This window comes from Stenotrophomonas sp. AS1, assembly GCF_048957655.1.
GTDB classification, from domain to species: Bacteria; Pseudomonadota; Gammaproteobacteria; order Xanthomonadales; family Xanthomonadaceae; genus Stenotrophomonas; species Stenotrophomonas bentonitica_A.
In genome coordinates this window covers 56,298-168,625 of the sequence record NZ_JARVXM010000008.1, presented here as the reverse complement: position 1 = coordinate 168,625, position 112,328 = coordinate 56,298, and the positions used below count along the sequence as shown (strand labels likewise).

The window sequence follows — 112,328 nt, the reverse complement described above, 5'->3', positions numbered from 1 at the left end:
CCCACTGATGGGTGTCCGGCACTGCTTCACCGCGCCGCAGCGGGCCGGGCAGGCCCGTACTGATCACCTCGCCCAGCGGCGCATGGGTGTAGCGCGCCAGCCACTGCAGCGAGCGCCACAGCTCGCCGGTCAGCAGCGGCGTGGTGTCGATCCACTCGATCGCCGCGCGCAGGCTGCCGGGATCCTCCACCTGGCCGATCCCGGCCACCACCCCCACCAGCTCGCGGGAGCCGAACGGCACCCGTACCCGTTGCCCGGTCATTCCCGGGTCCGGGACCGGCCCGGGCGGCGGGGCGTAGTCGAACAGTTGCGGCAGCGGCACCGGCAGGGCGACGCGCAGGGTCGAAGACGAGGAGGTCATCGGGCCAGTGTAGCGGGGCAGGTGGACCCGGATCACGCCCATTCACCGTCTCAACCAGGTGCGCGCCGAATCATAAATCCCACCTAAATATCCGACTTGATTGGAGATTCAGGCTTATCCACATCTTCTGTGGATAAGTCTGTGTGCCATTGCGTATGTGACCGCCTTGCGTCAGGAACTTCCGATGTTCTCCTCAGGTTGGTCAAAAAATAGCCAAGAAACAATGATCAATAAAAACAACAAGATAGCTGTGAAACAAAGTTGAAACAGACTTGACGTGGGCCTCACCTGCGGTTCTACCCCGGTTTTTCGTGGTGCTGTGCACAACCTTTTCCACTGGAACGCTTTGCAGACTGTGGCCGCTCACAGGAAATGAACATCCGCGCGCCGCAGCAGTGACGCAATCGCTATCATTTCCACACAATGATGGAGTTGCTATGACGGCTGCGCCCGCCCCCGTTTCCTCTACCGCAGCCGGCGCGCTGTCGGCATTTCTTCGTGGCGTTGAACGCCGGGCCCTGGTCGTGGCCGAGCTGCAGTGCGGCGACCCGACCGTGGCCGAGCAGGCCCTGGTCGCGGTCATGCGCGCCTTTGCCGGGATCGCCAGCGACCTGCCCATGGCCCAGTGGCCAGAGCGGTTCTGGTCGCTGCTGGTGCACCGCGCACCGTTGCGGGACCCGGCCGCAGGCCAGTGGCCGGTGCCGCTGGCGCATCTTGCCGGGCTGGCCCCGCCGGCACGGCTGGCGTTCGTGCTGCGGATCGGCGGTGGGCTGGATGAAGCCGCTGCCGCACAGGTCCTGGATCTGCCGATGGCCGACTACCAGCACGCCCTGGCCGATGCCTGCCCGCGCGATGCCCATGGCAATCCCGATGCCGCTGGCTGGCGCGCCCTGGCCGAGCAGGTCCAGCTGCGCATCCGGGATCTGCCCGCCAGCCGTCTGCAGCGGCTGCAGCAACCCGTGGCCGCCCCGGTCAGCCAGCCATCGGACGCAGCGTCCTGGCGCACCCCGGCCAAGTCCGATGCCCCCGCCCAGCGCCGCCCGGTCAGGCGCCAACGCGGCCGCCGTTTCCCATGGAAGGGCGTGCTGATCGTGGCCGCGACCGTCGGCGTGCTGCTGGGCGGTGCCACCTGGTGGAAACACGCCCGCCAGGCCGGCGACCCCGTGATGGATACCCCCGAAGGCGCGGTCGCCGATGCGGGCCCGGTCAAGGTCGAAGCGCTCCCGGCTGACGATCTGCCGAGCGTGGCCCCGGCTGCCTCGCCGTACGCTGCCAGCGATGCGGCGATGCTGGCCGACCCGGACCTGCCGACCGCCCGTGATGCCGATCTGTACGCCTGGTTCGCCGCCGGTGGCCCGGTCCCGGTCGACGAATCGCAGGCCCAGCCGAGCCGACCCGAACCCGCCACCGCCGGCCTGGAGACGGCTGCCGCCGATGAGTAAGCCTGCCTTCCTGCTGATCGCCCTCGGGCTCTCCAGTGCGGCCATCGCCGCCCCCAACCGGGTCGAGGTGCCGCTGGCGGTGCCCGCGCCTGCCAGTGCCACCGCCCCGGCGATCCCGGCCACGCCTGCGGCGCTGGACCCGGCCCAGCTGCGTGAACTGCGCAGCCGCTATGCCGCCTGGCAGGCCATGAGCGAGGGCGAGCGTGCCCGCGTGCGTGCCGCCGCGGCGCGCGTGGCGGCGCTGCCTCCGGCCCAACAGCAGGCGCTTCGCCAGCGCTTCGCCGAGCAGGACCAGCGCTTCCGCGACGGCTGGCTGCTTGGCCCGCAGCTCGGCCACGAGTTCACCAAACTGCAGGGCCTGTTCGGCTATCTGCCGGCCGAGCAGCGTCCCACGGCGTTGGCCGTGCTGCGCCAGCTCACGCCCTCCCAGCTGACCCAGCTCACGCTGGTGGCCCAGCGCACCCCGCCGCAGGACCGCGACCGCGTGCGCGCCGAGTTCCTGGGGGTTGCCCCCACCGCACGCGACACCTGGCTGCGCGAGCACGTGGGGCACTGACGGGTTCGTCTCCGTTTACCTGAAAGCGCGGCTTTTCCCCCGCCGCGCGCGTAAGATGGCGGGCCGCAACCCGGTGCCTGTGCCCTCCGCGCGCGACCGTAGTTGCCGTCTGTGACTCCCATGTCTACCGCTTCCTCCACGCCGCGCCTCTCCCGGGAAGTGCGCGCCACCGGCCTGCTCGCGCTGCCGCTGGTTCTGGGCCACGTCTCCACCGGCCTGATTTCCTTCGTCGACAACGTGATCGCCGGTCACCACGGCACCCACACGCTCGCCGCCGTCACCATCGGTACGGCGCTGCTGTGGCTGCCGATGCTGATCCCGATCGGCACGCTGATTTCGCTGACCGCCTCGGTGTCGCAGCTGCATGGCGCCGGCCGCGAGCGCGAGATCGGCCCGCTGTTCCGCCAGGCCCTGTGGCTGGCGCTCGGCCTGGGCCTGATCATGTTCACCTTCCTCACGGTGGTGCCGCCGCTGCTTCCCGCGTTCGGCATCGCGCCGGACATCGTGCCGGGCGCAACCGCGTTCCTGCACGCGGTGCGCTGGGGCGGGCCGGCGCTGACCCTGTACTTCTGCATGCGCTACCTCAGCGAAGGCATGCACTGGACGCTGCCGACGATGCTGCTCGGCTTCGGCGGCCTGCTGGTGCTCGCGCCGCTGGGCTATGTGCTGTGTTACGGCAAGCTCGGCTTCCCCGAGCTGGGCGCCGAAGGCCTGGGCATGGCCTCGGCGATCATGATGTGGCTGCAGGCGCTGTGCTTTGCCGGTTATCTGTGGAAGACCAAGCGGTTCGCCCACCTGCAGCTGTTTTCGCATCTCGAAGCGCCGCGCTGGTCGGCGATCTGGGACCTGCTGCGGACCGGCCTGCCGATCGGCATCACCGTGCTGATGGAAGGTGGGTTGTTCATCGTCACCGCGCTGCTGATCGGTCGCCTCGGCGCCACCGAAGCCGCCTCCCACCAGATCGCCATCAACGTCGCGCAGCTGTGCTTCATGATCCCGATGGGCGTGGCCGAGGCCACCACGGTACGGGTCGGCCATGCGGTCGGCAGCGGCAACGGGCTGGGCGTGCGTCGCGCGGCGATCGCCGGGCTGGTGATCATCCTCGGCACGCAGACGCTCTCGGCGCTGGTGCTGCTGTTTGGCCATGACGCCATCGTCGGCGTCTACACGGCCGACATGGGCGTGGCCGCACTGGCCTCGACGCTGTTGCTGTACGCGGCGGCATTCCAGTTCCCGGATGGCATCCAGGTGCTCTCGGCCGGCGCGTTGCGCGGGCTGAAGGACACCCGCGTGCCGATGTTCATCGCCATGTTCTCGTACTGGGGCCTGGGCATGCCGCTTGGCGCCGGGCTGGGGCTCGGCCTGGGCATGGGCCCGCAGGGCATGTGGCTGGGCCTCATCCTGGGCCTGACCGCCGCCGCGATCCTGATGGGCTGGCGCCTGCGCGTGAGCAGCGCCCGCGCCGGTCTCCCTTCGACACCCTGACTTGTGTCCGATGCCGGCGCGCCCGGCACCGGCTATTCTGGCACCACGGCAAGAAGCCACTCTGGAGTTACCCCCATGAACCAACCCGCGCGTCGCAATCCCGTCGCCAGCTTCTTCATCGGGCTGTGGGATGTGATGAACTTTACCCGCCGGCTGATCCTCAACCTGGTGTTCTTCGGCCTGCTGTTCCTGATCCTGATCCTGTTCATCGTCGCGATGGGCAAGAGCGCGACCTCCAAGGCCTCGCTGCAGGACCGCACGACCCTGGTGATCGCACCGGAAGGCCGGCTGGTCGAGCAGTTCAGCGCCGATCCGGTCAGCCGCGCGCTGGGCAAGGCAGTGGGTGACAAGGGCGCCGATGAGATCCAGCTGCGCGATCTGATCCGCGCGCTGGAGGCGGCAAAGACCGACAAGAAGATCGAGCGCGTGGTGCTGGAGCTGGACAAGCTGCAGCCGAGCGGCTTCGCTTCCATGCGCGAAGTGACCGTCGCGCTGCAGGAGCTGCGCGCCGCCGGCAAGCAGGTGGTGGCCTTCAGCGAGAACATGAGCCAGTCGCAGTACCTGCTCGCTTCGCAGGCCGATGAGGTCTACCTGGACCCGATGGGCGGCGTGGTGCTCGAGGGCCTGGGCCGCTACCGCCAGTATTTCCGCACCGGCCTGCAGGACAAGCTGGGCGTGGACGTGCACCTGTTCAAGGTGGGCGAGTACAAGTCGGCCGCCGAGCCGTATGTGCTCGATGCCGCCTCGCCGCAGGCCAAGGAAGCCGATCTGTTCTGGATGAACGATGTGTGGCAGCGCTACCTGGCCGACATCGCCAAGGCACGCAAGCTCGATCCGGCACAGCTGGCCGCCGGCATCGACACCATGCCCGAAGGGATCGCCGCCGCCGGTGGCGACCTGGCCAAGTTCGCCCTGCAGCAGAAGCTGGTGGACGGCCTGAAGACGCGCGAGGAAGTGGACACCCTGCTGACCGAGCGCGGCATCGCCGACGATGACGCCGACGGTGGCTACCGCAACGTCAATCTCGACGCCTACCTGAGCGTGCTGGACGGCCGTCGCTCGCCGGTGGATTCGCGTCCGCAGGTGGCGGTGATCGTGGCGTCCGGTGAAATCTCCGGTGGCGATCTGCCGGCCGGCCGCATCGGTGGCGAGTCGACCTCGGCGCTGTTGCGCGAAGCGCGCGACGACAAGGACGTGAAGGCCGTGGTGCTGCGCGTGAGCTCGCCGGGTGGTGAAGTGTTCGCCTCCGAACAGATCCGCCGCGAAGTGGTCGCGCTGAAGGAAGCCGGCAAGCCGGTGGTGGTCTCGATGGGCGACCTGGCTGCCTCGGGCGGTTACTGGATCAGCATGAACGCTGATCGCATCTACGCCGATCCCTCCACGATCACCGGTTCCATCGGCATCTTCGGCATGATCCCGAACGTGGCGCGCTCGCTGGACAAGATCGGCGTGCATACCGACGGCGTGGGCACCACCCGTTTCGCCGGTGCGTTCGACATCACCCGCCCGATGGATCCGGCCGTGGGCCAGGTGATCCAGTCGGTGATCAACAAGGGCTACGCCGATTTCACCGGCAAGGTCGCCGCCGCGCGCAACAAGCCGGTGGAAGCGGTCGATGAAGTCGCCCGCGGCCGGGTGTGGAGCGGTGCGCAGGCCAAGGAGCGCGGCCTGGTGGATGACTTCGGTGGCTTGAAGGCCGCGGTGGCCGATGCCGCCAGCCGTGCCAAGCTCGGCGAGGCCGGCAAGTTCCGCGTGCGTTACATCGAGAAGGCGGCCACGCCGTTCGCGCAGTTCCTCAGCGGCTTCGCCAGCAGCCATGCCGGTGCCTGGATGCTGGGCGAATCGGGCATGGCCCGGCTGATGCTGGCCCGTTCGATGCCGGAGCTGGACACCCAGCTGCGCTTTGTCGAAGAGGCCGCGCGTGACCCGCGCAACAACGCCGCGCCGGTCAAGACGCTGGTGTACTGCTTCTGCGGGCTGTAAGCGGCTTCAGCGGTTCTGTGTGACACCCGAACGCCCGGCCTGTGCCGGGCGTTCTGCCATCCGGCCGATGGGGTCAGGGGCTGGGCGGTGGCGCATCGCCGGTGGCGCGGTCAACCTCGGCGGCTTGAGCGTCGGCGGTCTTCTGCAACGTATCGCCCACGCCCTTGGCGCGGTCGATCGGATCGTGGATCGCATCGCGCAGTGCGGTCGCCTGTGGTTCCGGCGGTGTGTCCGGTGCCGGGGGCACCGGGCGGTTGCAGGCGCTCAGCGCGAGCATCGCGAGCAGCGGCAGGGCAGTACGGATCGTCATGGCAACCTCCCTCGGTGAGCCGGTGGCAGAGGACCAGTGTCCCACCGCCTCGCGCCCCGCGCGTGATGGCGTCCGGCGTGCCGGCCATCGCGCGTTATCCTATCCGCGCAGCACGACCGGTGCCGCATTCCATGGATTACCGCAGGAGAGGCACGTGAGCGCGCAACGTTGGCGACTGGATGGACAGACCGCATTGATCACCGGCGCCAGCGCCGGCATCGGCTTGGCGATCGCGCGCGAACTGCTGGGCTTCGGTGCGGACCTGCTGATCGTGGGCCGTGATGCCGATGCGCTGGAAATGGCGCGCGACGAGCTCGCCGATGCCTTCCCGGACCGTGAGATCCACGGCCTGGCCGCCGACGTCTCCGATGATGAAGACCGCCGCGAGATCCTGGACTGGGTGGAAGACCACAGCGATGGGCTGCACATCCTGGTCAACAACGCCGGCGGCAACATCAGCAAGCCGGCCACCGAATACACCGAGGACGAATGGCGCGGGATCTTCGAGACCAACCTGTTCTCGGCCTTCGAGCTGTCGCGCTACGCGCACCCGCTGCTGGCGCGGCATGCGGCTTCGGCCATCGTCAACGTCGGCAGCGTCTCCGGCCTGACCCACGTACGCAGCGGCGCGGTGTATGGCATGACCAAGGCCGCCATGCACCAGATGACCCGTAACCTGGCCGTGGAGTGGGCCGAGGACGGCATCCGCGTCAACGCGGTGGCGCCGTGGTACATCCGCACCCGGCGGACCTCAGGGCCGTTGTCGGATCCGGATTACTACGAGCAGGTGATCGACCGCACCCCGATGCGGCGCATCGGCGAGCCGGAAGAAGTCGCTGCCGCCGTCGGCTTCCTGTGCCTGCCGGCCTCCAGCTACGTCACCGGTGAGTGCATCGCGGTGGATGGCGGGTTCCTGCGCTACGGGTTCTGAGCCGGCCAGCGGCCGGCACTACCGATCACAGGGTGCGTGGCAGCTCACAGGGTGCGCGGCAGCATGCGGTCATGGCGCACGGTCAATCCAGTCACGACGCGGGCAAACCGGGTCACGGGACCGGGCAATCGCTGTCGGCCAGCACCGCTTCCAGGCGCGCGCGCTCGGCGGTTGCAGCGGCCTGATTCTCCGGCGCAGCAAAGCGCTCGCGGCCGCGCGCGTCGCGGAAGCGCTGCTGCCAGCTGCTGCAGCGCTGCGCATCGGCGACCGGCTCGCAGGCATCGCGGACCACTTCGCAGCTGGCCGCGTTGCCTGGTGCCTGGCTGCCACCCAGCCCGGTCAGGGCCAGCGATTCGCACCGTGACGGGGCCGGTTCGCGCTCATGCAGGTAACGAACACCTTCTGCGGAGACGCATTGGTAGATGTCCGGCAGCGGCGGCTTGGGCGGCCCTGCAGCGTCGTGCTCGGCCGCCGGCGGTTGCGGGCGCAGGGCTGCACTGTCGAGCAGGCCAGTGTCCTCATCGCCCGCCTGCGGCAGCGGTGGCATGGTGTGCGCGGTGGTGGGCACGGACGGCGCTGCCTCGGCCACGGCGGCGCCACGCACCGGCGCGCTGATCCGCTGGATGCGCTGTTCGCTGCCGGCGGGACAGGCCACGCTCTGGATGGTGAGGTTGCCGCCTGCATCGGTGCAGCGGAAGAACACCGCCTCGTCTGCCGCAGCGGGCAAGGACACGAACAGCAGGGGCAGCAGGAACCGTCGTTTCATCGCATCAGTGTAGAGCGCAGCGCGCTCAGTGGCCGCCGCAGTCCTGGTCCAGGCGCGCATCGATCCCGCGCTGCTCGCGGGTCAGCGCGTCTCGCTCGCTCTGCAGCGCACTGTTGTAGCGGCGGATCAGGTCCCAGCGCCGGTCTTTCAACCGCGAGCAGACCTCCTGCGCGGGCAGGGCATGACATTCATCGCGCACCAGCACGTTGCCCGCCGGTACCACCACGCTGTTCCCCACGCCCGGGTACGGATAGCCACCGCCTTCCCACTGCGAGCTGCCACCGCCGATGTTGATGCTGCCGCCGACCCGTGAGCCGCCGCCACTGACGGAGAGCGAGCCTCCACTGCTGCGCACCGAGCCGCTGCCCATCGGCATGATCGGTGGCAACGGCCGTGAGGGTGGATGGCTGCCCGAGGGCGGCCTCGGGCCAGGCGGATACGGCAGATAGGCCTCGGTCCAGATCGGCACCCAGCGCGGATTGCCTTCATTGCTGTCGCTGACGTAGCTGTCGCCCTCGCTGGTGGTGCATTCGTACATCGGCTGCGGCGGCTGCACGTGCACATACCGCACCTCGCGGTCCGGCGCGCGCGGTGCAGGCGTCGGCTCGGGCGCGCGGTCGCTGCGAACGACCTGCGGGGCCGGGTCGCGTGGGCGCTGCAGGTCGCGGACCTGCTGTCGGCCCTCGCGGCACGGGGCATCCTGCAGCGAGACGGCGCCGTTGCTGCCAACGCAGCGATAGATGCGTACGTTGTCGTTCTGCGCCGCAGCGGGCAGCACAGGGCCCACCAGTGCGAGCAGGGCCAACCACAGGGCAGGGCGCAGGATCATGCAGCCAGTGTGCGGGTTTGCCTGCCTGCGCGCAAAAGGCGGCTCAGCTGCGCAACACCTGGCCGCTGAGCGCATCGCGGATCGGCGTGGGCTGTGCCAGGCCACCGGTCTGGCCATCGATCAGGCCATCGAGCAGGGCCAGCAGGCGCGGGTCCAGCTCGGCACGCGTGCGTGCCGGCGGCTCGCCGGCAAGGTTGGCACTGGTGGAGACCAGTGGCCCGCCCCAGGCACGGCAGAGCGCGGCGACCAGCGGGTGGGCGCTGATCCGTACGGCGATGCCGCTGTGTTCGCCGGTGATCCAGCGCGGCGCGCGAGCGCCGGCGGGCAGGATCCAGGTATTGGCACCGGGCCAGCTGGCCAGCACCGCGCTTTGGCGGTCCAGGGGCAGGACCTCCATCCGCACCCACCCTTCCAGCTGGGCCGGATCGGCGGCGACGAGGATCATGCCTTTTTCGACCGGCCGCTGCTTGAGCTGCAGCAGCTTCATCACGGCCGCCTCGTGCGCGGGGTCGCAGCCCAGGCCCCAGACCGCTTCGGTGGGATAGGCGATCACCCCGCCCGCGCGCAGCACGGGCAGGGCAGTGTCCACAGTGAGTTCGTTCATGGAAGGCGGGCCGGATGCATGGCCCGCATTATCCTCCCGCCGTGGCGGGAGGGGTCAACCCGGCCGCAGGCAGGTTCACGTGACGTGACCTGCCCGAGGGGGTCAGGAGGCCTTTTTGACCGCCTTCTTCACCGCTTTCTTGGCCACCTTCTTGGTCGCCTTCTTCGCCGTGGCCTTCTTGGCGACCTTCTTCACCGCGGCCTTCTTGGTGGCGGTCTTCTTGGTCGCTTCACCGGCAGCGGCTTTCTTGGCCGGTGCCTTCTTGGCCACGACCTTCTTGGCGGCCTTTTTGCCGAAGCCCTTGCGCACCGGCTTGCCGGTTTCTTCCATCAGCTTCTGCACCTCGGCCAGGGTCAGCGAGGCCGGCTCGCGATCCTTCGGGATCTTGCCGTTCATCTTGCCGTCGCTGATATACGGGCCGAAGCGACCGTTCAGCACCTGGATCTCGCTGCCCTCGAATTCCTTGATGATCCGGTTGCGCGCGATCTCTTCCTTCTCTTCGATCAGGAACACGGCGCGGGCCAGGTCGATGGTGTACGGGTCGTCTTCCTTCTTCAGCGAGGCATAGGTGCTGCCGCGCTTGGCGAACGGACCGAAGCGACCGATGCCGACGCTGACGTCCTCATCCTTGTCCTGGCCGAGCGCACGCGGCATCAGGAACAGCTCCAGCGCGTCTTCCAGGGAGATGGTGTGCATCGACTGGCCGGGGCGCAGCGAGGCGAACTTGGGCTTGTCCTCGGCATCTTCGGCGGTACTGCCGATCGCCGCGTAGGGCCCGAAGCGGCCCAGGCGCACGCTGACCGGCTTGCCGGTCTTGGGGTCGGTGCCGAGCTCGCGCGCGCCACTGGCCTCGGCGCGGTCGACCGATTCGTTCTTCTCGCCGACCAGCTTGTGGAACGGTTCCCAGAAGCGCGCCATCAGCGGGATCCAGTCTTCCTCGCCACGCGACACCGCATCGAGCTCATCTTCGAGCTTGGCGGTGAAGTCGTAATCCACGTACTGGGTGAAGTGGCTGGAGAGGAACTTGGAGACCGCGCGGCCCACGTCGGACGGGCGGAAGCTGCGGCCTTCCATCTCCACGTACTTGCGGAACAGCAGGGTCTGGATGATCGAGGCGTAGGTCGAGGGGCGGCCGATGCCATATTCTTCGAGCGCCTTGACCAGCGCCGCTTCGGTGAAGCGCGGCGGCGGCTGGGTGAAGTGCTGTTCGGCCAGGATGCGCTCGAGCGGCACGCGGTCGCCGGGCTTCATCGCCGGCAGCTTGCGGCCTTCATCGTCGTCCTCGGCACTCTTGTTGTCCTTGCCTTCCTCGTACACGGCCAGGAAGCCGGGCACGACCACGGTGGTGCCGCTGGCGCGGAACACGTGCTCGCTGCCGGCCGACAGGTCCACGCTGACGGTATTGAGCGTGGCCGGGATCATCTGGCAGGCGACGGCGCGCTTCCAGATCAGCTCGTACAGCTTGCGCTCGTCGTCGGTGAGGAAGCGCGCCACCTGGGCAGGGGTGCGCAGCGCCGAGGTCGGACGCACGGCTTCGTGCGCTTCCTGGGCGTTCTTGGATTTGGTCTGGTAGGTGTTGGGCTGGTCCGGCAGCGAGGCGATGCCGAAGTCGCGCGCGATCACGTCGCGGATCTCGGCCAGCGCGTCCTGGGAGAGGTTCACCGAGTCGGTACGCATGTACGAGATCAGGCCGACCGTGCCTTCTTCCTCACCGATCGCCACGCCTTCATACAGCTTCTGCGCGACCTGCATGGTCTTGCGCGTGGTGAAGCCGAGCTTGCGCGAGGCTTCCTGCTGCAGGGTGGAGGTGGTGAACGGCGGGGCCGGGCGGCGCTTGCGCTCCTTGCTGACCACGTCGGTGACGTGCAGGGCGCCCTGGGCGGCCTGCTGGATGCGCATGCGCGCGGCCTCGGCGGTGTCGCCGTCGGTCACGGTGAACTGTTCGAACTTCTGGCCGTCCAGCTTGATCAGGCGCGCATTGAAGTGCTGGGAGGGATGCGCGCACAGCGCGTCGATGCTCCAGTACTCGCGCGCGATGAAGGCTTCGATCTCTTCTTCGCGCTCGACGATCATGCGCAGCGCCGGGCTCTGCACGCGGCCGGCGGACAGGCCGCGCTGCACCTTGCGCCACAGCACCGGGGAGAGGTTGAAACCGACCAGGTAGTCCAGCGCGCGGCGTGCCTGCTGCGCATCGACCAGGTCGCCGGCGATCTCGCGCGGGTGGCCCATCGCTTCCTTGATGGCGCGCGGGGTGATCTCGGTGAAGACCACGCGCTGCATCGGCTTGTCCTTGACCAAGCCGCGCTCGCGCAGGATTTCAGCGATGTGCCAGCTGATCGCTTCCCCCTCGCGATCCGGATCGGTCGCCAGGAAGATGTCGTCGGCGCCCTTGGCGGCCTTGACGATGGCATCGACGTGCTTTTCGTTCTTCTCGATGAGGTCGTAGCGCATCGCGAAGTTGTTGTCGGGGTCGACCGCACCTTCCTTGGGCACCAGGTCGCGCACATGCCCATACGAGGCCAGGACGGTGAAGTCCTTGCCGAGGTATTTGTTGATCGTCTTGGCCTTGGCGGGCGATTCGACGATGAGCAGGTGCTTGGGCATGGCGTCAGGATTCTATGGGCAGGGCCCCGGGGAGGGCCGCTAGGGTGGAGCAAATGGCCGCATTAGTGAAGCGGCGCGGGCGATATACATAAACCGAACGCCCGGGGGTGGGCCGGGCGTTCAGCTTTCTGCCTATTAGTGGAATCACGCCGGGCCGGCTCATGTCAAGCGGCCCGGTGTGAGGATTGCCCGGATCAGGACATCGATGCGATCACGCCGATCATGGCGATCATCACGCCGAACAGGGCCACCATGGCCAGCGCGGCGAGCACCAGGATCACGATGGTGACCGTGCCCAGGCCGCGCTGCTGCAGCTCGGGATGCTCGGTGAAGGCCCACTTGTCGACCACCAGGGTGTCGCACATCATGTCGTGCAGGGCCTGCTTGCGCTCGGTGAAGGCCGCCATGATGAAACCGATCATCAGGATCAGGCTGCTGACGATGGTCGCCAGGTAGCGGCAGAACGCGCGCAGGAAGCTGATCCGCTCGCCGTTGCCGCGCACGACCTTGATGCCGACGGCCATCTTGCCCAGCGTGGCGCCGCCGCGCGAGGCGTGGAAGCCGGCGTAGTAGCCGATGCTGATGACCATGCTGAGCAGCATCACCACCAGGGTCAGCGCGACCTGCACGCTTTCGTTGCCCGAGCCGGCACCCGTCAGGTTGATGATCATGCTCAGCGGCAGGGTGACCACGGTGAGCAGGATGTAATCGATGAAGTAGGCGGCGTAGCGTTTCCAGAACCCGGCATAGACCACGTCCTGGCCGTTGACCACCGCGGCGTTGGCGTAGCCGGTGGCCGCGGCCGGCGCGGTGTACGGCGAGTACGTGCCACCGCCGGTGCCGGGCAGCGGGGCGGTGCCGTTGTCGATGGCGGTGTAATCCCCGCGCAGGTCGATGCCGCTGCCGAGGTTGCTGGCCGCAGCGGCCAGGTTCTGCAGCTGCAGCTCTTCGACGGCCTCGGACAGGGGCGCCCACTGCGCGAACCCTTCCCGCCACACCAGCGTGGCCAGGGTGATGTCACCGCGCTGGAAGCGCTGGCGCATGTCGTCTGCGCTCAACGGACCCTGTCGGTCCTGGCCATCGGCGAAATACCACTCAGTCATTGCTTCAATCCCCTGTTGGGTGCATCCATGGACGTGTGTCCGTTGTCAGCCGCGGCATTCCTGCGGCAGGTACTTGTCATCGGGCTCGCCGCTGCATTCCCAATGATCGGCGCCGTTGTAGTCCAACCACAGCAGCTTCCCATCCAGCGCGGCGTTGCCGGGCACGGTGAGCTGGGCTTCCACGCCGCAGTGGCCGTTGTTGAAACGGCCGATCCGCACGGTGCTGATGGCACCGTCGGCATAGCCTTCGGCCGGCTGGAAGCCTTCGTCGTCGTTGACCGGGCAGCGGCCGTGCTCGCTGTGGAACCCGGCGACCGCGACCTTGATCGGGGCCAGCGTCGCCAGTGCGTCGCTGGCCTTGGATCGCGCGACGTACTCCTGGTAGACAGGCAGGGCGATCGCGGCAAGCACTGCACCGACGATCAGCACCAGCACCACGATCACGGCCGCGACAATGCCCACGATCGCGCATCCGCTCAGTGCCTTGCGGGGCGGCGGAACGGTGATGGGGGTCGGGGTGGCGGTGTGCACGGGTGCGCTGGGGGCGACCGCCGCGGCCGGCAGTGACGGCGGCACTGCGGGGCCGGGCGCTGGCGCTGCCAGCGTTTCGGCCGCCTGCGCGAGGTCCAGCCCGATCTCGGCGGCCACGGTTTCCAGCGGCTGCCACTGGGCCATGCCGTCGCGCCAGACCAGCGTATCGCGCCCGATGCGGCTGGAACGGTAGAGCGCGATCAGCTCGTCAGCAGGCAGCGGACCGCGCTGCTGACTGTTTCCTTCTGCAAAGAACCACTGGTCCACCGGCCCGCTCCTGAATGCGCAAGGCGCTCAGTGTAAGGTCAGTGAAGCGGTTCCGGCTCGTCCACGAACATCTGGGTTTCCATCCAGGCGTAGGCAGCCTCTGCCCCGGGCTGGTTGAACAGCACCATCAGCACGACCCACTTGAGGTCGTCCAGGTCCAGTTCGTCCTGGTCCAGGGCCATCGCACGGTCCAGTACCAGCTCGCGCTGGCTGGCGTCGAGAATCCCGTGCTGCTCCAGGAACATCAGGAAACCGCGGCTTTCCACGTCCAGCTTGTCCAGCTCGGGGCCATGGAAGATCCGCACCGGGCCGTTGACACGGCCTAGCACGACGGCCGGGCGCTGCTCGGCGAGCGCGTCCAGCCAATCGAAGGCTTTGTTGATCTCGGTGGGGCTGAAGCCGGCCTGGATCAGGCCGTTCTGGAGGGAGTCGCGGTCGCGGATGAGGTCCGCGTCTTCGCTGAAATAGTGTTCGAACAGGTACAGCAGGACATCCAGAATGCTCTCTTTCATTGCCCCTCGGCCTGCGTCAACGACGCTGTGGAGGTGAAGAAACTAGGGTTTTCGACAGTAGCGACCATGGGCGGCCATTACCTTTCCATCCAGTTCCATGACCAGCAGCATGGCCGACAGCTGGGCCGCCGTCAATCCGCTGCGCTGGATCAGTGAATCCATACCCGTTGGGTCGTGATCCAGGGCTTTCCACAAGCACTGGTAGTCCGGGTCGGTGTAGGAAGGGGCGCGCTCGGGCGCCGGTCGTGCCTGTTCAGTGGGGGCGTCCAATCGGGTTCGCAAGGCCCCGGCCAGGGTCTGGGCCAGGGCGGTCAGGCCGGCGGTCACCTCCGCCGGCTCCTCGACCAGCGCCGCACCCTGCCGGATCAGCCGGTGGCAGCCGCGGGCCCGTGGGTTGCGGATCGAGCCGGGCAGGGCGAACACCTCGCGGCCCGCCTCGGCGGCGCAGCGGGCCGTGATCAGGGCCCCCGAGCGCTGGGCGGCCTCGATGACCAGGGTGCCCAGGCTGAGGCCGGCGATGATGCGGTTGCGTGCGGGGAAGTGCGCCTGGCTCGCCGGCATCCCGGGCGCGTATTCGCTGACCACCGCGCCGGTGGCGGCAATCCGTTCATGCAGGGCGGCATGCCGGGGCGGGTAGGTCTGGTCCAGACCGGTGGCCACCACGGCCACGGTCATGCCCCCGGCGACCTGCAGGGCGCCCTCATGGGCCTGGGCATCGACCCCGGTCGCCAGGCCGCTGATGATCGACCAGCCATCGCCGGCCAGCGCGGTGGCGAAGGCGTGCGCGTGCTCGCGGCCGCCGGGGGAGGGCGAGCGGCTGCCGACCACCGCCACCGCCGGATGCCACAGGCGCGTCGGGTCTCCGTCCACGAACAACGCCACGGGCGGTTCCTCGATCTGGGCCAGCAGCGCCGGGTAATCCGGATCGGTGAGGGCCAGCAGGTGGTGGCGTCCGTCTGCCAGCCAGGTCAGGCCGTGGGCCAGGTAGCCTTCGTCCGGCAAGGCCAAGCGGGCGCGTTGCGCGGGGCTGCATCCGGCGGCGCGCCAGGCGCCCGGACCGGCGCGCAGCGCCGCGGCCGCGTCCGGGAACTGGCGCAGCAGGCGCAGGCGGGGCGGCAGGGCGCCTCCGGCGAGGACGACGGTGAGCAGGGCGGTGGAGGAGGCAGGGCAGCAGATGGGCATCCGCTTACCCTGAGGCGCAAACGACGACGGCGCCCTAGGGCGCCGTCGGAGGGCAGGGTAGGATTCCGCCGCGCTTACTGCTTATCGGGATGCAGTGCCGAATAGCCGACGTGGACTGGCTTCACGCCTTCCATCACCAGCGCGTAGCTGACGTTCTCGAAGGTGCGGAACACCATCGCGTGGGCGGCGTACTCGTCCGGCAGGGTGACCCGGCCGGCACCGCTGGTCAGCGAATCGTCCATCCGCGACGAGTTCGGGTAGTCCATCCGGTGGGCGACGTGGCGGCCCTGGCGCCACAGCGAGAACACGGTGCCGTTGTCGACCCCGTTGGCGCTGCCGGCGGAGATCGCGATCACATCGCGCGGACCGCCCGAGGTGAAGGTGTCGGCCACCGCCAGGACGCGCACATCCAGATCGGCGGTCTGCGGGGCGGGCACGTGCGGCACGAACTGCAGATCGTACGGGCGGGCTTCGACCGGCACCAGGCGATCACCGGCGCGCACTTCGCGGCCATCGACCTGGCCCTGCAGCACCAGCGAGGTCACCTCGACATCGCCGCTCTGCACGCGGCTCACCGTGCCGACGTTGATCTGGGCCAGTTCGTAGCCCAGCGCCTGGTGGCGCTTGCTGGGCACGATGAAGGCTTTCCAGACATTGCCGCTGCCGGGCGTGGTGTCGCCGCGGGCGTTCAGGTCTTCGGTCGGCTTGGGCAGGGCGTACTGCACGGTCGGGCGGACCACCGCGTAGCGCTGGCCGACCTGGGCGTTCTCCAGGCCCCGCACATAGGCGGTCTGCCCGGTGGTAGCACGCAGGCGGTTGTCTTCCAGGTTGACCACATACGGCAGCGACTTGACCTCGTCGACCACGCTCAGCTGCTTCAGGAACGGCTCGACCTGCTCCAGCGGAACGCCGTTGATCGGGGCCTCCTGGCGCGGGCCGGGCTGGGCCACGACGCGGTCCAGATAGGCCAGGCTGAGCACGTCACCCGGGTAGATCAGGTGTGGATTCTTGACCTGCGGGTTGGCCTGCCAGATCTCCGGCCACAGCCAGGGCTTCTGCAGGAAGCGCGCCGAGATATCCCACAGCGTGTCCCCTTTGCGCACGACATAGGTATCCGGGTGCCCGCCATTCATTTCCACGGCGGTAGCATAGGTAGCAACGGTCAGCATCGCCACGGCGACGACCGTACGAGTTCGTTCAAACATAGATGTGGTGCCTGATTCCCCAACAGGTTCGCGCACTATAGTCCAGAAACCGGGGCGCGGGGCAAGCGTTGGCGATAGAATCGCCCTGTACGCCGCTTCGACCGGCGCCCCCTACCGGTATTTGCCATGGCCCTCCTGCCCATTCTCGAATTTCCCGATCCGCGCCTGCGTACCAAGGCTGCGTTGATCGATGCCGCCGACGTGACCACGCCGGCGTTCCAGACCCTGATCGACGACATGTTCCAGACCATGTACGACGCCCCGGGCATCGGCCTGGCCGCCAGCCAGGTGGACGTGCACAAGCGCTTCATGGTGATCGATGTCAGTGAGGAGAAGGACACCCCGATGGTGTTCATCAATCCTGAAATCGTCGCCAACGAAGGCGGCCAGGTCTACCAGGAAGGCTGCCTGTCGGTGCCGGGCATCTTTGCCGACGTCACCCGCGCCAACCAGATCACCGTGCGTTACCTGGACCGCCACGGCGTGGCCCAGGAACTGACCACCGACGGCGTGCTTGCCGTGTGCGTGCAGCACGAGATGGACCACCTGGACGGCAAGCTGTTCATTGATTACCTCTCCCCGCTCAAGCGCGAGATGGTGCGCAAGAAGCTGGCCAAGCAGCGCAAGCACGTTGCCTGAGGTGAGGGCAGAGACCGCCGCGCGGGCTGACCGCGCGACGGGTCCTGTTGCGCGGCGCCGGACACCGGCGCCGTTTTACTTTCTGTTAGTGGGGTCGCCATGAAGATTGTCTTTGCCGGTACGCCGGAGTTCGCCGTGTCCTCGCTGCGTGCCGCCGCCCGCCACCATGAAGTGGTCGCGGTGTACACGCAGCCCGATCGCCCGGCCGGCCGTGGCCGTGGCCTGGCACCGTCGCCGGTCAAGCTCGAAGCGATCGCGCGCGGCATCCCGGTGTTCCAGCCGGAAAGCCTGAAGACCCCCGAAGCGCAGCAGCAGCTGCGCGATCTGGCGCCGGACCTGATGGTCGTGGTGGCCTACGGGCTGATCCTGCCCAAGGCGGTGCTGACCATCCCGACCCACGGGTGCTGGAACGTGCACGCCTCGCTGCTGCCCCGCTGGCGCGGTGCCGCGCCGATCCAGCGTGCGATCCAGGCGGGCGACGCCGAGACCGGCGTGTGCCTGATGCAGATGGAGGCGGGACTGGATACCGGCCCGGTGCTGCTCAAGCAGCACATCGCGATCGGTGCCAACGATACCGGCGGCCAGTTGCACGACCGCCTGGCCGAGCTGGGCGCGCAGGTGCTCTCCGACGGCCTGGGCCTGCTGCGCGCGGGCATCAAGCCGATCGCCCAGCCGCAGCCCGAGGCGGGCGTGACCTACGCGCACAAGCTGGACAAGGCCGAGGCCCGTCTGGACTGGGCGCAGGATGCCCACGCGCTGGCCCGTACCGTACGTGCGTTCAACCCGTGGCCGATCGCCGAGGCGATGCTGGCCGGCGAGCGTGTGCGCATCCATGGTGCGATCGCGCTGGATGACAACCAGGGCAAGGCCCCGGGTACGTTGCTGGCGGCCTCGCGCGAGGGCATCGACATCGCCTGCGGCCAGGGCGCGCTGCGCCTGCGCGTGCTGCAGCGTGAGGGCGGCAAGGCGATCACCGCCGCCGATTACCTCAACGCCCGCCGCGACCTCGGCGTGGGTGCCTGAGATGACCAACGCGCGTTCCGGCAAGCCTGCAGGCCCGTACACCGCCCACACCGCCCCCGGCGTCCCCACGCGCGTGCTGGCCGCGCGCGTCCTGGCCCAGGTGATCGGCCGTGGCCGCTCGCTGAAGGCCGAACTGGCCACCGCCCTGCCGACCCTTGACGACAGCCGCGACCGCGCGCTGCTCGAGGCGCTGTGCTTTGCCGTGCTGCGCCGCCGTGCCGCCTACGATGCCGCGCTGGCGCAGTGGATGCCGCGCCCGCTGAGCGTGCGCGAGGACGAACTGCGTGCGCTGCTGCTGGTCGGCTTCGCCCAGCTCGACGCGCTGGAGCTGCCCGCCCACGCCGCGCTCTCGGCCACGGTGGACGCCGCCCGCGCGATGGGCCGTGACCGTCAGGCCGGCATGGTCAATGCGCTGCTGCGCCGTGCCCAGCGCGAAGGCATTCCGCCGTTGCCGCCGCGCGATGCCTTCCCGCTGTGGATGGCCGAAAAGATCGAACAGGATTGGCCGGATGAGGCCGAGGCGGTGTTCAGCGCCAGCCTGCAGGCCGCGCCGCTGTGGCTGCGGGTCAACCGCCAGCACGGCAGCCGCGAGGCGATGCTGCAGCAGATGGAAGCCGCTGGCATCGCTGCCGAAGCCTCCAGCATCGGTGCCGATGCGATCCGCCTGCCGGTGCCGGTCGCGGTCACTGCGCTGCCCGGCTTCGCCGGGGGCGCGCTGTCGGTGCAGGATCTGTCTGCCCAGCAGGTGGCCGATGCCCTGGCGCCGCGCCCGGGCGCGCGCGTACTCGATGCCTGCGCCGCACCGGGCGGCAAGTCCGCGCACCTGCTCGAGCGCGATCCGACCCTGCACCTGCTGGCGTTGGACATCGATCCGCGCCGGCTCAAGCGCATCAGCGAAACGTTCGCACGCACCGGCGTGGGCCAGAACGCGAAGGTGCTGGCCGGTGACGCGACCGATCCGGCCAGCTGGTGGGATGGGCAGTTGTTCGACACCATCCTGCTCGACGCCCCGTGTTCGGCCACCGGCATCATCCGCCGGCAGCCGGACGTGCTGGTGCACCGCCGGCCGACCGACATCGACGCCCTGATCGCGCTGCAGGCACGCCTGCTGGATGCGTGCTGGACGATGCTCGCTCCCGGCGGAACCCTGCTGTATGCGACATGCTCGATCCTGCGCGATGAAAATCAGTTCCAGGTCGAAGCGTTCCTGCAGCGCACGCGTGGCGCGGGCTTCCTGCCGCTGGGTGAGGCGTATGGGCACGATTCCTGGGCCGGTCGCCAGCGCCTGCCGGGTGAGGACGGTGCTGACGGCTTCTTCTATGCGCGTCTGCTAAAGAAGGGTTGAACCGAACCCAGCTAGAATCCCGCCCCATGCTTAACCACCGCGCATCCCGAGAGTTCTGGCTGCTTGCCCTGATGGCCCTGCTCGTTCTGGGGGCCGGCCTGGGCATGCGCGATCCCTGGCCGTCCGACGAACCCCGCTTCGCGCTGGTCGCCAAGCAGATGGTGGACAGCGGCGACTGGCTGTTCCCGCACCGGGGCACCGAGCTGTATTCGGACAAGCCACCGATGCTGATGTGGTCGCAGGCTGCGCTGTATTCGCTGATCGGTGATTGGCGCGTGGCGTTCCTGCTGCCCTCGCTGCTGGCCGCGCTGGGTACTCTGGCCTGTGTCTACGACCTTGGCCGCCGGCTGTGGACGCGGCGGGTCGGTCTGTATGCCGCCTGGGCGCTGCTGTTCGCGCTGCACTTCACCTTCCAGTCCAAGAAGGCCCAGATCGACCCGCTGGTGGTGTTCTTCATCACCTTGGCCAACTACGGCCTGCTGCGCCATCTGCTCAGTGGCCCTGCGTGGCGCTGGTGGTGGCTGGGCTGGTTCGCCGCCGGGCTCGGGGTGATCACCAAGGGCGTGGGCGTGATCGCACTGCTGATGATCCTTCCGGCGGCGGTGGCCTCCGTACTCGGCTGGCCGCGGGTCAAGCTGCACTGCCGCGACTGGCGTTTCTGGCTAGGCCCGCTGGCCTTCGTGCTGGCGATCGCGCTGTGGCTGGTGCCGATGGTGGTGACCGCGCTGGGCAGTGGCTCGGCCGAGTACCGGGCCTACCTGGACGACATCCTGTTCCGGCAGACCGCCAAACGCTATGCCCAGTCCTGGGATCACCACCAGCCGTGGTGGTACTTCCTGGGCACGATGCCCTCGATGTGGATCCCCGGCTTCCTGGCGATTCCGTGGGCGATCCCGGCCTGGCGCCGGCGCCTGCAGCGGCGCGATGCGCGCTACCTGCTGCCGCTGGTGTGGTGGCTGTTGATCGTGCTGTTCTTCTCGATCCCCAACGGCAAGCGCGACGTCTACATCCTGCCGGCGCTGCCGATGTTCTGCCTGGCGCTGGCACCGCTGCTGCCGGGGCTGCTGCGCAAGCGTGCGCTCCAGTGGCTGCTGGGCGGCTTCGTGGCCCTGCTGGCGGCCGGCCTGCTCGGCATCGGCATGTCGATGCTGGTCGGGCAGCCGGGCTTCGAACGCAAACTGATCCTCGACCGTGGCATCGATACCGCGGTGACCTCCGGCCTGGGCTGGGTCGCGGTCGCACTCGGCTGCTGGGCCGTGCTCACCCTGTGCATCGCCGGCGTGCGCCGCTTCCACCTGGCCGTGGTGGCGACGCTGACCATGGCCTGGGTCGCATTCGGGCTGATCGGCTACCCGCTGTTCAACGACTCCAGTTCCGCCCGCGGCCTGATGCAGCAGGTCGGCCAGCGCATCGGTCCAGACGCCGAACTGGGCCTGGTCGCCTGGAAAGAGCAGAATCTGCTGATGGCCGACCGGGACGCCGCCACCTTCGGTTTCAACCGACGCTGGGACCGGCAGCTGGGCGATGGCGTCGCCTGGCAGGCGGCACGTCCGCAGCAGCGTTGGTTGCTGGTGCAGGAAGACGCACTGCTGGCCTGTGTGGACCGCACCAGCGCCGAGCTGGCCGGGGTCGCCAACCGCCGGCGTTGGTGGTTGGTAAGGCCCGGTGACATCCATGGCCCCTGCGTGGCCAGCGCCGAAGAGCAGGAGCGCGAACGCGCGCTGCACCGGATCGATGGCGATGAGTGAGGTCTGCACTGCTGGCGGCCTGCCCGGGCGGGAACCGCAGGACCGTGGGCGCCGGTCGCGTCCAGTGCAATCACGGGCCTGCGTGCCTGCGTGTGGCGATCGAGGTTGGCAATGACGTTTTCCCGTGGATCCGAGCCGGCCACGCCTGTTTCCCTGCCGCCGCTGCAGGGGCGTGCCGGCGTGGCGCACTGGATCGCCACCGTGGGCCTGTTCTGCATGCCCGCCCTGGTGCTGACCCTGCCGCAGAATCTGCTGCCCTACGGCATCCTTCTGCTGCTGAGCACGCTGCTGGCGCCGGACCACCTGTGGCGCGCACGTGGCCTGGCCGGGCGGCCGGTGAAAGTGCTGGCCTGGCTGGTGGTGGCCGCAATCGCCTTCGCGCTGCTCTCGATCCATCTGTTCGAGCAGGGGCTGCGCGATATCGACAACCGGTCGCGGTTCGTCGTGATCCCGTGGATCGCCTTGTGGGTGTGTGCCTTGCGGCCGGATATCCGCTGGCTGTGGGCAGGCGCCCTGGCCGGCCTGCTCGGCACGATGGTGCTGTCGATCCTGCAGGTGGCCGGGGGCGCGCCGCGTGCCGACCTGAGCACCAATGCGATCGTGCTGGCCGACATCGTGCTGGTGCTGATGGTGCTGCTGGTCTTCTGCCGGCCACACCAGCGCTGGACCTGGGTGATCGTGGGCATGGTCGCCGGCTGCGTGACCATCGTGCTCAGCGGCAGCCGCGGGGTCTGGCTGGCGCTGCTGGCGCTGCTGGTGGTGATGGCGATGAGCCTGCGCTGGCGCACCGGGCGTGCGCGCCTGGGCGTGCTGCTGGCACTGGTGGCGATCGCCGGCACCTTGACCCTGACCATCCCGAGCCTGCGCGAGCAGGTCCGCCTGACCGAGCTCAAGCACGACGTGGTGCGGATGGAGCGCGGTGACAGCGACTCCTCCGCCGGTGCGCGTGTGGAGCGGCTGCAGGTGGCCTATGAAACCTTCCTCGACCATCCCCTGACGGGGGTGGGCATCGGCCATTTCGACAGCGCCATGCAGCGCCTGCCGGTGTGCCGGGATGATCCGAGCGAGCAGCGCTGCCACCTGGGCCATGCGCACAACGATCTGGCCGAATGGGCCGCGACCCAGGGCGCCCCGGGCCTGCTGTTGCTGCTGGCGATCTATGGCGTGCCGCTGTGGGTGTTCACCGGTCTGCACCGGCGCAGCGGCGAGCAGACCTTCCGTGGCCCGGCCGCCGCCGGGATCATGGTGGTGGTGACCTATGTGCTGTGCGGGATTACCCAGTCGATGTTCGCGCACCAGATCACCGCCAGCTTCTACGTCACCATCGTCGGCCTGCTGGCCGGGTTGTCGATCGTCCAGGGCCATACCCGGCGCCTGGCGTTGGCGCGGGCCCAGGCTCAGGCTCAGGCGTCGGGCTGATTCCGCGGCGGGTCGGTGACCGGCTGCCCGTTCTGCAGCATCCACAGCATGATGGTCTTCTGGCGCACGTAGTTGGCGCGCACATAGGCGTAGGCCAGCCCGTGCCAGCCATCGCGGAAGCCGCCGCGCAGCAGCAGCCCGCGCCAGAACCGCCAGGCCGGCGCCAGGATCAGCTTGGGCAGCGTGGCGCGTTTGCCCCGCGCGAACTCGTGCTCGGCCATCATCCGCGCGTAGCGCTGGGTCTTGAGCAGTTGCTGCTCCAGCGAGCGGTAGGGGTAATGGATCAGATCACCACGCAGGGTGCCCACTGCGCCATCCACGCTGGCCGCCTCATGGATCTCGCGCTTGCCGCGCCAGCCGCCATGGCGGCGGTCGAACAGGCGCAGGACCCGGTCCGGGTAGGCATTGCCATGCTTCAGGAACTTGCCGAAATACGCGGACAACCGCGCGAAACGGTAGCCGTGGTGGCCGGTGAAGCCGGTGGCCTGCGCGCTCAGGATCGCCTCGCGCAGGGCGTCGCTGATGCGCTCGTCGGCATCCAGGCACAGCACCCAGTCGTGGGTGGCCTGCTCGACGCAGAACGCCTTCTGGCTGCGGAACCCATCGAACCGGCGCTGCAGCACCCGCGCCCCGGCCGCCGTCGCGATCGCCACCGTGGCGTCGGTCGATTGCGAGTCCACCACGACGATCTCGTCGCAGAAGGCCAATGAGGCCAGACAGTCGCCGATGCGGTCGGCTTCATTGAACGCGATAATGCAGGCCGAAATGCGAGGCCGTTCAGTGGGAGCGGTCGAGGAGGACATGATGGCCGAGTACCTGCTGTTTGCGACGGAGCGTTATGCGCTGCCCATTCTCGCCCCTCTGGCGCAGGCGTTGCACGCATCCGGTCAATCGGTGTCGGCCTGGTTCGCCGATGGCGCCGCCGGCGCATCGCTGCCCGGCGTGCCCAACGTCGGCCTGAAAGAGGCGCTGGCGCTGCGCCCACGTGCGGTGTTCAGTGCCGCCAACTGGGTGCCGCCGTTCATCGCCGGGGCCAAGGTGCAGGTGTTCCACGGTTTCAACGTGCAGAAGCGCGACAGCGCCCGTGGCCACTTCCGGGTGCGGGGACTGTTCGATCTGTACTGCACCCAGGGCCCGGCCACGACCGCCCCGTTCCGCGAGCTGGCCGCGCGCGAGGGCCACTTCGCCGTGGCCGAGACCGGCTGGCCCAAGCTCGACCCGCTGTTCCGCGATGACGGCGGCCTGAGCGCGGGATTGCGCGTGCCGGCCCAGGGCCGCCCGGTGATCCTGTTCGGTTCGACCTTCACCGAGCGCTTGAGCGCGGCGCCACACCTGTACGACCAGATCGCGGCCGACATCGCCCGCGGCGATCACTACTGGCTGCTGACCCTGCACCCCAAGTGCGCGCCGGAGCTGTTCGATCGCTACCGCGCGCTGGCTGGCCCGCATGCGCGCTTCATCGAGCCCGAACAGGTGATGGCCGCGCAGCGCGCCGCCGATGTGCTGGTCTCGGACACCTCCTCGATCGTGTCCGAGTTCATCGTGCAGCACAAACCCGTGGTCACCTTCCGCAACCGGGTGCCGCAGCCGCACATGATCGATTTCGACGACGCCACGCAGCTGCCCGCGATGCTGGCCCAGGCGTTGGATCCGGCGCCGGCGTTGATGGCCGAGATCCGGCGCTACGCCGATGCCATCCACCCGTTCCGCGATGGCTATTCCTCCGAGCGGGTGATCGCCGCGACCGAGGATTTGCTGTCCGGCGAACTCGGCACGCTCAAGCGCAAACCGTTCGGCGCGTGGACTCGCGGCCTGCAGATCCGCAAGGATCTCGGGTATTGGGGACCGGCCAAGCGCTGAAGCATCCTTGGCGATGCCGGTCGGGTTAGGGCGAGCCGGCGAGCAGCCGACAGCACCGGGATGCACCTTCTGCGTGGACGGTGTTCATCCGGTCGGTCCACGCCGTGCGTGGAGGCTCGGCTACCAGCGCAGGCGGCGCTTGGCCAACGCCCGGCCCAGCTGCTCATACACCGCGCGTGCTTCGGCCTCCGGCAGGTATTGCAGCACCAGCGGCGTGCCCATGCCCGCGCCGGCGGTATCCAGCCACACGCTGGCCGTGCCCAGCCGGCGGTCCAGCGGCGAGCGGGTCAGGCGCAGCGCCTGCAGCTTGTCCAGCTCTGCAAAGCGCCACCAGCGCTGCCACCAGCCGCCACGCACGGCCACGTAGTCGTCATCCAGGTGATAGCCGATGCGGGCCATCTGCCGGTGCGCGCGGAATGCCGACCACGGCAACCACAGCAGCAACACCGCGCCCCACGGACCGCCGTACCAGATCGCGCCCGCGCTCAGCAGCGGAACCACGCACAGCGCACCCAGGCACAGCCGCCACCAGCCGCGCCTCTGAACCGGCTGCCAGCGCGCCGGCGGCCACTGCAGGTGCGGCAGCAGATGCTGGACCAGCCCATCGCACACGGCGGGCGTCGCCAGCGGCGCGAGTTCGCGCAGGTCACGCCGCTCGCCTTCGCCGGGGTTGCCGGCCGCGATATCGATGCGCAGTTGGCGGCGCTGGAACCAGCGCTGGAGGGCCGTCTCGCGCAGCGTCCAGGCCTGGATCCGGCGCCGCGCCACGCTGGTGCGCATGCGCGTCAACAGTCCGCTGGCCACGGTCAGGCGACGCTCGTGCTCACTGAGCCGGAAACCGTAATAGCGCAGCAGCGCGAGCACCACCGAGAGCACCCGCAGCAGCACCCAGAAGCCGGCCACGGCCAGCACTGCGGCAATCGCCCAGAGCCACATGCCAGGGTGCAGGTGGCTGGCATAGCCGAAGGCCTGGCGCCCGCCTGCTTCGATCACATCGGACACGCTGCCACGCGGGAACAATTGCAGCATCGCACCCAGCACTGCCACCACCACGACCCAGCCGCGGTTGGACAACAGCCCGATGCGGATGACCTCGCCGGGGCTCAGCGCCAGCAGCACGTCCTCGGCAGGCTCGGCAAGCGCCGCCTCGCCCTCGGCCGCAGCCGGCGCTGCCTGGCCACGCTGGCGGACCAGCCGCTCCAGTGCGAGCGCCTGGTCCAGCTTGAGCACCCGCATTTCTGCCTCGGGTCGGTTGCCGCCGGCCGATTCCAGCTTCAGCTCGGCCACCCCGAACAGGCGGTGCAACGGGTTCTGGTGGACCACCACGTTGTGGATGCGGGCGAAGGGAATCTCGCGGCGATTGCGCGCGAACACGCCACTGCGCACCGTGATTGCCGTCGCCCCGATCCGGTAGCGGTAGGTGAGGTACTGCAGCACCGAGTACGCCACCAGCACCACCACGGCGATCACCGGGCCGATCGACAACCAGAACTCATCGCGGTCGCCGCGCTGGCCGAACACCACCAGTGCGATCAACGGCACCAGGCCCTGGCGCAGCTGCATCAGCAGCACGAACAGCCACGACCAGGGATGCAGCCGCTGCTCCGGCGCGGCATCAAGCGGCGGCGGAATACTCACAGGGCGTCGTCGTCCTGGTCCAGCTGGTGCGCCAGGGTATCGCGCAGGCGCTCGGCATCGGCGCTGTCCAGGCCACTGAGGGTGACCGCGCTGAAGCGGCTGCCGGCGGTATGCACGACCAGCGTGCTCAACCCGGCGCTGCGTTCGATCGGGCCACGGCGCAGATCCAGGTGCTGCACGCGCGAGGTCGGTACGCGGGTTTCGTTCTGCCAGAGCAGGTCACGGCGCAGCCCGAGCCCCTGGGCATCAAGCCGCCAATAGGTGCGGCGCTGGCGGCGGAAGGCGAGCGCGGCACCGATCAGTGCGCCCAGCAGCACCACGCCGGCCGCGCCCCACCAGCGCCCCGGCAGATCGAACACCACCCACAGCGCACCGAACGCACCGCCGATCAGCAGCGCGCCGGCGATCGCGCCACCGAAGGCGGCCAGCGAGGCCGAACGCAGCGGCAGCGGTTGCCAGTCCGGCGCGGCGGGCGACGGCGGCAGGGGCGGCGGCACGGGAGGGTCGAGGAGATCGGACAAGGCAGGGCGCTCGGCTGGAAACGGACCGGGCGCATGCGTGCAGGTGCAACCGCCCGTGGCGCAGACGGTAGCAGGTTGCCGTGGGCTATTGCGCGGCCTGGATCAGCGCATCCACATCGAGCAGGTGGCCGGCGCGTTCGGCCTTGGTGCGCAGGTACTGTTCGTTCTCGGCGGTGATGTCGCCGGTGACCGGCACGCAATCGACCACGTCGATGCCGGCATTGCGCAGGCGCTGGGCCTTGGTGGGGTTGTTGCTGAGCAGTTGCACGCGGGTCACGCCCAGGCCCTGCAGCATCGCCACGGCACTGCCGTACCGGCGCTCGTCGGCACCAAAACCAAGCTGCGCATCGGCGTCGATCGTATCCAGCCCATCGTGCTGGTAACCGTAGGCGCGCATCTTCGCGGCGATGCCGGTGCCACGACCTTCCTGGTCCAGGTACAACAGTACGCCGCCACCAAGCTCCTTGAGCTTGCGCAGGCCACGCCGCAGCTGGTCGCCACAGTCGCACTTGAGTGAGCCGAACAGGTCACCGGTCAGGCAGGAGGAGTGCACGCGCACCGGCACCACGGCGGACAGGTCCGGCGTGCCGACGATGATCGCGACCTGGTCGCGCTGGGCCACGCCACCGCGGAACACCGCAAATTCGGTCATGCCGACCTCGCGCAGCGGGACCGGCGAGCGGGCCACCAGCTCATACGCGTGCGCGGCCTGCTCGGCGCCCTGGCTCAGGTCGCACAGCGAGACCTGGGCGCAGCCGTCGAAGCGGCGGTCATCGGAGTTCAACAGCACCCCGACCATCGCCGGCAGCAGCAGGCCGAGGCGGGCAATCTCCACCGCGCCATCGTCCAGCGCTTCACCGCCGGTCCAGCCGGGCGGCATCGCGCCGGGATCGCGCAGGTAGCTGAGCGACGGCAGTGCATCGAAGTCGATGCCGGCCAGCGGCACGCGCGCGCCACGTTCGGCACTGACGCCGAGCACGCGGGCGCGGGTGGAGGTGAGGAACAGGTAGTGGCGATCTTCCGCGGCGGCGGCGAAGGCGGTGAAGCTGGTGCGGGTGCTGCTGTCCAGCGCGATGAAGGCCAGGCGCTGGCCGTGGCCATCGTCGATCACCACCGGGCGACCGGCGCGCAGTTCGGCCACCGCGCGCTCGCAGCGGATCGCGGCCGGATCGCCGAACAGGGAAGAAGCAGAAGACATGGCAGGGGCCGTGGGGGACATCGTGGTTTCCACAGTGGGGACGGATCGCGGCGATTCAATCGCGCCAAGGGCGCGACGCTGCGTCGCAGTCAGTGCGGATGGTCCTCGGTGGCGTAGGGATCGTCCTCGCCGCTCTGCGGTGGACGCAGCGTATAGCGCTTGTAGGTCCACTGATACTGCGCCGGATCGCGCCGGGCGATGCGTTCGATCCCGGCATTGAGGGCGCTGGCGGCGGTACGCGGGTCGGGATCGGCCACGGCCGGCGGGGCGGCCTCGATGTGCAGCGCGAATTCCATGTCCGGGCCGATCCGCTCGCACCAGCCGTACAGCACGGTCGCGCCGGTGCGCTCGGCCAGCCGGTTGACCAGAGTCATGGTCAGCGCTTCCACCCCGAAGAACGGCGCGAACACCCCGTCGCCGGCCTTGGGCTGCTGGTCGGGCAGGATGCCGGTGGCGCCGCCGTCCTTGAGCACCTTGAACAGCTGGCGCACGGCCGGGCCCTCGGCCCGGACCTGCTGGACGTTGTCGCCGCCACGGACCAGCTGCAGGAAGGCATCGCCCACCGCTTCATCCGGGGCCTTGTAGACGATCGCGATCGGGCCGCGCGAGGCCAGCCACTGGTTGAGCAGCTCCCAGTTGCCGTAGTGCGGGGCGGCCACGATCACGCCGTTGCCGGCAGCCAGGGCGGCGTCGTACAGCGCCTCACCGTGGCGCTCGGTGAGCCGGGCCAGGTTGCGCTCGCGCGGCTGGGTCCACAGGCGAAGGGTTTCGATCGCCTGCAGCGCGGTGGAGCGCAGCACGTTCCGGTGCAGCGCCGCGCGTTCGGTATCGCTGAGTTCGGGGTAGGCCAACTCAAGGTTGCGACGGGTGACGCGGCTCTCACGGGCGTTGAGACGGATCCACAGCCAGGCCAGCAGCGTCGCGACGGCACGCAGCCAGGACCAGGGCAGGCGGGTGAACAGGGCAGCGGCGCGGTACGCCAGGCGGGCAGTGGTGTGCGGTTTCATCGCTGCGAAGTCTAGCCGCTGGCGGCCAGCCTGTCGGCGCGCGGGCGCGTTAAGGTAGGCCGCCTTCAGTTGCGGAGCCCTGCCGATGCTTGTCCTGATCCAGCGCGTGAGCCAAGCCAGCGTCCATGTCGAGCAGGCCGTCGTGGGCCAGATCGGGTCCGGCCTGCTGGCCCTGGTGGGCATGGAGCCGGGCGACACCGAGGCCCAGATCACCCGGATGGCCGATCGCCTGCTTGGTTACCGTGTCTTTGGCGATGAGACCGGAAAAATGAACCGGTCCCTGCGCGACACCGGCGGCGGATTGCTGCTGGTCAGCCAATTCACCCTGGCGGCCGATACATCCAGCGGGATGCGGCCGGGCTTCAGTACCGCCGCGCCGCCGGCGGAGGCTGAACGCGGATTCAATCGACTGGTCGATATCTGCAGACAAAAACATGCCCCGGGGGTGGAAACCGGCCAGTTTGGTGCCCATATGGTTGTCAGCCTGGTCAACGATGGTCCCGTGACCTTCCTGCTCAGACCCTAGCCCCCGGGACCACCGCCCGGGAACGCGGGGCGCCGGGCTGGTATAATGCTAGGTTCTATTCCCTCTCCCAGCCGGTGGCGCGAGCACTACATGGCCAACGAACGTCCTGCCCAGCAAAACGACATCAAGCTTCTGATCAGCAAGGGCCTGGAACAGGGCTACCTGACCTACGCCGAAGTCAATGACCATCTGCCCGACGACATCGTCGACCCGGAGCAGATCGAAGATATCATCGGCATGATCAACGGCATGGGCATTGATGTCCATGAAGTTGCTCCCGATGCAGAAACCCTGTTGCTCAACGATGGCAACACCGGCAACCGCGAAGTCGATGACACCGCGGCCGAAGAAGCCGCCGCCGCGCTGAGCGCGCTCGACACCGAAGGTGGCCGCACCACCGACCCGGTGCGCATGTACATGCGCGAAATGGGTACCGTCGAGCTGCTGACCCGCGAAGGCGAAATCGCCATCGCCAAGCGCATCGAAGAAGGCCTGGGCCAGGTCCAGGCCGCACTCGGTACCTTCCCGGTATCGGTGGAATCGCTGCTGGCCGACTACGACGCGCACAAGGAAGGCAAGAAGCGCCTGGCCGAAGTGATCGTCGGCTTCAACGACCTGGTCGAAGAAGTCCCGGCCCCGGCCGTGGCCGAAGACACCAGCGATGAGGCTGACGAAGACGCCGATGAAGACGACGACGGCGACGACGTCGAGGAAGAGGCCGGCCCGACCGGTCCGGATCCGGAAGAAGTCGCACGCCGCATGCAGGCCCTGAGCGATGCGTACACCGCGTTCAAGAAGGCCGCGGCCAAGGGTGACCGCAAGCCGCTGGCCAAGCTGCGCGACGACATGGCCGCCGTGTTCGTGACCCTGAAGCTGCCGTTGCCGCTGACCGATGTGCTGGTCAAGCAGCTGCGCGACGTCATGGCCTCGATCAAGTCCCACGAACGCCGCGTGCTGAACCTGGCGACCGTGACCGCGCGCATGCCGCGCAAGGACTTCATCCGCTCGTGGGAAGGCAACCAGACCAACCTGGAGTGGGTGGAAGACGCACTGAAGCGCAAGCAGAAGTGGTCCTCGGCCCTGCGTGACGTGAAGGACCAGATCATTGCCGAACAGCAGGCGACGATCGACATCGAGAAGACCACCTGGCTGGAACTGGACGAGCTGAAGGAAATCAGCCGCGCCATGGCCTACGGTGAAGCGCGTGCACGCAAGGCCAAGAAGGAAATGGTCGAAGCGAACCTGCGCCTGGTCATCTCGATCGCCAAGAAGTACACCAACCGCGGCCTGCAGTTCCTCGACCTCATCCAGGAAGGCAACATCGGCCTGATGAAGGCCGTGGACAAGTTCGAATACCGCCGTGGTTACAAGTTCTCCACGTATGCGACCTGGTGGATCCGCCAGGCCATCACCCGTTCGATCGCCGATCAGGCGCGCACCATCCGTATCCCGGTGCACATGATCGAAACGATCAACAAGTTGAACCGCATTTCCCGTCAGATGCTCCAGCAGTATGGCCGCGAGGCCACGCCGGAGGAGCTGGCCAAGGAAATGGACATGCCGGAAGACAAGATCCGCAAGGTGATGAAGATCGCCAAGGAGCCGATCTCGATGGAAACCCCGATCGGCGACGACGAGGATTCCCATCTGGGCGACTTCATCGAGGACACCAACGTGGAGTCCCCGATCGAGAACACCACCAACATCAACTTGTCTGAAACCGTGCGCGACGTGCTGGCCGGCCTCACCCCGAGGGAAGCCAAGGTGCTGCGCATGCGCTTCGGCATCGACATGAACACCGACCACACCCTCGAGGAAGTCGGCAAGCAGTTCGACGTCACCCGCGAGCGCATCCGCCAGATCGAAGCCAAGGCGCTGCGCAAGCTGCGTCACCCGAGCCGCTCCGAGCAGCTGCGCAGCTTCCTGGATATCGATTGATCGATTCCAGCGCACCGCGTTGAAACCCGACAGACCCCGCGCAAGCGGGGTTTGTTTTTTGGGGCGGGTGGCGGCGCAGCGGATGGAGCGGGTGCTCGAGAGGAAGGGGGGAGCGCTGAATTGCCTCTTTAATTTCGTCGCTAATTTCGTAACGTAATTGTTGCCTTCTTCGTTTCTATGGCTGGATGATTTGATTTTAATCAACGGCTTATGGAAGGAGTGTGGTTGCGAGCCGCTGAAAATAGGCGTATAGGTTCGTAACTTAATTCGTCCCCAAACTCAGGCCATGGCCCGTCCCCGTACCGTCCAGCTCCAGACGCTGTTCGACAACCTGCCTGCCGGCGGGGTCGTATCAGCTGCCGATCTCGTCGATCGCCTGGGGGTGACCCGGACAACGTTGAGTCGTCTTGTCGCCGAGGCCGGGGACCGCGTGGTGCGACTTGGCCGCACCCGCGCCACGGCCTATGCGGTCCGCCAGCAGACCGCCGCGGGCAGCGAGTGGCCGCTGTTCCGTCTGCGCCCGGACGCCACCCTTGAAGAACTGGGCTCGGTCGTGGCACTCACGGGCGAGACCTTCCACGTGGCGACCACCGCCGCACGCCCCAATCTGACCCGTTCGCCCGACGAGACCGTCGACGGCCACTTCCCGGGGCTGCCGTGGTATCTGGATGACCTGCGCCCACAGGGCTTCCTCGGGCGCACGTTCGCGCATCGTCGCGGGCGTGACCTGGGCATCCCCGACGACCTCAATCGCTGGCAAGTGGGTGACACCCTGCAGGCGCTGGTACGTGCAGGCGGCACCGGGATCGGTGACCTCCTGCTCGGCGGCGATGCCGTGCAGATGGCGTTGCGCGCGCTCGATGCGCCTGGCGATCACGTCCTGGCCGGGCAGCGCGCACGTCGTTATCCCGAGCGCGCCGCAGCGGCACTGGAAGGCGAAGACGTCGGATCGTCGCCCGGTGGCGAGCAACCGAAGTTCACCGCCACGGTGGAGCATGAGGGAGGGCGCTATGCGGCGCTGGTGAAGTTCGCGCAGCCCACCGCAGGCGAGGCCGCCGAACGCTGGGCGGACCTGCTGGTCTGCGAGCACCTGGCCCTGCAGTGCCTGCGCGACGCGGGCGTGCCCGCAGCGGCGTCCGAGATCCTCCAGACCGACACGCATACGTTCCTGGAGGTGCAGCGCTTCGACCGCACCGTCGACGTGCTCGGCCGGCGTGGCTTCGTCTCGCTGCTGGCGCTGTCCTCGGCCTTCGTCGGTGACGTGACCGTGGACTGGGGGATGGCTGCCGACGCGCTGGTGACGCAGCGCTGGGTCGATCGCGACGCGCAGGCCGCGATGGGAAGGCTGCACGCGTTCGGCCGGCTGATCGGCAACAGCGACATGCATCAGGGCAATCTGGGTTTCCATCTGGTCGATCGCGGCCCGCTGCCGTTGGCCCCCGCGTATGACATGTTGCCGATGTCACTGGCCCCCTCGCGCACGGGGGTTCTGCGTGCCGCTACGCCACTCGGCTCCATCGCGCCGGAGCGCAGCGGCGAGCTCGCGCACCTGCACTGGGCGGCGCCGCTGGCGGTGGACTACTGGCAGCGTGTGGCGGGTTCGGCGCTGCTGCGCTCGAGCGTGCTGCGTGAGCTGGCGGTGGAAAATGCGCATCGGGTCCAGGAGATGGGCCAGCGTTTCGGTTGATGTGAGGGGTGCAGTGGAAAGCGCCTACTGGCCTCCACTACACTGTGCGGCCGCAAGGGCCTATAGCTCAACGGTTAGAGCAGAGGACTCATAATCCTTTGGTTGAAGGTTCGAATCCTTCTGGGCCCACCATCGAATCAGGCACTTAGGATCAACCGCAGTGCCCTCGGCGTCAAGCCAGCGCCGTCCGGTGACCGCTCGGTGACCGTTTAGGATCCGCTGCCATCACAGTTGGCCGCCACCTGGACCGCGTTCTCCGGGGTCCACATTGGGGCACGCCGGCGAGCGTGAATCCACCGCTGAACATCGCTCTGATACCAGCGCGTTCCGCCGCCGACTTTGTGCCTGGGTGGGAACGTGCCTTTTTCCATCTCGCGATAGATGTAGCTCTTCTTCATCCCGGTTTGGGCTTCAACCTGCTCGAGCTTCAGCAGGATCTCGGGAATGTTCTCAGCTGCGCCCATGACGAGCCTCCATTGCTTCAGATGCGAATTCCGGCAGTAGCGCGACATGGGATCCGGCACGTGCGCGCGCCAATTGGTTTGCGATCTGCATCAGGTCCAGGGTTGGATCGTTGAAGAGGGCCAGACCGATCTGGGCAGTCAGCCTCTGGCTCGCTGTTGCCGCCAGCGGAGCCGGCGTGTCAATCGTGGCGACGGCGTAAGCGCGCCAGGCATCGCGGGCGGCCTGCAGCTGCGGTTCTCCGACGAACGTGAATGTCAGCGACCAGCCGCCACCGGCGGAGTGCTCCGAACTTGTCAGCGCGGTTTCAAGTGCAGCTGCAACCGCGATCGCAGTGCGGTGCTGGTGGGCCAGCGGTGATCGGTTGTCTGTGGTGATGTGCTCGATGTTCAAGGCTATTGCTCCTTCGGGTGCATTTCGTGGATCCGGCCGTGCTGCGGCGATTGCTCAGGTATCGCCCGGCAGCAGCATCGACGGGTCGATGTTCCAGCCCGCCTCGCGCGCGGCGCGCAGGCGCAGATCGTTGGCGTCGAACTCGTCCAGCTGCAACAGGGTGATCACTCCCTCCACCTGGCGCGGAAGCAGAGGGCGGCTGCGGCCGAAGACGCGCCAAACGCTGAGCACCTTGCAGTCCCATGCGGGGGCGAGGCAGGCCAACTGCTTCCCGTGCTCGCGGCAGTACCGGCGGATCATGTCGCGCACTGTGACGTGCGCGGGGGCGGCGCCGCGCAGAGCGGCGCGTACGGATGCGGCTTTGGGTCCCGGGCTCATGGGACGTCTCCAAGTGCAAGGCTCGGCTGTCGCCGGGCGCGCGCCTCGCCGATCAGCACGCGCGCTGTGTGCTTGGCCTGGGTGATGGGATCAGCCACCGGCCACCTCCACGCGCTTGAACTCGATGACCCACACCCAGGGGTTTGCCTCCCACGCCGGCTCGCCGTAGACCTGCGCCCACAGCTGGTGGAAGGCCCACTCGGGGTGGTCGCACGGTCCGGGCAGCCAGCTGCCGCTCTCCGACTGGGAGAGGCCTTCTGCCACGGCGTCCGCCTCGGTGATTACCTGCAGCCGCTCCACGCGGACGGCTGTGATCTCCAGCACCAGGCGGCAGGCCCAGCGGGGCATGTGGATGCTGGGACGCCAGCGGTCCGGATCGCATCGATCGAATCCCTCGCGGTAGTAAGCGATCTCGCCGCCCATCGGCGACAGGGTCGTGGGCAGTCCGCCCCAAGGACCCCAGCGCACGCCGTCCGCGCGGTGCTGACCGTGCGTTTGGAAGATCGCGTGCGTCTCCCGCACCCACAGCCGGTCGCCGGGCTGGCCGAAGGGGCACAGGTCATTGCCCGGGCTGGCAACGTACTCGGGCGTGAATTGAGCCTTGCCCAGCCAGTCCAGCGCGTGGCCCTTCACCACGCGGCGGGTCTGCGTCTTCTGGCCGGCCAGAATGGCGCGCACCATCGCGCCGTTGAACAGGATGGGGCGCTCGCGCATTACACGTCCTCCCGCAGCCTGGTGCGCCGGTTACGCGGCGGCTTGACGGTGGCCAGGGTGGTGGGACGGTTGGACAGCTGCTCTTCCAAGGACCGGGGCGACGGCGTAAAGTGCGGCCGCCAATTCAGCAAATCGTCTCGATGACACCGACCCCCTCGCGCCGGATCCTCCGCGGAACTCTCTCCGGGCACACCTTCGTCGTGCTCGTTACGGAGGATGGTGTGGGGGCCTTCGACTACAGCGTCACGGTCGATGGTCAGCCGGTCCCCTCCAAGAAGGCTGGCCGAATCTCGAGCAGGGGTGATGCACTCCAGCTCGGCCTTGCCGCTGCTGAAATCCACATTGGCGCGCTGCCTCGGGGCTAGGGATTGCGCCGCAGGCAGGGTGGCATTAGCCATTGCCCACCCCCGGCGCTGCATCGCGCTGCTGGTCGGACGGGAAGCCCGCCGCCTGCTCAACCAGCAGCAGCACGCGGGCGCGGCACTGGTTGAAGCCTTGCCGCCATGCTTGTCCAAGCGTCAGGTCATCCATCTGCCCACCGATCTGTTCGCTGATCCACTCCGGCGGAACCAGCCGGTGGAGGTCGATGCCCTGCGCGGGCGGGGCATCGTAGAGCGGTTCGATGCGCGGCGGGGTGGTCAGGGAACCCACTGCATCGACGCGAGATTTACTGGTGGTTGCCTCGGGATGGCCGCCCTGATGCGACCAGTGAATCAGCCACGCGCGAGGCTCCTTCGCTCCGGGCTGGCGGGTGGATAGGTGCTGGGCAAGCGCGCATGCGAAGTCGGCGGCCAGTTCACTGCCGATGTAAGTCGCGAAGTCGTGTCGGCGCATCTCACGGGAGAAGAAGTGCGCGATGTAGCTGCGGGCGCCATCGCTGGTGCTGAGCGCACCCACCCCCTGCTGCTCTGCTAGGTGCACCGCGCGCTCCAGAGCATACATGCGGTCGTTGGGCTGGATGTAGTTCATGGCAGAATCGGCTCCATGTCGGGGAGAGCAAGATGGACGTAGCGAGGGTGGTAAGGACGTACCCGTTGGGCTGGACAGTTGCTTCGATGGGCGTGGGTGCGGCGATCGTTGTCCTGGTGCTTGGAGTGCCCGCTCTCTGGACGGCTGAGGCAGCCGGCTGGGCATCTGCAGGCGCCACGCTTGCAGCGGTTGTCGCCGCTCTCGTCACCGCACACCGCCAGCTCGGAGTCGCATTGCGCGCGGCAGAAGAGGCGAGAGAAACCGCGTTTGCGGTGCAAGCTGCGGAATGGCGTGCGCAGAAGGACGAGGATCGCCAGCAAGCGATCCGCCTCGCGCATGCCTTCGCGCGTGAGCTTTCCTACGCGAGAGGACCCCTGATCACAGCTCTGCTGGAGTGGCAACCCGACCGTTTTGCGGCTTCCCCAGTTGAAACCTATCGATTTTTTGTGGATAGAAAGCCGTTCTCGGATCTTGTCCTTCTGGAATCGTGCACAGATCGCCTGCAAGGATTCGAGGATGCCGATAGCTTCATGCTTCTGACGGTTCTTACAACCTGGCAGTTCTTCAACAGCTCGCCGGTGACCACCATCGAAGAAATTACGTCCTGTCCAATCGGACATCGCCGGGCAATCGCCGCTCCACGCGTAAGGCTTGGTCTTGAGCTCTTGGACCTGATCAATGAGGCCATCAACGCTTTGCATAGGTATTACGTGCAGCATCCCGCGATAGTTGGGACAGTCGAGCTCGATCTCTCCTCCGAAACTCAGGAGTGCATTAGGGATCTGCGAAGGCAGGTATAGGCTCATGCAGTCCTTAGCGCAGCCAGCTCGATCTCGTCCACGGTGACACCCATCCCCTGCTGCGTGGCCAGCTGCCAGCTGTGGGTCGGGAGCTATTTTTTCCGTGTGGGTCGTCATGGCTGGCTTCCCTTCTCGTGGTCTCTGATGCGGTCGATGAGGTAGGTGGCTTCCTTTCGCCATTTGTCGCGGTCCAAAGGGTTGAGGTGCTTTGCGAGGTAGTGGAGCTTTTCGAGCGGCGCGATTACCCAGGTAATCCGGAACGGCAGATCGGATCTGCGGTCGCGGAGCGGGGCGAAGGGCCTGCAGTCGGGGCCGGCGAGCCACTCGGTCTCGCCGCATTCCAGGCATTCGCCTTGGCCGTTGCTGCCGGGCGGCCACCGGTGGTCCTTGTGCTTGCCAGCGGGCGGGTGCAGGTAGAGCGCGCGGATCTGCAGGTTCCGGCGCCGGCCGTGCATCACGTCTTCCGGCTCGGCCTCCTGCCACGGTTCGTTGCTGTACACCCTCTTGCATTCGTAACGGACCGGCTTCTGCGGGCCGTACAGCTGCGTCAGGAAGGTCTGGGCCCAGGCCTGCACTACGTCGGCCGACACCGGCTCACCCGCGGCGCCTGCACGCCGCATGGCGCGGACGGTGGAGGCGACGGTCGGCGTCTCCATGCTCAGGCACCCGCGGTGCTGATGCGGAAGGAAGCAGCCAGCACGTCGAACAGCTGGCCCAACTCGCCGGTCTGCAGAGCAAAGCGCGCGTCCAGTTCTGCGCGCCGGCCGTGCTCGTCGGTGTCCGCCAGCTTGTCCAGCGCCCCATCCAAGAACTTCAGCTTCCGCACGATCACGTCGTCGCCCAGCACGAACGACAGGTTGTCCTGAAGGACCAAGGCAAGCTTGGTGACCTGCTTGCCGGCCTCCAGGTGACGGCCGATCTCATCGCTCAGTAGCTCCTGTTTCTGCAGGCGAGCCACGCTGCCTCCTTCGACGGGATCGCGCAGTTCGGCTTCTTCGCCAAGGCTCAGGCCTTCCGGCAGGGGCTCACCAGCGATCCAACCGGTCAGCACCGATCGTGGGGCCACTTCGGCGTTCAGTGGCATGGCAGGGAAGGAGCCCAGCAGGGTGCGGATATCGGAGATCACACTCTCGCCATTCCCACGGCTGCTGCTATCAACGAACACCACTCCGCGTTTCAGGTCCAGGAACACGTCGGTGCGGCCAGAGGTGACAAGGGCGCGCGGCATCAGCTCGTGCAGGAGGTCGTCCTTCATGCGCTTCCGCTCACGTCCGCTGGGCTTGCGCCCCTCGTTTTGCTCGATTTCCTCGATCTTTACCGCTAACAGGTTGTTAACCGCCGCGGCCGGCAGGATCTTCTTCTCAGTTCCGACCGTGAGCCACAGCCAGTCGCCGATACGGTGGGACAGGACGGTGGTTTCCTCCCGGCCGAACGGAGAAATGAAGCCGCGTGAGGTCATTTCCAGCGGTCCGACCGGCTTCAGCTGCATCTGAGGCAGCAGTGCATCAACTTCGGAGAAGTCGGTGGCGCTGGGAAAGCGGAACAGGATCAGATTGCGAAGGAACATGTGATCTCCAAATCAGTTCTTATCGATGGCACGGCGGCCGGTTTAAGCGGTGCTTTCGATGGAGTGCCGCGCCAGGTCAGCCCTGCGGGCAGTCGCGCCGGCCGCGCGGCCAGAGGGATGGCATGCGCTTCTGCCATCCGGCGTAGTTGACGCGGTGACCTGCCTTTATTGCGCGCTGTTGCATCTCGCCGAACTGCACGCGCAGTCCATGGAAGCGGTCGGGGTGCGCGATCAGTGCTGCCCGGTACCGCTCCAGGCGCTGCTCTGCAGTCGGCCGAACGGTGCTGGCGAACACGGCGTCATGGCCGCCGCCCAGCAGATGCAAACCGTCCATCAGCGCACCAGCCTGTGCGTGCCTGGCGCGATGCGCTCAAGGCGCTCCGCCGCATCGCGCTGAGCCTGGCCGCTGGCTTGGTGGATGCGGTACGGGTGCCGGCGCGGCCTCTTGGCGCGATCCAATGCCGCGCGCTGCTCTTGGGTCATTGCCGGTGCCGGCAGCTTGATGGCAGGCGCTCTCATTCGATGTGGTCCTCGCTCCTGGCGTGCTGGCGCAGCGCGTGGTCGACGGCCTCGCAGTCGTAGCAGACATGGTTGTTGGTCGGGTCGCATTCGCAGCGGTGGGTTGCCGGCGCTATCGGTCGCGCGAGCGGCGGGATGCCGATGCGCATGTGCTCAAAGAAGTCGTTCTCGGTCACGAGTCACCGCCCCGGGTGCGCAGCATTCGGCGCAGGCTTTTGCGCACGTCAGCGATGGCGCGGCCCGCGCTGACTCGGCGGTCCAGCACGGCGAAGGCTGCAACGTCTGCGGCAGCTGCCGCCTGATTGGGAGAGAAACCCATGCTGGTGGCTGCGGTGGCTACGGCCCTCGCTGCCCCAGCCGCGCGCACGGCGAGCGGGTAAGTGACTGTGGCGATCATGCGGCACCGCCTTGGCTGATCGTGTAGCCGCGGTTGCGGGTGGCGTTGATGCGGTAGCCGTGCTGTCCCAGCTTCTGGCGCAGGCGGCAGATGGTCACTTCCACCGTGTTCGACTTGCGGGTGTTGGCGCCGTACAACTTCTGTTCCAGCGATGCGCGGCTGATGGGAGCTTCGCCGGCATCGATGATCAGCTGCAGTACCTTGGACTCGGTGGGACTGAGGGGCAGGCGGGCGCTGCCGACCATTGCGGCACGCGGCTCAGTGCGAAGGCCGGTGATCACGGTGCCACCTCGATGAAAGCCAGGTCGTGCATCACGCATTGCGCCCGGGTCAGCACGGTAGACGTGCTCCGCTCTTCGCCATCTGCGATCGGCAGGGGGAAAACCGCATTCGCCCGGACGCATGCCGCCGGGGAGACCTGATAAGAGCCGCTCAGCACGGCATCGGCCGCGTCGAGGGCCAGCTGCCATCGTGCTGGCTGGAAGTTCTGGGTGAGGGCTTTGGCGATCCCGGGCGCGCAGTCGGGGACATGACTGGCGTCGCGGAAAGCGTTGAGGCTGGTGTTGGCCACCGTGGCGCGCAGGGCCCAGTCATCGGCGGCGGCCAGCTCGTACACAGCCAAGGCTGCGCAGATTCGGGGGCTGGTGATCACCAGCGTATCGGGGGCGTCCTCTGTGGCATCCGCTGCCGGCGCGTCACCGGGAACGGCCCAGGCTGCAACGCCCAAGACGATGAAGCAGGCGAGGGCGACAAGGCCGAGGCGGGCTGATCGCAGGTTGCTGTTGGTCAAAGGCATTGTATTTCTCTCCGTGTGCGGCAGAAGCCGGCTGCGGAGATATAAAAGCATGCTAATACGTTCAATGCAAGCACGCTTATTCAGCGGACTTCTACGCTACTACCCCAAATGGAGCCGGAGGAACGGGGATGGATTGGCGGAAAGGGCTTGTTCTATTGGCAGGTTGTGCGATGGGTACGGCGACTGCTGCTGATCAGCGTCCGAGGTTTGAACCTATTGAGACCATAGGCCTTCCTGCTAAGGTCAACCAGACGCCTGTCTTCGAATTCATGGGGATCGAGGTTGGTGGAGCGCTCGGGCCGGAGTGCCCGGTGGAGCACCTCCCCTACGCCGGCGCCGTTTACAAAACGGAAACAGCCACCACAGCCTGCTGGATGGCGAGCAACATGCGATCCGGCAGCGAAACCAATCTTCGCAATAACGCCGAATTGAGAATTGTTCCGATGAGCAACAAAAGACCGCTAGGGACGGGGGCTGTGTTTGCTTCCGTGGTTGGCGGCAAGGTTGCTGGCTTGACCGTCTCCACCGACGGCTTTGTGCATGCGCAAGAAATTTTCGAGCAGCTGAAGTTGAAGCTCGGGAAACCAACAACGGAAGACACCGTCCAGGTTGTTTCCGGTGTTGGCGCAAAATTCACCAGCCCCCGGGCTTCTTGGGATCTACCTGGCGTGCAAGTTCAGTTCAACGGAATTGTGAACGCTGTGAACACGGGGATCATCACCGTGCGCACCAATGCCGAGAAGAATCGAGAGCAAGCTCGGCGTCTGCAGGACGCGAAGTCGTTCTAGCCTCAGACTTCCTGTGCGCTACGCAGCAGCGCTAGGCCCAGTATCTTGCCGGCAACATGGAGCTGATCGGCCTCTTGGGGCGACACTACCTCGCTCAGGTACTTCCGGTTCGTGCTGATTACGTGCAGGCCATCCCGCAGCAGCTGCAAGCGCTTCACGTAGGTCAATCCGTGCAGGTTGATCAGATACAGACCATCGCCGTCGAAGTAGTCCTTGGCGACGTCCACAAACACGACGTCGCCGTTCTTGATGTCGGGATACATCGAATCCCCGCGCACGGTTACCAGTCGCACGCGATCGCCCTCCGGCACAAAGCCTAACTGCTGCCGAACCTGCCACTCTGCGATGTCGAGCTCCCGAACCACGTCCGGGTAATCCTGATTCATTGCGCCAAAGCCCCCTGAAGCCTCGCCTTCCATTACTCGGAGGCGAACATAGCCAGCAGGTGTCTCACTGATTGATATCGCGGATCCCTGGTACTCGTCCCAGCGCTCAGGCAGTTCGCCCGCAATCAACCACTCAACCCGGAAGGGCTTGTAGACACGGGCAAGCTTCACTGCCGTTTCGCCGCTGAGCGACTTCGTCTTGCCATCCTCGAGTTGATAGAGCGCGGATGCGGTTATTCCGGCGCGGCGGGCAGCATCGGCAGGTTCTGTGATTCCGCACTCAATGCGTGCGCGCTTCAGGCGGGTGGCGAGGGCAGTTGTCATGTTAGCGAGCTTATTAGTCCGTTAAGTAAGCGTGCTTGCATCTAGTATAGAAGCGTGCTTATATGGCGTTATGAATATGCCCCGGATCACCAAGGAAGAAGCGATTGCCGCCTATGACGGCAACGGCGCCGCGCTTGCGCGCGCTCTCGGCATCACCCCGTCGGCTGTGTATCAGTGGCCTGAAGGTCAGATTGACGACCTCTGGGCACTGAAGTTGCGGTTCGTATTGATGCCGGCGCATTTCCAGGCGCTCCAGCCTCCATCCGAGAACGACCCAGATGCTGACCGCATCGTCCCGGTAGAGGGGGCCTGAGCGATGCGCACTGAAGCTCGCCGCCACTCGTCGCAACCCAGTGATCTCGCTTCTGCCTTAGCTGACGGAATGCCCCCCCGGCGGCTCAGCGAGGTTGTTCTTTCCTCGGGCCTTCCACCGCAAGCCGGGTCGTCTCGCTCACCACCGCAAGCCCGCGCTGCAAGCCTGTGCGGAACAAAGCGATTTCGTTGCTGGGAAGCGATGCATGGGTGGCTGCTATCTCTGGTAGCAGTGCTTGCCACGAAGCGTGGAAGAGCTCCGGTCGAGGATTCGAAGCAATGAGCACACGGACTGCGTACTCCAACGCCTTGATGTGTCCAATTGCTGCAGCGAGCGCATCGTCGCCCCCTGACACCTGATCGCCATTTTCCATGTCGCCCTCCTTGCGGGCTGTGTTGTTCGCACATCCAGCCTAGCGCAAGGAGGGCGGCTCCAAATCCCTGAGTTCCGGTCGTCCTGTCCATGGCGACCACTTTGCATCGCCTCCCGAGGTGCGTAAATGAAGCCTGATCCTCAGTACCAAGAACCGCGATCGGCGGTGGTGTTCCGCCACACGACTGACGCTATCCGTAACAGCGGCCACACCGACACGAGCCTGGCCCAGGCAATCGCCGAGCAGTACCAGGCAGACGTGGCCCCCAGCGAGCGCAACGTCCAGTTCCACTCCGGCGATGACGCAGACAGCATCGAGCGCGCGCTGAAGGCGAACGCCCAGCTGGTTGGCCGCATCCGCAATGGCACGGTCAAGATGCCAGTAGACCTGGAAGAGTCGTGGGTACGCGCGCTGCCGCCGCAGTGGCGCGATGCCTGCTCCCGCGAGTTGGCTCAGCGCTACGGCTTCCTGGGTGCGCGCATCCCTATGATGGAACCGCATGCTGGCGTGCTGGCTGTAGCCCGTCTGTCGGTCGAGTTTGGACACACTCTGGAAGCGCTGACCAACATCCTGGCCGACGGCCGCATCTGCCCGAAGGACATCCCGGAACTGCGCCGCGCGCTGGACGAGATGGGACAGTTGGAAGCCGAGCTGGTGACCGCGAAGCGCTACGTCACCGGCCACCTGCAGGATCTGGCACCGCGCGCCGTCAGTGGTGGGCGCCAATGACTTCGGCAGTCATGGTGAGCTGGGCGATTGCCGTGGTCGGCGAGTTCGATGCCGTCGGCCGCCGTATCCCTGACAACGTCGTGCAGCTCCTGCCGATGGTGGACGTAGTGCTGTGGGCTAGAGAGCAGCCGCAGCCACTGCAGGTGGAAGTGCTCCAGTCGCAGTTCGGCCTCTCTCGCGCTACCGCATACCGATGGCTGACCGCGCTGCAGGACGTGCACGATCCTGCTGCTGCACGCCACAAGCTGCCAGACGACCGTGCGCCCTTCGCCGGCCGCCCAAAGGAGGCGCAGTTGCTGCGCGGCGCGGGGGATCGGGTGTGATCTATTTCGAGATGTACCCCGGCGACTACCTCAAGGACACAACGCGGCTGTCCCTGACCGACCACGGTGTCTACTTCAAACTGATGCTCGCCTACTACTCGGAAGAGCAGGCGCTGCCGGAAAGCTTGGCGGAGCTGTACGTCATCGCCGGTGCCATCACTTCGGGCGACAAGGCCGCAGTGAAGAAGGTGGCCGAGCGTTATTTCCCGGTGGCTGAGGATGGTCTGCGCCACAGCAAGCGCTGCGACGAACAGATCGCAACCGCTCAGGTCCGCATCGCGGAAGGCCAGGGGCGCCGGGAGGACAGGAAGAATAGCGAGGCCGAGCGGCAGGCACGCACTCGTGCCAGACGCACGATGTTGTTCGAAGACCTCCGCAATGCGGGCGTCGTGCCGGACGGCATGGCCACCATGGCGCAGCTGAAGGCGCTTCACGTCACGCATGTGACTGGCGACGAGCGCGTGACTTCCGACTGCATGTCACGCGTGACAAGTCACGCTGAGTCACGCGTGACAGGGGGTGTGATCACAGGTGTGAACACGGGTAACCAGACCCCAGACCCCATATCTACTACTCCAGATACATCACTGCACGCTCAAAGATCTCTGAGCGGTGTGACCGATGCGGGGCGTGCGTGCCTGCTGATGCGCCAGGCAGGTTGCCACTCGACCAACCCCAGTCATCCCGACCTTCTCGCCGCGCTGGCTGAAGGCGTGACCCCGGAGGAATTGGGCGACACCGCAGCCGAGGGGCTGACCCGTTCTCCGCCTGTCGCCAAGCCCTTCCCCTGGGCAATCCAGACCGCTCGAAGCCGAAAAGCCGCCGGCGCAACGCCGACGAACACCACCATCACCGGAGGCCCCAATGCAATCTCTCAGCTCGGTTCTGCCGACCACGTCGCAGAGCAGCGACGCAAATTCGAACAGCGCTCGGCAGCTGGCGGCTTTGGCGGACCAGGTAGCGACGTCATCGACGCCGACTTCGAACTCGTCCAGCACTGACCCGGATCAGCGCGCGGTGAGTGCCCTGTGGACGGTATGGGAGCGCATGGCTGGCATGTTCCCCGGGAAGTGGGTGCGCGAGAACGGCTCTTCCCCGGTGAACAACGCCGGCGGCCTGACTACCGCAGGCGAACTGTGGTTCCAGGTGCTGACCGGCATCACCCCGCGCCAGGTGGCAGACGGCCTGGCCAACTGCCTGCGCAGCGCCCTGCAGTGGCCGCCGAACCCCGGGCAGTTCCGTGCGATGTGCCTCGGCATCCCGGCCCTTGCCGAAGTTGATGGCCAGATGCGGCCCGGGCAGGCCCATAGCGGATTCACCGTACTGGTGCGGTCTAGGTTGGACCTGCACGGCTACGCCACAGCCGAGAGCGGAGCGGTGCAGCAGCGCATGCTGGCCAACGCCTACGAGCGTGCGGTGAAGCACGTCATGGACGGCGGCGCCGTACCCGCGGCGGTGGCCGCGCTGCCCGCGCCGAAGCTCGAACCGCAGGTTGTGCGCGATCGCGATGCGGCGCGCAGTGCCATGGCACAGGCCGCCGCTGAGCTGGGATTCGGAGGCATGCATGGAGCCGACTGACATCCGCGCCTACCAGCGGCAGCTGGTGCTGTTCTGCCTGGGCATCCATGGCGACAGCACTGCAGCTGAGGCGCTGGAACTGATGGGCAACGCCGCACTGGAGGCAGGCGCGCCGCGCGAGGCCATGTTGCTCACCACGGCTGCCGCGGCCGGGCTGTTGCGAGAGCTGGACCGCGAGGGGCTTGTTCGTCGCTGCGAGAACCGCGCCAGTGGCCGCGACGGTCGGCCTGTGGCCACCTGGGCAGTTACCGATTCAGGCCGCGTGGAAAGCATGCCGCTTCCGCCCTCGGGCCAGCAGCAGCTGGCCATGCCGCAGCTGGCACCGGCACCAACGCATCGCACCCGTGGTGGTCTGACCATCCAGCAGCTGATGGGCCTGCTCAACGTCGAGTTCGACTGCATGCTCGAGCAGATGGACCGCGAGCACCAGGCCACACAGCAGCGTGCGCGCCAAGAATTCGAGGCCTTCCGCCAGCGCGCGATGCGCGTGTGGGCTGCTTCAGAGGCATCCGCCTGATGGCTCCGAAGACGAAGGGGCGCCGCTCGCTGCGCTACGCCACCACCCAGGAGATGCCAGAGGGGATGCGGCGCCTGGTCGAAGCCAGTACAGCGGCTGCAGTGCCCCAACCGACCGCGGCACGTGTCTACCGGCCCCCAGCCGCCGCGCTGCCCTTGGCGAGCGGTAACGCCGCCGGCAAGGTCGCGCGCGGCAGGCCGCGCCACGTGCCGGGCGAGATGAACAAGACCGAAGAGGCCTACGCCGCACACCTGACGCTGCAGCTGGCCGCCGGCGCGATCGCATGGTTCCGCTTCGAGTCCGTGAAGCTGAAGTTGGCCGAGAAGACGCATCTGACCATCGACTTCTTCGTGATGACGGGCGCCGGCGACTTGGAGGCCCACGAGGTGAAGGGCTTCTGGGAGGAAGACGCCCGCGTGAAGGTGAAAGTCGCCGCGGCGATGTACCCGTTCCGGTTCCTGGCAGTCCAGCGCGCCCCAGGCGGCGGCTGGAAAACGGAGGTGTTCTCTTGAACGCGATGATGATTGGAGGCGCCAGCGTGCGCCGCGACGATGTGGGCAGGTTCTGCCTGAACGATCTGCACCAGGCCTCCGGCGGCGCCAAGCGGCACCAGCCCAGCGACTGGCAGCGCCTGAAGCAGACCGAGGAATTGGTGGCCGAACTGGTCAAATCCGGGGATTCCCGGGTTTACCCCGTGCACTCGGTCGCCGGCCGGTATGGCGGTAGCTACGTGGTGCGCGAGCTGGTCTACGCCTATGCGATGTGGATCAGCCCCAGCTTCAGCCTGCAGGTGATCCGCGCCTACGACGCGCTGGCGGCCGGCGCGCCCGCCCCCGACCCGATGCAGGCGTTGACCGATCCGGCGACCCTGCGCGCGCTACTGCTGTCCTACAGCGAGAAAGCCGAGATCCTTGAGGCGCGAGTGCAGTACCAGGAACCGCAGGTCCGCGCGCTGCTGCGGCTGACCCAGGCCGATGGCGCCTTCAACATCAGCACCGCGGCCAAGATGCTGCAGGTGCAGCCCCGCCAGCTGTTCGCTTGGCTGTCCGAGCACGGCTGGATCTACCGGCGCGCCGGCAGCAAGAACTGGCTGGCATACCAGACCCGTTTGCAGCAGGGCGTGCTGGTACACAAGGCATGCGTGCAGCGGACGGAAGGCGAGCAGGAGCGCGTGCACGAGCAGGTACTGGTCACCGCCAAGGGTCTGTCGCGGCTGGCCGAGAACATCGACCGGGGCCAGATGACTTGGGCGCAGGCCGACGGGGCGTCCAGGCTGCAGTTGGCTGCGGAGGCTTCCTGATGGGTGGTCTGATCGTCGCGCAGCGGCATGTGGCACCGGTGAAGCCAGGAACTGCCATGGAAGAACAGCTGCAGCTCAAAGGCATTGGCCGGCTGCTTGCCGGGTTTGGGTATCGCTACGGGTCGGAGGTCCAGCTGCACGAGGTTCTGGCCACCGTCTTGGATAGCGCGGGCCATGCGCACGTGCGCGAGTACCGGCTGGACGCCAGCAACCGTGCTGACTTCTGGCTGGATGGCCTGGTGATCGAGGTAAAGGTGGCCGGCTCGCTCGCCGATGCCCTGCGGCAGGTCGGGCGCTACATCAACCTGCCGCAGGTGCGCGGGGTGCTGCTGGTGACCACCGAACGCTGGGGCGAACGCCCGCTCGTGGCCCGGCCGGCCTGGCACGGCAAGCCCTTCAACATCATCCGCTTGAAGAGGCAGGCACTGTGATGCAAACGACCTACGGAACCCTCCTGTACAGCGCCGCCGGCAGCACTTGGCGGGTGATCTGCGAGCCGCAGGTGCGTGCGCGCATGAAGCGCGTGTTTCCCCGGGTGCGCCAGCACGCCGCTGAGCACATCGACCTGTCGGCCACACCCGAGAACAGCCGGGAGCTGCAGTGGTTCACGCAGCGCTACCCGCTCTCGATGGATGCCGACACCGAGCGCGCGCTGCAGCTGCTGGCCGCCGAGCATGTGGATATGGAGCGCAGCCTAGGCGAACTGCTGGCCGGCCGCGTGCAGATCCCGGAGTTCACCCTGGCCAAGCCGCCGCGCGAGTACCAGCGTGTGGCGGGGGCGCAGCTGTCCATCCGTGGCGGGCTGCTGCTGGCTGACGACCTTGGCCTCGGCAAGACGGTCACCGGCATCTGCCCCATGGCTGCGCCGGGCAACCTGCCGGCGGTGGTGGTGTACCCGGCGGCGCTGCCGAACCACTGGCCGGAGAAGCTGGCCGAGTTCGCGCCGCAGCTGCGCGTGCACCACATCAGGAAGGGGGCGCCGTACCCGCTCGTTCGTCAGCCGAAGCAGCGGATCAAGGATCTGTGGGACACGCTGCCGGACGTGATCCTGGTCAGCTATCACAAGCTCCGGGGCTGGGCTGAGACGCTGGGGGAGATTGCGCAGTACGTGGTGTTCGAGGAATGCCAGCAGCTGCGCAGCCCAGACAGCAGCATCCACAGCGCCTGCCGCCACTTGGCCAGCCGAGCACGACTGCGCATGGGTCTGACCGCCACCCCGATTTACAACTACGGGTGCGAATTCTTCCACGTGGTCGACCCGCTGCTGCCGGGCTGCCTGGGCACCTATGACGAGTTCCTGAGGGAATGGTGCATCGCCGCGCCGGGGGCGAAGGCCAAGCTGCAGGACGCAGAGCAGTTTGGCCAGTACCTGCGGCGGCAGGGGATCATGCTGCGCCGCACCCGCAAGGAAGTAGGGCGCGAACTCCCGGCGCTGTCGAAGATCCCGCACGAGGTGGAGGCCGACGCCAAGGCGCTGGACGCCATCACCGGCGACGCCGCTGCGCTGGCGCGGATCATCCTGCGGGCCAACGAGCAGTACCGCGGCGAGAAGATGCAGGCCGCCGGCGAATTCGACCGGCTTCTGCGGCAAGCGACGGGCGTGGCCAAGGCGCCCTATGTGGCCGAGTTCGTCAGGCTGCTGCTGGAGAGCGGCCAGAAGGTGCTGCTGTTCGGGTGGCACCGTGAGGTCTACAGCATCTGGCAGGAGAAGCTGGCCGCGTACAAGCCGGTCATGTACACCGGCAGCGAGTCGCCGAACCAGAAGCAGGCGGCGAAGGAGGCATTCATCGCCGGCGACAGTCAGGTGATGCTGATCAGCCTCCGCTCTGGTGCCGGCATAGACGGGCTGCAGCACGTGTGCAGCACTGTGGTGTTCGGCGAGTTGGACTGGTCGCCCGGCGTCCATGAGCAATGCATCGGCCGTGTGCACCGCGACGGCCAAGCCGAGCCGGTCATGGCTTACTTCCTGCTGTCCGACAGTGGCAGCGACCCGATCGTGTCGGACGTGCTCGGAGTGAAGCGCGAGCAGATCGAGGGCGTGCGTAGTCCAGGGGAACACCTGGTGGAGCGCCTGGACGTAGGCGAGAACCAGTTGCGCGCGCTGGCCCAGCAGTTCCTACAGCAGCAGGGCGCAGCCCTGGAATCAACCAACGTTACAACCATGGAGACCTCCCGATGATTCCCAAATTCCTCAGCCTGGACGAGGCCACCCACCATCTGTACCTCCAAGGAAAGGAAGGCCCCATCAGGTGCCAGGTCGACGGCAGCGTGTGGGAGGTCTGGCGGGATGGCCGGTCCCGCTGGGTCAGCAACGGCGAGGTGGGCTGATGTCGGCTGAGGTAATGCCGGTTCAGGACCTGAAGGCTTGCGGCAACTGTGGCAGTGACGATGTGCGGGTGCGTGCCCGAGGCAGTGTCGACAGTCGCCGCACAGCGCAGGTCGTCTGCGCGCGCTGTGGCGCCCGGGGGGAGTTGCACGTTGGCACTGACGCGGAGGTACTTGCCGCCCGGGCTTGGGTGCAGAAGCCATTCTCCATGCCGGCATCTCCAGCGGTCACCGCGGGTCGTGGCCGCGTGCCCGTGCCAGAGCCTACCCTGCAGCGTGACCCTCTCGAACTGATCGCCCGCATGCTGGTTGGCGGCAGCTTCCGCGAGCCGGCCGACGGAAGGGCAACCATGCCGCCGCTGACGGCTGCTGATATCGCCGGCGCAGTAGGCATGATGCGGGACTCTGTCGCCAAGCAGGTCGTGCTGGCGGTGGCACTGCGAGGGCAGGGAGTGTCTCTGTCCTCGCTGGGGCGTTCCCTGGCCAGGCGTGTAATGCGACAGATCCAGTGGCAGCGCCGCATAGGCGCAAAGCCCGCGCTGCGAATGGATGACGCAGCCGATCGATGGCGCATGCGCTTGGTGCTGCAGGACGCTGTGAACGATCTGGTGTGGCCAGAGGGGAAGGTCGCTGCGCAGGATGCGGCCAAGGCCGCGAAGATGCGGAAGGGGGAGTACTTGCGGGTGTATGGGATCGCGGCCGCGACGTTGCGTCAGGCGCTTGAAGATGGCCGGAAGGAGTTCAGCGGAAGGGTGTTCAACTAACGTGCGCTGGCCGGGCGACCGCGCTTGTTGAAACGCTGGCTGAATCAAGCAGAATGTACATAATTCCCAATGTAGAAAACATATGTCTACTGCCGCTTTGAGGTCCCGTTACGAGCAGGCGGAGTACCTGTTGAACATGCTGACATCCCGTGCAACGGGTGGAAAGGCAGACGACGTAGAGTACTCGCAACTTCGTGCGCAGTTTGTCGGGGACGCAACCCTATCGCCCTACCTTCCATCGTTTGTCCGCACCCATCGGGACCTTCACAGCTTTTGGTCATTCATCGGGGACAAGTTCAAAAGCTATCAACAACGGCGCGACTTCCTAAATAAGGAATTTACGCCTCTTCTTGACGCCCTTGAGTTTGGTCCTGAAGCCGTCAACGCTAAGGTCGGAACGACTCACCCTATCGCTTCACAGGACGCAAGTACTTCCCTCCCACCGGTCGTGGCTCGAAACAAGCGAAAGGTCTTTATAGTCCACGGTCGAGATGAGGCAGTAAAACTGGATGTGGCGCGATTTATTGAATCGCTTGGTCTGGATTCAATCATCCTTCATGAGCAGGCCAGCTCTGGAATGACCATCATCGAAAAAATTGAGCGCTACGCTAATGATGCCGATTTCGCGTTGGTTTTATACACCGCGTGTGACGAAGGGCGTGGCCACCACGAGAAGGATCTTGCTCATAGAAATCGAGCGCGTCAGAACGTTGTCTTCGAGCATGGTTATCTTATGGGTAAGCTCGGAAGAGAGAATGTGTGCGCGCTCAGGAAGGGGGATATCGAGACCCCCAATGATATTAGCGGGGTGGTCTACGTCGAGCTTGACCCCTTTGGTGGTTGGAAGGCACAAGTCAGTAACGAACTCAAGGCGTGTGGCTATGTGCTCAAATCCTGAAACGCCTCCGAAGCAACACGCGCTAGCGTGAGTTCGTTAAGCAACATTACCGCAGTCGCCGCGAAACTTACCGCATTCGCCCGATTGCGGTAAGGAACCTTACCGCAGTTGCAGCGGGAACCAGACTTAGGCCAAAGTAGCTACCGTGGGCGAGGTTCCGATCAACCCGCACTCAACGGCCGCAGGCCTGGACTCGGGAGGTCCAGTGACCTGCGGTTCGTCGTTTATGGGTGCGAAGCCCAACCATTAAACAGAGCGACGCCCCGATGCCTGCCAGCACCGGGGCGCCGCCGCAGTACACGCGTTTCAGCCGCGTGCCATTGGCCTAAGCCCTGCCGCTCTCCGGAGAGCGCGAGCAGTTTGCTTAACAAATGTCGCAACAGCTGAGACGTGAACACAAAGACCCTATTTCCTTGGCCGGGCGGTAAAACGCGCCTGGTGAAACACCTGCTGCCCCTGATCAACCAGCGTGACCACACCTGCTACGTTGAAGCCTTCGCCGGCAGTGCTGCGATGCTGTTCGAACGCTCGCCGGCGAAGATCGAGGTGCTCAATGACACGCATGGCGAGCTGGTGCGGCTGTACCGCGTTGTGGCGAACCACCTGGATGAATTCGTTCGGCACTTCCGCTGGTCCCTGACCAGTCGTGAGATGTACCGGTGGGCACAACTGCAGCACGTCGACACGCTGACCGACATCCAGCGCGCGGCCCGGTTCTACTACCTGCAGAAGCTCAGCTTTGGCGGGAAGGTGGAGGGCCAAACGCTCGGGGTGGGACCGACGGGCGTGAAGCGCATCAACCTGCTTCGGTTGGAACAGGATCTGAGCGATGCCCACATGCGGCTAAATGGCGTGGTGATCGAGCAGTTGCCCTGGCAACGATGCATTGAGAAGTACGACCGGCCCGAGACGCTGTTCTTCCTCGACCCTCCGTACTGGCAGACCACTGGCTACGGCCAAGATTTCCCGCTGGAAGAGTACGAGCAGCTGGCTGGGGTGATGAGCAAGTTGAAGGGTAGGGCGATCCTGACCATCAACGACCACCCGGCGATGCGTGGGCTGTTCGACCGATTCAGCCGCATCAGCGTCCCCATTCGATACACGGTAGGCGGCGGTGCTGGCGTGCCACGCACTGAGTTGATCTACACCACCTAACCGGGCTACTGCCCGGTATGTCTTTCGCCCGCCTCCAGACCGGATCAACGATCGCGCCTAGCCGGCAGCGAGGCGGGCTCCTTTCAGCTTCATTACCGTTGGGGTCACCATGCAACTCACTGCCAACTTCAGCCTGGCCGAGCTGACGGTCACCGACCAGAACATGCCGAACGTCCCGAACGAAGCGGAGGTCGCCAGCCTCCGTTCGTTGGCAGAGATGATCCTGCAGCCGCTCCGCGATGCGCTCGGCAAGCCTGTGCGCGTCAACTCGGCGTTTCGTTCCGAAGCAGTGAACCGAGCGGTCGGCGGCACGGCCACGAGCCAGCACCGGCTGGGGCAGGCCGCTGACATTCACGTGCCGGGTATGACCTCGGTAGAAGTGGCTAAGAAGATCGTTGCGCTGGGACTGCCATTTGACCAGCTGATCGAGGAGTTCGGCAGCTGGGTGCACGTTTCCTACGGGCCGCGGCGCCGCCGGCAGCAGCTCACGGCGGTCAAGCGCTCCGGCAAGACTGTTTACGTGCAGGGGATCCAGTGAGCGAGCCCGTGAGCACCTTCAAGACAATCGTCGGCACCTTCACCGCCGCTGTGGTGGCACCGGCGACGGCTGATGCGCTGCGCGCTGCCGAACGGATGATCCTGGGCGTACCCCAGTCCGTGCTGCTTGTGGCGATCGCTGGCGCGCTGATCGGTGTACTTCTGCTGCCGGAGAAGGACGCTGATCGGGTGGCCGCTGACGCCAGCCGTACCCGGGGACACCGCTGGTTCCAAACGGCTACGCGCCTCCTGGCGCTGGGTCTGGCCGTCATCTCCTACGCCATCGTGGCCGCCTGGCTCATTGCCGTGGCGGCGACCTGGTTCCCGTCGCTGGCCGGTGCGCCGCAGTTGCCGCTGGCCGGGCTGTCTGGCGTGGTCATCCGCCGAATGCTGCCGGGCTACCTGAAGGTGGTCGAGCGCATCACCGGCAACATCGGAGGCGAGAAGCCATGAGCGTACTGATTCGATTGGCCACATCTCTGTGGGGCCTCATCGTCGGCGCTGTCGCCGATGCGGTGGAATGGCTGCGTAAGCCTGGCAGCAAAATCAAGGTGATCTGCGCGGTGCTGGCCTTTGGCTTCATGGTCGCCGGTCTTTCCGCGTATGAGAAGGAACAGCGGATCCAGGACCTGAGCGCACAGGTGGTCAAGGTACGCGAGGACTGGAAGGCCGATGCCGCTCGTCTGCAGTCGGATGTGGATCAGCGCGATGCCCGTCTGGCCGAGGTGGCGGAGACGCTCCGGGCTGAGGCGCAGAAGCTGGAAGTCATGAAGGCCGAGAGCGCCGCCGCGCTGAACGGTTTGGCCGGCAAGATTGAGGCGGCCGAGAAAGCCGCCACCACATGGCGCGAGCGATACCAGCAGCGGCCTGACACCTGCAAGGCCGCTCTCGAGCTGCTCGATTCGGCCTGCCCGGCTCTGAAGGGGTACTGACATGCGACTCATCGTGATCGCCGCATCCGCTCTTTTGACCGCCTGCCAATCGGCGGTGCCCAAACAAAACCCTCCGGCACCGGCCGTCTTGCAGGTGCCGGTAGCTACCTATGTCCCCATCGACGCCGCGCTGATCAAACGCTGCAGCTGGGTGCGCGACGACAGGCCTTCAGCCGTGTTTGACGTGAGCAACGGCCGCAAGCGATGCCTGGAACGCTACGAGGCACAGTTCGATGCCATTGATCAGGTGCAGGGCAAGCCCGTGCCCGACAAGGGCCCATGAGTGCCTGTGCCACGCCTAGCGGCTTGACACTGCCTTTGCCCCAGTCCAGTAGGCATGTTTCACGAAATAGTTTCACGATACCTTCTGTGATGATGAAACTGAACGAAAATGGTCGATATCCACAAGATATCCACAGAAAGCTGAACAGGGCGGGGCCCCCGGGGTTATCCACAGCCACCGGGGGGAATTCGGACCCCGGTAAAAGACAGTATTTCGGCCTCTAGGGTGCTCCACCACAGGCCTCCTTTTTGGCGGATTTTCTCGGGAGAAACCGCATTTTCACGCCTGAATAGGCTGTGCATCGGGTAGGACATGGCTGACATCCACGAATTCACCAAAGGCTGGTCCGTGGCCCGGCTGGCTGATGAGTTCGGAATGGACCGCCGCACTGCCAGCAAGCGCCTGAAGGAGGCCGGCGTTCCCCCGCTGACCAAGCGGGCGGGGCACGACGTCTATCGCCTGGCCGATGCTGCCTCCGCGCTGGTGAATCCTGGCGCTGCGGCCTTCGGCGCTGAAGGTGTGGTGGATCCACGCGACCTGCCGCCGATGGAGCGGCGCGCCTTCTACCAGTCGGAGAACGAGCGCCTGAAGGTCGAATCGACCATCGGGCAGTTGGTCCCGGCCGCAGAGGTCGAGGCCGACTACGCCGAGCTGGTGAAGAAGGTCGTGCAGTTCTTCGACACGCTCCCTGATGTTCTCGAGCGAAAGGCCGGGCTCACACCAGAGCAGGTAGTCAAGGTTCAGGACGAGTGCGATCGCGTCCGCCAATCCATGTACGAGGGCATCACCGATGACGACGTACGCGACAGCGCGTAGCGTGCGCCAAGGCGTTGCCGAGATGATCCGGCCGCCGCGCCGGATCAGGGTGAGCGAAGGTGCACGGGTGCTGCAGGTGGCCAATGCCGCCGGCGCCGCCGGTTCCTGGGATCCGGACACCACGCCCTACATGGTCGAGCCGCTGGATACGACCGGCAGCCGGCATTACGAAGCAGTGGTGTTCATAGGGCCGGCACGTTCGGGCAAGACCATCTCGCTGATCGATGCGCGTCTTGCCTACCTGATCACCTGCAACCCGGCTGACGCCATGGTTGTGCAGATGTCCAAGGATGCGGCCGAGGACTACAGCAAGACCCGTATCGCCCGCAGCATCGCCGCCAGTCCGGAACTACGCTCCCGGCTGAGCCCGCGCGCCCACGACGACAACATCCTGCTGAAGTTCTTTCGGTCGGGAATGTCGCTGCGCATGGGTTGGCCTTCGGTGTCGGTCCTGTCGGGCAAGGACATCCACGACGTCCTGATGACGGACGTGGATAACTACACCGGCGACCTGTCGATCGATGAGTGCTTCGGCCTGGGCCTGAAGCGCACGCAGACCTACATGTCGGCCGGCATGGTGGTGGCCGAGTCGAGCCCGGCAACGGACTACGCCGACGGCGCCTGGAAGCCACTGCACCCGCATCAAGGCCCACCGGCCGCCGGCATCGCCGCGCTGTATGCGCGCGGTGACCGGCGGCGCTGGTACTGGCCCTGCCCTGAGTGCGGAGAGCGGTTTCAGGCAGCGCCAGGCTATGACGGATTCGCCTTGCCACCGATGGAGGAACTGCTGGAGCGGGTCGTGCTGGATGACGTGCAGAAGATGGCGCGGCACTACTCGCTGTTGCACTGTCCGCACTGCGGCGTCGGCCTGCAGCACCGGTGGAAGGATGGGATGAACCGCAGCGGTGTGTGGGCTGCGGAGGGCCAAGTCGTGCACGCCGACGGAACGGTCACCGGTGACCGGCCGGAGGCGCGCATCGCCAGCTACTGGCTCGGCGGTGTCGCCGCGTCGTACCAGTCCTGGGAATCGCTGATAGAGCGCTACCTCCATGCGCTGCGTACCTTCGCCACCACCGGTGAAGAGCGCTCGCTGAAGACAACGCACAACGTGGACGGGGCGATCAACTACGTCCCGATGGCAGCGCGGTCCGCCAGTGATCCTAACGAAATGCAGGAGCGCGCCGAGGTATGGGCGGCTGGTGCTGTGCCCGCTGGGGTGCGCTTCCTGTTGGGAGAGGTCGACGTCCAGGCCAACCGATTCGTCGTGCTGGTGCTGGGCTTCGGCATCGGCGAATCCGGGCAGCTGGAGCGCTGGGTGGTGGATTCCTTCACCCTGCGCACGTCCAAGCGCGAGGACGGCTCGGGCGGCTTCCTGCCGCTGGATCCGCCTAAGTACCTGGAAGACTGGGAGCGGCTGGTCGAGAAGGTCATCAGCCGCCGTTACCCGCTGGACGATGGCACCGGCCGCAGCATGCCGGTCCACGCGGTGGGTGTCGACTGGGGTGGCAAATCGGGCACATCGGTGCGGGCGCTGGAGTTCTGGCGTTCGCTCAAGGCCCGGAAGCTGCACGCCCGGGTCAGGTTGATCAAGGGTGATGCGCGCCGCGAAGGCGGGCTGTTCCGAGAGACCTTCCCCGACAGCAGTAAGCGCCGGGACCGCAAATCAGGGTCGAAGGGCGATGTGCCGCAGCTGCTGCTCAACGTGGACAGGCTCAAGGACACCGTAGACGCCAACGTGAAGCGGGCAGAGCCCGGCCCGGGCTACTACCACTTCCCCGACTGGCTGCCGGAAGCGTTCTACGCCGAGCTGACGGCCGAGTCGAGGACGGCAAAGGGCTGGGAGAACCTGGCCAAGCGACGAAATGAGGCGTTCGACCTGTGCGGCTATGCCGAGGGCATGGCGCTGTGGCTGAAGGTTCCGGCCATCAACTGGACCGCGCCGCCGCCATGGGCCGCGCCGTGGGACGACAACCCAGACGTGAGGGCAGATGACGTCGCGCTGGCGCCAATGCCGCGCACTCGCACCCGCCGCGTCATCCGAAGCAAGTATCTGGGACGCTGAAATGGCATTCACCAACAAGCAAGTCGAGCAACTGGAGGCTGCGATCGCGGCCGGCGTGCTGAGCGTCCGATATGCCGACCGCACCGTGACCTACCAGAGCCTGGTTGAGATGCGTCGCCTGCTGAAGCAGATGCGCGATGAGCTTAGCCAGGCCGCAGGGGCACCACGGCGTCGACGCATCGTGCGCCTCTACCAATCGGGGACCGGCAATGTCTGATACCGCCGAGAGCAGCTACCGCGCCGCCGGCAACGGCCGCCGCCTCCGCACCTTCCGGCCATCCTCGCTGGGGCCCAATGCTGCATTGCTGGGCCTGCCCACGCTGCTCGCCAGGGCGCGGCACCTTGCCCGCAATGACCCGTGGATGGTCAGTGCACTCAACAAGAGCGTGTCCAACGGCATCGCCACCGGCATCCAGGCGAAACCGATATGGGGCACGAAGGAGCACAAGAAGAAGCTCACCAAACTGTGGGAGCGCTGGGGCAAGTACGCCGATGCCGACGGCGTGCTCGGCTGGGGCGGGCTGCAGGCGCTGGCCTGGCGGGAGTGGAAGGAGGCTGGCGAGGTGTTTGCCCGCATCCGCTACCGGCGACCCGAAGACGGCTTGCCGGTGCCGCTGCAGGTGCAGCTGATCGAATCGGAGCAATGCCCGCAGTACTACAACGGCGTCGCCAGCAACGGCAACGTGATCCGGCAGGGCATCGAAGTCGATAGCATCGGTCGACGCGTGGCGTACTGGATGTACCGGGAACACCCCGGAGACATGCAGCTGACCGTCAACGGTAACGAGCTGGTTCGCGTACCGGCGGAGCAGGTGCTGCACCTGTACCGGCCGAACCGGGCAGGTGCAATGCGTGGCGTGCCGAGCTCGGCGCCGGCGCTGCTGCGCATGTTCAACCTGGACCGCCTCGATGATGCGGTGCTGGAACGGCAGGCATTGGCCAACTTGTTCGCCGGCTTCATCACCACCGATGCCAATGCGGATGGCGAAGACGGTGATGCCGTCGGGGATCTGATCACCGGTGAGGATGCCGACGGCACCGCGATCGGTGGTCTTGAGCCGGGCACGATGCAGGAGCTGCCACCCGGCCGCAAGATCACGTTCGCCGAGCCGCCCAGCGCTGGTTCGGATTATGCCGAGTTCCTGCGTGGGCACCTGCTGGCGATCTGCGCCAGCCAGGACGTGCCCTACGAGGTGCTCACCGGCGACCTGCGCAACGTCTCCGACCGCGCACTGCGCCTGATCCTCAATGAGTTCCGCCGGGTGATCGAGCAGGACCAGTGGCTCTTCATGATCCCGATGTTCTGCCAGCGGGTCCGCGACGCCTTCATCGACCAGGCGGTGCTGTCGGGTCTGCTGAAGGTGCCGCGCTATGCGGCCCTGCGCGATGACGTGACCGAAACCCTGTGGGTGCCCGAGGGCTGGCCTTGGAGCCACCCGGTGCAGGACGTCACCTCCGAACTCAAGGCGGTGCGGGCAGGCTTCAAATCGCGCAGCAAGGTGGTGCTGAGCGCCGGCGAGGATCCCGAACAGGTCGATGCCGAGCAGGCGCTGGACAACCAGCGTGCAGACGAGGCCGGGCTTCGATACGACAGTGACCCGAGGCGAACCAACGCCTCCGGTGCCCGGCAGGACGATGAACCCGGCGTTTCTGGCGCCAACAACGATGAAGGGAATGACGATGACGAGTAAGCCTGGCCTGTTGGCCCGAATGCTGGGGCGCGGCAGCCGTGCGCCCGTGGTGGCCTCGCTCGCTGCCGCGGTCCTCAATCAGCCCCTGCTGGTGCAGCCGGCCATCGGCGAAGCACTGGTTGGCGGCTATCTGGAAGGGAAGGTCACGAGCGACGACAGCGTGCTGAAGGCCGACCGCTTCGAAGTGTCCGGCCCCGATGGGCAGCCGGTGGGCGTCGCCCAGAACCTGATCGGTGTGATCAACCTGTCCGGTGCAATGGTGAACCGGCCGATGCCCGGCGCCAGCGGCCCGGGGCCGGTGAGCTATGCCGCGGTGCGCGACACCTTCGACGAACTGCTGAACGACGATGCGGTGACGTCCATCATCCTGCGGCTGGATACGCCGGGCGGTATGGCGTCGGGCTGCTTCGACCTGGTCGACCACATCTTCGAAGCGCGTGGCCGAAAGCCGGTATATGCCTTAGTCGATGACAAGGCTTACTCCGCCGGCTTCGCCCTCGCTTCGGCGTGCGACGAGATCTGGGTTAGCCGTACCAGCGGCGTGGGATCGGTCGGCGTGGTCTGCTATCACCAAGACTGGAGCGGCAACAACGCCCAGATCGGTGTGAAGGTGACCCCGCTGTTCGCAGGTGCCCGCAAGGTCGACTTCGACCCCAACTTCCCGCTCAGCGAGGAAGCACATGCTGAGGCCATGGCCGATCTGGAGGACATGCGCACGATGTTCGTGGACACCGTGGCGCGGAATCTCGGCATGGAGGCTGAGGCCGTGCGCGCCACCGAGGCGGCCTGCTACCGCGGCCAGGCGGCCGTGGCAGTGGGCTTCGCTACCCGTCTCGGCACCTGGCACGACTTGGTCGCGCACCTCGGTGCCGCCGAAGCAGCACCGCCGCCCGCGCCGGGCAATACCGAGCCGGACGACGAGCCGGAAGCAGCGGCAGCGCCTCCGGTGCCCGTGGCCGCCCCCGCACCGCCTGCAGCCGTGGTGGAGAACCCGGCAGCAGCGTTGGCAGCAGCAATCGCATCCAGTGAGCTTCCGCCGGCACTCGGGGTGGCCCTCCTGCGGCGCCCACTGCAGGAGGCCGAGCCGGCTGCCAGCGCCATCGAATATGCGACCGCCGTGCAGGACGCCTGTGCTGCGGCGCTGCGTGGCGATGACACCCTCGCAGCCAGCTTCATCGAGAAGAACACCGACCTCGACACGGTGCGTGCACAGCTGCTGTCGATGAAGGCGGAGGAAGGCCGCAGCACCCAGGTCGTCACCGCACACCCGGCTTCCATGGCCGATCAACGCGCCGCCGACAACAAGGCGAAGCTGAATCCCAATCACATCTACAAGCAACGAGGTAACTGACGATGGAAATCTCCCTGGCCGGCACCCGTACCGGCGAATTCCTGCTGTCCGAAGCGGGCGGCGAGCGCAGCCGCGAACTGATCCGTCTGCCGGCCGGGCAGGGCATGCTGTCCGCTGGCACCCTGCTCAAGGCAGACAACACCGTCGCTGCCAACGGCACCGACGCAGTGAAGGTGCTGTACGGCCCGATCGACACCGGCACCGATTCCGCGGCGCTGGCCGTCAAGGGTGCGGCGATCGCGCGCGACGCCGAAGTGTTCGGCGAAAAGCTGGTGTGGGCAAGCGGTGTCACCGCTGACCAGAAGCTGCTGGCCGCGTTGAGCCTGGCCGAATCCGGCATCATCACCCGCTGGACCCAGCAGCCGATCGCGTCGAACGCCGCCGATCACCTGGTGTTCGTGTCCGCACCGCTGACCGGCACCGCCGGTGTTGCGCTGGGCCCGATCGTGGCGCACGTGAAGGACGTCTTCGGCGCCCTGGTCACCGGCAGCACCGTCAGCGCCACCCTGGCCAAGGCCACCGGCACCGGCAACCTGGCCGGCGGCGGCGCGAAGGCAGCCGTGGGCGGCGTCATCACCTGGGATGCCGCGACGCTGAGCGCCGCCGGTGACTACACCCTCAAGGTGACGGCCACCGACCTGGACGAAGCCGTCAGCGACACCATCACCATCGCCGCCGCCGCCGCCGCCGGCGGCTGACCACAGAGCAGCGCCCCTTTCACCCGTTGACCCTTGGCCCCGCTTCGGCGGGGCCTTTTCGTATCCCCATTCGAGAGAGAAATCACCATGGATCTGCAGATTCTTCTGGCGCTGGGCGTGCTGAGCTTCGATGCCCTGAACGCCCACATCAACAACCTGCCGCGCATCTCCACCCGGCTGGCCGACATGGGCCTGTTCCAGGAACAGGGCCTTGTCGGCACCACCATCGTCAAGGTGGGTATCAACGGCACCAAGCTGGTGCTGGTCCCGAACGTCCCGCGCGGTGCTCCCGGCCAGCCCAAGGGCCTTGAGCGTGGCAAGGTGAAGCTGCTGGAAACCACCCACCTGCCGCAGAACTCGACGGTCATGGCTGACCAGCTGCTAGGTGTCTATGACCCGGCCGACCCGGAAGGCAACAACGTTGCCGCCGTGGTAAATGCGCTTCAGGTGGTGCACAAGCGCGACCTTGACTTCACCATCGAGTACCACCGCATGGGCGCGCTGCAGGGCAAGCTGCTCGACGCCGACGGCTCGATCATCATCGACTTCTACGATGAATTCGGTGTCGAGCAGACCGTTATCGCAATGGAGCTGAACAAGGACACCAGCAAGGTCCGCGCGAAATGCATGGCCGTAAAGCGCTCCATCGAGGAAAAGTTGGGCGGCATCCCGTACACCGGCATCCATGTGTTCTGCAGCGCTGGCTTCTTCGACGCACTGACCGACCACCCGGACGTGCAAAAGGCTTACGAGCGCTGGCAGGACGGTGCCGCGCTGCGCGATGACGTTCGCAAGGGCTTTGTCTTCGGCGATATCACCTTCGAAGAGCTGCAGGGCAACACCGGTGGTGAACTCGCCCTGGCGGAAGGCGAAGCAATCGCGTTCCCGCTGGGTGTGCCGGACATGTTCCTGACCCGCTTCGCCCCGGCGGACTACCTGGAAACGGTGCGCGGCATCGGCCTGCCGTACTACACCAAGACCGCCCCGATGCGCATGAACAAGGGCATCCAGCTGGAAAGCCAGTCCAACCCGCTGAACATCAACACCCGACCTGATGCGGTGATCCGCCTGAAGGCCGGCTCGAAGTAAACCAGTGGTGCCTGGCCCGCTTCGGCGGGCCGGGCAGGAGGTTGTATGGCTCAGATCAGGATCGGGGTCGATCCCGACAATGCCTTCGGGCGACAGCTGACCGAGCTGGAACAGTCCCAACTGCCCTACGCCGCATCGCAGGCCGCCAACAAGGTGGCTTACGAGATCCGCGAGCGCTGGAAGCGCCAGGCGCCGCGGGTATTCGACCGGCCGACGCCGCTAACGGTCAATGCGGCGATGTACCGCAAGGCAACCAGGGCGCAGCCTTACGCAGAAATCTTCATTCGGGACGAGGCATTCAAGGGCACGCCACCGGCGAAGTACCTTCTGGCCGAGGTGGATGGCGGCCAAAGGCGCCGGAAGGGCTTCGAGCGGCTGCTGCAAAGCCGAGGCCTGTTGTCGCCGACGCAGTTTGCGGTAATGGGGCGCGGCGCCCAGGAGAACCAGTTCGGCAACGTGCCGGCCGGCCAGGTCACCAAGATTCTGTCGCAGCTTGGCGCCCAGCGAGACCGATACCAGAACCAGACCACTGTCAGCCGGAAGCGGCGACGGGGCAGGGGCAACAACCGTGACGGCGAGTACTTCGTGATCACCAAGCGCCGCGGTTCATTGCGCCCGGGCATCTATGAGCGGATCGGGCGCGGATCCGGCGTCCGATCCATCTTCATCTTCACCAACACAGCCGCCTACACCCCGCGATACGACATCTTCGGCATGGCCGAGGACACCTGGAGGCGGTTGATGCCGTTCTTCCTGAAGCGCGAGCTGGAGAAGGCCATGGAAACCGCGAGGCCCTTGCCTTGAACCAGAGAGCTTTCATGCAGGCCCTCGACGCAATTGCGTTCGGAGCCTTCCGCGCAGCCGGCGTTGCCGATGCTGCCCACTACCACGAGCCCGGCACCTCCGCAGGGGTGCCGTGCACGGTGCTGCTGGACGAGGGCGTCGAGCAGTTCACAGCGGATGATGTGGCGCCGATCGCAACCACCATCGACCGGGTCACGCTGCAGCTGGCCGAGATCACTCCGCGCACCGGTGGCGTGGTACGAATCGACGGCACCGGCCGCCGGCTCAAGCTGGTGCAGAAGATCCGTGCCGACGAGTCGACGGCGGTGTGGGAGGTGGCCTGTGTCTGAGCCTATCCCCAGCCCTCGGCGCCAGCTGCTGGTCGCCATGGGCGCAACGCTGCAGCTGATCAGCACCAAGAACGGCTACCTGACCGATGCCGGTGTCGGGTGGACGCTGGAACCGACACCTGGCGACCAGGACACCCAGGCCGTGCTGACGGCCGTGATCGAGAAGCAGCAGCGCCCGGAGGCCCCCTCCAAGGCCACCACACACCGTCTGACGACAGTGAGCGTCATCGCCAAGGTGCCAGCCAACACGGAGGGCTACCAACAGGCGCTGGACGACCTGGTGACCGATATCGAGGCGGCCATGGACAGCCGCGAAGTGGCCCGGAACTTCCCCGATGGCATCCAGGTGCCGGTGTACGTCGGCATGGAGCCGCTGATGCCGGAGAAGGCCAGCGCCGGCTGGGTGGGCGCACTGCTCACCTACCAGTCCCACATCCCCAAGAAATAACCCGCCGCACAGCGGCAACCCAACTGGAGAGCCACCATGGCCGAAGATTACAGCTACCTGGGCAGCGGCATCGTCCTGATCCGCGAGTGGAACAGCAAAGAGCCGTTCGTGGAAGTCGGGAATGTCTCTGCGTTCGCCATCGCGCCGCAGACCAACACCATCGAACTGGCTGACAACCAGAATCCAGGCGGCGGCACGGCCAATAGCGTCGACCGCGTGACCGGCTACAACCTCAACTACACCTTCCACGACTTCAACCCGGCAAACTTCGCGCGGGCAACTCGCGGCAAGGCCACCAGCATTGCGGCTGGTACCGTTATCGATGAGCCGGTTCTGGCCGTTCCGGGCAGCTTTGTGCCCCTGTCGCGTCTGGCGAGCGAGGTGACCACGGTTAAGCCGGTAACCGGCGCCACAGCCTATGAGGCCGGCAAGGACTACCGTTTTGAGCGCGGCATGCTGTACATCCCGGCAGGCTCAACAATCGCAGCACCTTCCGCGGCCGGTACGCCGAACATCAAGGTCACCTTCAAGAACGCGGACCTGGGTCACGTTGAAGCGGCGGTCACCTCGCAGAAGTTCTACGAGATTCAGTTCTACGGCGCCAATGAAGCTCGTGGCGGAAAGATGGTCCGCGTGGCCGCGCACAAGGTCTCCGGCGGCGTGATCGAGAGCATGGGCCTGATTGGCAACGAATTCGGTGCCGGTAGCGTGCCCGGCAAGCTGCTGAAGGACAACGCGAAGGCCACCGGCCAGGACATCTCGGCATACTTCTACTGGCAGCAGGAGAAGTAAGCCGTGTCGGAACTGGACGTGATCATCCCACCGACTCGTACCGTGCGCTTTCGCGGCGAACAAGTGCAGGTAACCGCTCTTCGCCTGCTGCAGATCGGGCCCTTCATCACGGCCAGCCGCACCATCATCGCCCGGGTGGCGATGATGGCCGGCGCGGTCGATACGGCACCGGCCGCCGCCACCGGTGCCATCTTGCTGGACCTGCTCGAGCAGGACAGCGCAGAGCTTGCTGCTGCACTGGCCGTTGCTGTTGGCCGTGACGCGGAATGGATCGCCGGAGGCACCCTGGACGAAGTCGCCGACTTGCTCGAGGCAGTCGTTGGGCTCAATCGCGATTTTTTCGCCCATCGCCTGCGTCGTCTTCTGATGCAGGCCAAGCCGCAGGCGGAAGACAGTACGGACTCGGCGACGTCGTCCAGTACCTGATCGCCCGCGGCCACCGTTTGCCGGACGTAATCACATACACCCTGGCGCAGCTTCGCGGCTTCACGGAGGCCTCCGCTCGGGATGACCTCGATCGAGTCGCCCAATTCGCCGTGGCCACTCGCATGGCGATGGGTGCGGAGCCGGCGGACTGGCAGAAGTACCTGGCCGCATTGAGCGGCCAGGCCACGGCGCAGCAGAAACAAGGAACCACCACTCATGGCTGACCCTTCAGCGAATCTGCGCGTCCGTATCAGTGCGGACCTGGCTGACATCAGGCAGGGGCTGGGTGTGCTCACCCGGCAGCTGCGCGAGGTGCGTACCGAGGCGGCCCGGCCGCTGCCGGCAAAGAACAACATCACCGACCTGGGCGTCTCCGCCGGCCAGACCGCGCAGGCGATGCGTCAGCTGCCTGCGCAGTTCACCGACATCTTCACCAGTTTGCAGGGCGGCATGCCGTTCTTCACGGTGCTGGTGCAGCAGGGTGGCCAGATCAAGGACAGCTTCGGCGGCGTCGAGCCTGCACTGAAGGGAGTGTCGTCCGCGCTGCTGGGCTTGGTCACTCCCTACACCGTGGCCGCCGCTGCCGTTGGCTTGGTAGTGGTGGCTTGGTACAGCGCAGAGAAGCAGACTGAGGCGTACACCAAAGCGCTGGTGCTGTCGCGCAACGAGGCGGCTGCAACGACGCTGACGCTGGTGAACATGGCGCAGAAGACCAGCGATGCGCTGAAGGTGTCTGCGGGGGCTGGTGCGGAGGCGGCGCAGGCCGTCGGATCGAACGGGAAGATCGCCGCGCAGAACCTTCAGGCTGTTGCGAACGCCGCGGTGGCCATGAAGGAGATCACTGGACAGGCGCTGGAGGACACCATCACGCTGTATGCGAAGTTGGCTGAAGACCCGGTCAAGAATGCCCAGAAACTCAACGAGCAGGTCAACTTCATGACCGTGGCGCTCTATGAGCAGGTCAAGGCGCTGCAGGAGCAGGGGCGCAACCAGGACGCGGTGACCGTAATCACCCGCGCAGCCGCAGACGAAACCGTCATTGCGTTGGCAAAGGTCCGCGCCAGCCAGAACCCCGTGATCCGCGGCTTCAAGGACTTGTGGACGGAAGCCACAAAGGCCTGGAATGCGATGCAGGTGAATGCAGGCTTTGGTCCGCAGGCCGACCAAATGCAGAAGATGCTTGCCGACAACCGTCGTGACGTTGCCCGGCTGAGCGCTTTGGAAGCATCTAGGGATCCCATGGCCCGCAATCCGATGGTGATCTCGGCGCTCGAGAAAGACGTAAAGGAGCGGTCTGCCAAGATCAAGGCGCTGGCGACAGACCTCATTAAAGAGCGCAAGGACGCCGAGCTAAGGGCGGCAGAAGACGCGAGCGTTGACTATCTCCAACGCACCGACGCGATTATCGATTCGCAGGCCAGCAAAGAACAGAAGAAAAAAGACGAAATAGCTCGAATCAATGGTGAAGCGGAGAAGGTTCGGCGCCGAGCTGAAGCCGCGGGACTGATTGAACAGGTGAAGGCGATCGAGGAACGCCGAGCAGCAGCCGTCGTCGCGATCGAGAAGAAGTACAAGGAGAAGCCGAAAACCGGAAACGGTTCGGCCACGCGCGCTGCTGGCTTGCAAGGTTACAAGGATGACTTGGTGGCCGAGCAGGCCGAGATCACTGCTGGCACGCAGCTGCTGCGCGCGCAGTTCTCCGCGCGTGAGATCACTGCGGCTCAGTACTACGACCGCATGCGTGAGCTGGTGCAGAGGAGTACAGATGCTCAGGCTAAGTCGCTTGAGCAGCAAGTTGCATACCTGCAGAGGCAGGTGGTAGCCGGAAAGGAAGCAATTGGCGTCAACCGACAGATCGGTGAGCTGGAAGCACGTCTTACGAAGGCTCGAACCGATGGCGCCGCGGCGCTTCAGGTGCTTTCGACCGAAGAAGCTGCGGCCATGCGGGCCAGAACTAGCGTCATCGCCGCGTATGCAAATGCCCTTGATGCGAGCAACCAGGCTCTGGAGCGTCAGCTCTACACCCAGGCTCAAAAAGTCGGGATGGGGGATCGCGAGTACGAGATTCAGCAGCGCATCAACGACGCGTATGCAGATCAAGCAGACAAGTTGCGTGAGCTCCAGCTTCAGCTCAACGCAGGGCAGATTGACCAAGGGACGTTCGAGGAAGAGCGGGCAATTCTGATAGCAAAAACCCTTGACCGGCTGCAGCTGATCAAGGACGGTTATGAGGACCTGCGCCGGGCGGAAGGCAACTGGCTGTCTGGGGCAGCCGCTGCGTGGGCCAACTATCAGCAAGAGGCGAGCAACTACGCCCAGCAGATGGGCAGCGCGGTAGGCAGCGTAATCGGTGGATTCGAAGATGCCTGGGTAAAGTTCACGACCACTGGCAAGCTCAGCTTCTCCGACCTCACCAGGTCGGTACTGGCCGACCTGGCTCGAATCGCCGCCCGGCAGGCCACCATGGGCGTGGCCAATGCCTTTGCCAGCATGTGGGGCGGCGGTGTCACGGCAGCCGGAAATCAGGCCGTCACCTCCGGCACGAGCAGCATCAACAACGAGCTGTTCCAGAAAATGCGCCTGGGTGGCGGGTACTCCTCCGGTGGATACACCGGCAATGGTGCTGTGAACGAGCCTGCGGGCGTCGTACACAAGGGCGAAGTGGTCTGGTCTCAGGCTGACGTCGCCCGCGCCGGCGGCGTTGGCATCGTTGAGGCCATGCGGCAAGGCCTGCGCGGCTATGCAGACGGCGGCCCTGTCGGCGGAGGTGCGCCCTCCGGTTTCTCCGGCGGATCCATCAACGTTCGTGTGTTGAACGCGCCGGAAGGCACCACCGCATCGGCCAGCCGTAACGAGCAGGGTGGATTCGACATCGACGTTCTGCTTGGCCAGGTCGACAGCTTCATCGGTGGCCGCATCGCAGGTGGATCCGGTGCCACGTATTCGGGAATGAAAGGCCGATTCGGCCTGAAGGACAGTGTCTGATGGCTTCCCTTCCTGCCGTAGCCCGCGTGATGTTCGACGGACAAAAGCGCTCCTTTGACCCGTCCGTGTTGAGGACAGAGATGGAGCGGGGTGTGCCAAAGCAGCGCCTGCTGAACTCGCAGGTGCTCGTCAAGCAAGCCATGGTGCTGTACTTCAGCAGCATCGTGGATTGGGAGACGTTCGACACCTGGTACATGGGAGACATCAAGCGCATTGGCTGGTTCACGCTGATTCACCCGTTCACGGGCAAGCAGATCATGGCCCGGTTCGAGAACGGTGCACTGGGCGATCTGGTCCCGGATGAAAAACTGCCCGGTGACTATCGGATGGACGCGGTTGTGGAGTACTTGCGATGACGACCTTTACCGAGCGCCGGCAGCGCGTGACCGATACATCCGGAATCCTGTTGTTCCTCGAGATCTCCGCGCCGTCTCTCCCCAACCCCCTCCGCATCGTCAACGACACCCAGGACTGGACCAGCAAGGGCGTCGTCTATCTCGGCGCCCCCTTCGACTTCAAATTGCCGAACGACACCAAGGGCCAGACCCCGCGCGCGCAGCTGGTGGTGGACAACGTCGGCCGCGGTATCTCCGAAGATCTCGAGTCCATCGGTCCCAACGAGGTTCTGATGGCCAGGCTGATGGTCTCTGATCGGGCAGACCCCAACACTATCGAGCGCGACTACTTCCTGCCGGTGAGCAGCGTGACCATCACCGGAGCGACGGCATCGGCGCAGTGCGGTGTCGACTACATCATGCGGCAGCAGGCGGTGAAACTCAGGGCAAACCAGTTCACGCTCCCGGGAATATTCACGTGAAGTTGGTAGATGTGGAGCGCTACGTCGGCCTGCCCTATAGCGCCGACGACTTCGACTGCGCCGACCTGGTGATGCTCGTCCAGCGGGAGCTCTTCGGTCGTGAGGTGGTGGTGCCTGGCAGGCGCCCTCGGGGCGTGCAGGGCGCCGCCGAGCTGGGTGAGTTGTCCAAGCCCTTCGCCAAACCCCGGGAGGGTCCGCCGGTCGATGGCGACCTTGTGCTGATGATCGAAGTGCTGCAGAAACGCCCCGGCCATGCCGGGGTTTTCTTTTTCCTTGCCCATGAGGCGTGGGTGCTCCACGCCAACGAAAAGAACGGATGTGCCGTCCTGCACCGCGTCCGTGATCTGCCCGACTTTGGGCTGAGAATCGAGGGATTTTACGAATGGCTGAATTGAACGGGCTCTCTGCGTGCCCGCCGTCCCTGGTCGTCACGCCCCACCCGGTGACGCTGGAGGGCCAGCAGCGGATCGTTGCAGAGATGCTGCCGCGGGAGACGCTGGGGCATTTCCTAGCCAGGACGGTGCCTGATTACGGGAGCGATGCGTGGGAGGTACGGATCAACGGCGTCCGGGTGCCACACCAGATCATCGACAAGGTCAGGCCCAAGGGCGGCACCGTCATCGAAGTTCGAGGAACCGTCGGGCGTACGGCGCTGCTGATCGTCGCCATGGTCGCCCTGACCATCTTTACTGCAGGTGTAGGCACGGCCATGGTCGCTGCCGGTTACAGCGCTATGGCGGCCGGGATGGCGCAGGCCGCGATCTATGCGGTCGGGTCGCTGCTGATCAACAAGGTCTTGGGGCCGAAAAAGCCCAAGCAGTACGAAAGCGACGCAGCTACCGTTTATACGATCGGCTCGGCTCGCAACCAGGCGCGTCCCTATGAACCGCTGCCGCTGGTGCTAGGGAACATTCGCATTGCGCCGGACATCGCCAGCCAGCCTTATTCGTTCTACGAGGCCAACGACCAGTTCATGGCCATGGTGCTGACGCCTGGCATCAACGTGGCGCGCGTGGAGGCGATGTTCAATGGCGAGGCCCTTCTTTCGACCTTTGAAGGAGTGCAGGTCTGGCATAGCGGCTTCCCTCGCATGCCGGAAGAGAAGATCCCGCTCTACAGCAACGTCGATACTCTCGCGGGCGGAGCGCTGACGGCGGAAAAGGGCACGCCCAGCGCATGGGTTCAGCGCACGAGCTCGCCCAGCACCATCCGGTTGCAGCTCGACTTCGACTACATGCTGTTCGACACCACCAGCAAGGGAAAGCCGAAGGACAACCAAGAAACAATCCAAGTCCAGTACCGATCGGTTGGGGCTACCGACTGGCGTGTGTTCGGCAACTTCCCCCTGATCAGCCAGAGCCAGAAGCAGCAGCGGCGCACGTACGCCTTGGACGTTGAGCCCGGACAGTACGAGGTGCGCGCGCGCATTGCGGGCCGGAATACGGACGGCTCAGGGGCCACCAGCGACTTCACGTGGTCGACCCTGAAGAGCATCCAGACCGACACGGCGAGCTACGCGGGTATTCCTCGCATTGGCATTCGCATCAAGGCCACTGGCCAGCTCAACGGGAGTCCTGACGAACTGCGCTGTGTGGCCTATGCCGCGCCGATCCCGGTGTGGAAGGGCAGCCAGTGGGTCACCGAAGAAACCAGCAACCCGGGCGCCCAGATCCTTGCGTACGCGCGCGGCATTCGCGATCCAGGTGGGAACCTGATCGCGGGGTTGGGCTTGCTGGACGCCCAGATCGATATCGCGGCGCTGCAGGCATTCATGCTGCACTGCGCGGCCTCGAAGTACACCTACGACAATGTGATTCGTGACACGCGCAGCCATGACGACGTGCTGCAGGCGATCGCACTCGCAGGCTTTGGCAACGTGACCTGGGCGGCCGGTCGACTGTCGGTCGTATGGGCGGCGGATGAGCAGCCGCTGTCGGGCGTGGTCAATATGGCCACGATCAAAAAGGGGCAGTTCCAGATCGATTACACGCTGGCCAATGCGGCCGATGGCATCGAGTTCACCTACGTGGACCGTTCGGACTGGTCGAGCAAGACGCTTAGGGTGACTGCGCCAGGTGTCCAGACCATGCTGAACCCGGCCCAGGTATCGGGCGAGGGCATCACCACGGAGGAACACGCGGCCAAGATGGCGCGGTATCACTTGGCGCAGTCCCTGTACCAGTACAAGGACATCTCCTTCAGCACCGATATCGAGCACCTGAGTTACCGGCGCATGTCGGTGCTGGCGCTGCAGCACGACCTGACGCAGTGGGGCTTCGGCGGCAGGCTTGTGTCGGCCACCCGGGATGGATCCACCGTGGTGTTGACGCTGGACGATCAGGTGCGCGCGCCAGCCACGGGCAACAGCTTTATCGGGCTGCGCATTCCTGGCGAGCTGGTATATCGCGTTTTCAGGGTGGCCGCCTTCGCCGGAGAGACGGACCAGATCCGGCTGGCTGATACCTGGCCGGCTGACGCACCGCTGCCGGGCAACACTGCCGAGAACCCTGCCCACGACACCATCTGGATCTTCGATTTTAAGCAGACGCCGGGCTACCGCGTCCGTGTGGTGGGCATCGAGCCAGAGTCCGACCTCAAGGGCGCATCGGTTTCGGTTGTACCGGAAGGCCCGGAATTCTGGCGGTACGTCGAGTCAGGCCAGTACATCCCGGCACCCAATGGCTCTCTGCTGCAGACCCGGCCCGTGGCCAGCAATCTGCGCATCACCGAACAGCAGGTCGTGCAGGGCGATACTGTCTTCACTGAGCTCTCGGCGACCTTCGATGTATCCGGTCCGGTAGGCGAGACTATCGTCCTGTCCGATTTGGATCGGAACAGCGAGCTTGAGCAGGTGGCCGCCACCCGCACGCGCATCGCGACGTGGCGTATCCCTCAGGCAGGTGTCTACCCGATCACCGTTCGGCCCTACAGCCCCGAAGGCAATGCCGGCGTCGCGGTTACCGCGATGTACGCAACGCGCGGTGCAGACGTGCCGCCGGTCCTGGTTGACGTCTTTGACGTGGCCGAAATCAGTGGCGGCGTTCGGCGATACACATGGGGCTTCCTGAACGAAACCGTGCAGTCCGCGGACTTCGCAGGTGTCGAGATCCGCTACAGCGCAGGCAAAGTTGCCGCGCCAGCTTGGGATCAGATGACCCCGCTGGGCGACGACGGATACCACGTTGCCGCCTTCGAGGCGGTTCTGCCCCCGGCGGGCGACTGGACCTTCGCGTGCCGGTCTCGGAACACCTCCGGCGCGCTGTCCGAGGCGAGTCGGGTGGTCCAGAAGACACTGCGGGCCAACCTGGGCGAGGTGATCGGTGATCTGACGGAGGATCTGGAGGAGCAGACCCGCAAGCAGGTGGAGCAGCAGCGCCAACTGGACAAAGAGACTCTCGATCGCGTGTTGGCCGACGCCAGCGAGGCAGCGGCGCGGGCGCGCGATCTTGCCGTGGTCAATGCCAACTTGGTGCAGGAGACCGGTCTCCGCGTCGCGGCGGTGCAGCAGGTGGCAGACAACCTGAGCACCACCAGCAAGGCATTGGCTCAGGAGAAGATCGATCGCGCCAATGCTGTGCTCAACGAAAAGACCGAGCGCGTGGCAGCTGTCGAGAACCTGGCCACTACGACGCAGTCGCAGTTCGAGTCGGTGGCGCAGCAGATTGGCAGTGTCGCCGCGGGCAGCGGAACGCAGTTCGACAAGAAGAGAATCTGGTACTTCGACAGCGCTATTGAGGGCTGGGCAAGCAACGGCGGAAATTCCACCATTGTTGAAGGTTGGCTGCGTCCTTTCAACAACAGCAACGCATACATCACATCACCCACGTCACTAGCGATCGACGGCGCGGCATATCGCTTCATCAAGCTGCGGATGCGCAAGGTCGGAAATCCGGCCTGGAAGGGCACAGTGTGGTGGACGACCGACGCTGATGCCACATTCAATGCTGCAAAGTCATCCACCACCGCGCAACCATCATTCGATGCGAACGGTATTGCCACGGTAGACATCGACAATATCCCGTGGAACGGTGCCAGCCCTGTTCGTCAGGTTCGTCTCGATCTGACGGTGGCGCAGACGGCAAACGATTACATCCTTTACGACTACGTGGCCGTCGGTCGTCCCACGCCTGGGGCGTCAGTAGCCGAAGTCCAGGAAGTGCAGACGGCGCTGCAGCAGGCAGACCAGGTCGTTGCCCAGAGTGTTACCACGCTGGGTGTGCAGATGCGTGGCCAGTACACCGGATCCGATCCGGCCCAGCTCACCAGCGGCCTGATGTATCAGGAGATGCAGGCCCGCGCCACCGCTGACCAGGTGCAGGTGCAGCGCATCGGGACCATGGAGGCCCGGATGCCTGCCGGTACCGGAGGCCTTGCCACGAGCGCTTCGGTGACGACCCTGCAGGACGCGATGGTGGCGGCGGACCAGTCCAATGCACAAGCGACGACCAGGCTGTCATCGGACCTGCGCGCGGCGATGAGCCGGAGCCTCAACTTGGTGATCAACGGCGACCTGGTCAACGATCTCGCCGGCTGGCAGGTCTCCGGCGGGCAGCCGGGTGCATGGACGGTGAGCGCCACGGAGGGGCGTGGTGGTGGGAAATGCCTGAAAGGCACCAGCATCCCATTCGGTGTGGTGACCTCGGCGCAGGCCAATCTGAACGAGGGGATTGAGGTCAAAGTCGGGCGACGCTACCGGCTGCGGGCTTGGGTAAAGGTCAGCGCGGACTACGTGGGCGACACCGACAATTCCAAGATCCGCGTGGGTGCCGTTCGTACTGATGGCACGGAAGTATTGCTGTGGTCGCGCGTCTACAACTCGGGTTGGACCAACTGGACGTTGGTGGAGGCAGTCTTCACCATCGCCGAAGGGACAGTTCGGTTCCGCTTGTCTGCAGGCCTTCGCAATACCGCTGGCTACGTCCTCGTCGATGACCTCGAACTCGTGGACGTCACCGACGAAGAGCAGATTGCCTCCACCGCATCGGGCTTGTCTTCCATCACCACGCGGACGGGAGTGATCGAGGGAACGCTGGTCGCACAGGGCAGCGCGCTGACGCAGGTTCAGGCGGACGTGGCTGGCAAGGCCAGTAATGGTGCGCTGACGTGGCTGGACAGCAAGGTCACCCAGCTCGGCAACACCGTAACGAGCCAAGGCACTGCGTTGACCAATGTCACCGCCAGCCTGCAGAACATAGGTGGCGACAACCTGCTCTCCGACAGCAGTTTTGAAACAAGCAACAACCAAGCCTCGCTCCTTCCCAACTGGCAGACGTCTTCCAGTGGCGCAACTCTGGTTAGCTACGGCAATAGCCCCTTGCCGGGATCGGGCCGTTTCGTGAGCGTCAGTGCGACGCTGGTGGGCTCTGGCCAGTATGTTGGCGTCGAACCGGCCACATCGATGCGGCCCAAGGCTGTGGCCGGGCAGAAGTACGTTAACTCGGTATGGGCAAAAGGTACGCCCGGAGCAACGCTACGCATGTTCGTGCAGTTCCTTACCGCGGGTAGTGCGTCGGGATTGAACGTCGTGTCGCAGGACTTCACTCTCAGCGACACATTCCAGCGCTTTGTAATGAATCCAGTGGTAGCTGCCGAGAACGCTGCATTGGTCCGCGCCATATACCGCGTGATCGGAGGGCCGACCTCTGCCTCGCTCCAGCTCGACATCGACAACGCGCAGCTTCAACAAGGTGACGTGGCTACCCAGTGGGTGCCGAGTGTCGGAGAGGCAGCGGCAGTTGCTGCCGCTGCCGCCGCGGCGACTAGTACGCTGAGCGGCACAGTGACTACGCTGCAGGGTAACGTCACCGCGCAAGGGCAGGCGGTGACCACGGTGAATGCCAAGCTGGATGGCTTACGCACGCTTGGTGATAATCTGGTGCCGAACAGCGACTTCGCTGCTGGACTGCAATGGTGGTTGCTGCAGACGCCATTTCCGGTATGGAGTGACACAGCTGGCGATAACCGCCCTGGCGTAACGATGACCCGTACCACGTCGTCGAACCCTGCCTTGGGCGCGATGGATGCACAGTGGATTCCCAACCGTGGGGCAAGGCGATACCGCGCAATCGTGCGCGCAATGGGCGTGTCAGGTGCCATGAACCTGATGCTGCGCCTGCAGCGCCAGAACCGGGAAACCCTCGCTGTAGGCTACAGCGATAAGCAGCTGACGCTTACCACCAGCTTCGCCACATATACCGTCGACTTCGAAGCCGTCGATTCCACGATCGGGGCCGTGCGCCTGTGGGTCTACAACTACCCCAACAACGCGGTGGTGCGTGTCGATAGCGTCGAACTCTATGATGTAACTGACCAGCTGGCTGCCGAGGCGAATGCGGCGGCGACCAGTACGCTGACCGGCAAGGTCACGACCCTGGAGGGAACAACCACCGCTCAGGGTCAGGCGATCACGTCAGTGAACGCGCAGCTCACCGCCACGCAGCAGGCGGGTGCAAACATCATGGTCGATGCAGGCTTCGAGGGGTTTGCGGCCGACGCCTTGATATCACAGTCCTCGACCGGTGCGCTTCGAGCAATCGCCGGCTCCGCTGGGGCGCGGACTTACGTCGGTGCTCGGGCGGCGCGCCTACTGCGCACCGGTGCCCCGAGCAACACAAACACCGACGTCTACTTCGGGCCGGAGATCCTCACCAACGAAGGTCGCGTCTACTTTGTGGAGGCCTGGCTCAAGAACGACCCAGATGCTGTCGCTCCGGGCGGATCGACTTACTCGATTGGGGTGAGCGGCGTCAATTCGGCTGGCTCACGAGCGTGGTATTCCGCTCCCACCACTGGTACGCAGCGTATGGACGCCTTGGCGAATTGGACCAAGATCTCGGGCTACGTGACTATCAGCAATCCAACGGTGAAAGCCCAACTCTGGGCGGCCATCCAAGGCCGCAACGGTCAGACGCCGCAGAATGTTGCGCTGCTGATCGACAACGTGATCTGGCAGGACGTGACAGACGCCCACGGGGCGAAAACGACTGCCGATGCTGCGGCCACCGGGCTGAGCGCGCTAACCACGACAGTCACCCAGCAGGGGGGACAAATCACCGCACTCGGCCAGCAGGTCAACCAGGTAGGTGCTAGCGTCGCGGGCAAGGCTGACGCCCAGGTGGTGCAGACGCTCACGGCGATGGTGAAAGACACGATGACCGGTGGCGGCAATCTGCTCTCCAATACGTTGTTCAAGGATGGGCGTCGCGGTTGGGGATGGTGGAACTCTGGCAACGGCACGTGGCACGAACTTGGGCTGGTCGCCGGGCCTGACTGGGCCCCGCCTGGCTTGGTCCATTTCGGTGGATTTGCACCCTCGAATCTTGCCTTGAACACCCAGTTCTGGGCCGGTGACGAGCAGCCCGTACCCGTTGTGGCTGGCAAGCGCTACTGCTTCTCGGCTTACATCAATTGCCACCGGGTGGGCTTGGCTATCCTGATCTCCTTCAGAGACGCGAACGGCAACACGGTAGGTGAGCAGTACTCCGGTCCAGCGGATGCCACGAACGTCCGCCCGCCCATCACTCTGGACAGGATGAAGCGCTTGAGCGCGTCGATGGTGGCGCCGGCCAGCGCAGTCTATGCGAGGGTCGGGTTCTATCTGAGAGGTCTGGGCCTCAGCAACAACGAGGGCAACTACTTCTGGATCTTCCAGCCGATGCTGGAAGAGATGCGAGAGGGGCAGACTGGCCCTTCCCCGTACTCGGCGGGGGGAGGCGAAACTCTGGCTGGCTATAGCCTCTACGTCACGGCCGACGGCTTGACCGGCGGCATGGTCACGAAGAACGACGGCAAGGTCGTCGACATGAAGATCTTGGCGAACGTTCTTCAGATCCTCAGTCCGAACCAACCGGAAGGCATCGAGATGCGCGATGGCTACATCCGCGTATGGAAGGGGAACTCGCAGCGGATCATCGGCACCGGCTTTGGCAGCGGCGACCTGATGGACTACTTCGGTCCGAACGTGGGTGCCGGCGCCGCCAACAAGATGAACGCCACGATGTGGATGGATGTGAGCGGCAACGCGTACTGGGGCGGTTCGCTGTCGGCAGGCATCTGGAAGAACGCCAATCGCACCAGCAGCACCGCCGCCAATCCATACGTCGAGGTCGGTCCTTTCGCGGCGCACGGCAAACAGCGGGTGGTGGTGGCGTCGTTCAGCACGTTCTCCCCGAACTACACCGCCTGGTATGACGGACGATCCTCGAGCAACGAGCCGCCGCCGCCAGCAATCGTGACCAGCACCGTTCTACGCCTACGTCGAAACTCGGGTGCAGGTCTGGAGTTGGTTTCCCAGCAGGCTTTTCGGGCATCCGCCGTATTGGTCAGCAACACCTATCACGATCGTGACGCTGGCATTCCGCAGTTGCCCAACGGCGGGTGGCAGCAGCAGTACTACTTCACCTGCAGCGGCTCATTCACCGCGACCGAGCAGGGGTCTACGTACCAGAGCTTCATCTACGAGGGCTCGCTCACCACCCAGGCGATCCCGCAGATCGAGAACCAGACCATCGCAGTGGTCAGTACCGAAGAGCCATAGGCGGCCATGCCGCTCAGTTCCAACCGCTGACGCGGCGACCAGCGTTCCAGTCGCCGCACAATCAGGAGATATCCATGAAATTTCGTGCAAAGCTGCAAATGAAGATGGAAACCGCGGACCAGCCAGGTGCGATCATGCTCAACTTCGTTCCGGTGGAGGCGGGGGTGCCTCAGTTGAATTTAACCGTTTCGCCTGCGGATGCCGGCGCGCTGACGGTGGGCAGGGTCTATGCCTTCACCGCGGAGGTCGAGCCCGAAGACGAGGCCGCTTGAGGCCTCTGGCCGAAGCATCAAGCGGGACGGGTCTCGATCACTCAGCGGACCCGCGGGCCTCCATCGTGCGAGGTCCGTTGGCGAGCTCAAGGCGTCCGTCCGCACGGCTTAACGAGGCGGCAGTGCGCATCACGTCAAATATTTGACGGAAGTTAGCTCCGATACATCAAGATGTGTCGGAGCTCGCCTATTCTCGACCAGTGCTTAACGAATGACTGGGACAGATGCGGATGCATGTTGCGCGTTACAGATATGCCTACGACAAGATTCGGGGTTGGCACGTGGGTAAGGGAAAGGCCGCACTTCTTGCGGTGAGGTACGCAGTCACTGGAGACAGTGGCCGTTTTAGGTCACATGGAGGGTGGCGTGTTTCGCACCTACGAATTGCGGATCCGGCAGACAGCTAGGGGGGTTCATCCTGTGGTGTACATATCGACGAGCCATGATTCGAAACTTTGGCGCCTCCGCGTGTCTCATGCGAGAAATGGTGACGCACGTCCCAGTTCCATTGGGGGACGGGAACTACATTCGAACTGGTGGGGGAGATCCATTTCGATTCTAAATGCGTAATTTTCGCCACGAGGCGCCCCATGAAGTTGCTGATCAGTCTGCTGGGAGTTGCGTCGATATTTGCTTGCTTTTTAGGCCTTGCGGGACTGGTTGAGCGTGCATGGAGGCTACGCAGGGGAAATTCGACTAGATGCCTTCCGGACCATGACATTGCGAAGGACGCCGATGGGCACTCGGTTCAATGACGCTTGCTACACGGTAGCGCTGTCCGTCGATGGCTACAGCTATTCGGCAGAGCTATGGCGCAGCAGTGAAACGGATTGGACGCTGCTCTCAGTCAAGGTCGGGACAGTTGTGGCCGAGTCACTCAACTGGAGAGCGTCCTCATGCCTGGGCGCCTTGACCGTTGCAGAAGCTCTGGCTAAGCAGATTGTCGCCAGCAACGAGCCAATGTCCAAGAGCCCAGCGTAGCCAGCGTTAACCGTCGGTCACCGCTAAAGCGTGATCGATACCCGCTCGATGCTGAGCGGGGTCGGACATATCAATCGCTCGCGCACCGGGCACCAGCCCCAAGCTCCCGACACTCTTCACTTTTCGACCGTAGAAAGAACTCATCGAACCGAGCGTTGCTAATCGCTTGGCGGGCACCACATCCTGGGCACGAGATCACGGCCCCGCCAGGGATCGAGTGAATTCCTTGGAACTCGGTCAGGTAAGAGAACTGCCGGCAGCCTTCGCAAACAGCTTGCGCGGCGCAAATCTTAGTGAACCGAGGTGGCGCCCCGGCCATGTCCCCTTGCACTTCTATGAGCTGGAAAAGGCCAGTGAACGGCATGGTGATTTCGCCTGTGTGCTTAGGTGCCAGGTTGATTGGCCTTAGTCGAATCGGGTTTGGCGGGTGTGAGCTGGTGAACCAACCAAGTAAGGAAAGCAAGCTGCTCGCTTGTAGGTCGTTGAACTTGGCCAGACCTTGCACTGCGTTCGACTTCGTCAAGAAATGAAACGCCCTGCGCAAACTCCGCAACTGATGGGGTCAGAGTTTTCGCTCTGTCATTGGTGGCCACCGTATCCGCTTCGCCCAAGCTATTCAGCATAGACAGCAGCTCTCTTTTTCCCTGATCCGTCATCCCGAAGGTGCTTGGCTTTGTGGGCATTTGCCAGAGCATGCCTTGCGCAGTTAGCTGCTCCAGCCGACCCTTCGCCGGACGAAATCCTTGTGCTGCCATGCAGAGATCTGCGAGAAGAAGGAGACGGTTTGGCTCGAGTGTCATAGGTGAGGGGCTGCTGGGCTTCAACAGATGACGCAGATGCTACCTCAACGCTGTTCTGATACTTCAATGCTGCGCATGCTCATCTAACAAACGAAATGAAATGATTTTTGTCGCCTCAATTGTTAAGGTGCGCAGCGGTGTGCAACTGGTCGCTGATCACTTTCAGGCCATCGACCAAGGCGAGCTTGTACAGCGTGTTGTCCTTCTCTGGTTCCTCATGCAACTCAAGCAACTCAGGCAGCATCCTGGCCCATGCGTTCTCTAAAAGTAGAGGTGCAGGGGCGGAGGCGATCAGTAGACGAAGCCCGTACTCCATAGCCTTTGTGCGGCCCATGAGTGCCTCAAGCTGATGCTGGAGATCGGCAATCCTCTCGCCTTCCAATGATTCGTTATCCATGAGCAAGTGTCCGAGTGGGAGCCGCTGCCAACGCTAGCATTTGGGGCAGGGTTGCGCATGGTAGTTCGGTCGAGCGATATTTCAGGCCTGTCCGATGAGATGGGTATCGATGAGTATCCTCAACGTTCTGATGACACCGGAGCAAGCCGTCGTGGCGGTGGACACCCTTGCTCAAGACGTCCTCAGCGGGGAGCTCTCAGAGGGCGCTAAGCTGCTGTTGATCCCTCAACACAACATTGTCGTTGCGGGGCGAGGCTCCGGGCAGTTCTTCCTCCGCATCTACCAGCTGTGCCTTGAGGCCAGCTTCCGGAAGGCCTTCAGCATCGAGCAGATCATGCGAGAGGTCGGGCCCGTCATGGACCAGCTTTGGCCCAACTACGTTCAAGCAGCCTTGGACGCGGGGTTGGGCTTGGATCAGTTGAACTCAGAGATCGTGGTGGTGGGCTGGTCTAAGACCCAGAACCAGATCGTCGGCACCGCCTACGCGAAGTCAGATGTCGAGAGCCCCGCACGTGTCGCGTCGCTGGTTGGCGGGATAGCCTCCCCCGGTGAGCCGTTGCGTGGCGCTCCTGACAGCTTTGAACCTGAAGCGATCCTCTCTGCTGGAAGGCGCCAAGCCGAGTACTTGAACGACCAGGACGGAAGATTGGTAGCTGGTGGGCGGCTCATCGCCGCCTTCTTGCAGCGCGGCGAGGCAGTTGTCAAGGATCTCGGGACCATTTGACGGGCCGAGTGGGCGAGGATTCGACGATCAGGCGCATGATCAAAATGCGCCAGACCGAAGCAGCTCGGCCCGGGTGCAGGGCCGCCTGAGCAGCGGCCCGCAGGCACCTTAAACCAGCCTATCTGCGTATCCGCGCATGATGATGTAAGGCTTCATAAGGGGGCTGACAAATCGATAGCGCAAGCGTCTGGCCACACCAACGCGCTCAAGGATGCCGCCCCGGATGGCTTCACTGAATTGCTTTAGGTGGCTTGAGAAGTTAGGAATATCAAGCGGTCGGCCGGTAATCTCTCGAAGTGGACCACGCACTGCTGCCGCAGCGAAGTACCCCATCTCGTCAATCTCTGCAAGTGCACACGCCAGCAAGACTTCCTTGTAGATATTTCCGGGTTGCGCACTTTTGACTGCATCGTAGTAAGCAGTTCGAATTGATTGGTTCCACTGTTCGAGAGATTTGTTGATGCCTTCGTCGACGTGGCTTCGTTCAATGTGCATTGATTGGGCGGACAATGCAGATCGGGTGCTATAGAGCGCAAGCAGGTGCGCGATGTAGGGCACCCCTTGGGCTAGATGGACGAGGTGGCTTTTTCCACCTGCATCAATCGTCATATTCAGTCGCGCCATTCCGTTGTCCACAATCATCGCGATTTCCTCGCTCGACATGCGCGGCATTGGGATCTGAACGAGTGCTCGCTCGATCGATAGGTGCCCAGCGACAAGGTCATTCACTGAGTCAGCGACGCCGATTAGCAGGAGCGAGGCATTCACGCCGAAATCGGAAAGGCCCTTGATCGTGTCGGAAATGAGGGTGCGCGAATTCGAGGACGGGTCAAGTCGGTCGTATTCGTCAAGAACGACCAGTATGTTGGCCTGCGTGCCCAATTCCGCAAGCGTTCGTCGCACGTCATCCGGTGTAATCTCCGAAGGAAGTGCGGCTGCGATCGAAGTCACCTGCGCGGTGATCGTTTGAAGAAAGCCTGGCGCTGCAACTTGCTTGGTGTAAGTAATGTCTCGGAAGGCCTTGCGCCAGATCGAATCGAAGGTATCTTGCGCGTCGCAGTTGACTTTCGTCACGATGAAGCCGTTTCCCTGCATCACCTGAATCAGGATGTTGGATAACGACGTTTTACCGACACCGCGCTCCCCGAATAGCACGGCGTGGTATCCGCGCTGAGAGACTGCATCACTGATCTTCTGCAGTTGATCGATTCGTCCCGCGAACAAGTCCATCGCGTTGACAGGAGACCCAGGGGTGAAGACTTGTCCTGCATGAACCTTGATTGAGTCAAAGGTGACTTGGCTGTTCATTGGCGCCCCATTGGCATTAGTGATTGCCGTGAAGCTACAAGTCAAATGTCTAATGTGTCAAGTATTGTGCAAAAAGCCACAAGTGAGAGCATGCGCGCTGTAGGTGTGCCTCGCTTCATTGCATGTGACCGAAAGGCATAAGGGGCCGCCACAAGTCGATGGCATGCAGTCGCGAAGTTTGAGATGGCCACCCGTATCTTGTTGGCCATGCTTCCTCCCGACTTCCGATGGCGCTCAGTCGCCAGCCGTGCCGATCAACTTCCCGATGCCATCTACTGCGGCATGAACGAGGTGTTGCGCCTGTCTCAGCGCGTGGACGATAAGGTCTGGTGGGTCGAGGTGGACCGTCATCTTGACGAGCAGCACCGCGGACGCCGGATCTGCACCAGCTACGAGCAGGGAGTGATCGGGTCGGAGCTGTGGGCGGTCAGGCATCACCAGCGGATTCGCCTGGAGATCGATCAGCGCGAAGTGGCCCGCGTGGCCCAGCGGAAGAGCCGGACCTGGTAGGCAGTCAGCCGGCGTTGGCTCCGTATCGGCGCGTGCGACCGCCGGCGGCGACAGTAGCCGCATGGATCAGAAGAGCGTTAGCAAGGCGCGCTGGGCGCGCGCGAGGGCGGCGTCGCTATGGCAACAGGCCGACGAACTGGACAGGAATCAAAGCGGTGACTGGCGGACGAGGGCGACACGTCGGCGGGGTGCTGACCGCCTCCGCGCCGAGGCCGCACGGTTCAATCGCATGGCCAGGCATCTATGGCCCAACGATGATGATCAGGCCGCGTAACGTCGGTAATTGCTGTGTCCGTCGGTGCGCCTCGCCATCTCTTGTTAGTTATTTTACTAACTGGAGCGCCTGGTCGCCCGCCAAGCAGCGAGCAATTTGCCATGCCTGTTCAAAGTTGGTTAATATTTGTAAAAGGGGAGTACCACAAGGAAGCTGGTGATGAACATGTTGGAAAAGGCGTCCGCGCTTGTAGGGACGCGGGGCTTTGCTACTGTCTTCGCCCTGACAGTGGCGGCAGGCTGTGCGGTGATCATCTGGCGTATGGCACCAGGCGAGAGGAACTACGCTAGCGTGGCAGCGGTCATACAGACCGGTGCGATCTGCATTGGTCTCTTGTCGCTGGTGCTCATCGCCAGGCAAACGAGGACCACTGCCACCCTCTCAAAAATCAATTCTTACCATCAATTCTTCGGTGATCTCATCACTACTGAGACGCGACAGAAGATGCGGGAATTGGGCACTGCGTGTAAATTTACGGCAGAGATGGAGGAACAGCGTCCCATCACTCCAGAATCAGTCGGACTGTTACAAGAGCACGTAAACCGTCCCGTGATGTCCTCTTACCTAGACGAGTTCGAGGAGTTCTGCGGTGCTGTTCACGCTGGAGCGGTGAGTGAAGAGTATGCTTATCGCCTAGAAGCCACACGTGTCATCCGAACATGGGTCGTGTTTGAGCCTTTTATTAAGGCCATGCGGAGCAAAGCTGAAAACGAGCGTTGCTACCGTGAGATTGCAAGACTTGCGTCAGATTGGCAGGCAAGGCGTGTGAAAGAGTCGAACCAAGAGCACAAATCGAACGGTATGGCAAAACACATCGATTGAGCAGTGCGCTACTGAAGAGATTTTTCATCCTGTAAACAGAAATGGAGTGACATATGAACGACAAGACTGGCTGGTAAGGCGGCCTATCGGTCGTCAGTGGACCAAGAACTCTAACGCGGCCCCGGAGAAATCCGGGGCCGTTTCTCTGTGCGTAAACGGCAAGAGATCTGGGGGAAGAACTTTGGGTTCGTTAGGCGCGTCACGGTCTTGGCAGATGCCGCTCCGCAATCGTGGAAGACCTCTGCAAAAACCCCGTGCCTGCGAGGCGGCTCCTTCCAGGATCGCGGAGCGCCTGGCACGGGCAAACCCAGCGAGTAGCTGCGGTCTCGCTAAGCGTCCGGAGCGATTAAGCCGTTTCACTTGATTTGGCACCCGCCTCCGATCGGTGCCGAACAGCCGCTGCTTGCGCCGCCCGCGGTGCAATCGGAACCACCGTCGCACCTGTGCCGGTGAGCAGTTCGAACAGCGCCTCCACAGCAGCGCGCTTCTCTGCGGCGTACTCGAAGAAGTTGTAATGCCGCTTCTGGACGCCGCTCAGGCCGTGAGATTGGAGGTGGCCGCGAATTTCTTCGGACATTCCCAGCGCGGCCAAGCGCGTCTCTACCGTGCGGCGCAGGTCACCGGGCGTGCACGGCGATGCCAGCTCACCTGCGGCCACCATGCTTGCCACGACCGGGTCCATGATTCCTCGCAGCTCGTCATAGGTGGCGGGCGTCTTCCCGGCGGTGAGCGAGAACAGGTGTGGCCCGTCACCGTCGCCGCGCAGGGTGGCGAGATCCATGGCCATCTGTGGGAGCAAGGGCACCAGATGCACTCGGGGGAGTCGGCGCCGGCCTTTGATGTCGAGCAGGCGCACGGACGCGGTTCCGGTGTCGGCGTCGTGAGCGTGATCTGACCACTGCAACCGGATCAACTGCGCGATGCGCTGGCCGCCGGTCAGCAGGTGGAAGCGCAGGAGCGCGCCCTGCCGTCCCGGTATGGCCTCGATCCTGCGCCAGTACGCGCGAAGCTCCGCCACTGAAAGCACCCGGTCGCGCGGCTGCCCGCTGTCCAAGGTCGCAAGGTCGCGCGCGGGGTTCCTAGATACGTTGAGCGCGCGCAGTGCGTCAGGGGCAGCCGCATCCTGCTTGGCCGCGATCGCCGCCGCATAGGCGGCCCGCAGGTACGAACGGATCTTGCCGCCCTCGCGCAGCTTCTTGCCGCGCACCATGCGGGACAGGATTGGGAGCAGATCATCCAACTCGAGCTCGGAAGCTGGGCGCGCCCACAGGGCCGGCCACGGTTCTTCGATGTGGCGCCTGATGGCAGCCCGAGTTGCTGCGGCGGAGACCTTGCCGGCATCCTCCAGACTCTGGGCGTAAGCCATCATCAGTGCGCCCAGGGTTGCTCCGGAGCGGCGCGTCGATTCGGCCAAGGCGTCGGCCTTCGCTCGTTCCGCTGCAGCTGCCTCGGCCGCGATCGCGTCGCGCAGATCCCGTTCGCCGCCTTGATATCGGCGGGACAACGCCGCCGCTGATTCGCGTGCCGCGGTCAGTGCCAGGCCGGTGCCAATCAACAGGCGGTCTCGCTGGCCGTTGGCCTTGGTGTATCGGTAGTAGAACCGCAGCTGCCCACCTGCCAGCTTGCGAACGTCCAGGCAGCCCGCTCCACGCGGGGCCGGATCGGAGGCCCATTCGCCCGCCGGCAGAGCGGCGAGCCCCTTCGCTGTAAGCATTCCCTTCATTGCGCCCATTGGTGACCGCTCGGTGACCGTTTGTCCGTGGAAAGAGGTGGACGATGATGGGCGCAGGTGGTCGCATAGCCTGAGAAAATCAACCACTTAGCTTAAAATGGGGCCGCTCATGGAAGGGCGTGGAAGCCCTGTAGAGGCCTCATAATCCTTTGGTTCCAGGTTCGAATCCTGGTGGGCCCACCATTGAATCAGGCACCTGGCAGCAACCGCGCTGCCGATGCGCAGGCGCGACAGCCTCCTCCATGGTCACCGCGATGCACCTCTTTTGCTGAGAAGGTGATTTGCGAGTTCCTTGCCGCGGCGCAGTTGGGCGCCGTCCAGGCCAGCTGCGGCATTGTTCAAGAACGAGGCGCCATACCGACTTGAACCTGTGCGGAAGAATGCTTCCGCGTATGCATAGGCCATGACCGGGTCTTTCGAGGCCAATATGCCGTTCTTGTAGATGTCGCTCAAACGCACATATGCGTTTGATTCGCCGGCCGCTCCAGCGGACTCGAGGAATCTGACGATGTTCTGTTTGTAGTCGCGGATGAGATCCGGATCCAACGAGTTACGTTCGTCTTCAAAGATCCTCGAAGCGTATAGCGCGTAATCGAGCTGGGCGCGGATGTTTCCCTGCTCGGCGGCATGGGTGATCGCGGTGAACACCTCTTTGGGACTCAGCGGCTCAAGCCAAAAATCCCGGCACAGCTCGTCGGTCGTACTCCTGATGTAACCCGCGGTGTTGGAGGCCTCGCGATCAATCTGACAACGCAGATCTGCTTCAACCAGTTCGTATGCCGAGGTGGCACTGGCATCGGCAGGATGCTCGCCGCCTGCCTTCGCCGAAGGTCTGGTCGTCTGGTTCATCAGGCCTGGCGTTCTGGATGCTTCCTGATCTGATCGCGCAGCCGGGTCAGAAGCTTGCGCTGCTCCGCCAGTAGAGATTGGCAAGGGCGTGGGGTTTTGCCGGGTAAGCGATAGTCCAGCGGTTGCTGACAACGCGACAGCCATGACAGACGCCGCTACAACCATCGTGCGTTTCATCGTGTATCCGGTCCCCTGAAAATCCAGCATCGGCTGAGCGTAGATGTATGCGGCATCTGCTGCTCTCAGCATGCTACAGCCAGGATCGGATGCCAACGACCATGAGCCCGTTGGCGGCGCGGCATTGAAGGTTTCACCGGAAACTTCTGTGGCGAGGTCCCGCACCGCATATGAAATCGCATGGAATAGGAATATACAAAAATAGAAACACGGCACATTTCGTTTTTGTTAAGTGCGTGTCAACTATCGTTCCGCCCCGGTTTGCGGCGCCAGTAATGGCTTTGCCGATTTCGCGATGTGGTTTTTCGCATCGCTTCATGTGCGCTTGCCGGTAGTGCGGCGCAGTTTTCCATCGGCCACGTGCCGATTGGCTTTCAGAGAGGTTGAATCATGAAGTTTCTCATCATCCCGGCAGCCCTTGCCGCGTCATTGCTTGTGTCCGGTTGTACGACCAGCAGCTGGATCCAGGCCGCCGGTGGCGTGATGCAGGCAAAGGACGACTACGACAAGCAGGCGCGCCACCAGCGCATCCGCGACGCCAATGCGGCGGCCGCACGTGCGCGCCGGCAGTGAGCGCCGTCCCCATGACCAAGGCGATCCTGCTGGCGTGTGGTGTGGCCGCAGCGCTGTCTGGATGCATGCCCAGCGTCCTGCAATATGATCGCGGCAATCCGGTCGTGATGAGTTCGCTGCAGCAGGGCGCGACGCGCGAGTCGGTCCTGAGCGCCGCGGGCCGGCCGCTGGATGCGATGGTGCTGCCCGGCATCAACGGCGTCTGCTACAACTACCTTCTGCGCAACCGCGGCAATACATCGCCCTACTATGTGGCCTTCAACGCGCAGGGGCGCGTCGTCAACGCAGGCTACATCGCCTGCGAGAAGGCTCTAGCGGCGGGGTACCTGGACGCCAGTGAGCCGATCAAGCAGCGCTATTGATTGATCGACAACGCGGTGCGCACGCGTGTCATCGCAGCAACGATGGCGCCTGGTCGATCCGCCAGGCGCCATTCAACGCAAGCACCACCGCGAACGTTCCGCACAGCAACACGTCGGCCTCATTGTTCTCGCGCAGCGAGTGGTCGGCGCCGGGCAGCATGAGCACTTCGACCTCCCCGATGAACGCATGCCGCTCGTGATGCCGGGCACGTACCATTTCCCGGTATGGCCCGCGAAGTGTGCGCACCACCGGCCGGTTGCCTGCGGCCTGCGCCGCTTTTTCAAGATCGATCACGTTGCCGCGCGGCATGCGCCAGACGATCCGCTCGGGTTGGCCGAACCACTCCAGTGCCTTCACCTCGCGGGTATGAAGGGCGCGCTTGGGTGGCGTGCGGCTCAATGCCAGCGCTGCGCGTCGGCTGCGCAACGCAATCCACAGCATGCTGCCCACGATGAACAGCCCGGCGGCCATCAGGTATACGAACACCAGCCCAAACCATGGCGAGCTGTTGGGAATACCAAACAGCATGGCAAAGAAGATGAGCAGCATCACCCCCTTGATCCACTCGACCTTGGTGTTCGTTGTCGCCATGCCACATCCCTTGAGACACCCGCAACACGCGGGGAGCCGACCATTCTGGACCGCCAGGGGGTGCTCGTCAGCTGTTGGGGGACTTCTTTCGCAGGCTCCCCGCACGGCGCCTTTGGTCCCCGTGTCATTCGGCAGGTGTCGCTGGCCCCGCGGCTTGCTAAAACAGCCGTCAACCACCTCTCAGGTCATGGATGATGAACCGACGCTACTCACGGTTGTGCGGCTGCCTGGCAACGCTGCTCCCTGCGGTCACCTATGCGGCTGTGGACCTTGCCGCGCTGGACAAGGACATGGTCGGCCCACGCACGGAGATTCTCGTGCTGGGCAGCGTGCACCTCAGCGAGCACGAGGCCTTCGATCCCAAGGCACTGGATCCGTTGCTGGACAGGTTGGCCGCCTTCAAGCCCGGCTACATCACCATCGAAGCCATCAGCGGCGAACAGTGCGACCTGGCCAAGCGCCACTCCGCGATCTACGGGGATGACTACTGCGCCAGCACGGAGACGGCGAAGACGGCGACCGGACTGGATGTGCCCGCTGCGATCGTGCAGGTCAACAAGACGCTGGCATCCTGGCCGGCATCGCCCACGCCCGCGCAGCGTCGCCAACTGTCCGCCCTGTTTCTTGCAGCCGGGGAACGGGCATCCGCGTACGTGCAGTGGCTGCAACTGCCCGTGGCCGAGCGACGGGCGGGCGATGGCCTGGACGGCACCCTGATCGAGCTGCTCAGGCAGATCGAAACGCGCAAGAATGAGAGCTACCAGATCGCCGCGGTGCTGGCCGCGCGGCTCGGCCTGCCGCGCGTATACGCGGTGGACGACCACACCGGTGACAATCACCAGATCGCGGACCGCAAGGCATTCAGCGCAGCGCTCCAGCAGGCGTGGAGTGGGTATGGCCCCACGTTCGATGCCATGACGGAGCGCGAGGCGGCCTTCATCGCGACCAACGATCTGCTGTCGCTGTATCGCAGCGTCAACGATCCGGCAGCGCTGCAGGTGCTCGCCGAGTCCAACGTACGCCCGACGCTGGCCGCGGTGTCACCGCAGCACTACCCGCAGATCTGGGTGCAGGGCTGGGAGATCCGTAATCTGCGCATGGTCGCCAACATTCTCGAGGTCGTGCGTGACCACCCCGGTTCCCGCGTCCTGTCCATCGTCGGTGCCTCGCACAAGCCCTGGTTCGATGGGTGGCTGGGGCAGGTCTCGGGGGTGGATGTCGTGGATACGCAGACAGTGTTCGGCGGGGAGGGTGCGACGACGACGCGGCCCGACGCGCAGCGCCCGACCCCCTAGGCGGCGTCCGCGTGTGAGGCCGTCATTGCCTTCGCGAGCACCTCGAACACCCGCGCATCCTGCGCCTGTGCAGCGTTGAAACGCAGGAAGCCGGCGGCGCGCAATGACGGGCTGAAGGCATTGCCCGGTGCCAGCATCACGCCTTCAGCGAGGCAGCGGCGCGCGATCGCGGCGGCATCCAGGCCTTCGGGCAGGCGGCACCACAGCAGCATGCCGGCCTGCGGCACCGTCCATGGTGTGATGCCAAGGGGCGCCAGTCGCGCCAGGGTGAGTTCACGCGCCGCGGTCAGCCGCACCCGCACGTGCTCCAGATGGCGCCGATAGCCACTGTCGGTCAGTGCGGCATGCAGGATGTCGGCGGCCAGGCGCCCGCCACCGAAGCTGGTCGCGATCTTCAGGTCGGCGAGGCCGTCGATCCAGTCGCGGCGCGCGGCGATATAGCCGCAGCGCACCGATGCGGACAGCGTCTTGGAAAAGCTGCCGACCTGGATCACCCGCGACAGGCCATCGAACGCGGCCAGCCGCGGCGCGGGCGTGTGCTCGAAATCGGCGAACAGGTCGTCTTCGACGATGATCAGGTCGCTGCTGTCGGCGAGGGAGAGCAGCCGGTGTGCGGTGGCCGGCGAGAGCGTGGCGCCGGTCGGGTTGTGGATGCCGGAGTTGGTGATGTACAGGCGCGGTGCATGGGCCTGCAGCGCCGCGGCGAAGGCCTCCACGTCCGGGCCGTTCGGCGTGTAGGGCACGCCCACCACCTGCACGCGGTGCGCCTTGAGCAGCGCCAGGAAATTGAAGTAGCACGGGTCGTCGATGAGCACGGTGTCGCCGGGCTCGAGCAGGAAGCGGCAGATCAGGTCGACCGCATGCGAGCCCGATTCGGTGAGCATGATCTGTTCGGGTGCCGCCTCGACCGCGTGTCCGGCCAGGCGGCGGGACAGCAGTTGGCGCAGCGGCGGCAGGCCCAGTGGCGAGGCGTAATCGGCCAGCGCGGCGCTGCTCGCGCGGGCGGCGCTGCGCAGGCCGCGGCGGATCCCCTCGACATACATCCAGTCGCTGGGCAGCCAGCCGCTGCCGGGCTTGAGCACGCCGGCCTCGGGGTCCAGCGATTGCCGTGCCAGCCATAACGGATCGACCTGGCGATCGCGCGGTGGCCCCATTTCGGCCAGTGCCAAGGGCGCAACCGGGCCGGCCGCATAGAAGCCGGAGCCGGGCCTCGCCTGGATCAGGCCCTCGGCCGCCAGCCGTTCATAGGCTTCGACCACGGTGGATACGGACACCTGCAGTGTCTTGGCCTGTGCGCGTACCGAGGGCAGCCGTGCGCCGGGCAGCCAGCTGCGGTCATTGAGGCGGGCACGCACGCTGGCCATGACGGCCTCGATGCGGGTGGTGGGGAAGGTCATTGGAGCATCCGTACGGGTCGTTCGGCCATAACAGTTACGGCAAAGTGTATTGGACTGTACATGGAGTAGCGCCGCGCCGCCGTGGTCCACTGGCCGCCCCTCAAGGATGTCGGCATGGACAACGCAACCCGCGGCTGGATCAACGGTTTCATCGGTGTGGTGATCTTCGCCGGCTCGCTGCCGGCCACGCGGATCGCGGTACTGCAGCTGGACCCCCTCTTTCTGACCGCCGCCCGCGCCAGCATCGCGGCGGTGCTCGGCGGCATGCTGCTGCTCGCCCTGCGTCAGCCGCGGCCCACGCGCGCATCGTTGGCGCCCTTGCTGGTGGTCGCCCTTGGCGTCGTCGTCGGGTTCCCGTTGCTCACGGCCTTGGCCTTGCAGCACGTGTCTTCGGCTCACTCGATCGTGTTTCTCGGGTTGCTGCCGTTGAGCACCGCGCTGTTTGGTGTGCTGCGCGGCGGTGAGCGGATGCGTCGGGGGTTCTGGTTGTTCTCAGTGCTCGGCAGTGCGGTGGTGGTGGGCTACGCGCTGTCGACGGGAATTGCCGCCTCCCTGCAGGGCGACCTGTTGATGCTGGCGGCGGTGCTGGTCTGTGGACTGGGCTATGCCGAAGGTGCGCGACTGTCGCGCACGGTGGGGGGCTGGCAGGTCATCAGCTGGGCCCTGGTGCTGTCCTTGCCGTTGATGCTGCCGCTGGTGGCCCTGCGCTGGCCCTCGTCCCTGGCGGCCGTGGACGCGCCGGCGTGGTTCGGCCTGGCCTACGTGGCGGTCTTCAGCATGCTGGTCGGTTTCATGTTCTGGTACCGCGGGCTGGCCCAGGGAGGGATCGCCGCGGTTGGCCAGCTGCAGTTGCTGCAGCCGTTTTTCGGACTGGTGCTGGCGGCGCTGCTGCTGCATGAAACCGTGAGCTGGGCGATGCTCGTCGTGACGATGTGCGCGGTGACCTGCGTGGCCGGTGCGCGCCGCTTCGCGCGCTGACCCGGGTCGGTCGCCGGTGCCGCTGATCCACGGAGGTGGCGTGGCAGGCATCGCCCCGCCGCGTTTGAGGCCACCCGGCGACTGCGTTATCCTGCGCGCCGCTTTCGCTGCCCCGGCAGGACCCTTGTGATGACGCCACCCTGATACCGCGTTGACGACGCGCCGGCCCTTGCGCTGGCTCAGGGAGTGCTTTGTCTTCATCACACAACGCGCCGCGCGGATCGCCGGTGCGCGGAGTTCGTCCATGTCTGTTTCCTATCCGCTGCGCCAGCAATGGCTCGGCAATATCCGCGGTGATCTGCTGTCCGGCGCGGTGGTCGCCCTCGCGCTGATTCCCGAGGCGATCGCCTTCTCCATCATCGCCGGGGTCGACCCCAAGGTCGGCCTGTACGCCTCGTTCTGCATCGCGGTGGTCACCGCCATCGCCGGGGGGCGACCGGGCATGATCTCCGCGGCCACCGGCGCGATGGCGCTGGTGATGGTCGATCTGGTGCGCGATCACGGCCTGCAGTACCTGCTGGCCGCGACGATCCTGGCCGGGCTGCTGCAGATCGTCGCGGGCGCGCTGAAACTCGGCGCCTTGATGCGCTTCGTCTCGCGCTCGGTGATCACCGGCTTCGTCAACGCACTGGCGATCCTGATTTTCCTGGCGCAGCTGCCCGAATTGATCGGGATGCCATGGACGGTGTATGCCGTGTGCGCGGCGGGCCTGGCGATCATCTACCTGCTGCCGCTGTTGACCCGGGCAGTGCCCTCGCCGCTGGTAGCGATCGTGGTGTTGACCGCACTGTCCATCTGGCTCGGCCTGGACATCCGCACCGTGGGCGACATGGGTGCGCTGCCGGACAGCCTGCCGGCCTTCCTGCTGCCGGACGTGCCGCTCACCTGGGAAACGCTGCGCATCCTGCTGCCGGTCTCGGCCACGCTGGCGGTGGTGGGCCTGCTGGAATCGATGATGACCGCGCAGATCGTGGAAGACATGACCGACACGCCCAGCCAGCGCAACCGCGAGTGTGCCGGCCAGGGCCTGGCCAACATCACGGCCGGGCTGTTCGGCGGCATGGGCGGCTGCGCCATGATCGGCCAGTCGGTGATCAACGTCTCATCCGGGGGCCGCGGGCGGTTGTCCTGCCTGGTGGCCGGCGTGCTGTTGCTGCTGCTGGTGGTCTACGGCGCGGAGTGGGTCCGGCAGATTCCGATGGCCGCGCTGGTCGCGGTGATGATCATGGTCAGCATCGGCACCTTCCATTGGCGCTCGTTCGCCGAGTTCCGGCTGCATCCCAAGAGCTCCTCGCTGGTGATGCTGGGCACGGTGATCGTGACGGTTGCCACGCATGACCTGGCCAAGGGCGTGCTCACCGGGGTGCTGCTGTCGGCGCTGTTCTTTGCCCGCAAGGTCGGCCGGATGCTGGACATCGCCGATGCCGAAGCCGCCGACGGCAGCCGTGTCTACACGGTCCGCGGGCAGGTGTTCTTCGCCTCGGCCGGGCAGTTCGCGGCGGCCTTCGATCTGCTGCATGTGCCCGAGCACGTGGTCATCGATCTGAGCAACGCGCACTTCTGGGATCTCAGTGCGGTCGGTGCACTGGAGCGGGTGACCGGCAAGCTGCGCGCGCGTGGCGCCAGCGTGGAGATGATCGGACTCAATGCCGCCAGCCAGACGCTGGTGGAGCGGCTGGGGCGTGGCGAGCGCGGCGCGGGCGTTCACTGAACACGGTCAGGAAGCGGCGCTAAACATCGGGCCGATCACGCCGTTATCCAGCTGAGTCCCTTCTCTGGGCCGGCGCCGTCAGGGTGCCGGCAGGTGGTATCTCCACAGAGCAGGGCGGTGGCATCGATCCCTGCTGGCCGCGCCGTGATGACACCGCGCGCGTGCCGGCCCGCAATGGACTGCGTGTTTCCGTGGCGGCGCACGCGTGCGTCCGCCGGTATGCCCTTTTTCCGGAACCGCCCCCCATGCCCGTGTCCCACCCCACCGCGTCCAAGCGCCCTGGCAGCATCGCCAACCGACTGATGCTGGGTACTGCGTTGATCGCCATGCTCTGCTTCGGTGTCACCGCCGCCATCAGCTATCGCGAAGCCAGCGCGTCGCTGGTCGATGCCTCACGCCACACCATGCAGAGCGAGGCCCAGGCCGAAGCGCTGCGGGTGAGTGGTGATCTCTCCAGCGCCTTCGCCACCAGCCAGGCGCTGGCGCAGAACCTGCTGGTGCAGCGCGCCGCGGGTACGCTGTCACGGGCGACGGTCGCCGCCGTGATCCACCAGCAGGTGCAGGTACACCCGGAGTGGGTCGGGTTCGGCACGCTGTGGGAGCCGGAAGCCTTCGATGGCAAGGACACCGAGTTCGTCGGTGCCGAGGCACACGATGACACCGGCCGGTTCATGAGCTACTGGGCCTGGCACGACGGTGCGCCGATGCAGGATGCGCTGAAGGGCTACGACGTGCCCGGCGACGGCGACTGGTATCTCAAGCCAAAGGAGTTGAAGCGGCAGACGGTCGCCGAGCCTTATACCTACGAAATTGGCGGCCAGAAGGTGCTGATGACCACGCTGTCCACCCCGGTGATCGATGACGGCACCTTCCTCGGCGTGGTGACGGTGGATTTCGCGCTGGCCGCACTGCAGAAGCACCTGGCCGCGTTGCGCCCGATGGGCGAGGGTCACGTTGAACTGATCTCGCCCGGCGGCATCGTGCTGGCTGCGGAGGACCCGAACGAGATCGGCAAGCGTCGCGAGGATGCGGTGACCACGCAGGTGTTGGCCGCGGTGAAGGCGGACAAGACCTTCGATGCCTTCGAACCGGATGCGGCCGGCAACGTAAAGGCCTATGTGCCGCTGCGCATCGGTGGCAGCCAGGAGCATTTCGCGCTCGGTGTGATCGTGCCGCACGCGCTGATCACCGCGCAGGCACGTGCGCTGCTGTGGATCATTCTCGCCGTTGGCCTGGGCGCGGCGCTGGTGCTCAGCGGCAGCGTGTACGTGCTGCTGCGCCGCCAGGCGATCCGTCCGCTGGCCGATGCGGTCCGCCTGTCTGCCGAGGTGGCCGAAGGCCGTCTGGACACGCCGCTGCCGCCCGCGCGCAACGACGAAGTCGGGCGCCTGCTCGAATCGATGCAGCGCATGCGCAGCCAGCTGCGCGCCGTGATGGCGGCGCAGGGCGAGATGGCCCAGCGCCACGACGCCGGTGAGTTGAGCTACCGCATGGACGCGCAGGCCTTCCCCGGCGAGTACGGCAAGATGGTGGAAGACACCAATCAGCTGGTTGGCGCAAACATCGCGGTCACGCGCCGTCTGGTCGAGGTGATGCAGCGCTACGCGGTCGGTGACCTGAGCCAGGACATGGACCGCCTGCCCGGCGAGCAGGCCGCCTTTACCGCAGCGATGGATACCACCAAGGCCAACCTGCGCGCCATCAATACCCAGATCGGGGACCTGGCCGGCGCGGCGGCGGTGGGCGATTTCAGCCAGCGTGGTGACGTGGTGCGCTTCGACCACGACTTCCGCGCCATGGTCGAAAACCTCAACACGATGATGCAGGTCAATGATGACAATCTGCAGCAGATTTCCGCGCTGCTGCGCGCCATCGCAGCGGGTGATCTCACGGCACGCATGCGCGGTGAGTTCCATGGCGTGTTCGCCCGGATGCGTGACGACGCCGATACCACGGTCGCGCAGCTGACCGATATCGTCGGCCGCATCCAGCAGGCCACCGGCAGCATCAACCTGGCCGCCGGTGAGATCGCCGCGGGCAACAGCGATCTGTCGCGCCGCACCGAGCAGCAGGCCGCCAGCCTGGAAGAGACCGCCGCCTCTATGGAGGAGCTCACCTCCACGGTCCGGCAGAACGCGGACCATGCGGTGCAGGCCAACCAGCTCGCCGCCGGTGCTGCCGAGGTGGCCTCGCAGGGCGGTGTGGTGGTCGGCCAGGTGGTGACCACCATGGCCGGCATCGAGGCCTCGTCCAAGCGTATCGCCGAGATCATCTCGGTCATCGACGGCATTGCCTTCCAGACCAACATCCTGGCCTTGAACGCCGCCGTCGAAGCAGCCCGGGCCGGCGAGCAGGGCCGTGGTTTCGCGGTGGTGGCCACGGAAGTGCGCGCGCTGGCCCAGCGCTCGGCGGGCGCCGCCAAGGAGATCAAGACGTTGATCGACGACTCGGTGACCCAGGTCAGTGCGGGCTCGGCACTGGTGCAGACCGCCGGCCGCACGATGGAGGAGATCGTCACCGGCGTGCGTCGGGTCAACGACATCATGGCCGAGATCTCGGCCGCCTCGAAAGAGCAGTCTGCCGGCATCGAGCAGGTCAACCAGACCATCACCCAGATGGACGAGACCACACAGCAGAATGCCGCGCTGGTGGAGGAAGCCACGGCGGCGGCGCGTGCGATGGAGGAGCAGGCCCAGCAGCTGGGTACTGCGGTGGCGATCTTCCGCCTGCAGTCCAGTGCTGGCGCGGCCAGCACATCCGCACGCCGGATCGCGCCCGCGCGCAGCACCGCGCGGATGCCGGCAGCGGCCGTGGCCGGAGACGGGGACGACTGGCAGACCTTCTGATCCTGCCCGGCGTGCCACATCCCATGGCGCGCCGGGTCGCGTGATTCACCGGATGCTCACCGCGCTGCATTGGTAATCGGCGCTATCCTTTGCAGGCATGGTGAGCACATGACCTCCCGTTCCGATCGGCTTGGCCTGACCGCGCTGACTGCCCTGGTGGTCGGGTCGATGATCGGTGCCGGCATCTTCTCGCTGCCGCAGAACATCGCGCGCAGCGCCGGCCCGGGCGTGGCATTGATCGGCTGGATGATCAGCGGGCTGGGCATGTTGATGCTGGCCTTCGTGTTCCAGAACCTGGCCAACCGCAAGCCCGAGCTGGATACCGGCATCTACGCGTACGCGCGGGCCGGGTTCGGCGATTACATCGGCTTCTCGGCAGCCTGGGGCTACTGGGTCTGTTCGCTGCTGGGCAACGTCAGCTATTTCGTGCTGATCTTCAGTGGCCTGGGCTATTTCGTGCCGGCCTTCGGTGAGGGCAATACCTGGCAGGCGGTGGCGTGTGCGTCCGTGCTGCTGTGGTCGATGCACGCAATGATCCTGCGCGGCATCCGCCAGGCCGCGCTGGTCAATGCCGTCGTCACCGTGGCCAAGATCGTGCCGATCGTGGTGTTCCTCATCATCGCCGCGGTCGGTTTCAAGGCCGATATCTTCACCGGCGACTTCTGGGGCACGGCAGAACTTGGCAGCGTGGGCGAACAGCTGCGCGGCATGATGCTGATCACGGTGTGGGTGTTCATCGGCATCGAGGGCGCCAGCATCTACTCGCGGCGTGCGGCCAGGCGCTCGGATGTCGGGCGCGCGACCATCATCGGATTCCTGTGCGTGCTTGCGCTGCTGATGCTGGTCAATCTGCTCTCGATGGGCGTGCTGCGCCAGGACGCCCTGGCCCATGCACGCAACCCCTCGATGGCCTTCGTGCTGGAAGCCATCGTCGGGCCCTGGGGCGCCACCTTGATCATCATCGGCATGATCGTCTCGGTGCTGGGGGCGTTGCTGGCGTGGGTACTGCTGTGCGCCGAAGTTCTGTACGCAGCGGCGGGGGATGGCACGATGCCGGCCTTCCTCGGGCGTGAGAACGCGCGCCAGGTGCCGGCCAATGCGCTGTGGCTCACCAACGGGCTGATCCAGCTGTTTCTGATCATCACGCTGTTCAGTGCCGGCACCTATACCAGCCTGGTGCTGCTGGGCGCGTCGATGAGCCTGGTGCCGTATCTGTTCTCGGCCGGTTACGGCGCCCTGCTCGCACTGCGCGGGGAAACCTATGCCGGGCAGCGCGGGCTGCGGGCCCGCGATCTGCTGGTGGCCGGGCTGGCAACGCTGTACGCGCTGTGGCTGGTCTATGCCGGCGGGCTGTCCCAGGTGCTGCTGTCGGTACTGCTGTATGCGCCTGGCATCGCCATGTTCGCCGCCGCCAAGCACCAGCATGGGCAGCGGATATTCACCCGGGCCGAGCAGGTCATCGTGGCGGGCGTGATCGTCGTTGCCGGCTGGGCGGCGTGGGGTCTGTACCAGGGCCATCTGCACCTGGCGTGAGAGTGCCCCACAAAAAAGCCCGGTCCATGACCGGGCTCTTCATCCACGCCTGCGCGCTGCTTACCAGCGCATGCCGGCGAAGGGGTTCCAGCTGGTGTCGCCCTTCACTTTTTCCAGGTAGTACGAATAGTTGGTGGTCAGCGCGATCAACACCGACCAGGCCACCCCGATCGCACGGCCGACCACGTCCGGCAGGAACGCCACGACGACCATCAGCACCAGAGTGATGCCCAGGATGGTCAGCGCCTTGCGCCACATGCCCACGATCAGCAGGTAGATCCAGCTGAAGAACAGGGCGTAGAAGTTGAAGTTGACCTTGATCTTCTGGCCGAACGGCAGCGTCTTGTACGCCGCCTTGAAGGTCGGCGTATTGGGGGCGCCGTGCTGTTCGAAGAAGTTGAAGCGGAACTGCCACTTGGGGCTGTAGGGGGAAGCAGTGTTGGAATCCATATCCGAATCGTTTATTGAAAACGATTACATGATACCGACAAGCTCTTGATTGGCGCCAATTTTTCGACGCTTCCGGCGACGCATGGAAGGGACTGCGGGCACCGTCACACATTCGTCCCGGTTTTCCGATAGGGTGCGCAATCCGCGCGGCCGGAAGCCCCGCGGGTCATGAGAAGTCAACGAGATGCCAGACCATGTCCATTGATGTGATGTCCCCCGAGCGCCCTGTGGCAGGACCGCAGATCACGCCGTGCCCGGTCGCCACCCAGGCGCAACACCTGCTTGCCCAGCTGCAGTTCTCGCAAGTGAGCGCGCGTGCGCTGTCGCGCCCGCCGGTCGACACCGACCTGGCCATCGCCGCCACCGTCGCCTGAGCCCAACGCGCCACCGCACGCCGGTGCGGCCGGTCGTCCAAACGCACGCCCGCTCCCCCGCCCACGGGATGGAAAACCGCGCAACATCGGCCCATCCGGTCCCGCACCGGGGCCGCTGGACCGGTGTCCATCGCCGTGCGTGGCCTGGACTGGCCGGGCGCAAGATGAATGGGCAGAGGCCCATGGCACAGGGCCTGCGCGGCGGTGCCTGTGCGGGGCGCTCCACTTGTCTCGATCCAAAAGCTGAATGCGGAGAAATGCCCGGTCAGCCCTTCGCGCGCACCTTACATTTCGCGCCATAGACTGAGCCGCATTTTTCGTCTCAAGTCGGTTTGGAGAGTTCGTGGGTTCCGGTAGTCACAGACATACGCTGCGTGCCGGTCTCCGGCCCGCACCGACAGGACGCATGCGTGCCAGCGCGCACGCCGGGCTCAGGACGCCCCCTTCCGCACTTGGCACCCCCGGCCTGGCACGCCCTGCACAGGGACACCGCGCATGAGTACCCAGACCCTCAACGCCCCGCTGGATGCCGGCCGGGCGACGTTGCCGGCCGAGTCGCCGTTGCCGATGCCCGAGCAGTCGCTGCGCGAAGGCCGGCTGCAGGTGCCACGCCAGCGCACCTCGCCGCGGATGATCGGGCTGCGCCGTTTCTACATCCTGGGCGGCACCGCGGCGATGACCGCCGCAGCGAGCCGGATGATGTGGAAGGTGCTGGCCGTCAACGGCATCAGCGTGCTCGAGGCCTGCCTGCTGGTGCTGTTCGTGGGCCTGTTCGCGTGGATCGCACTGTCGTTCGCCGGCGCCGTGGCGGGCTTCCTGACCGCCGTGTTCGATCGGGGCTACAAGCTGGGCATCGACCCGGACGCACCGCTGCCGACCGTGCACACGCGCACCGCGCTGCTGATGCCCACCTACAACGAAGATCCGCGCCGGCTGCTGGCCGGCCTGCAGGCGATCTACGAGTCAGTGGCCGAGACCGGGCAGCTGGCGAACTTCGATTTCTACGTGCTCAGCGACACCCGGCGCGATGACATCGGGCAGGCCGAAGAAGCGGCCTACCGCGCCCTGTGCGATGCCGTGGGCGGCCATGACCGCATCTTCTACCGTCGCCGCGGCGACAACAGCGGGCGCAAGGCCGGCAACATCGCCGATTGGGTCCGCCGCTTCGGCGGCGCCTACCCGCAGATGCTGATCCTGGACGCCGACAGCCTGATGACCGGCGACACCATCGTGCGCCTGGTCGCAGGGATGGAGCACAACCCGGATGTCGGGCTGATCCAGACCCTGCCGGCGGTGGTCGGCGGGCGCACCCTGTTTGCCCGCATGCAGCAGTTCGGCGGGCGCGTCTACGGCCCGGTGATCGGCCGCGGCGTGGCGTGGTGGCATGGAGCGGAGAGCAACTACTGGGGTCACAACGCGATCATCCGCACCCAGGCCTTCGCCGAGCAGGCCGGCCTGCCGTCGCTGCCGGGCAAGGAGCCGTTTGGCGGGCATGTGCTCAGCCACGATTTCGTCGAAGCCGCGCTGATGCGCCGGGGCGGCTGGGCCACCCACATGGTGCCGTACCTCAAAGGCAGCTATGAGGAAGGCCCGCCGACCCTCACCGACCTGCTGGTCCGTGACCGCCGCTGGTGCCAGGGCAACCTGCAGCACGCCAAGGTGGTCGGCTCCAAGGGGCTGCACTGGGTCAGCCGCATGCACATGCTGGTCGGCATCGGTCACTACTTCACCGCGCCGATGTGGGCCATGCTGATGTTGATCGGCATCGCGATCCCGCTGTTCCAGGGCGGCATCGACCTCAATGAAGTGCTGCATCTCTCGCCGGGCGTTTACTGGCGCCACCAGGACGAGACGCAGGTGATCCGCATGTTCGCGATCACCATGGTGGTGCTGCTCTCGCCCAAGGTACTGGGCTATCTGGCCATGCTGCTGGAGCCGGTGGAACGCCGCGGCTGCGGTGGCACGATCCGCGCCTTCATCTCGATGCTGCTGGAGACGATCCTTGCCGCGCTGATGGCGCCGGTGGTGATGTACGTGCAGTCGCGCGGCGTGGCCGAAGTGCTGGCCGGCAAGGACTCGGGCTGGGATGCGCAGCAGCGCGACGATGGCGGAGTGTCCTGGCTGGCACTGGCACGTGGCTATGGCGGGCTGAGCGTGTTCGGTCTGTTCATGGGGGCACTGGCCTATGCGGTCTCGCCCTCGCTGGCGGCGTGGATGGCGCCGGTGGTGATCGGCATGGTGCTGGCGATTCCGGTGGTGGGCTTCACCTCCTCGCGCACCGCCGGCGTGTGGATGCACCGGCTGGGCCTGATGGAAATCCCGGAAGAATCGGCACCGCCCAAGGTGCTGGTGCGCGCGGCCGAACTGCGCCGTGCGGCTGCCGAGGCGCACCCGGCCGGCTGAGCCCTGCGTTGCCGCGATCAGCGCCCCATTGCAGCGGGGCGCGGTCATAATGCGGCTTGAACGTACTGGAGCCGCCTGATGCTGGATACCGTGGAAAACGAAACCGGCGCCGACCCGCAGTGGTCGGTGCTGTGGCTGCATGGCCTGGGTGCCGATGGCCATGACTTCGCCCCGATCGTGCCAGAACTGGTGCGCCCGCACTGGCCGGCGATCCGCTTCGTGTTCCCGCATGCGCCGGTGCAGCCGATCACGATCAACAACGGCGTGCCGATGCGCGCGTGGTACGACATCGTCAGCATGGATTTCCGCTCGCGTGCCGACAGCGCCGGCGTGGATGCCTCGATCGTGGAACTGGAACTGCTGATCGAGCGCGAGATCGCCCGCGGCATTCCGGCCGAGCGCATCCTGCTGGCCGGCTTCTCCCAGGGCGGGGCGGTGATCCTCAGCGCACTGCTGCGCCGCACCCGTCCGCTGGCCGGGCTGATCGCGCTGTCGACCTATCTGCCCGACCCGGCCAAGGCTGCGGCCGCGCGCGTGGCCGGCGCAATCAGCGTGCCGGTGTTCATGGCCCATGGCACGCAGGATCCGGTGATTCCGGTGGCGATCGCCGAGCACACCGCACAGACGCTGGGCGCGCTCGGCCTGCCGGTGGAGTGGCACACCTATACGATGGCCCACCAGGTCTGTGCCGACGAGCTCGACGCACTGGGCAACTGGCTCGAGGCGCGCTTGGCCGCCTGACGCCATGAACGACCCGCGCCAGCAGTCCTGGTTGCCCGAGCTGTGCCGCCTGCCGCGACTGGCGGCGATGCTCGGGTTGGCCGAGCTGGTGGTCGTGGTGGTGGCGCTGGCACCCGATGGCAGCCGCCACTGGACGCTGCCGGACTTCCTGTCCGCCAGCGGCTTCGCGTTGTGGCTGGCGCTGGCAGTGACGGTCAGCCTGTGCAGCGTGCGCGCCATGCTCTCGCGCCTGCCCGAGGTGCCGGGCATGGTGCTGGTGGTGGTGATGACCGGCCTGATCGCCGGCGCGTGCGCGGCGATCGTGCATGCGTTGTACGGGGTGATCGGCGGCGGCAGCTTCGCCCAGACCGTCGGCTTCTGGCGGTTCACGCTGGGCAGCGCGGCGATGACCGCATTGATCAGCGCACTGGCGCTGCGCTACTTCTACGTCAGTGATCGTGGCAGCGCGCAGATGCTGGCCAATGCACGGGCCCAGGCCGATGCGCTGCAGGCGCGGATCCGGCCGCATTTCCTCTTCAACAGCATGAACCTGATCGCCAGCCTGCTGCGCCGCGATCCGGACGTGGCCGAGCGCGCGGTCCTGGACTTGTCCGACCTGTTCCGTGCCGCGCTGGGTGCCGGCGATGGCGACTCCACCCTGCAGGCCGAGTGCGAACTGGCCGAGCAGTATCTGTCGATCGAATCGCTGCGCCTGGGCGAACGCCTGAAGGTGATCTGGCTGCGCGACGAGCCGTTGCCATGGTCGTTGCCGATGCCGCGGCTGGTGCTGCAACCGCTGGTCGAGAACGCGGTGCTGCACGGCATCTCACGGGTGCCTGCCGGCGGCACGATCGTGCTGGCGCTGTCCAGCGACGGCACCCAGCTGCGCATCCGGGTGCGCAACCCGGCGCCGGATCCGGCCACCCGCGGGCTGCCGCTGCTGCAGGGCGCAGGCCACGCACAACGCAACATCGCCCACCGCCTGGCCTGGCGCTTCGGCCCGGCCGCGCGGATGACGGGGGCGTGGGCCGACGGCTACTATGCTTGCGAAATCACGGTCCCGGTCCAGTGAGGAAACTGTCTTGAAGGTGGTGATCGCCGACGACGAACCGCTGGCCCGCGAGCGCCTGCGCTCCCTGCTTGCCGACCAGGCCGGCATCGAGGTGGTGGCCGAGGCCGAGAACGGCGAACAGGCGCTGCATGCCTGCGCCGAACTGCAACCGGACCTGGTCCTGCTCGATATCGCCATGCCCGGCCTGGATGGGCTGGAGGCCGCACGCCATCTGGCCACCTTCGAACCCCGCCCGGCCGTGGTGTTCTGCACCGCGTACGACGCGCATGCGCTGTCCGCGTTCGAAGCGGCGGCCATCGATTACCTGATGAAGCCGGTGCGCCCCGAGCGCCTGGCTGCCGCCCTTGAACGGGCGCGGACCTTCCTGGCCGGCCGCAGCGGACCGGCGACCGCCGCCAGCCAGCAGGCGCGCACGCTGCTGTGCGCGCGCCTGCGCGGCAGCTTGCGGCTGATCCCGGTCGAGGACATCCATTACCTGCAGGCCGAAGAGAAATACGTCGTCGTGCACCACGCGCGCGGCGAAGACCTGCTGGAAGAATCGCTGAAGTCGCTGGAAGAGGAATTCGGCACCCGATTCGTGCGCATCCACCGCAATTGCCTGGTCGCCCGGCACGAACTGGTGGAGCTGCGACGAAATGGCGCAGGCCAGGTCCAGGCAGTGCTGCGCCATGGCCACGGGCCGCTGGAAGTCAGCCGCCGCTGCGTGGCCAGCCTCAAGCAGGACCTCAAACACCTGTAGGCCACGGGGATCCCATCGGGCCCGGCAGGCGCTCACCGTTGGTCGATATGCCTCCGTGCGTCGATAATGGCGCCATGAAGACCCTGCGCATCGCCACCCGAAAGAGCCCGCTTGCCCTGTGGCAGAGCGAATACGTCGCCGACCGCCTGCGCCAGGCGCACCCGGGGCTGGAGGTGGTGCTGATTCCGATGAGCACCCGCGGCGATGAGGTGCTGGACCGCTCGCTGGCGGCGATCGGCGGCAAGGGCCTGTTCCTCAAGGAACTGGAACTGGCGATGCTGCGTGGCGAAGCGGATTGCGCCGTGCACTCGCTCAAGGACGTGCCGATGGAACTGGACGCGCCCTTCGCGCTGCCAGCCATGCTGACCCGTCATGACGCGGCCGACGGGTTCATTTCAAATCTGTACGCCTCGCTGGGGGCATTGCCGATCGGCGCCCGGGTGGGCACCTCGTCGCTGCGCCGCCAGGCCCAGCTGCGCGCGCTGCGCCCGGATCTGGAGCTGCAGGACCTGCGCGGCAACGTCAACACGCGCCTGGCCAAGCTCGACAACGGCGGCTACGACGCGATCGTGCTGGCGGTCGCCGGGCTGGAACGCCTGGGCCTGGGCCACCGCATCGTGGCGCGCCTGGCCGCCCCGGACTGGTTGCCGGCCCCGGCGCAGGGCGCGGTCACGGTGGAGTGCAACGGCGAGGACGCGGCGGTGATGGGCCTGTTCGCTGCGCTGGACGATGCCGACACGCGTGCCTGCGTGGAAGCCGAGCGCGCCATGAACCGCGCGCTGCACGGCAGCTGCCATGTGCCGGTAGCGGGGTTCGCGCAGTGGGAAGGGGAGAATCTGTTCCTGCAGGGCCTGGTCGGCGGTGTTGCCGATGGCCGCATCGTGCGTGCCCAGGCGCGTGGCCCGGCCAGTGACCCGGAAACGCTGGGCCAGCGCGTCGCGCGCGGCCTGCTCGATGCCGGCGCCGGGGAACTGCTCGCGGTGTAGTGCCCGCCACTGGCCGGCAATCCAGGTCGCGCAAGGTTCCCGGGTAGCCGGCCAGCGGCCGGCACTACGTCACCATGGCGGGCGCACCGGCGCCCGCAGCGATTACTTGAACTTGTAGACCACGTTCATCGTGGTCAGCGTGTCGGTCTTGCGCTTGTCATCGGCGACGTCGCTGTTATGACGCGCCTGCCAGCCGGCCTTCAGCGCCAGATGCTCGTTCATGCTCACCGATACGCCGAAATCGTTCTGCGCGAAGGTGTTGTACGAGCCCGATTCGACCAGCAGCGTGTTCACCAGGTCGGTGTTCGGGGTCAGCGTGTACTTGAGATCGAACAGGCCGCGGCCGATCAGGCCGGTACGGGTCGAGTCGTCTTCGGTGTTGTGGGTGCGGCGCACACCCGGACCGATCTGCGCGTCCATGTAGAAGCGCTCGGCGTCGATGATCCGGGTGCCGTAACCGAGACCGAACGAGCTCTGGCGGTCGTAGGTGGCGAAATCGTCGCGCTCGTAACGCACCGTGGCGGTGATCTGGCGGTGTTCGCCCAGCTGCAGCGCGCTGCCGGCGCTGCCGGTGTAGCGGTTGGCGGTGGTGTTGCGGCGGCGGATGGTGGTGCCGTCGTCGTTGGTATCGGTGTACTCCGAGCGCGAGCGCAGGCCGAACAGGTCCATGCTGTGCACCCAGTCATCATCGGTGTAGCGCAGGCGCAGACGACCGTTGAAGCTCTCGGTATTGCTGTTGCCGCGGGCCGAGGCAAAGCCCAGTTCGCCGCCACTGCCGCTCCAGGGGGAGGTCATCGCCGCCAGTTCGGCAACGTCCTGTGCATAAACCGCCGGGGCGCAGAGCAGCAGGGGAACAAGCAACGAAACGCGCAGGGACATCAACGGTTCTCCGTGATCGGACAAGGGGGAGGGACAACAAGGGGGGGATGATACTTGATGCGTTCCACGTCACATTCGGCGATGGGCCGGGGCTTTAGGACCCGTTCGGCCTCGCCCCTGTTCAGGGAATATCGATCCGCAGCGAGGCGTCGTCGAAGCGCGAGTAGGTCACGGTGATCCGGAACGGCTGCCCGTTGGTCTGGCCCTTGCGCTCGATCTGCACCGGCAGGCCCTGCGCATTGACCCAGTACAGCAGGCCATCGGGCGCTGCAGTCGCGTGGCGCACCTCGTATTTGTGTGCGCGCTGGCCGCCGGCGCGTTCTTCGCCGAGGTCGCGCACCTGCAGCTGCGCCGGCTCCAGATCAGCGGGCAACGGATTGCGCCACTGGGCCAGCATCCCTTCGGGCACCGGGATCTGGCGCACTTCGCCGGCACGCTGCAGGAAGAAGGTGCCGCCGATGATGGTCTGCGGACCATCCTCGGTGACGAGGCGGTAGCGGTCCGGGGCCACATAGTCCATCTGTGCCTCCACCGCGCTCGGGCCCTGCATCTTCATCACCGCATGGAAGCTGCGCAGCTGGCCGAAGCGCTGGCTGGCGGCCAGCACCGTGCCGACCGGGTCGGCGGCCGGTGCGGACGCGGCAGGCACCGCAGCCACGGGCGTTTCAGTGCGCCCACAGCCGCTGAGCAGCAGGGCGGCGGCGGACAGGGCAAGGGCGGGCAACAGGCGCATGACGGGCGGCAGCAGGCGATGGGGGCCCCACGATAGCCGAAGATGCAGCCGAAGCCGCCACAACGACGGCGACTCGGACATAATCGGGTCATGGACCGATATGAACGCATCAACGCCCTGCATCGCCTGCTCAAGTCCGCCCGTTACCCGGTAACGGTGGCGGCCCTGCAGGAAAAACTGGAGTGTTCCCGCGCGACTGTCTACCGCGACCTGGCCTTCCTGCGCGATGCGCTGATGGCGCCGGTGGAAGGCGATGGCGAGGCGGGCTTCCGCTACCAGGCCGACGAAAGCGACCGCTTCGAGCTGCCCGGCTTGTGGCTGAGCTCGGAAGAGCTGCACGCGCTGCTGGCCTCCCAGCACCTGCTCTCGCGTACGGGCGGCGGCGTGTTGTCCTCGGTGCTGGCCCCGCTGCAGCAGCGCATCGAAGGGCTGCTGGCGGCGCAGGCCGGTGTCTCCAGCTGGCCGGTCGACCGGGTCCGGGTCATTCCGCACCGCGGGCGCAAATTCGATGAGGCCAGCTTCCGCGCGGTGGCCTCGGCGGTGCTGGAGCGCAAGCAGCTGGCCTTCGAGTACCGGGCCCGCTCCACCGACGAGGCGACCCAGCGCACCGTGTCGCCGCAGCGCATGACCCACTATCGCGACAACTGGTACCTGGATGCGTGGGACCACGGCCGCGAAGGCCTGCGCAGCTTCGCCGTGGACCGCATCTACAAGGCCCGCGTGATCGATACCACCGCGCGCGATGTGGATGAGAGCGAGCTGGACGAGCAGCTGGGCGCCAGCTACGGCATCTTCTCCGGGCCGCCCAAGGGCTGGGCCACGATCGTCTTCAGTGCCAAGGCCGCACGCTGGGTGGCCGATGAGCATTGGCATTCCAAGCAGCAGGGCCGTTTCCTGCCCGATGGCCGCTACGAGCTGAAACTGCCCTACAGCGTCTCGCGTGAGCTGCTGATGGACGTGCTGCACTACGGCTCGGACGCGGAGATCGTCGAGCCGGTCATGCTGCGCGAACAGGCCAAGGCCCTGCTGGCCCTGGCGCTGACCAGCTACGAGTAAGCCGGCCCGGCCGGCATCGGCTCATGCCGTGGGGTCATATGCCCCGGATTCCGCAAGGGCCGGGGCGTGCGGTATCGTGGGGCGTTGCTGCCCCTACGGATTCCGCTGCCCCCATGAAAAAGTACCTGCTGCTCCCGTTGCTTGCCGCCTCGCTGGCCCTGTCCGCCTGTGGCAAGCCGGCCCATGATTCCCAGAAGCTGGTGGTCGCGGCCACCGCGGTGCCGCACGCCGAGATCCTGGCCGTGGTCAAGCCGATCCTGGAGAAGGAGGGGCTGACCCTGGAGGTGCGCGTGTTCAACGATTACGTGCAGCCCAATGACCAGCTGGTGCAGAAGCAGGTCGACGTGAACTACTTCCAGACCGAGCCCTACCTGGACGCCTACAACCGCGACCGCAAGACCGACCTGGTCAAGGTGATCGGCGTGCATATCGAGCCCTTCGGTGCGTACTCGCGCCGATTCAAATCGCTCGATGCGCTGCCCAACGGCGCCGACGTGGTGATCCCCAACGACCCGAGCAACAACAGCCGCGCGCTGATCCTGCTGCACAAGGCCGGCGTGATCACGCTCAAGGACCCGACCAATGCGTTGGCGACCCAGCGCGACATCACCGCCAACCCGAAGCAGCTCAAGTTCCGCGAGCTGGACTCGGCGATGCTGCCGCGCGTGCTGGACCAGGTCGATCTGGCCCTGATCAACACCAACTACGCGCTGGATGCCGGGCTCAACCCGACCCAGGATGCGCTGGCGATCGAAAGCAAGGATTCGCCGTACGTGAACTTCCTCGTTGCCCGCCCGGACAACAAGGACGATGCCCGCGTACAGCAGCTGGCCAAGGCCCTGACCGGCCCGGAAGTGAAGGCCTTCATCGCCGAGAAGTACAAGGGTGCGGTCCTCCCGGCATTCTGACCGGCACCCACGGTAGCGCCACGCCATGCGTGGCTGGCCGCGCCCGCGCGCCAATGATCGCCGACGCGGGCGTCACCCCACGCGGAAGCCCATCGTCGCGTCAACCGCCTGCTGCCAGCCGCGGTACAGCGCCTCGCGCTGATCCGCCGGCATCTGCGGGGTGAAGCGGCGGTCCACCGCCCACTGTTCGGCGATCTCCGCCCGGCTGCTCCAGAAGCCCGTGGCCAGCCCGGCCAGATACGCGGCGCCCAGCGCGGTGGTCTCGGCCACCTGCGGGCGCAGCACCGGCACGCCCAGGATGTCGCTCTGGAACTGCGCCATGAAGTCATTGGCGATCGCACCGCCATCGGCGCGCAGTTCCTTCAGCTCGATGCCCGCATCGGCCTGCATCGCCGCCAGCACATCGCGGGTCTGGTACGCCATGGATTCCACCGCCGCGCGGATGAAGTGTTCCTTGGTGGTGCCGCGGGTCAGGCCGAACATCGCGCCACGCACATCGCTGCGCCAGTACGGTGCGCCCAGTCCCACGAACGCCGGCACCAGGTACACGCCACCGTTGTCAGCGGCCCGCTCGGCGTACGCCTGGCAATCGCTGGATTTGCCGAACATGCGCAGCCCATCGCGCAGCCACTGCACCACCGAGCCGGCGACGAAGATCGAGCCTTCCAGTGCGTATTCCACGCGGCCATCGATGCCCCAGGCGATGGTGGTGAGCAGCCCGTTCTCGGATACCACCGCCTTGTCGCCGGTGTTCATCAGCATGAAACAGCCGGTGCCGTAGGTGTTCTTGGCCATGCCCGGCTCGAAGCAGGCCTGGCCGAACAGCGCGGCCTGCTGATCCCCTGCGATGCCGGCGATGGGCAGGTGCTGGTCGAAAAAGAACTGCGCCTGGGTGGTGGCATACACCTCGCTGGAGCTGCGGACCTGCGGCAGCATCGCGCGCGGAATGTTGAACAGCGCCAGCAGCTCATCGTCCCACTGCAGCGCATGGATATCGAACAGCAGCGTGCGCGCGGCATTGGTCACGTCGGTGACGTGCGCCTGGCCGCCACTGAGGTTCCAGATCAGCCAGCTGTCGATGGTGCCGAACAGCAGCTCGCCGCGTTCGGCACGTGCCTGCGCGCCCTCGACGTGATCGAGGATCCAGCGGATCTTGGTCGCGGAAAAATAGGCATCGATCAGCAGCCCGGTCCTGCGCCGGATCAGCGGCTCGTGGCCATCGGCCTTGAGCTGCTCGCAGATCGCATGGCTCTGCCGCGACTGCCATACCACCGCGTTGTGGATCGGCTGGCCGGTGGCCTTGTCCCAGACCACGGTGGTCTCGCGCTGGTTGGTGATGCCGATCCCGGCGATCGTGCGCGGGTCCACCTGGTGGCGGTTCAACAGTTCGGTGATCGTGGTGTAGACGCTGGTCAGGATCTCGCGCGGATCGTGCTCGACCCAGCCCGGCTGGGGGAAGATCTGGGTGAACTCGCGCTGCGCGCTGCCGGCGATGCGCCCGGCACGATCAAACAGCATGGCGCGCGAACTGGTCGTGCCCTGGTCGATGGCGAGCACGTAGTGCTTGTCCATGGTCTGCTCCGTGGAATCGATGCCGTGAGGCGTGACAGACATACAGCCTACGGCATCGAAACGCGCGCCTGCACGGTGGCCGCCAGGGCCTCGCGCTGTGCAGCGTCCAGCCGCAGGCCGAGATGGCTGCGGCGCCACAGCACGTCCTCGGCGGTGCGTACCCATTCGTGCGTGATCAGGTAGTCCAGCTCGCGCTCGTGCAGGCCGCCGCCATGGTCCTGGCCCAATGCGTCGCGTGTCTGGGCGCCGGCAAGCAGGCCGCTTGCGCGCGTGCCGTAGCTGGCGGCCAGGCGCTGGAGCAGGGCAGGGGGCAGGTGAGGATGATCGCGCTGCAGGGTCTCAGCCACCTGTACCGCGTTGCCACCGTCGCCACCGGGCAGCGGTGGCCCGCCGGCCGTCCAGGCCGGTCCCGTCGCCGGCAGCGAGGGAGACAGGCGCCCAAGCGCTTCCTCGGCCAATGCGCGATACGTGGTGAGTTTGCCGCCCAGCACGCTCAGCAGCGGGGCGCCGGCGGTGTCCAGCTCCAGCCGGTAATCGCGGGTGACCTGCGATGCAGCGCGATGATGATCGGCCAGCAGCGGGCGCACGCCGCTGTAGCGCCAGACGATGTCTTCGGCCTCGACCGGCACGCGCAGGAACCGGTTCACCGCATCAAGCAGATAGGCCTGCTCCTCCGCGCGCGGTTTGACCCACGCCGGATCACCGTCGTAATCGGTGTCGGTGGTGCCGATCAGGGTGAAGTCCTGCTCGAACGGGATCGCGAACACCACGCGCTGGTCGGGCTGCTGGAACAGGTAGGCGCTGTCATGTGCGAACAGGCGCAGCACCACCAGGTGGCTGCCCTGCACGAGCCGCAGCCCGAGCGGTGCATCCAGCCCCGCGCGCTGCAGCACCGTGCCGGCCCAGGGGCCGCTGGCGTTGACCACGCAGCGGGCGCGGATGCGCTGCACGTCGCCGCTGGCCGTACGCAGCACCGCCCACCAGTGGTCGCGGTGGCGGATCAACTGTTCGCAGCGGGTGCGGGTGCGGATATCGGCACCGCGCTCGTGTGCATCCAGTGCGTTGAGCACCACCAGCCGGGCATCGTTGACGCGGGCGTCCGCATACGTGAAGCCGGTCCGGTAGCCCGGCTGCAACGTCTCGCCGCGGGGATCGCGTTGCAGGTCGATGCGCTGCGAGGGCGGGAAATGCGGATTGGGGCGGCCCAGGTGGTCGTACAGCCACAGGCCGGCACGCAGCATCCAGGCCGGGCGCAGATGGCGCGCATGCGGCAGCACGAACGTGGTCGGGGCAATGAGGTGCGGGGCGAGCTGGCGCAGCGTTTCGCGTTCGTTGAGCGCCTTGCGCACCAACGCGACTTCACCCTGCTGCAGGTAGCGCAGGCCACCGTGGATCAGCTTGGTGCTGGCGCTGGAGGTGTGGGCGGCCAGGTCATCCTGCTCGCACAGACATACCGAGAGCCCGCGCCCGGCCGCATCCCGTGCGATCCCGGCGCCATTGATGCCGCCGCCCACCACCAGCATGTCGAAGGACTCGCGCATCGGCGCCCCGGGGCGGATCGGCGTGGTCCGCCGTGGTGGCCAGTGTCGGGCAGTGGTCGGCAACGCCCGATGAAAGTAGCGGGCCCCACAACGACAACGGGCCCGCAAGGGGCCCGTTGTGCGTACTGCGTGGTGCGGAAGAGGCGTGCTTAGAAGCGCGCGCCGATGCCGAAGCCCACGGTCCACGGATCCAGCTTGGCCTTGTCGCCGGTGCCTTCGCCGTTGACGGTCAGTTCCGGGCGCGAATGCATGTAGCGGGCATCGGCGCGGGCGAACCAGGTGCTGTTGATGTTCATGTCCACGCCGACGGTGCCGATCGCGCCCTTGGCGGTCTTCACACCGATGTGGCCGATGTCGCTGGCGAGGTCTTCATTGCTGAAGTTGGACTCGTAGTAACCGGCGCCCACAAACGGACGGAACACGTTGTCGGCCTGGCCGAAATGGTACTGGCCGCTCAGCGCGATCGGCTGCTGCTCGACGGTGCCCAGGCGGGCGCCATCGGTGCCGCGCACGCGGTGGTCGAACTTGTCCGCTGCGCCCCACAGTTCCACGGCCCAGTTGTCGTTGATGTAGTAGCTGAAGCTCAGGGTCGGGGCCGGGCCACCGTCCACCTTGCGCACGCCGTCCAGCGGGTCGTTCTTCGGCTGCAGCAGCGAGACGCCGCCGACCACGGCGAAGTGCTTGCCGGACGCGGTATCAACGGTGCTGTCCTGCGCGAAAGCAGCCGGCGCAAAAGCAAGAGCAGTCAGGGTAGCCAGGGTCAGAGTACGGATGGAGCGCATGGGGGAATCTCCTCAGGATGTTTTTGTTCTGGGCCCCGGTGTTGTGGGGCGAGGCAACCGTAGTCCCCGCAATATGAATCGCATCCGACGCGCGTTAAATTTTAGTTGTTTCCATTCAGCGATCAGTGCGAAACCGCTGTATTTCCGGGCGATCATTCAACCTCCGACATTCATGCATCTGGTGACCGTGTGATGGAAACAACACGCTGCATCGGCTTTCCTGCGCAGCTGAATGCAGGATGCCGCGTGCTGGTGCTCGGCTCGATGCCCGGCGTGGCGTCGCTGCAGGCCGCGCAGTACTACGCGCATCCGCGCAATCGTTTCTGGCCATTGATGGGCGTGCTGTGCGGGATCGACGCAACGCTTCCTTATCCCGATCGCATGCATGCATTGAACGCGACCGGCGTGGGCGTGTGGGATGTGATCGGGCAGTGCGAACGGCGCGGCAGCCTGGATGCGTCGATCGTGCGTGGCAGTGAAATCCCCAATGCGCTGGGCGCACTGATCGAGGGGCTGCCCGCGCTGTGCGCGATCGCCTGCAATGGCGGCACCGCCTACCGCGCGTTCCAGCGGTTCATCGCGCCCGCGCTTGTCGGACCGGCGCAGGCGTTGCCGGTCTGGTCGCTGCCCTCCACCAGCCCCGCCAATGCGGCCTGGCCGCTGCCCCGGCTGGTGCAGGCGTGGCAGCCGCTGTTCGATGCCGTGCGCCGCTGAGGCGGGGACAGCGGCGGACAATACGGTACCGACTGGAAAATTCCGCTTTGCACTGTGCCAAGCCGAATCCGGCCAAAGCAGATGCCTGCAACAGCCTGTCCCGGGACAGGGGGGCGGAAAATTCGCCAAGCCGGTTGGCGCTGGCGCGCGATACCCCCACAATAGGCGATTCCCTACACCAGATTGCCGGAGTTTTCCCCATGGCCGAAATCAAGGAAGCACTTGTCCCCGATATCGGTGACTACAGCGATATCCCGGTAATCGAGGTGCTGGTCGCCGTTGGAGATACCGTCAAGAAAGACCAGGGTCTGGTGACGCTGGAATCGGACAAGGCCACGATGGAAGTGCCGTCCTCGGTGGCCGGTATCGTCAAGGAAATCAAGGTCAAGGTCGGCGACAACCTCTCCGAGGGCAAGCTCGTGGCCCTGATCGAAGTCAGCGAAGAGGCCGCCGCGCCGGCCGCTGCTGCTGCCCCGGCCCCGGCCGCCAAGACCGAAGCGGCCGAGACCGCGACCAAGGTCGAACCCGTCGCCGCCCCGGCCGAGCCGGACAAGCTGGCCGCCCGTGACATCGAACAGTCCGCCGCCAAGCCGACCCAGCCGGCCCCGGCCGCTGCTGCCCCGTCGGGCGGCTCGCCGACCAGCCCGCCGGTCGCCTTCAACGCCGACAGCGTGCTGCCGCA

116 protein-coding genes and 1 tRNA gene (2 of these 117 cut by a window edge) are annotated in these 112,328 nt (G+C 65.8%); 73 read left to right on the top strand and 44 right to left on the bottom strand.

The window, feature by feature from the left end:
* Positions 1–361: the 5' portion of a primosomal protein N' gene (locus PV764_RS15435; RefSeq protein ID WP_421117033.1), read on the bottom strand. It extends 1,820 nt beyond the left edge of the window; 361 of the gene's 2,181 nt are visible here — the first part of the coding sequence; its start codon is at positions 359–361; its stop codon lies beyond the left edge, outside the window.
* A 437-nt stretch (positions 362–798) separates the two neighbouring features.
* On the opposite strand from PV764_RS15435, the gene PV764_RS15430 reads away from it, so the two are divergent.
* The 4 genes from PV764_RS15430 (at position 799) to sppA (ending at position 5,827) form a co-directional block, all read left to right on the top strand.
* Positions 799–1,803 carry a hypothetical protein gene (locus tag PV764_RS15430; protein ID WP_421117032.1) on the top strand — a complete coding sequence of 335 codons (1,005 nt, stop codon included), beginning with the start codon at positions 799–801 and terminating at the stop codon, positions 1,801–1,803.
* Entirely contained in the window at positions 1,796–2,359 is a 564-nt protein-coding gene (locus PV764_RS15425; protein WP_070426045.1) for a DUF3106 domain-containing protein, read from the top strand. The genes PV764_RS15430 and PV764_RS15425 overlap by 8 nt, the downstream gene beginning before the upstream one ends.
* A 120-nt stretch (positions 2,360–2,479) precedes the next feature.
* Positions 2,480–3,844 (top strand): MATE family efflux transporter, encoded by a 1,365-nt coding sequence (locus tag PV764_RS15420; protein WP_019183573.1) that lies wholly within the window; start codon positions 2,480–2,482, stop codon positions 3,842–3,844.
* A gap of 75 nt (positions 3,845–3,919) precedes the next feature.
* The gene (gene sppA, locus PV764_RS15415; protein WP_019183574.1) at positions 3,920–5,827 is read left to right on the top strand and encodes a signal peptide peptidase SppA; all 1,908 of its coding nucleotides are present in this window, start codon (positions 3,920–3,922) and stop codon (positions 5,825–5,827) included.
* 73 nt (positions 5,828–5,900) lie between these two features.
* Here the strand turns inward: sppA and PV764_RS15410 are convergent, their stop codons facing one another.
* Positions 5,901–6,137, bottom strand: coding sequence for a hypothetical protein (locus PV764_RS15410; RefSeq protein ID WP_019183575.1), 237 nt, complete (start codon positions 6,135–6,137; stop codon positions 5,901–5,903).
* Positions 6,138–6,291: 154 nt separating this feature from the next.
* Between PV764_RS15410 and PV764_RS15405 the strand changes: the two genes are divergently transcribed.
* Complete coding sequence (locus PV764_RS15405; protein ID WP_019183576.1) at positions 6,292–7,068, top strand: SDR family oxidoreductase; 777 nt, start codon at positions 6,292–6,294, stop codon at positions 7,066–7,068.
* 112 nt (positions 7,069–7,180) lie between these two features.
* Here PV764_RS15405 and PV764_RS15400 read toward each other — a convergent pair whose 3' ends face one another.
* From PV764_RS15400 to PV764_RS15360, 9 genes are all read right to left on the bottom strand, one after another.
* Positions 7,181–7,834: a DUF4124 domain-containing protein gene (locus tag PV764_RS15400; protein WP_019183577.1), complete on the bottom strand. Its 654-nt coding sequence runs from the start codon at positions 7,832–7,834 to the stop codon at positions 7,181–7,183.
* A 25-nt stretch (positions 7,835–7,859) separates the two neighbouring features.
* Complete coding sequence (locus tag PV764_RS15395; RefSeq protein ID WP_019183578.1) at positions 7,860–8,663, bottom strand: DUF4124 domain-containing protein; 804 nt, start codon at positions 8,661–8,663, stop codon at positions 7,860–7,862.
* A gap of 43 nt (positions 8,664–8,706) precedes the next feature.
* A complete protein-coding gene (locus PV764_RS15390) occupies positions 8,707–9,267 on the bottom strand; it encodes a Sua5/YciO/YrdC/YwlC family protein (protein ID WP_421117031.1) in 561 nt (186 codons plus the stop codon).
* Between the two features lie 102 nt (positions 9,268–9,369).
* Positions 9,370–11,871, bottom strand: a complete 2,502-nt coding sequence (locus PV764_RS15385) for a DNA topoisomerase I (protein WP_421117030.1) — start codon at positions 11,869–11,871, stop codon at positions 9,370–9,372.
* A 194-nt stretch (positions 11,872–12,065) separates the two neighbouring features.
* A complete protein-coding gene (locus tag PV764_RS15380; RefSeq protein ID WP_019183581.1) occupies positions 12,066–12,974 on the bottom strand; it encodes an RDD family protein in 909 nt (302 codons plus the stop codon).
* Positions 12,975–13,019: 45 nt separating this feature from the next.
* Positions 13,020–13,772: a pilin gene (locus PV764_RS15375; RefSeq protein ID WP_019183582.1), complete on the bottom strand. Its 753-nt coding sequence runs from the start codon at positions 13,770–13,772 to the stop codon at positions 13,020–13,022.
* 38 nt (positions 13,773–13,810) lie between these two features.
* Complete coding sequence (locus PV764_RS15370) at positions 13,811–14,284, bottom strand: DUF494 family protein (protein ID WP_019183583.1); 474 nt, start codon at positions 14,282–14,284, stop codon at positions 13,811–13,813.
* Between the two features lie 42 nt (positions 14,285–14,326).
* On the bottom strand, positions 14,327–15,466 hold the full coding sequence (dprA, locus tag PV764_RS15365; RefSeq protein ID WP_019183584.1) for a DNA-processing protein DprA: 1,140 nt from the start codon (positions 15,464–15,466) through the stop codon (positions 14,327–14,329).
* A 74-nt stretch (positions 15,467–15,540) separates the two neighbouring features.
* Positions 15,541–16,671, bottom strand: coding sequence for a LysM peptidoglycan-binding domain-containing protein (locus PV764_RS15360; RefSeq protein WP_070426038.1), 1,131 nt, complete (start codon positions 16,669–16,671; stop codon positions 15,541–15,543).
* Between the two features lie 126 nt (positions 16,672–16,797).
* On the opposite strand from PV764_RS15360, the gene def reads away from it, so the two are divergent.
* From def to PV764_RS15335, 5 genes are all read left to right on the top strand, one after another.
* Positions 16,798–17,310, top strand: coding sequence for a peptide deformylase (def, locus tag PV764_RS15355; protein WP_019183586.1), 513 nt, complete (start codon positions 16,798–16,800; stop codon positions 17,308–17,310).
* A gap of 99 nt (positions 17,311–17,409) precedes the next feature.
* Complete coding sequence (gene fmt / locus PV764_RS15350) at positions 17,410–18,333, top strand: methionyl-tRNA formyltransferase (protein WP_019183587.1); 924 nt, start codon at positions 17,410–17,412, stop codon at positions 18,331–18,333.
* A gap of 1 nt (position 18,334) precedes the next feature.
* Complete coding sequence (gene rsmB, locus PV764_RS15345; protein WP_421117029.1) at positions 18,335–19,678, top strand: 16S rRNA (cytosine(967)-C(5))-methyltransferase RsmB; 1,344 nt, start codon at positions 18,335–18,337, stop codon at positions 19,676–19,678.
* A 26-nt stretch (positions 19,679–19,704) separates the two neighbouring features.
* Entirely contained in the window at positions 19,705–21,426 is a 1,722-nt protein-coding gene (locus PV764_RS15340) for an ArnT family glycosyltransferase (RefSeq protein ID WP_019183589.1), read from the top strand.
* A gap of 111 nt (positions 21,427–21,537) precedes the next feature.
* Positions 21,538–22,845 carry an O-antigen ligase family protein gene (locus PV764_RS15335; protein ID WP_019183590.1) on the top strand — a complete coding sequence of 436 codons (1,308 nt, stop codon included), beginning with the start codon at positions 21,538–21,540 and terminating at the stop codon, positions 22,843–22,845.
* Here the strand turns inward: PV764_RS15335 and PV764_RS15330 are convergent.
* A complete protein-coding gene (locus tag PV764_RS15330; RefSeq protein WP_421117028.1) occupies positions 22,830–23,648 on the bottom strand; it encodes a glycosyltransferase family 2 protein in 819 nt (272 codons plus the stop codon). The genes PV764_RS15335 and PV764_RS15330 overlap by 16 nt on opposite strands.
* Here PV764_RS15330 and PV764_RS15325 point away from each other — a divergent pair.
* Positions 23,647–24,705: a CDP-glycerol glycerophosphotransferase family protein gene (locus tag PV764_RS15325; protein ID WP_421117150.1), complete on the top strand. Its 1,059-nt coding sequence runs from the start codon at positions 23,647–23,649 to the stop codon at positions 24,703–24,705. The genes PV764_RS15330 and PV764_RS15325 overlap by 2 nt on opposite strands.
* 120 nt (positions 24,706–24,825) lie before the next feature.
* On the opposite strand, the gene PV764_RS15320 is transcribed toward PV764_RS15325, so the two are convergent.
* From PV764_RS15320 to PV764_RS15305, 4 genes are all read right to left on the bottom strand, one after another.
* Positions 24,826–26,343 carry a PH domain-containing protein gene (locus PV764_RS15320; RefSeq protein WP_421117027.1) on the bottom strand — a complete coding sequence of 506 codons (1,518 nt, stop codon included), beginning with the start codon at positions 26,341–26,343 and terminating at the stop codon, positions 24,826–24,828.
* Complete coding sequence (locus PV764_RS15315; RefSeq protein ID WP_026069838.1) at positions 26,340–26,840, bottom strand: PH domain-containing protein; 501 nt, start codon at positions 26,838–26,840, stop codon at positions 26,340–26,342. Before PV764_RS15315 ends, PV764_RS15320 begins: the two co-directional genes overlap by 4 nt.
* A 109-nt stretch (positions 26,841–26,949) precedes the next feature.
* Positions 26,950–28,083 carry a GTP cyclohydrolase II RibA gene (gene ribA, locus PV764_RS15310; RefSeq protein WP_046273116.1) on the bottom strand — a complete coding sequence of 378 codons (1,134 nt, stop codon included), beginning with the start codon at positions 28,081–28,083 and terminating at the stop codon, positions 26,950–26,952.
* Positions 28,084–28,151: 68 nt separating this feature from the next.
* A complete protein-coding gene (locus PV764_RS15305) occupies positions 28,152–29,069 on the bottom strand; it encodes a lauroyl acyltransferase (RefSeq protein WP_019183596.1) in 918 nt (305 codons plus the stop codon).
* Between the two features lie 85 nt (positions 29,070–29,154).
* On the opposite strand from PV764_RS15305, the gene dtd reads away from it, so the two are divergent.
* From dtd to PV764_RS15285, 4 genes are all read left to right on the top strand, one after another.
* Positions 29,155–29,595, top strand: coding sequence for a D-aminoacyl-tRNA deacylase (gene dtd, locus PV764_RS15300; protein ID WP_019183597.1), 441 nt, complete (start codon positions 29,155–29,157; stop codon positions 29,593–29,595).
* Between the two features lie 90 nt (positions 29,596–29,685).
* The gene (rpoD, locus tag PV764_RS15295; RefSeq protein WP_019183598.1) at positions 29,686–31,533 is read left to right on the top strand and encodes an RNA polymerase sigma factor RpoD; all 1,848 of its coding nucleotides are present in this window, start codon (positions 29,686–29,688) and stop codon (positions 31,531–31,533) included.
* A gap of 286 nt (positions 31,534–31,819) precedes the next feature.
* Complete coding sequence (gene yjjJ, locus PV764_RS15290; protein WP_080114840.1) at positions 31,820–33,220, top strand: type II toxin-antitoxin system HipA family toxin YjjJ; 1,401 nt, start codon at positions 31,820–31,822, stop codon at positions 33,218–33,220.
* 56 nt (positions 33,221–33,276) lie between these two features.
* Positions 33,277–33,352 (top strand) — tRNA-Ile (locus PV764_RS15285).
* A gap of 77 nt (positions 33,353–33,429) precedes the next feature.
* Here PV764_RS15285 and PV764_RS15280 read toward each other — a convergent pair.
* From PV764_RS15280 to PV764_RS15260, 5 genes are all read right to left on the bottom strand, one after another.
* Positions 33,430–33,684 (bottom strand): helix-turn-helix transcriptional regulator, encoded by a 255-nt coding sequence (locus PV764_RS15280; RefSeq protein ID WP_088433682.1) that lies wholly within the window; start codon positions 33,682–33,684, stop codon positions 33,430–33,432.
* The gene (locus PV764_RS15275) at positions 33,671–34,075 is read right to left on the bottom strand and encodes a hypothetical protein (RefSeq protein WP_421117026.1); all 405 of its coding nucleotides are present in this window, start codon (positions 34,073–34,075) and stop codon (positions 33,671–33,673) included. The genes PV764_RS15280 and PV764_RS15275 overlap by 14 nt, the downstream gene beginning before the upstream one ends.
* 54 nt (positions 34,076–34,129) lie before the next feature.
* Positions 34,130–34,453, bottom strand: a complete 324-nt coding sequence (locus tag PV764_RS15270; protein WP_421117025.1) for a hypothetical protein — start codon at positions 34,451–34,453, stop codon at positions 34,130–34,132.
* A 90-nt stretch (positions 34,454–34,543) separates the two neighbouring features.
* On the bottom strand, positions 34,544–35,167 hold the full coding sequence (locus PV764_RS15265) for a hypothetical protein (protein WP_421117024.1): 624 nt from the start codon (positions 35,165–35,167) through the stop codon (positions 34,544–34,546).
* Positions 35,168–35,557: 390 nt separating this feature from the next.
* Positions 35,558–36,136: a hypothetical protein gene (locus tag PV764_RS15260; RefSeq protein ID WP_421117023.1), complete on the bottom strand. Its 579-nt coding sequence runs from the start codon at positions 36,134–36,136 to the stop codon at positions 35,558–35,560.
* Positions 36,137–36,201: 65 nt separating this feature from the next.
* Here PV764_RS15260 and PV764_RS15255 point away from each other — a divergent pair, with 65 nt between their 5' ends.
* Positions 36,202–36,936: a hypothetical protein gene (locus PV764_RS15255; protein WP_421117022.1), complete on the top strand. Its 735-nt coding sequence runs from the start codon at positions 36,202–36,204 to the stop codon at positions 36,934–36,936.
* 113 nt (positions 36,937–37,049) lie between these two features.
* Here the strand turns inward: PV764_RS15255 and PV764_RS15250 are convergent, their stop codons facing one another.
* From PV764_RS15250 to PV764_RS15215, 8 genes are all read right to left on the bottom strand, one after another.
* Positions 37,050–37,592, bottom strand: coding sequence for a hypothetical protein (locus PV764_RS15250; protein ID WP_421117021.1), 543 nt, complete (start codon positions 37,590–37,592; stop codon positions 37,050–37,052).
* A 2-nt stretch (positions 37,593–37,594) separates the two neighbouring features.
* A complete protein-coding gene (locus tag PV764_RS15245; protein WP_421117020.1) occupies positions 37,595–38,503 on the bottom strand; it encodes a recombination-associated protein RdgC in 909 nt (302 codons plus the stop codon).
* A 76-nt stretch (positions 38,504–38,579) separates the two neighbouring features.
* Positions 38,580–38,837 carry a hypothetical protein gene (locus PV764_RS15240; RefSeq protein WP_421117019.1) on the bottom strand — a complete coding sequence of 86 codons (258 nt, stop codon included), beginning with the start codon at positions 38,835–38,837 and terminating at the stop codon, positions 38,580–38,582.
* The gene (locus tag PV764_RS15235; protein ID WP_421117018.1) at positions 38,837–39,022 is read right to left on the bottom strand and encodes a hypothetical protein; all 186 of its coding nucleotides are present in this window, start codon (positions 39,020–39,022) and stop codon (positions 38,837–38,839) included. The genes PV764_RS15240 and PV764_RS15235 overlap by 1 nt, the downstream gene beginning before the upstream one ends.
* Complete coding sequence (locus tag PV764_RS15230) at positions 39,019–39,198, bottom strand: hypothetical protein (protein WP_421117016.1); 180 nt, start codon at positions 39,196–39,198, stop codon at positions 39,019–39,021. The genes PV764_RS15235 and PV764_RS15230 overlap by 4 nt, the downstream gene beginning before the upstream one ends.
* Positions 39,195–39,419 (bottom strand): hypothetical protein, encoded by a 225-nt coding sequence (locus PV764_RS15225; RefSeq protein ID WP_343313508.1) that lies wholly within the window; start codon positions 39,417–39,419, stop codon positions 39,195–39,197. The genes PV764_RS15230 and PV764_RS15225 overlap by 4 nt, the downstream gene beginning before the upstream one ends.
* Positions 39,416–39,700, bottom strand: a complete 285-nt coding sequence (locus PV764_RS15220; protein WP_343313510.1) for a winged helix-turn-helix domain-containing protein — start codon at positions 39,698–39,700, stop codon at positions 39,416–39,418. Before PV764_RS15220 ends, PV764_RS15225 begins: the two co-directional genes overlap by 4 nt.
* Entirely contained in the window at positions 39,697–40,215 is a 519-nt protein-coding gene (locus PV764_RS15215) for a hypothetical protein (RefSeq protein ID WP_421117015.1), read from the bottom strand. The genes PV764_RS15220 and PV764_RS15215 overlap by 4 nt, the downstream gene beginning before the upstream one ends.
* Before the next feature lie 170 nt (positions 40,216–40,385).
* On the opposite strand from PV764_RS15215, the gene PV764_RS15210 reads away from it, so the two are divergent.
* Entirely contained in the window at positions 40,386–41,003 is a 618-nt protein-coding gene (locus PV764_RS15210) for a hypothetical protein (protein ID WP_421117014.1), read from the top strand.
* 2 nt (positions 41,004–41,005) lie between these two features.
* Here the strand turns inward: PV764_RS15210 and PV764_RS15205 are convergent, their stop codons facing one another.
* Positions 41,006–41,713 (bottom strand): S24 family peptidase, encoded by a 708-nt coding sequence (locus tag PV764_RS15205; protein ID WP_421117013.1) that lies wholly within the window; start codon positions 41,711–41,713, stop codon positions 41,006–41,008.
* Positions 41,714–41,789: 76 nt separating this feature from the next.
* Here PV764_RS15205 and PV764_RS15200 point away from each other — a divergent pair, with 76 nt between their 5' ends.
* Positions 41,790–42,026, top strand: coding sequence for a Cro/CI family transcriptional regulator (locus tag PV764_RS15200; RefSeq protein ID WP_421117012.1), 237 nt, complete (start codon positions 41,790–41,792; stop codon positions 42,024–42,026).
* An 85-nt stretch (positions 42,027–42,111) separates the two neighbouring features.
* Here the strand turns inward: PV764_RS15200 and PV764_RS15195 are convergent, their stop codons facing one another.
* The gene (locus PV764_RS15195; protein WP_421117011.1) at positions 42,112–42,399 is read right to left on the bottom strand and encodes a hypothetical protein; all 288 of its coding nucleotides are present in this window, start codon (positions 42,397–42,399) and stop codon (positions 42,112–42,114) included.
* 126 nt (positions 42,400–42,525) lie between these two features.
* Between PV764_RS15195 and PV764_RS15190 the strand changes: the two genes are divergently transcribed.
* From PV764_RS15190 to PV764_RS15020, 35 genes are all read left to right on the top strand, one after another.
* Positions 42,526–43,128 (top strand): hypothetical protein, encoded by a 603-nt coding sequence (locus tag PV764_RS15190; protein ID WP_421117010.1) that lies wholly within the window; start codon positions 42,526–42,528, stop codon positions 43,126–43,128.
* Positions 43,125–43,451 (top strand): hypothetical protein, encoded by a 327-nt coding sequence (locus tag PV764_RS15185; RefSeq protein WP_421117009.1) that lies wholly within the window; start codon positions 43,125–43,127, stop codon positions 43,449–43,451. The genes PV764_RS15190 and PV764_RS15185 overlap by 4 nt, the downstream gene beginning before the upstream one ends.
* Positions 43,448–44,452 (top strand): YdaU family protein, encoded by a 1,005-nt coding sequence (locus PV764_RS15180; RefSeq protein WP_421117008.1) that lies wholly within the window; start codon positions 43,448–43,450, stop codon positions 44,450–44,452. Before PV764_RS15185 ends, PV764_RS15180 begins: the two co-directional genes overlap by 4 nt.
* A 16-nt stretch (positions 44,453–44,468) precedes the next feature.
* Positions 44,469–45,029 carry a hypothetical protein gene (locus PV764_RS15175; protein WP_421117007.1) on the top strand — a complete coding sequence of 187 codons (561 nt, stop codon included), beginning with the start codon at positions 44,469–44,471 and terminating at the stop codon, positions 45,027–45,029.
* Positions 45,016–45,546, top strand: coding sequence for a hypothetical protein (locus PV764_RS15170; protein WP_421117006.1), 531 nt, complete (start codon positions 45,016–45,018; stop codon positions 45,544–45,546). The genes PV764_RS15175 and PV764_RS15170 overlap by 14 nt, the downstream gene beginning before the upstream one ends.
* On the top strand, positions 45,546–46,058 hold the full coding sequence (locus PV764_RS15165; protein ID WP_421117005.1) for a hypothetical protein: 513 nt from the start codon (positions 45,546–45,548) through the stop codon (positions 46,056–46,058). Before PV764_RS15170 ends, PV764_RS15165 begins: the two co-directional genes overlap by 1 nt.
* A 26-nt stretch (positions 46,059–46,084) precedes the next feature.
* Positions 46,085–46,846 carry a phage antirepressor KilAC domain-containing protein gene (locus tag PV764_RS15160; protein ID WP_421117004.1) on the top strand — a complete coding sequence of 254 codons (762 nt, stop codon included), beginning with the start codon at positions 46,085–46,087 and terminating at the stop codon, positions 46,844–46,846.
* A complete protein-coding gene (locus PV764_RS15155) occupies positions 46,846–47,277 on the top strand; it encodes a hypothetical protein (protein ID WP_421117003.1) in 432 nt (143 codons plus the stop codon). The genes PV764_RS15160 and PV764_RS15155 overlap by 1 nt, the downstream gene beginning before the upstream one ends.
* 104 nt (positions 47,278–47,381) lie before the next feature.
* Positions 47,382–49,025, top strand: coding sequence for an SNF2-related protein (locus tag PV764_RS15150; RefSeq protein ID WP_421117002.1), 1,644 nt, complete (start codon positions 47,382–47,384; stop codon positions 49,023–49,025).
* On the top strand, positions 49,022–49,174 hold the full coding sequence (locus PV764_RS15145; RefSeq protein ID WP_421117001.1) for a hypothetical protein: 153 nt from the start codon (positions 49,022–49,024) through the stop codon (positions 49,172–49,174). The genes PV764_RS15150 and PV764_RS15145 overlap by 4 nt, the downstream gene beginning before the upstream one ends.
* A gap of 299 nt (positions 49,175–49,473) precedes the next feature.
* Positions 49,474–49,935 carry a hypothetical protein gene (locus PV764_RS15140; protein ID WP_421117000.1) on the top strand — a complete coding sequence of 154 codons (462 nt, stop codon included), beginning with the start codon at positions 49,474–49,476 and terminating at the stop codon, positions 49,933–49,935.
* A gap of 136 nt (positions 49,936–50,071) precedes the next feature.
* Entirely contained in the window at positions 50,072–50,833 is a 762-nt protein-coding gene (locus tag PV764_RS15135) for a TIR domain-containing protein (RefSeq protein ID WP_421117149.1), read from the top strand.
* Positions 50,834–51,223: 390 nt separating this feature from the next.
* Entirely contained in the window at positions 51,224–51,988 is a 765-nt protein-coding gene (locus PV764_RS15130; RefSeq protein ID WP_421116999.1) for a DNA adenine methylase, read from the top strand.
* Positions 51,989–52,097: 109 nt separating this feature from the next.
* On the top strand, positions 52,098–52,526 hold the full coding sequence (locus tag PV764_RS15125; protein WP_421116998.1) for a D-Ala-D-Ala carboxypeptidase family metallohydrolase: 429 nt from the start codon (positions 52,098–52,100) through the stop codon (positions 52,524–52,526).
* An 8-nt stretch (positions 52,527–52,534) separates the two neighbouring features.
* Positions 52,535–52,978 (top strand): hypothetical protein, encoded by a 444-nt coding sequence (locus PV764_RS15120; protein ID WP_254665248.1) that lies wholly within the window; start codon positions 52,535–52,537, stop codon positions 52,976–52,978.
* Complete coding sequence (locus tag PV764_RS15115) at positions 52,975–53,457, top strand: hypothetical protein (protein ID WP_421116997.1); 483 nt, start codon at positions 52,975–52,977, stop codon at positions 53,455–53,457. The genes PV764_RS15120 and PV764_RS15115 overlap by 4 nt, the downstream gene beginning before the upstream one ends.
* Before the next feature lies 1 nt (position 53,458).
* A complete protein-coding gene (locus tag PV764_RS15110) occupies positions 53,459–53,740 on the top strand; it encodes a hypothetical protein (RefSeq protein ID WP_421116996.1) in 282 nt (93 codons plus the stop codon).
* 312 nt (positions 53,741–54,052) lie between these two features.
* Entirely contained in the window at positions 54,053–54,556 is a 504-nt protein-coding gene (locus PV764_RS15105) for a DUF1441 family protein (RefSeq protein ID WP_070471465.1), read from the top strand.
* Entirely contained in the window at positions 54,531–56,618 is a 2,088-nt protein-coding gene (locus PV764_RS15100) for a terminase gpA endonuclease subunit (RefSeq protein WP_421116995.1), read from the top strand. Before PV764_RS15105 ends, PV764_RS15100 begins: the two co-directional genes overlap by 26 nt.
* A 1-nt stretch (position 56,619) precedes the next feature.
* Positions 56,620–56,835 (top strand): phage head-tail joining protein, encoded by a 216-nt coding sequence (locus PV764_RS15095; RefSeq protein ID WP_088433711.1) that lies wholly within the window; start codon positions 56,620–56,622, stop codon positions 56,833–56,835.
* Entirely contained in the window at positions 56,828–58,309 is a 1,482-nt protein-coding gene (locus PV764_RS15090; protein ID WP_421116994.1) for a phage portal protein, read from the top strand. The genes PV764_RS15095 and PV764_RS15090 overlap by 8 nt, the downstream gene beginning before the upstream one ends.
* Positions 58,254–59,660: a S49 family peptidase gene (locus tag PV764_RS15085; protein WP_421116993.1), complete on the top strand. Its 1,407-nt coding sequence runs from the start codon at positions 58,254–58,256 to the stop codon at positions 59,658–59,660. The genes PV764_RS15090 and PV764_RS15085 overlap by 56 nt, the downstream gene beginning before the upstream one ends.
* 2 nt (positions 59,661–59,662) lie before the next feature.
* Positions 59,663–60,358 carry a head decoration protein gene (locus PV764_RS15080; RefSeq protein ID WP_421116992.1) on the top strand — a complete coding sequence of 232 codons (696 nt, stop codon included), beginning with the start codon at positions 59,663–59,665 and terminating at the stop codon, positions 60,356–60,358.
* Between the two features lie 87 nt (positions 60,359–60,445).
* Positions 60,446–61,447: a major capsid protein gene (locus PV764_RS15075; protein ID WP_070471459.1), complete on the top strand. Its 1,002-nt coding sequence runs from the start codon at positions 60,446–60,448 to the stop codon at positions 61,445–61,447.
* Between the two features lie 45 nt (positions 61,448–61,492).
* A complete protein-coding gene (locus tag PV764_RS15070) occupies positions 61,493–62,251 on the top strand; it encodes a hypothetical protein (RefSeq protein ID WP_070471458.1) in 759 nt (252 codons plus the stop codon).
* Positions 62,252–62,265: 14 nt separating this feature from the next.
* On the top strand, positions 62,266–62,580 hold the full coding sequence (locus PV764_RS15065) for a head-tail joining protein (protein WP_421116991.1): 315 nt from the start codon (positions 62,266–62,268) through the stop codon (positions 62,578–62,580).
* The gene (locus tag PV764_RS15060; RefSeq protein WP_421116990.1) at positions 62,573–63,028 is read left to right on the top strand and encodes a hypothetical protein; all 456 of its coding nucleotides are present in this window, start codon (positions 62,573–62,575) and stop codon (positions 63,026–63,028) included. Before PV764_RS15065 ends, PV764_RS15060 begins: the two co-directional genes overlap by 8 nt.
* A 36-nt stretch (positions 63,029–63,064) precedes the next feature.
* Positions 63,065–63,820, top strand: coding sequence for a hypothetical protein (locus tag PV764_RS15055; RefSeq protein ID WP_421116989.1), 756 nt, complete (start codon positions 63,065–63,067; stop codon positions 63,818–63,820).
* Positions 63,821–63,823: 3 nt separating this feature from the next.
* On the top strand, positions 63,824–64,246 hold the full coding sequence (locus PV764_RS15050; protein WP_421116988.1) for a hypothetical protein: 423 nt from the start codon (positions 63,824–63,826) through the stop codon (positions 64,244–64,246).
* A gap of 216 nt (positions 64,247–64,462) precedes the next feature.
* Positions 64,463–67,231 (top strand): phage tail tape measure protein, encoded by a 2,769-nt coding sequence (locus PV764_RS15045; protein WP_421116987.1) that lies wholly within the window; start codon positions 64,463–64,465, stop codon positions 67,229–67,231.
* Positions 67,231–67,587: a hypothetical protein gene (locus PV764_RS15040; protein ID WP_421116986.1), complete on the top strand. Its 357-nt coding sequence runs from the start codon at positions 67,231–67,233 to the stop codon at positions 67,585–67,587. The genes PV764_RS15045 and PV764_RS15040 overlap by 1 nt, the downstream gene beginning before the upstream one ends.
* Complete coding sequence (locus PV764_RS15035) at positions 67,584–68,048, top strand: DUF1833 family protein (RefSeq protein WP_070471451.1); 465 nt, start codon at positions 67,584–67,586, stop codon at positions 68,046–68,048. Before PV764_RS15040 ends, PV764_RS15035 begins: the two co-directional genes overlap by 4 nt.
* Positions 68,045–68,443 (top strand): peptidoglycan endopeptidase, encoded by a 399-nt coding sequence (locus PV764_RS15030; protein ID WP_421116984.1) that lies wholly within the window; start codon positions 68,045–68,047, stop codon positions 68,441–68,443. The genes PV764_RS15035 and PV764_RS15030 overlap by 4 nt, the downstream gene beginning before the upstream one ends.
* Positions 68,431–76,584, top strand: coding sequence for a host specificity factor TipJ family phage tail protein (locus PV764_RS15025; protein ID WP_421116982.1), 8,154 nt, complete (start codon positions 68,431–68,433; stop codon positions 76,582–76,584). Before PV764_RS15030 ends, PV764_RS15025 begins: the two co-directional genes overlap by 13 nt.
* A gap of 74 nt (positions 76,585–76,658) precedes the next feature.
* On the top strand, positions 76,659–76,856 hold the full coding sequence (locus PV764_RS15020; RefSeq protein ID WP_421116981.1) for a hypothetical protein: 198 nt from the start codon (positions 76,659–76,661) through the stop codon (positions 76,854–76,856).
* Positions 76,857–78,220: 1,364 nt separating this feature from the next.
* Here the strand turns inward: PV764_RS15020 and PV764_RS15015 are convergent.
* Positions 78,221–78,592 (bottom strand): hypothetical protein, encoded by a 372-nt coding sequence (locus tag PV764_RS15015; protein ID WP_421116980.1) that lies wholly within the window; start codon positions 78,590–78,592, stop codon positions 78,221–78,223.
* 160 nt (positions 78,593–78,752) lie between these two features.
* Positions 78,753–79,034 (bottom strand): hypothetical protein, encoded by a 282-nt coding sequence (locus tag PV764_RS15010; RefSeq protein ID WP_421116979.1) that lies wholly within the window; start codon positions 79,032–79,034, stop codon positions 78,753–78,755.
* A gap of 109 nt (positions 79,035–79,143) precedes the next feature.
* Between PV764_RS15010 and PV764_RS15005 the strand changes: the two genes are divergently transcribed.
* Positions 79,144–79,758 (top strand): hypothetical protein, encoded by a 615-nt coding sequence (locus PV764_RS15005; RefSeq protein WP_421116978.1) that lies wholly within the window; start codon positions 79,144–79,146, stop codon positions 79,756–79,758.
* Positions 79,759–79,866: 108 nt separating this feature from the next.
* Here PV764_RS15005 and PV764_RS15000 read toward each other — a convergent pair whose 3' ends face one another.
* Positions 79,867–81,066 carry an AAA family ATPase gene (locus PV764_RS15000; protein ID WP_421116977.1) on the bottom strand — a complete coding sequence of 400 codons (1,200 nt, stop codon included), beginning with the start codon at positions 81,064–81,066 and terminating at the stop codon, positions 79,867–79,869.
* Between the two features lie 183 nt (positions 81,067–81,249).
* Between PV764_RS15000 and PV764_RS14995 the strand changes: the two genes are divergently transcribed.
* Together PV764_RS14995 and PV764_RS14990 are read left to right on the top strand one after the other, a co-directional pair.
* On the top strand, positions 81,250–81,576 hold the full coding sequence (locus tag PV764_RS14995; RefSeq protein WP_421116976.1) for a hypothetical protein: 327 nt from the start codon (positions 81,250–81,252) through the stop codon (positions 81,574–81,576).
* Between the two features lie 433 nt (positions 81,577–82,009).
* Positions 82,010–82,672, top strand: coding sequence for a DUF4760 domain-containing protein (locus PV764_RS14990; protein WP_421116975.1), 663 nt, complete (start codon positions 82,010–82,012; stop codon positions 82,670–82,672).
* 346 nt (positions 82,673–83,018) lie between these two features.
* Here the strand turns inward: PV764_RS14990 and PV764_RS14985 are convergent, their stop codons facing one another.
* Together PV764_RS14985 and PV764_RS14980 are read right to left on the bottom strand one after the other, a co-directional pair.
* On the bottom strand, positions 83,019–84,395 hold the full coding sequence (locus PV764_RS14985; RefSeq protein ID WP_421116974.1) for a hypothetical protein: 1,377 nt from the start codon (positions 84,393–84,395) through the stop codon (positions 83,019–83,021).
* A 255-nt stretch (positions 84,396–84,650) separates the two neighbouring features.
* Entirely contained in the window at positions 84,651–85,430 is a 780-nt protein-coding gene (locus PV764_RS14980; RefSeq protein ID WP_421116973.1) for a hypothetical protein, read from the bottom strand.
* A gap of 390 nt (positions 85,431–85,820) precedes the next feature.
* Here PV764_RS14980 and PV764_RS14975 point away from each other — a divergent pair, with 390 nt between their 5' ends.
* Together PV764_RS14975 and PV764_RS14970 are read left to right on the top strand one after the other, a co-directional pair.
* On the top strand, positions 85,821–86,003 hold the full coding sequence (locus PV764_RS14975) for a hypothetical protein (RefSeq protein WP_026069841.1): 183 nt from the start codon (positions 85,821–85,823) through the stop codon (positions 86,001–86,003).
* Positions 86,004–86,014: 11 nt separating this feature from the next.
* Complete coding sequence (locus tag PV764_RS14970; RefSeq protein WP_019183602.1) at positions 86,015–86,365, top strand: outer membrane protein assembly factor BamE; 351 nt, start codon at positions 86,015–86,017, stop codon at positions 86,363–86,365.
* A gap of 28 nt (positions 86,366–86,393) precedes the next feature.
* Here the strand turns inward: PV764_RS14970 and PV764_RS14965 are convergent, their stop codons facing one another.
* Positions 86,394–86,957, bottom strand: coding sequence for a hypothetical protein (locus PV764_RS14965; RefSeq protein WP_019183603.1), 564 nt, complete (start codon positions 86,955–86,957; stop codon positions 86,394–86,396).
* A gap of 194 nt (positions 86,958–87,151) precedes the next feature.
* Between PV764_RS14965 and PV764_RS14960 the strand changes: the two genes are divergently transcribed.
* Positions 87,152–88,252, top strand: a complete 1,101-nt coding sequence (locus PV764_RS14960; protein WP_046273124.1) for a DUF5694 domain-containing protein — start codon at positions 87,152–87,154, stop codon at positions 88,250–88,252.
* On the opposite strand, the gene PV764_RS14955 is transcribed toward PV764_RS14960, so the two are convergent.
* The gene (locus PV764_RS14955; protein ID WP_019183605.1) at positions 88,249–89,649 is read right to left on the bottom strand and encodes a PLP-dependent aminotransferase family protein; all 1,401 of its coding nucleotides are present in this window, start codon (positions 89,647–89,649) and stop codon (positions 88,249–88,251) included. The two genes, PV764_RS14960 and PV764_RS14955, sit on opposite strands and share 4 nt — an antisense overlap.
* 114 nt (positions 89,650–89,763) lie before the next feature.
* Here PV764_RS14955 and PV764_RS14950 point away from each other — a divergent pair, with 114 nt between their 5' ends.
* The 4 genes from PV764_RS14950 to arcD all read left to right on the top strand — a co-directional run bounded on the left by PV764_RS14950 (position 89,764) and on the right by arcD (position 96,717).
* Positions 89,764–90,627: a DMT family transporter gene (locus PV764_RS14950; RefSeq protein ID WP_421116972.1), complete on the top strand. Its 864-nt coding sequence runs from the start codon at positions 89,764–89,766 to the stop codon at positions 90,625–90,627.
* 244 nt (positions 90,628–90,871) lie between these two features.
* A complete protein-coding gene (locus PV764_RS14945; protein ID WP_019183607.1) occupies positions 90,872–92,338 on the top strand; it encodes a SulP family inorganic anion transporter in 1,467 nt (488 codons plus the stop codon).
* Positions 92,339–92,583: 245 nt separating this feature from the next.
* Positions 92,584–95,184, top strand: a complete 2,601-nt coding sequence (locus tag PV764_RS14940) for a methyl-accepting chemotaxis protein (RefSeq protein WP_421116971.1) — start codon at positions 92,584–92,586, stop codon at positions 95,182–95,184.
* Positions 95,185–95,292: 108 nt separating this feature from the next.
* On the top strand, positions 95,293–96,717 hold the full coding sequence (gene arcD / locus PV764_RS14935; RefSeq protein ID WP_421116970.1) for an arginine-ornithine antiporter: 1,425 nt from the start codon (positions 95,293–95,295) through the stop codon (positions 96,715–96,717).
* A gap of 60 nt (positions 96,718–96,777) precedes the next feature.
* On the opposite strand, the gene PV764_RS14930 is transcribed toward arcD, so the two are convergent.
* Positions 96,778–97,167, bottom strand: coding sequence for a DUF2628 domain-containing protein (locus PV764_RS14930; protein ID WP_019183610.1), 390 nt, complete (start codon positions 97,165–97,167; stop codon positions 96,778–96,780).
* Positions 97,168–97,361: 194 nt separating this feature from the next.
* On the opposite strand from PV764_RS14930, the gene PV764_RS14925 reads away from it, so the two are divergent.
* From PV764_RS14925 to hemC, 6 genes are all read left to right on the top strand, one after another.
* Positions 97,362–97,541, top strand: a complete 180-nt coding sequence (locus tag PV764_RS14925; protein WP_019183611.1) for a hypothetical protein — start codon at positions 97,362–97,364, stop codon at positions 97,539–97,541.
* Between the two features lie 495 nt (positions 97,542–98,036).
* Positions 98,037–99,944: a glucans biosynthesis glucosyltransferase MdoH gene (gene mdoH, locus PV764_RS14920; RefSeq protein WP_019183612.1), complete on the top strand. Its 1,908-nt coding sequence runs from the start codon at positions 98,037–98,039 to the stop codon at positions 99,942–99,944.
* Positions 99,945–100,019: 75 nt separating this feature from the next.
* Positions 100,020–100,685 (top strand): alpha/beta hydrolase, encoded by a 666-nt coding sequence (locus PV764_RS14915; protein ID WP_172838074.1) that lies wholly within the window; start codon positions 100,020–100,022, stop codon positions 100,683–100,685.
* A 4-nt stretch (positions 100,686–100,689) separates the two neighbouring features.
* Complete coding sequence (locus PV764_RS14910) at positions 100,690–101,736, top strand: sensor histidine kinase (RefSeq protein WP_046273129.1); 1,047 nt, start codon at positions 100,690–100,692, stop codon at positions 101,734–101,736.
* A 10-nt stretch (positions 101,737–101,746) separates the two neighbouring features.
* Positions 101,747–102,475 carry a LytR/AlgR family response regulator transcription factor gene (locus PV764_RS14905; protein ID WP_019183615.1) on the top strand — a complete coding sequence of 243 codons (729 nt, stop codon included), beginning with the start codon at positions 101,747–101,749 and terminating at the stop codon, positions 102,473–102,475.
* A 74-nt stretch (positions 102,476–102,549) separates the two neighbouring features.
* Complete coding sequence (hemC, locus tag PV764_RS14900; RefSeq protein WP_421116969.1) at positions 102,550–103,461, top strand: hydroxymethylbilane synthase; 912 nt, start codon at positions 102,550–102,552, stop codon at positions 103,459–103,461.
* Between the two features lie 102 nt (positions 103,462–103,563).
* Here the strand turns inward: hemC and PV764_RS14895 are convergent, their stop codons facing one another.
* Together PV764_RS14895 and PV764_RS14890 are read right to left on the bottom strand one after the other, a co-directional pair.
* On the bottom strand, positions 103,564–104,340 hold the full coding sequence (locus PV764_RS14895; protein WP_019183617.1) for a DUF481 domain-containing protein: 777 nt from the start codon (positions 104,338–104,340) through the stop codon (positions 103,564–103,566).
* Between the two features lie 121 nt (positions 104,341–104,461).
* Positions 104,462–105,073, bottom strand: a complete 612-nt coding sequence (locus PV764_RS14890; protein WP_421116968.1) for a hypothetical protein — start codon at positions 105,071–105,073, stop codon at positions 104,462–104,464.
* A gap of 90 nt (positions 105,074–105,163) precedes the next feature.
* On the opposite strand from PV764_RS14890, the gene PV764_RS14885 reads away from it, so the two are divergent.
* Positions 105,164–106,129 (top strand): helix-turn-helix transcriptional regulator, encoded by a 966-nt coding sequence (locus tag PV764_RS14885; RefSeq protein ID WP_019183619.1) that lies wholly within the window; start codon positions 105,164–105,166, stop codon positions 106,127–106,129.
* A gap of 113 nt (positions 106,130–106,242) precedes the next feature.
* Positions 106,243–107,037: a MetQ/NlpA family ABC transporter substrate-binding protein gene (locus PV764_RS14880; protein WP_070426001.1), complete on the top strand. Its 795-nt coding sequence runs from the start codon at positions 106,243–106,245 to the stop codon at positions 107,035–107,037.
* 72 nt (positions 107,038–107,109) lie between these two features.
* Here PV764_RS14880 and glpK read toward each other — a convergent pair whose 3' ends face one another.
* The 3 genes from glpK to PV764_RS14865 form a co-directional block, all read right to left on the bottom strand.
* Positions 107,110–108,609 carry a glycerol kinase GlpK gene (gene glpK, locus PV764_RS14875; RefSeq protein ID WP_421116967.1) on the bottom strand — a complete coding sequence of 500 codons (1,500 nt, stop codon included), beginning with the start codon at positions 108,607–108,609 and terminating at the stop codon, positions 107,110–107,112.
* Positions 108,610–108,656: 47 nt separating this feature from the next.
* On the bottom strand, positions 108,657–110,150 hold the full coding sequence (gene glpD, locus PV764_RS14870) for a glycerol-3-phosphate dehydrogenase (RefSeq protein WP_421116966.1): 1,494 nt from the start codon (positions 110,148–110,150) through the stop codon (positions 108,657–108,659).
* 149 nt (positions 110,151–110,299) lie between these two features.
* Positions 110,300–110,932, bottom strand: coding sequence for an OmpW/AlkL family protein (locus tag PV764_RS14865; protein WP_019183623.1), 633 nt, complete (start codon positions 110,930–110,932; stop codon positions 110,300–110,302).
* Between the two features lie 192 nt (positions 110,933–111,124).
* Here PV764_RS14865 and PV764_RS14860 point away from each other — a divergent pair, with 192 nt between their 5' ends.
* Positions 111,125–111,646: a DNA-deoxyinosine glycosylase gene (locus tag PV764_RS14860; RefSeq protein ID WP_421116964.1), complete on the top strand. Its 522-nt coding sequence runs from the start codon at positions 111,125–111,127 to the stop codon at positions 111,644–111,646.
* A 200-nt stretch (positions 111,647–111,846) separates the two neighbouring features.
* A protein-coding gene (aceF, locus tag PV764_RS14855) for a dihydrolipoyllysine-residue acetyltransferase (protein WP_421116963.1) crosses the window boundary here: on the top strand, positions 111,847–112,328 show its beginning. The gene runs 922 nt beyond the window's last position; 482 of the gene's 1,404 nt are visible here — the first part of the coding sequence; its start codon is at positions 111,847–111,849; its stop codon lies off the right edge, out of view.

Bases quoted from the DNA above. Each gene is read 5' to 3' on its own strand.
- PV764_RS15280 (WP_088433682.1), bottom strand. From the start codon at position 33,684: ATGGGCGCAGCTGAGAACATTCCCGAGATCCTGCTGAAGCTCGAGCAG.
- PV764_RS15370 (WP_019183583.1), bottom strand. From the start codon at position 14,284: ATGAAAGAGAGCATTCTGGATGTCCTGCTGTACCTGTTCGAACACTAT.
- PV764_RS15090 (WP_421116994.1), top strand. From the start codon at position 56,828: ATGTCTGATACCGCCGAGAGCAGCTACCGCGCCGCCGGCAACGGCCGC.
- PV764_RS15260 (WP_421117023.1), bottom strand. From the start codon at position 36,136: ATGAACTACATCCAGCCCAACGACCGCATGTATGCTCTGGAGCGCGCG.
- PV764_RS15215 (WP_421117015.1), bottom strand. From the start codon at position 40,215: ATGCCTTTGACCAACAGCAACCTGCGATCAGCCCGCCTCGGCCTTGTC.
- rpoD (WP_019183598.1), top strand. From the start codon at position 29,686: ATGGCCAACGAACGTCCTGCCCAGCAAAACGACATCAAGCTTCTGATC.
- PV764_RS15410 (WP_019183575.1), bottom strand. From the start codon at position 6,137: ATGACGATCCGTACTGCCCTGCCGCTGCTCGCGATGCTCGCGCTGAGC.
- PV764_RS14890 (WP_421116968.1), bottom strand. From the start codon at position 105,073: ATGCGCCTGTTGCCCGCCCTTGCCCTGTCCGCCGCCGCCCTGCTGCTC.
- PV764_RS15140 (WP_421117000.1), top strand. From the start codon at position 49,474: ATGCTGGTTGGCGGCAGCTTCCGCGAGCCGGCCGACGGAAGGGCAACC.
- PV764_RS15035 (WP_070471451.1), top strand. From the start codon at position 67,584: ATGACGACCTTTACCGAGCGCCGGCAGCGCGTGACCGATACATCCGGA.
- PV764_RS15145 (WP_421117001.1), top strand. From the start codon at position 49,022: ATGATTCCCAAATTCCTCAGCCTGGACGAGGCCACCCACCATCTGTAC.
- PV764_RS14995 (WP_421116976.1), top strand. From the start codon at position 81,250: ATGGCCACCCGTATCTTGTTGGCCATGCTTCCTCCCGACTTCCGATGG.
- PV764_RS15250 (WP_421117021.1), bottom strand. From the start codon at position 37,592: ATGGAGACGCCGACCGTCGCCTCCACCGTCCGCGCCATGCGGCGTGCA.
- PV764_RS15265 (WP_421117024.1), bottom strand. From the start codon at position 35,167: ATGCGCGAGCGCCCCATCCTGTTCAACGGCGCGATGGTGCGCGCCATT.
- glpD (WP_421116966.1), bottom strand. From the start codon at position 110,150: ATGCGCGAGTCCTTCGACATGCTGGTGGTGGGCGGCGGCATCAATGGC.
- PV764_RS15360 (WP_070426038.1), bottom strand. From the start codon at position 16,671: ATGTTTGAACGAACTCGTACGGTCGTCGCCGTGGCGATGCTGACCGTT.
- PV764_RS15080 (WP_421116992.1), top strand. From the start codon at position 59,663: ATGGAAATCTCCCTGGCCGGCACCCGTACCGGCGAATTCCTGCTGTCC.
- PV764_RS15135 (WP_421117149.1), top strand. From the start codon at position 50,072: ATGCTGACATCCCGTGCAACGGGTGGAAAGGCAGACGACGTAGAGTAC.
- PV764_RS15420 (WP_019183573.1), top strand. From the start codon at position 2,480: ATGTCTACCGCTTCCTCCACGCCGCGCCTCTCCCGGGAAGTGCGCGCC.
- PV764_RS14965 (WP_019183603.1), bottom strand. From the start codon at position 86,957: ATGGCGACAACGAACACCAAGGTCGAGTGGATCAAGGGGGTGATGCTG.
- PV764_RS14910 (WP_046273129.1), top strand. From the start codon at position 100,690: ATGAACGACCCGCGCCAGCAGTCCTGGTTGCCCGAGCTGTGCCGCCTG.
- PV764_RS14980 (WP_421116973.1), bottom strand. From the start codon at position 85,430: ATGAAACGCACGATGGTTGTAGCGGCGTCTGTCATGGCTGTCGCGTTG.
- PV764_RS14860 (WP_421116964.1), top strand. From the start codon at position 111,125: ATGGAAACAACACGCTGCATCGGCTTTCCTGCGCAGCTGAATGCAGGA.
- PV764_RS15085 (WP_421116993.1), top strand. From the start codon at position 58,254: ATGAACCCGGCGTTTCTGGCGCCAACAACGATGAAGGGAATGACGATG.
- PV764_RS15210 (WP_421117014.1), top strand. From the start codon at position 40,386: ATGGGTACGGCGACTGCTGCTGATCAGCGTCCGAGGTTTGAACCTATT.
- PV764_RS15340 (WP_019183589.1), top strand. From the start codon at position 19,705: ATGCTTAACCACCGCGCATCCCGAGAGTTCTGGCTGCTTGCCCTGATG.
- PV764_RS15390 (WP_421117031.1), bottom strand. From the start codon at position 9,267: ATGAACGAACTCACTGTGGACACTGCCCTGCCCGTGCTGCGCGCGGGC.
- PV764_RS15115 (WP_421116997.1), top strand. From the start codon at position 52,975: ATGAGCGTACTGATTCGATTGGCCACATCTCTGTGGGGCCTCATCGTC.
- PV764_RS14985 (WP_421116974.1), bottom strand. From the start codon at position 84,395: ATGAAGGGAATGCTTACAGCGAAGGGGCTCGCCGCTCTGCCGGCGGGC.
- PV764_RS15335 (WP_019183590.1), top strand. From the start codon at position 21,538: ATGACGTTTTCCCGTGGATCCGAGCCGGCCACGCCTGTTTCCCTGCCG.
- PV764_RS15100 (WP_421116995.1), top strand. From the start codon at position 54,531: ATGACGACGTACGCGACAGCGCGTAGCGTGCGCCAAGGCGTTGCCGAG.
- PV764_RS15165 (WP_421117005.1), top strand. From the start codon at position 45,546: ATGGCTCCGAAGACGAAGGGGCGCCGCTCGCTGCGCTACGCCACCACC.
- PV764_RS15225 (WP_343313508.1), bottom strand. From the start codon at position 39,419: ATGATCGCCACAGTCACTTACCCGCTCGCCGTGCGCGCGGCTGGGGCA.
- PV764_RS15400 (WP_019183577.1), bottom strand. From the start codon at position 7,834: ATGAAACGACGGTTCCTGCTGCCCCTGCTGTTCGTGTCCTTGCCCGCT.
- PV764_RS14925 (WP_019183611.1), top strand. From the start codon at position 97,362: ATGTCCATTGATGTGATGTCCCCCGAGCGCCCTGTGGCAGGACCGCAG.
- sppA (WP_019183574.1), top strand. From the start codon at position 3,920: ATGAACCAACCCGCGCGTCGCAATCCCGTCGCCAGCTTCTTCATCGGG.
- mdoH (WP_019183612.1), top strand. From the start codon at position 98,037: ATGAGTACCCAGACCCTCAACGCCCCGCTGGATGCCGGCCGGGCGACG.
- PV764_RS15200 (WP_421117012.1), top strand. From the start codon at position 41,790: ATGCCCCGGATCACCAAGGAAGAAGCGATTGCCGCCTATGACGGCAAC.
- fmt (WP_019183587.1), top strand. From the start codon at position 17,410: ATGAAGATTGTCTTTGCCGGTACGCCGGAGTTCGCCGTGTCCTCGCTG.
- PV764_RS14885 (WP_019183619.1), top strand. From the start codon at position 105,164: ATGGACCGATATGAACGCATCAACGCCCTGCATCGCCTGCTCAAGTCC.
- PV764_RS15105 (WP_070471465.1), top strand. From the start codon at position 54,053: ATGGCTGACATCCACGAATTCACCAAAGGCTGGTCCGTGGCCCGGCTG.
- PV764_RS15240 (WP_421117019.1), bottom strand. From the start codon at position 38,837: ATGGACGGTTTGCATCTGCTGGGCGGCGGCCATGACGCCGTGTTCGCC.
- PV764_RS14950 (WP_421116972.1), top strand. From the start codon at position 89,764: ATGGACAACGCAACCCGCGGCTGGATCAACGGTTTCATCGGTGTGGTG.
- PV764_RS14960 (WP_046273124.1), top strand. From the start codon at position 87,152: ATGAACCGACGCTACTCACGGTTGTGCGGCTGCCTGGCAACGCTGCTC.
- PV764_RS15065 (WP_421116991.1), top strand. From the start codon at position 62,266: ATGCAGGCCCTCGACGCAATTGCGTTCGGAGCCTTCCGCGCAGCCGGC.
- PV764_RS15025 (WP_421116982.1), top strand. From the start codon at position 68,431: ATGGCTGAATTGAACGGGCTCTCTGCGTGCCCGCCGTCCCTGGTCGTC.
- def (WP_019183586.1), top strand. From the start codon at position 16,798: ATGGCCCTCCTGCCCATTCTCGAATTTCCCGATCCGCGCCTGCGTACC.
- PV764_RS14940 (WP_421116971.1), top strand. From the start codon at position 92,584: ATGCCCGTGTCCCACCCCACCGCGTCCAAGCGCCCTGGCAGCATCGCC.
- dtd (WP_019183597.1), top strand. From the start codon at position 29,155: ATGCTTGTCCTGATCCAGCGCGTGAGCCAAGCCAGCGTCCATGTCGAG.
- PV764_RS15305 (WP_019183596.1), bottom strand. From the start codon at position 29,069: ATGAAACCGCACACCACTGCCCGCCTGGCGTACCGCGCCGCTGCCCTG.
- hemC (WP_421116969.1), top strand. From the start codon at position 102,550: ATGAAGACCCTGCGCATCGCCACCCGAAAGAGCCCGCTTGCCCTGTGG.
- PV764_RS15235 (WP_421117018.1), bottom strand. From the start codon at position 39,022: ATGAGAGCGCCTGCCATCAAGCTGCCGGCACCGGCAATGACCCAAGAG.
- PV764_RS15425 (WP_070426045.1), top strand. From the start codon at position 1,796: ATGAGTAAGCCTGCCTTCCTGCTGATCGCCCTCGGGCTCTCCAGTGCG.
- PV764_RS15195 (WP_421117011.1), bottom strand. From the start codon at position 42,399: ATGGAAAATGGCGATCAGGTGTCAGGGGGCGACGATGCGCTCGCTGCA.
- rsmB (WP_421117029.1), top strand. From the start codon at position 18,335: ATGACCAACGCGCGTTCCGGCAAGCCTGCAGGCCCGTACACCGCCCAC.
- PV764_RS15245 (WP_421117020.1), bottom strand. From the start codon at position 38,503: ATGTTCCTTCGCAATCTGATCCTGTTCCGCTTTCCCAGCGCCACCGAC.
- PV764_RS15000 (WP_421116977.1), bottom strand. From the start codon at position 81,066: ATGAACAGCCAAGTCACCTTTGACTCAATCAAGGTTCATGCAGGACAA.
- PV764_RS15020 (WP_421116981.1), top strand. From the start codon at position 76,659: ATGAAATTTCGTGCAAAGCTGCAAATGAAGATGGAAACCGCGGACCAG.
- PV764_RS15045 (WP_421116987.1), top strand. From the start codon at position 64,463: ATGGCTGACCCTTCAGCGAATCTGCGCGTCCGTATCAGTGCGGACCTG.
- PV764_RS15125 (WP_421116998.1), top strand. From the start codon at position 52,098: ATGCAACTCACTGCCAACTTCAGCCTGGCCGAGCTGACGGTCACCGAC.
- PV764_RS15005 (WP_421116978.1), top strand. From the start codon at position 79,144: ATGAGTATCCTCAACGTTCTGATGACACCGGAGCAAGCCGTCGTGGCG.
- PV764_RS15095 (WP_088433711.1), top strand. From the start codon at position 56,620: ATGGCATTCACCAACAAGCAAGTCGAGCAACTGGAGGCTGCGATCGCG.
- ribA (WP_046273116.1), bottom strand. From the start codon at position 28,083: ATGTCCCCCACGGCCCCTGCCATGTCTTCTGCTTCTTCCCTGTTCGGC.
- glpK (WP_421116967.1), bottom strand. From the start codon at position 108,609: ATGGACAAGCACTACGTGCTCGCCATCGACCAGGGCACGACCAGTTCG.
- PV764_RS14955 (WP_019183605.1), bottom strand. From the start codon at position 89,649: ATGACCTTCCCCACCACCCGCATCGAGGCCGTCATGGCCAGCGTGCGT.
- PV764_RS15015 (WP_421116980.1), bottom strand. From the start codon at position 78,592: ATGGCAGCACAAGGATTTCGTCCGGCGAAGGGTCGGCTGGAGCAGCTA.
- PV764_RS15070 (WP_070471458.1), top strand. From the start codon at position 61,493: ATGGCTCAGATCAGGATCGGGGTCGATCCCGACAATGCCTTCGGGCGA.
- PV764_RS14970 (WP_019183602.1), top strand. From the start codon at position 86,015: ATGACCAAGGCGATCCTGCTGGCGTGTGGTGTGGCCGCAGCGCTGTCT.
- PV764_RS15075 (WP_070471459.1), top strand. From the start codon at position 60,446: ATGGATCTGCAGATTCTTCTGGCGCTGGGCGTGCTGAGCTTCGATGCC.
- PV764_RS15155 (WP_421117003.1), top strand. From the start codon at position 46,846: ATGGGTGGTCTGATCGTCGCGCAGCGGCATGTGGCACCGGTGAAGCCA.
- PV764_RS14895 (WP_019183617.1), bottom strand. From the start codon at position 104,340: ATGTCCCTGCGCGTTTCGTTGCTTGTTCCCCTGCTGCTCTGCGCCCCG.
- PV764_RS14990 (WP_421116975.1), top strand. From the start codon at position 82,010: ATGAACATGTTGGAAAAGGCGTCCGCGCTTGTAGGGACGCGGGGCTTT.
- PV764_RS15205 (WP_421117013.1), bottom strand. From the start codon at position 41,713: ATGACAACTGCCCTCGCCACCCGCCTGAAGCGCGCACGCATTGAGTGC.
- PV764_RS15395 (WP_019183578.1), bottom strand. From the start codon at position 8,663: ATGATCCTGCGCCCTGCCCTGTGGTTGGCCCTGCTCGCACTGGTGGGC.
- PV764_RS14945 (WP_019183607.1), top strand. From the start codon at position 90,872: ATGTCTGTTTCCTATCCGCTGCGCCAGCAATGGCTCGGCAATATCCGC.
- PV764_RS15325 (WP_421117150.1), top strand. From the start codon at position 23,647: ATGATGGCCGAGTACCTGCTGTTTGCGACGGAGCGTTATGCGCTGCCC.
- PV764_RS15270 (WP_421117025.1), bottom strand. From the start codon at position 34,453: ATGAGCCCGGGACCCAAAGCCGCATCCGTACGCGCCGCTCTGCGCGGC.
- PV764_RS15190 (WP_421117010.1), top strand. From the start codon at position 42,526: ATGAAGCCTGATCCTCAGTACCAAGAACCGCGATCGGCGGTGGTGTTC.
- PV764_RS15170 (WP_421117006.1), top strand. From the start codon at position 45,016: ATGGAGCCGACTGACATCCGCGCCTACCAGCGGCAGCTGGTGCTGTTC.
- PV764_RS14880 (WP_070426001.1), top strand. From the start codon at position 106,243: ATGAAAAAGTACCTGCTGCTCCCGTTGCTTGCCGCCTCGCTGGCCCTG.
- PV764_RS15010 (WP_421116979.1), bottom strand. From the start codon at position 79,034: ATGGATAACGAATCATTGGAAGGCGAGAGGATTGCCGATCTCCAGCAT.
- yjjJ (WP_080114840.1), top strand. From the start codon at position 31,820: ATGGCCCGTCCCCGTACCGTCCAGCTCCAGACGCTGTTCGACAACCTG.
- PV764_RS14930 (WP_019183610.1), bottom strand. From the start codon at position 97,167: ATGGATTCCAACACTGCTTCCCCCTACAGCCCCAAGTGGCAGTTCCGC.
- PV764_RS15040 (WP_421116986.1), top strand. From the start codon at position 67,231: ATGGCTTCCCTTCCTGCCGTAGCCCGCGTGATGTTCGACGGACAAAAG.
- PV764_RS15110 (WP_421116996.1), top strand. From the start codon at position 53,459: ATGCGACTCATCGTGATCGCCGCATCCGCTCTTTTGACCGCCTGCCAA.
- PV764_RS15330 (WP_421117028.1), bottom strand. From the start codon at position 23,648: ATGTCCTCCTCGACCGCTCCCACTGAACGGCCTCGCATTTCGGCCTGC.
- arcD (WP_421116970.1), top strand. From the start codon at position 95,293: ATGACCTCCCGTTCCGATCGGCTTGGCCTGACCGCGCTGACTGCCCTG.
- PV764_RS14865 (WP_019183623.1), bottom strand. From the start codon at position 110,932: ATGCGCTCCATCCGTACTCTGACCCTGGCTACCCTGACTGCTCTTGCT.
- PV764_RS15185 (WP_421117009.1), top strand. From the start codon at position 43,125: ATGACTTCGGCAGTCATGGTGAGCTGGGCGATTGCCGTGGTCGGCGAG.
- PV764_RS15380 (WP_019183581.1), bottom strand. From the start codon at position 12,974: ATGACTGAGTGGTATTTCGCCGATGGCCAGGACCGACAGGGTCCGTTG.
- PV764_RS15055 (WP_421116989.1), top strand. From the start codon at position 63,065: ATGGCCGAAGATTACAGCTACCTGGGCAGCGGCATCGTCCTGATCCGC.
- PV764_RS15430 (WP_421117032.1), top strand. From the start codon at position 799: ATGACGGCTGCGCCCGCCCCCGTTTCCTCTACCGCAGCCGGCGCGCTG.
- dprA (WP_019183584.1), bottom strand. From the start codon at position 15,466: ATGCCCATCTGCTGCCCTGCCTCCTCCACCGCCCTGCTCACCGTCGTC.
- PV764_RS14975 (WP_026069841.1), top strand. From the start codon at position 85,821: ATGAAGTTTCTCATCATCCCGGCAGCCCTTGCCGCGTCATTGCTTGTG.
- PV764_RS15385 (WP_421117030.1), bottom strand. From the start codon at position 11,871: ATGCCCAAGCACCTGCTCATCGTCGAATCGCCCGCCAAGGCCAAGACG.